This is a genomic window from Gilliamella sp. GillExp13 (genome assembly GCF_001690815.1).
Classification (GTDB): domain Bacteria; phylum Pseudomonadota; class Gammaproteobacteria; order Enterobacterales; family Orbaceae; genus Gilliamella; species Gilliamella bombi.
The window spans coordinates 1-113,195 of sequence record NZ_LZHJ01000028.1 but is presented as its reverse complement, the minus strand read 5'-3'; the positions used below and the strand labels follow the sequence as shown (position 1 = coordinate 113,195).

The following is a 113,195-nucleotide window of genomic DNA, read 5'->3' as shown; positions in this document are numbered from 1 at the left end:
ACATTAGTTGAACGCAAAACAGGGCTAGTATTAATTGGGCGCCTCAATCAACGTACCGCCTCCGAAACGAGAGATATGATAATAAAATTGCTAACGCCGTTTAAAAAAATGGTTAAAAGCATCACCATTTGATAATGGAACCGAATTTAATTATCATCATGCTATTGAGCATTATTTAAATACCACGTGTACTTTGCGGAGCCTTATAAAAGCTGGCAAAGAGGCACAAATGAAAACACCAATGGCTTAATACGTCAGTTTATACCTAAGTCAGCGGCCATTTCATTAGTTGACGACAAACAGATAAAGAAAATACAATATCTATTGAACACACGCCCAAGAAAACGGCATAAGTTTAAAAGCCCTGCCGATTTTTATTCTAAGGAGCTAAGAAGAATTGCTCTTCATGGTGTAATCTAGGAACTTAATACTAAACAAGATACCCAAACTCTTACTTTTCATGAAAGCTTAAGTGTGATTTTAACGGGAGATTATAATGAACCCGTTTTTCAAATGTGTTTAAAAATTTATAAAGATGAAATGTATCTTGGTTATTATCACTATTTAACAACATTAGACCTTACCTTTGTTGATGAATTCTTTGTTATCAAATAACCAATAAAAGCACGTTGTTTTGCATTCTATAGATGATCAACTACCGCTCTTTTTTTAGTGTATATTAAATACAGGTATTATCGATTTTTACAATTCCTCATGCTCCGTATAATCTTCTAACACCGCATCAGTCATACGGTCTAAATGTTTGACTTTACTCAGCGCTTTTAAATTGCGGTAGGGAATATAGCTGCAACGCTCCGATAATGGTCCACTTTCTAGTAACGAAAATACTGGGCGGCGGATTTCTTGAAACACCTTTTCCTGCCGGCTATCTGGTGCAACAATATGTAGTTTAATATTCATATTGGGTTGCAAGGCAAGTAAATCCGCCATGCGTAAAATACCAGAGTAAACCGAAGTGGTATGTTCGACTTCAAACGCGCGTGTGATAGCGCGCCCTTTTAACCAAATCACATCAATTTGTTCAATGGTGCTTAAGGTGGTTTCGTCATAATTAAGTGGTAATTTTTCTAATAATGCTTCGGTGCCTTTTTTCCACTCTTTTAATACCCGGCTGCGATCCGCTTTCGGTAGCCAAATCTTCATCCCCATACAGGCACCAATTTGGGCAAGTAACGCCTGCATTTTGATCGATTCGCGTACTTCTGGGGTTGTTTGGTTTGGGGCTTCATCATCGACCAGTTCATTATCACTCGGGACCGAAACCTCAATCACTTTATCGATTCGATTGACAGTATGGGTTTTTAATTTCTTTTGATCTTGCTCATTAAGGGGATAATCAGCGGCGATGTCATGTTGCTGTAATAGGCAGCGCATTAATAATTTGCCATCTTTTTCGTTGATTTTATTTAAACTATTACGCAGCAATCCGGTCCAACCTTTACTGTTTTTCTCAATGTTTTGGGTAAAAGAAAGATGTTGCCAAATTTGGTCAGTATACATAGGGATAGCTTGGGGGAATGGTAACCACACTTTAACCCGAACATGAAAACGTATAATAAACGGATCATCCGATGCTAAAAAAAGGGGCGTGCTATCTTCATAAGGACCATCAACCACTTCAAGCAGCCCGCACCAGCGAGATAGTCGGGTGAGATAACAAATAAAAATATCCCCAGCTTTTACTTTTTCTGCCAATAATTTTTGTCGAACCCGATAACCAGATACTGTTTTATCTGAATTCATAAAAGCTTGATACGTTTCGGGTGAAAAGATGTTGGTATAGTAAGCCATAAATAATTATCCGTTTTTAATTAACCTTACTTTAAAGGTTTGGATCTATTTAAAAGTAATCAGTTAAATTGCTGTTTAATCTCGGTCATCCAACGTGGAAGTTCGTCATGTAAGGCTAAATTTAGCATAAATAAGTTATCAATATCTTTATTCGCTTTGCTTAAGTCAATTGTTTGAATAATTTCAGCAAAATAAGGCACAATGTCCGATTTTGATAGTTCAAACTCAGTTATTGCTTGTAATAATAGCTTGCTATCAATACCCCATTCGTTGGCAAATTCGTTTGCAGCATGTTTGATTTTATCGTTTTTCCAATTGGTAAATGCTTGATCAAAATGGACTTGGCTAGATAGGCGACCGGTTAATAATTCGGTATCGACAAATTCCTTTAATATTTTTGCTTGCTGATCTTCGCCCATTTGGCTTAATTCTTGAATTTGTTCGTAGATAATGCGCCTAGTTTCGTCGTTAATGGTTTGTACACCATCAACATGCGACACTTTAGATCCAATTAAGCTAAGGATATGCGCAGCATCAATCACCTGTGTGCCTGCTAATTTGGTTTTACCAATTAAAGTGGGCACAATGGTTGGCGTTTTAGTGGTAGTTTCTTTAGCGGTTAAGTTTTTAAATGCGCCAACATATTGCAACCAACGGTGCTCGGTCATACCAAAAGTGGCATTATCCCATTGATATTCATAATATTGTTGGACAATATTAAGCTGATCAGCCGCTATTTTAAATGCTTTGCTAAATTCAGTTAGTTTTTTATCATCATGTTGAATTAATTGCCATTGGGTTGGATCGGCTAAGGTTAAAACTAATTGCTCCAAATCGTTAGCTAAAATTCGCACAGCAGTGGCATAGGTTTCAACAATCGCTTTGCTACTACCACCACCACTACCATATAGCTCAAGGGCTTGGTTAACCATTTGTTCGGTCAGGCGTGGGGTTTGGAAATTTACAATTGTGCCAAACTCTTTGCTAGAACCAAACACGCGATTGGTGCGTGAATAAGCCTGAATTAAATTTTGTAGCTTTAAGGTGCGGTCAACATAAAGAGTATTGAGTCGTTTAGAATCATAGCCTGTTAATAGCTGATCAGCAACAATCACTAAATCGATATTCTTACTATTACGACCACTACCGCCACGGGTAGCACGCTCGACCACATCCTCAAAATAGGCTTGTTCACCATGTTTTTTATCACCTGCGATAAACTTAATGCCAGTAAATTCAGCGTAATCATTAAACATGGTGTTGATAATTTCGGGATCGACATTATCCGGATCATTTTCGTTACCAAAGCTAAAGGTCATGGCAATATTGATTTTTTGCTGTTGGATTGAAAGTTGTTTTTTAAATTCCTGATAATAGGCAATCACCCGTTCCTTATAAGCGACGGTTAAAATAGCATTAAATTGTTGCTGTTGCGATTGCGCTTGCCAGTTGCTTAAAATCTCTGTAACCACTTGTGGTATATGAGTTTGATCATGATAAACTAATAGCGATTTATCAATGGCTTGCTTTTCAACTTCGCTTTCGCTCCAGCTATGTACTAATCGGGCGATTTCGCGATCGGATTGTTCTGGTTTTTCGATTTTTATACGCTCAATAAGCTTATCGCGTAAATCGTCATAACTGCTAAATTCACCCGTATTGATGTAATCGACATGAAATCCAAGCACGTTACCATCAGCAATGGCTTCATCAATGGTATATTGATGTAATTTAGGACCAAATAGCTTTTCGGTAGTGTTAATCACTTCGCTGTTTTCGTTTATTTTGCCTTTAATTTTGTTTTCGTCAAAAAGCGGCGTACCTGTAAATCCAAAAAATAGCCCATTTATTCTAAAATGGCTTTTTATTTCGCCCATCATATTTTTCATAGTGGAACGGTGCGCTTCGTCAACAATAAAGACGATTTTTTTATCGGCTAAGTGACTATCCTTGCCTTCCTCTAAGGCTTTAACCAAATTATGCAGTTTAAAGATAGTGGTTACCACAATACCATTGTGTGGCGAGCTAAGGTGTTTTCTAAGCTGCGCGGTGCTGTGCGTATCATCAACGGTGACTGGTTCAAAAGCAGCATAAGCTTTAAAGTTATCACTGGTACGGCTATCAAGTTCACGCCGATCGACCAAAAAGACCACTTTATCAAAACCTGCACGGGTCGATAAAAATAGAGCTGTTTTAAAGCTGGTAATGGTTTTACCGGAACCTGTAGTATGCCAAACAAATCCGCCATGTGGTTTTTTGTCAGGATTATCCCAACCAAATGCCGCCCCTTCAACCGCTTGCAAAGCAAAGACCTGATAAGGGCGCATTAGCATATGTCGGCGGTTTTCTTCTTCTTTGGCTTCATCAATGACTAGGTAGTCGCCCACCATTTGATGCGCCATTGGGATCATTAAAAATTGTTCTATTACTTGCTGCCAATGATTGATCGGTTGATTTGATTTATTCGCCCAATGAAACACAAAGCTAGGATTAAAGTCATTAATTGTTTTGGGCGTGGCAAAGTAACGGGTTTCGATTTCGCTACTTATTACCATCATTTGCGAAAAAGCCATAAAATTGTTGCTATATTCGCCATCTCGATAATAACGCTTAAACTGTTCGAATGCCTCGTCAAGGTTTTTATCGGTACGTTTTTGTTCGATATTAATTAACGGTAAACCATTAATTAACAGCACCAAATCAAAACGGTTACCGTTAGGTGTTTGCACTTCGCGGGCAATGCGATAACAGGAATCACCGCCACGCACCTCGGGTTTTTTAAAGATAGTTAAGGTGATTTGTTTACGGGTGATAAGCGGGTTATCATCGCGATAGATGCCATCGATTTTGCCTTTTGACTCTTCCATGGCGAGCAGTTTTGCCGCTTGGTAGCTGTTTTGTAGTTGGTTAACTTTTGCCATTACTTGGCTAAATTCGTTATCGGTTAACTCAACGCCCTCAAGCTGATCAGCATTAAGCCGATTAAGTTCACTCCGCCAGTGGGTGACTAAATCATTAACCGTTACTTTACGTCGATTACCATCTAAAAAGTCAGGTGCCCGCCATTTATATATTTCTAATTCTTTAACAAAGTTTTCTTGAAAGGTTTTTTCTGCGGCATCTTTTACAACCTGACTCATTCCTTAACTCCTTTTTATACAAACATTTCGTTTAAATAAGCTTGTTTGATGTTTTTTAATTTATCTAGTTTTTTTTGTTCTAGGGCGATTTTGTTATCGAGTAATTTAAAGAAATTACCGATTTGTTGTTGTTCTACTTCACAAGTAACAGAAACCTCAAACTTCGAAAATTTTGAAATCCAATGCCTTTCATGATTTTGAGGTACATACATAATATTTCTCAATACGTAATAAACAAAGACAGAATTATAATTCTGATTTTTTAGCGTTAAAATTTTTATTGCTGAACTCTTAACTTTAAAGGGGAAGTCAACATAGTGTGACAAAGTAGTAAAATCATCAAATATGAAGACAGGGTTATTAATATTTGCTTTATAAATATTGTTTTCTTCATTCGTATAACCCAATATAAAACTTTTCCCTGCTGTTAAAACAGGGATTTTATAAGCGTCATTATAGTCAACATTATTTACAATATACTTAGTTGGTTGTTCATATTTTAATAACTGAACCAGTTCCTTATTATTCCAGTCTTCTTTAAACCCACTAAACCGTAACTTAGGTTGTAATTTTCCCCTACTTGGAAACATTTCCGTCAGATAGGCAGATTTTAGGGTTTTGGCTTTTTCTAATTTTTTTTGTTGAGTATTAATAAGGTTATCAAGTTTCTTAAAGAATTCACCTATTTGGGTTTGTTCAGTTATTGAGCTAGGTAAATTAATTTTTAATGTACTTAATGATTTTTGACTAACTCCTTTTGCTGTGCCACCACTTGTCATCATCAATAATGAATTATATATGCTAGGTGATTTTAACAATATAGCTAAAAAATCATCAGTAATTTCTGATTTGTTAACTTCAAAAGCAATTGTGCGTTGGCTTAGAATATATCCATTATCGTCGGGGATTTGTGCTACATTTCCCATTGGAGCTTCTGTAGTAAATATAACCTGCCCTTTTCTTAATTCATTTCCCCCCATCCATTTTAGATACAAATTATTATCCCCATAATGTGCATCTGCACTAAAATCAATATAACCATTTTTAACATTTAAGGCAGAAAGCGCCAAAAAGCCGCATTCACTCCAATCCATGCCTAATTTTTTAGGAGTCCTACCTCTAAAGTCGATAATATGAATGATAACTTGTAAGAAATATGATTGTTTCCAAATTTGAGCCCCCTCAAACCCCTTAAACCGTCGCCTAGGAACTAATTTTTTACTTGCACTCATTGCGTTACCACCAGATCTTGCATCATCGCTTGTAACTCGGCTTCGAGTTGCTCGATCTCTTTATCAATCGAAGTTAAGGTATCTTGATAACGTTCGTTTAACATTTGTAGGGTTTTTAATTCGGCTTTAATCGGTTTTTCGATTAATTCGCTCAGTAACGCAATGGTATTGCCAAACCATTTTTTGTACATTAGCCTGTCAATTTCTTGATCCGTTAAGTTTAAAATCCGTTCTTGTACCGCTTCTTTTAATGCCAACTCGTCCGCTTTAATCTGTTTACTTAATGTCGATTTTTGGCTGATTAATTTATCGACTTTTTTAAGTATTACATAGGCTTCAGTATCTTTTGGTGTATCTTTTAACTCTTGTTTGAGTTTTTTATTATCAAATGAGTCTAATGGTTCGTCATCATCGTTCTTTTTCAACGATTCATACAGCGCATCGTACTCCGGGCTGTCTTCCACTTTGGCCGCTTCGACCAGATCCGCAAGTTCGCTTTCTAGCGTTTGGATTTGCTGTTTATTGTTGTCGATATTGGTTAGCTCATCGGCATATAATTCACTGGCAATTAATTCGCTTGGAATCAGACTGCTGATAAAGCCGTCTTGCTCAGACCGTTTTTTAGCACCGCTACCTTTGTTGACCATATTGGGCACTCGGTTACGTGCTGCGGTATAAAAATTAGTTTTAGGCGCTGAAATAATTTCAATATCATGCAGTAATGCATTTTGCCAAATTTCGGCAATAATCTGATAGCCGTCATAGATATCAATGTGATTAAAGCTAGTTAGCAGGCTTTTTATGTCGTTTAACATGGCTTCCATTAGTGGGTGAATTTGCTCTGCATCATTAACTGCAATGATTTGTGACCAATAGCTGTCAATATAAGCTTGCGTTTGCTGCGCTAATTGCGCCGATTGCTGTCGTATCCGTTCATCATTTAAGATTTTAGTGCTTAATTCGCTAATCTCTTCTTTTAAGGTGAAATAGTGCGGACGCACAGGCACTAATGCCGACTGCAATAAGTCGGGCGTGGTGGCACGGATAACAGCAAGTTGCTCAATATTGTGCTGTGGTATGCCACCTAATAAATGACCTTCGACGTCGTGAGCAATATCATCATCAATGGCATCAATATAACGGGGGATATTGAGGTTGTATTCATTGGCGATAATCTCTTGACGAGTGGCTAAATGGCTATAGCCAGTTTGCTCTTGACGTAATACATAAGTATCAACAATTTTGGCGATGTCTTTTTCTTGCAAGACATTTTGCTTACCGACTTTTATAAAGGTATTTGATGCATCAATGATTAATACCGGATCAGTCAGTTGACGATTCTTTTTTAACACTAAAACCACAACGGGGATGCCAGTGTTGGTAAAAAGATTACTTGGCAAGCCAATTACAGTGTCAATATAGTTTTTTTCTAATAATCGTTTGCGGATTTCGCCTTCAGCCACGCCACGGAATAAGATCCCATGTGGCAGTACGATCGTCATAGTGCCACTTTGCCCTAAATGGAATAGTCCATGTAATAAAAAGGCAAAGTCACCTTTTGAATCGGGCGGTAATACGCCAGCTATTTCAAAACGGGGATCGCTGACTTTTAATCCTGCGCGATTCCAGTTTTTGACTGAATAAGGCGGATTCATTACCACCGCATCAAATTGGACGCCCTCACAAGGGCGCTCAGGATCTTCTGGCCAATCATGGGCTAAAGTATCGCCATTTCTAATAGTCATTTTATTGGGTTTGACTTCATGCAGTAATAAATTCATCCGCACCAAATTATAAGTAGCGGTATTTTTTTCTTGACCGTAATAGGTTAAGCTTTGTTGCGCTTGTTTCGTTAAATGTTTTTTAACAGTTAGTAACAATGAGCCTGACCCCACCGTTGGATCATAAATTGACCGAATATTTGGCGTTTTGGCGGCAATTTGTGCCATTACTTCACTCACTTGACGTGGTGTATAGAATTCTCCCGCTTTTTTACCCGCTTCCATGGCAAATTGCCCAATCAGGTATTCATAAGCATCGCCTAATACATCGCCTTTTTGTAAAGCGACCATATCAAGATCGGCAAATAATAAGATTAAGGCTTTAATATTTTTACTGCGCTCATGTAAATTACTACCAAGTGCAGTATCGGTTAAATCTAAGGTTGAATTAGAAAACAGATTCTTAAAGTCATCGGCATCTTTGCTATTGGCAATTGAACGTTCAAAGTGATTTAAGCTGTCGATCACTTTTTGCACTTCAAAATTACCTTTATTTATATCTTCAATCCAAGTTTGATAAAGGTGTTCGGGTAAAACATAATAACCTAGTGTATTTTGCAGCATGCTTTCTAATTGAGGACCACGTTCAGCCATGCTTTTATGATAATTAGCGATAAGCTCGGACTGCGTGATCTCATCTCTGGTTATCATCATTTTAAATGATGATAATGTTTTATCGCTTAAAAATTTATAAAACATTAAACCTAACATATAGTCTTTATAACGACTGGCATCCATCGAACCACGCAGTTCATTGGCACCATCCCATAAGCGACTTTTAATCTCTTCAGATGTAATCACAACGTTCAACCTCATTAACTCATTTACTTTGGCATGAAAGTATCATCGGTTTATTTTTGATTTATCCCATAGCCAACACAATTGCGTCGTATTTTAGCGGTAATTAGTTTCAAATCCTAGCTAAATAAGTAAAAACCCATACCATATAGAAATCACTCAAGTTTTTTACAATAATTTGGAAACGATTGTAATGAATATAAAATATAACGCCTTTTCATAAAGAAAAAATGACTATCACTGATTGGGTTAAACGTTTTATAGAGTGATAAGAAATTAGAATTGAGATATAGAATTGGAATGGCAACTCATTTTCAAACTTATTCAAGAATAAACACATAAAAATTATAGAAGCATTGATTTATTTAATTTGTATAGATAAAATCATATTCCTAATATATCAAAAATAAATAATAACTTACAATGAAAAAATTAACTTTATTGAGCTACTGTCTTTTCTTGCTACTACCACTAAAAACGCAAGCTGTCGTTGTAAATGATGTTACAGGTATGACACCTGTACAAGCATCTGCGGTTATGCAACCAGAATCGACTCAACAAGTCTCAGAATTAGTTAAAAATACCTCTGGTCCAATTAGTATAGCTGGTGGCAAATACAGCATGGGTGGACAAACAGCAATAAGCAATGGAATTCAAATAGATACACAAAAACTCAACCATGTAATTGATTTCAACCCTGAGAAGAAACTTTTAACCATTGAAACAGGCGCAACTTGGCGTCAAGTACAGGAATTGATTGATCCCTACAATTTATCAGTAAAAATTATGCAAAGCTATGCCAATTTTAGTATTGGTGGTTCGCTTAGTGTAAATGTGCATGGGCGTTATATCGGAGAAGGCCCTATGATTTTATCTGTTGAGAAGTTCAAAATTGTCCTAGCTGATGGCGCTATTGTCGAAGCCAGTCCAAAAGAAAATCAAGATATATTTTATGGTGCTATCGGCGGTTATGGTGGATTAGGCGTAATTACAGAAGTCACTTTGCAACTTGTTGATAATGTTAAAGTAAAACGCATTAGCGATGTTATGCCAATTACCAAGTATTACCCATATTTTATGCAACAGATTCGTTCTGACAAAAGTGCCATATTCCACAATTCGGTAATTTACCCACCAGATTTTGAAAAAGTTCGTGCTGTCACTTTTAAAGAAACACAAGAACCATTGACTATTTTGGACAGATTACGCCCAACCGACCAATATTCGTTTGAACAGGAACAAAAAATAAAAATTGTTGCCTCATCAAATTTAGGCAAGCATTTACGTAAATTGTATGATGATATAGATTATACAAAACAACCAGTAATGTGGCGTAATTATGAAGCCAGTTATGATGTGTCGAATTTACAGCCAATTAAAAGCAAAAATAAAAGTTTTGCTCTACAGGAGTATTTTATCCCTGTAGAGCGGTTTGAGGATTTTTACCCTGAATTAATTGCTATCCTAAAAAAACATCAGGCCAATGTGATTAATATTTCGATTCGTCATGCAAATCCTGATAGCGGTTCATTACTAGCATGGGCTAAAACCGAAGTGTTTGCTTTTGTTATTTATTATCAACAAGATACTGATGAACAAAGCAAAAAGAAAGTAGGAATCTGGACACGAGAATTAATCGATGCAGTATTAGCAAAGGGTGGAAGTTATTATTTACCGTATCAATTACATGCAACTCGTAAACAATTTCAGCGCGCATACCCACAAGCAGATCGCTTTTTTAAACTTAAAGCACTATTAGACCCAGAAAATAAATTTAATAACATGCTATTAGATCGATACCAACCTAAAATAATTCAGTAAACAAAATAAGGCATAATTATCTTGGTTATTATTACTATTGAACAATATTGGACGTACTTTTTTGATACTTTTTATACTCAAACACTATGTTACCTGAAACTTTTTAACAAGAATGTACGCTTATTTGTAGAATGAATTAAGTTAATTTGTCTTCTAATCAATATAAAGGAGGCTTTAAGCCTCCTTAATTCAAAACAAAAATCTTATATTATTGGTTTTCTGATTTTGCCTTCCAACGTTTAAGTAAAAGTGCATTGGTTACAACGCTAACACTACTTAACGCCATAGCGGCACCAGCTATCATTGGATTTAAAAATCCCAATGCCGCTAGCGGAATACCAATTAAATTATAGAAAAATGCCCAAAATAAATTTTGTTTAATTTTATTATAGGTTCGGCGCGAAATATCGATCGCATCAGCAATCAAAAACAGATTACCACGCATTAGAGTAATACTTGCTGCATGCATAGCCACATCGGTGCCTGTGCCCATAGCAATACCAATATCGGCAGCCGCCAAGGCTGGAGCATCATTAATACCATCTCCTACCATTGCCACCGTCTTATTACCAGTTATATCTTCACTTTTTTGTAGTTGATAAATATAGTTTGCTTTATCTTGCGGTAATACTTCAGCAATAACCTTATCGAAGCTTAACTGCTGCCCTACATAATTAGCTGCTTTCTGGTTATCACCAGTTAACATAACGGTTTTTACATTTAACTGATGTAATGCTTGAATAGCTTTTTCGGCTTCCCCCTTTATTACATCGGCAAAACCCAAGAGTGCTAATATCACCACATTACCTTCTGATTGCTGTTTCGCTAAAAATGAAATGGTATAACCTTTACTCGATAACTGATTAATTTTATCGTCCATACCAACAAAATAGGCATTTAATGATTTCATCCAACGCAAACTACCTAAATAATATTCGGTATTATCAACGGTTGCCATCACTCCTAAACCAGCTACCGAAGTAATATTTTGAGCATAATGATACTCTTTAGTTTTACTTAAAATAGCTTTAGCAAGTGGATGCTCACTACCTGCTTGTAATGATGCGGCGAGCGATAAAATTTGATCGGGCGTCTCGCTACCCATAATATCCATTTCAACTAATTCTGGTTTACCTATGGTTAATGTACCTGTTTTATCAAATGCAACCATATTAATATTATGCAGTGTTTCTAACACCTCGGCGTCTTTAATTAAAATGCCATGACGAGCAGCCACTCCTGTACCAACCATAATTGCTGTTGGTGTTGCCAAGCCTAATGCACAAGGGCAAGCAATCACTAACACAGCCACCGCATGGAGTAATGCTTGTTGCCAATCATGCGATATCATCCCCCAAGCCAATAACGTAACAAGTGCAATCAATAAAATCACAGGCACAAAAATAGCACTGATGCGATCAACAACTCGTTGAATTGGTGCTTTTTTAGCCTGAGCAGATTCAACCATTTCAATGATTTTAGATAAAGTAGAATCCGCTTGAATCGCTGTAGTTTTAACGATAAGTAACCCTTCGCCATTAATTGTACCGCCAGTAACAACATCATTAACGGCTTTATTTACAGGAAAACTCTCACCTGTTAGCATTGATTCATCACTACTAGATGCACCTTCAATCACAATGCCATCAACTGGAATGCGCTCCCCTGGCTTAATAATAACAATATCATCCACTTTAACTTGGTTAATGGGTAAACTGATTTCTTGATTATCACGCCTTACTAAAACAACATCAGGGCGTAACGCAGACAGAGCCTCAATTGCTTGTGTGGTTTGATGTTTAGCTCTTGATTCTAACCACTTACCAAGCAAAATTAAGGTAATAATAATAACTGATGATTCAAAATAAAGGTGCTCATCATTGCCCATGATAAGCTGATAAACTGATAACCCATATGCCGCACTAGTACCAATGGCCACTAATAAATCCATATTACCCGACAACGCTTTAGCCGCATTAAAACCGCTTCGATAAAATTTAGCACCAAGTCCAAATTGCACAATAGATGCAATAACCAGTTGTAACCAAGCTGGCATCATCAAATGAAACCCAAAAGGTTCTAATAACATAGGTAACACAAAAGGAATGGCTAAAATAACAGAAATCACAATCGGCCAAATAGGTGCTTGTTTTTTAACTTTCTTTGTACCTGATTGTTGATCTGAAATTTTAATAGCACGATAGCCCGCTTTATCAACCGCAGACATTAATGCTTCAAGTTTAACATGAGTATCTGCATTAATAGTTGCTTTCTCAGTAGCCAGATTAACACTGACATCAGTCACACCATCAACTTTTTTAATTGCTTTTTCTACACGACTAACACAAGAGGCACAACTCATTCCTTCAATATTAAGATGATATTGTATTGTCTTCATAAAATGCAGCCTTAATTTTTATACGATTATTGATTAGTATATACTCAAAATTGATAACAATGCAGAAAAATACTAGACAGATCGCAAGAATTTAACTTGCGATCAAAATAAGAGGAAATAAAAAAGATAACGTTAGTTACGTAATTTTTCGGGCCACTCGTTTTGAGTAGAAACTAATAAATCCTTAACAATTCTAGGATTACCCGCAACAACATTGCCCGAAACCATATAATTATTGCCACCTGCAAAATCGGTAATAACGCCACCAGCTTCACGCAAAATCAACTCACCGCCAGCAATATCCCATGGTTTTAAGCCAATTTCAAAAAAGCCATCTAAACGACCTGCAGCAACATAGGCAAGATCTAAAGCGGCAGAACCAGTGCGACGAAAATCGCCACATCTAACAAATAATTTTTGTAATACGCCAAAATAACTATCGCTATATTGTTTAGCTTTAAACGGAAAAGCCATTGCTAGCACGCTACCGTCTAAATCTTTCGCATTACTCACTCGAATACGATAACCATTAAGTTGGGCGCCTTTACCACGAGCAGCCGTAAACAGCTCATTACTCATTGGATTATAAACAACAGCAATTTCGGTTTTACCTTTAACCCGAGCTGCGATAGACACTGCAAAATGAGGGATATTTTTAATAAAATTGGTCGTACCATCAATTGGGTCAATTATCCACTGAGTATCGGCATCATTACCTTTAGCTAAGCCGCTTTCTTCGGCAATGATAGTATGGTCAGGATAAGCTTTTTTGATTGTTTCAATAATCAAAGCTTCAGCCGCACGATCGGCATTAGTGGCAAAATCATTAACGCCTTTGGTTTCGATTTCGATTGAACTAGGGTTTTCATAAGCCTTGATGGCTACATTACCTGCTTTACGAGCAGCACGAATAGCAATATTCAGCATCGGATGCATAAATTTATTCCAATTGATGATGTTAAAGAACGAATTATATTAGTATGCCATTTGTCATACTAAAAACTGCTATATAGTATAAAGGTTTTGTGGCTTTATTGCCAGTGTGTTAGGGGTGTTTTTTGGTAAAAAAACAGTTAAAAAAACTTTAATAAAATCATAACCTTTTCTGACAGATTTTTAGTGAAAAATAAGGCCTTTTTATTTTGGTGAATAAAATAGATTGGTGCGGTGGTTTCAGCGGCGGCGGCGGGGGTTGCGCTATTGTGGCTTTGCCACAATAGCGCAACCCTAAGGAAAACGCCCCAACTTACGCGGGGGCTTTATTCTTTGTTATATTATCCTCTCAAGCACCGTAACCCCCTTCCGCGCCCTAAGGATTAAGAACTAAACGCTAAAAGCTAAGGTGCGGTGCAAAGGCCATAGCGGGAGTTGCTGAAACTGGTGCTGTAGACGTAGCCGACGTCCGAGAAGACATAGAACTGGTCGCTACCTGTTGCGTCGCTCGTCCAGCAGCCGCCGTCGACGAAGCCCACATCAGTGTAGTAGGGCAGGTAGCCCCACTCCGTGAAAAAGCCAGCGCCTATGTGACGCTTGTAATGAGCACCTGATGAACTAGGTGTTGCACCTAAATTATTATAGTTTGAATTGGTTAAATCTCTTACCCGTGGCATTCGATAACCCAAACTATTACACCATGCTAAATGCTCACTATAAATTTTCCGTTGACTACCCCGATTGACTAACCACTGTCTCAACACAAATCCATATTTTACTACCTCACCGCCATATATATCTCTACCCACTAACTCAAACTTCTGCGGTAACCATGGCTTAGCTATTCGGCTAGGATTAGGATTGTACCATTGATTACTTGCATCTGGACCGGTTAGCTTAACACGAGCTACAACTTGTCCCTTATCCTCATCAGGAAGCCACTTATCATTAGCTACAACATTTGTCACTGTCGCAGTGATTCCCTCATGCGTGACTGGTTCCCATGTCAATTCTTCTATATCTCCAGTTATGAGTAAATCAAAATATAAATTATGCGCACCCGTGGTCGGGAAATTTAGGTTGTATGATTCAGGATTGGTTGATTGAACTAAGAAGCCTTTACTAGGATTCCATATGTCAACTGGGCCTGCATATTTGCCGTTACCAAAATATACAGCCGGCCTTACATAATTGATAACTGGCGACGGTTGTAGCATTATTGCATCACTACGATTATCCGCTCGATACTTTTTGTCATTCGCCTGTACATTATTCCATGGCAATGACAATAACAGTGCTGATACTAGCAGAGCTGTTTTAGGTGATTTGAGCGATAATTTCGATAATTCGTTGAGAAATAATTTGGAAGATATAAACAAGTTTCGTGTAAAAACTCGTCGAATAAGATTATTTGATAAACTTAAGACATAGGTTTGCCAGTGCTTGTGCCTTGTGCCTTGTGCCTAAAATGATAATGCATTATGGTTCACCTGTCAAGTAATTATTTGTTTTATTTATATTTTTATAATTATTTGCTTATTTAATAAGCTTGTTTCCCTATAGCGTTGAAAGTATAACCATTAAAAAAATGGTTGGCTAGCTTTTTGTTAATTTATTGTAAATAATTGTTCGTGGTGAGGTAAAATAAGATTAGTTGGTCGGTTTTGACTGGTGAAATAAGCGCCTTTTGAAGGTATAAAATCGTTCAGGTAGAGTACTGATTTTATTTGATTTTTTATTAAAGAAGGATTTTTAGGAGATTCTGAAAAAAATCCCCCTAAATCGAGCTTGGTCACTGTCGATATTTTATTTCACCAAAAATATAAAATAACGAGTCTACTACTTAAAATGACATATTTGCTTATTAATATTAAAACTTAATCATTAACCTTTACAAAAACATAATTAATACTTTCTATATTTTTGTATATCACTATTTTAGATCCTAACAATAGCGAATAGACAACATCCATGACTTAATAGCATTTTTTTGCTATAGTAAACACCATTTTATTTAATCTATAAGAGTTATAAGCTATGGAATCTATACCTAATTGCCCTGTTTGCCAATCTGAACACACTTATCATGATGGCAGCTTTTGTGTTTGCCCTGAATGCGCCCACGAATGGGATCCAAACGAAGCTGTGTCTTCTGATGTTGGATTACAGGTAAAAGATAGCAATGGTAATTTACTTGCTGATGGCGACGATATTATTTTGATTAAGGATCTAAAATTGAAAGGATCTTCAACAGTGCTGAAAAAAGGTGCTAAAGCCAAAGGCATTCGTTTAGTCGAAGGTGATCACGAAATCGATTGTAAAATTGACGGTATGAAAATAATGCTTAAAGCCTGTTTTGTAAAAAAAGCTTAGTTAATTATTTTATTAATGCTGATTTTATCAGCATTAATCTGTTTAGTTTTAATTAATATAATCTATCATACAATAAAAATGCTTAGTTAGATCATTATTTTTATTTAAGCATTCATTATCTTTTTTATAGAAATCTATTTTAAATCAATATTATAGAATAGTAACCTCACTCAATATCTACAAAAAGCAAGTCAAGTTGAATAGGTAAATTAAATACGACTGTGTGATCAATTTATATCATTGAGTTAAATACCATAAGATACTAGAAATTCGCTCAAACATTTGTTCAAAAATAAATTCAGTAAATGCGGGTAGTGTTGTAATTAAATAAGTTAGCATGATTAACCCTAAGAATAGGGTCGCTGGATAACCAACCACAAATATAGATAGCTGTGGCGTCATTCTGTTAAGTAGTCCTAATGATATGTTGATGATTAATAGCAATGTCATTAAAGGAAGTGCTAACATGATTGCGTTGATAAATAATAGTTTGCTGACTTCAATTAATGCTAAGTATCCATTCGCTTGTAATGGCATTACTGCAATCGGAATAATATCAAAACTATTTGATATGCCGTATAACAACCATAAATGGCCATCAAGACTGAGAAATATTAATAAAGCAATGATGTTAATTAAGCGCGATAATACTGATGTTGATGGACCGCCAATAGGGTCAAAAAAGGTCGCCATTCCTAGCCCCATTTGCATCCCAATTAATTCTCCTGAAAATCGCACTGTCATAAATGCCAACTGCATGGTAAAACCAATAAGTATTCCAATCATTATTTGTTGTGCAATAATCCATATTCCTATAAATGAGTATATTTTTATATTGTCATCAATATGTGGATGTGGCAGTACAATCGTAGTGAGTAGCGCTAGGCCAATTTTAACTCGATTAGGCGTTTCCTTTTCGCCAAAAATGGGCGCTACCATGATCAACGCTAAGATACGAACAAAAGGGAAAAAATAGTCCCTAATCCAAGAAAAGAAATCGATATTAAATAAATTGTTGATATCAAATTCCATTACATTTAACGGGTTAAGTTAGGAATATCTGTAATAACGGTTTGGATATAGTCGATCATGGTTGATAGCATTGATGGACCCAATATTATTAAAACCACAATGACCACTATGATCTTGGGAATAAATGATAATGTCATTTCGTTAATTTGCGTCGCAGCTTGTAATAAGCTAATGATTAACCCTGTTACTAATGCGGCTAATAATAACGGTCCAGCTAATGATGCCGCAACTTTTATCGCTTGTATGGCTAACGTGCTGATATATTCAGATGACATAGTGCGACTCAACTAAAAAAGCTTTGTGCTAATGATCCAAGTAATAAATGCCAACCATCAGCCAAGACAAATAACATTAATTTGAATGGTAATGATACTGTCGCTGGTGGCACCATCATCATTCCTAATGCCATAAGCGTGCTTGCTACCACTAGATCAATTACTAAGAATGGAATAAAAATTGTAAAACCAATTTGAAACGCTGTTTTTAATTCACTCACCACAAAAGCAGGAACTAATACTTTTAGGGGAACGTCTTCACGTGTTTGAATGTCGTTTTGATGAGACATGTTAACAAATAACGCTAGGTCATTTTCTCGCGTGTGGGTAAGCATAAATTCTTGTAATGGTTTAGTTGCTTTTGTTAATCCTTCTTGCATGGTGATTTGATTTTGTGAATATGGCACATACGCTTCTTGATAAATTTTATCAATGACTGGCGACATAATAAAAAATGTCATAAAAAGCGAAATTCCCAAAATAACTTGATTCGGCGGTGCTGATTGCGTACCTAGGGCATTACGTAACAGACCTAACACAATGATAATTCTTGTAAAACTGGTCATCAATAATAATATTGCTGGTATAAAAGTGAGCAATGTTAAAAAGACTAATGTTTCAACTGGTAACGACCAATTTTGCCCACCTGTTAGGGACTGATTTATGTTAGTTAAAGCTGAAGTTTCAGCATGGCTAGATAAGCTAAATAGCAATAAACTTAGCAAAATAGTTAAATTTAATCGCACTTGTTGTTACTCCTTTTTCACTTTTAAAGCGGATTGTAATATCTGTTGAAATGAGTTAATTTTCGTAAGATTTTTATCTGCTCCATTTTGCGAAAGTAACACTTTGGTTCTTTCTTCATTGATGGTATGTAACAATGTCATTTGTTGAGGAGTAACACCTACCACTAATAATTGGTTATCAACGTGAATAACCATAATACGTTCTTTAGGATTAATGTTATATGTGGCTTTGACGGCAATCCATTGTTCGGTCGTTTTTTTCCAACCCATTCGTTTTGCGAGCCATCCTAGCAATAAAATAAAACCGATGATCACAATAAGCGTTAATCCCATTGACGATCCAATTTCGGTATAAATATTTAAATCAGAAGACGATGGCGATAAGGTATTAGTATTGGTTGCACCAACCGTAGGTTGAATCAAATTAGGTTGCTTTATTGTCATTAACGGCTTAATCTTCTTACACGCTCTGATGGAGTAATAATATCGGTGATACGTACACCATAGTTATCGCCAACTACCACAATTTCGCCTTGAGCTATTAAATAACCGTTAATTAATATATCTAATGGTTCTCCTGCAAGCCCATCCAATGCAATTACCGAACCTTGGGTTAGATTTAATAGATCTTTAATAGCTATTTTTGTTCGACCAAGTTCAACGCTTAAATAAACAGGTATATCTAATATAAGATTAATATCTTGCTTTTTATCTTCTGTTTGTTGCGGAGATAATGTTTCAAAAATAGCCTCTTTAGTGATAAGTTCATCATTCATTACTTTTTCTTCTTGGTCTTCGTCGTTATTTGGTATAATGTCAGTCATTGAACACTCCCTCATTCAGTTGTTCTATCACAGGATTAATGACCTGTTCTACTTGAATTGCATACTGTTTATTTACTTTACCGTAATGGCCTTTTAATACTGGTACACCGCCAACTGTTACATCTATATTTGTTGGTTTTTCAATTGTTAAAATATCATCAACTTTTAACGCCAACAGTTTTTCAACAGTTGTATGAATATGGGTAAAATTGGCAACTAATTCGACAGATGATTGTTTAATTCCAGTGGTTAATGAACTCATCCAGATATTATCATCTTGATAAGTCTGTTCTTCGATAGGCGGCTTTATTAGCAACTCTTTGATTGGTTCAACCATAGAATAAGGGATACAAATGCAAAATGTTGCTTTGCTATGACCCACTTCGACTTTGAAGTTTGTTGTTAGCACGACATCATCAGGTGAACTGGTAATGTTGGTAAATTTGCTTTGCATTTCAGAGCGAATATATTCGGTTTCAATTGGGTATACATCAGCCCATGCATTTTGATAAATAACTAATGCTAATTCTAATACTCGTTTTATGATTTGCTGTTCGGTGTGGGTAAATTCTCGTCCTTGTGTTTTTATTTTAGTTGTATGCCCGTCTCCTCCAAATAATGAATCAACGATAATAAAGACTAATTCAGGTGAAAATGAAAATAAGCTTGAACCTCTTAATGGGTTAAGATGAACTAAATTTAAATGGTTTTCCAATGAAATATCAGAAAATTCCTCAAATGTTTGTGGTTCAATAGGCGATGCAACTACATCAGCATTGCGACGCAATCTATTAAATAGCCCAATTCTAAACTGACGAGCAAAACGTTCATTAATGATTTCTAATGCGGTTAATCGTTCAGGAATAAAGCGATGTTTTACCGATAAATCATAAGGTTTAACATTAACCTTTTTACCAGAAGGTAACGAAAAAGAAGAAGCATCAATACTGCTATCGTCAACATCGTTAACAAAACTATCAGATAGTTGTACAGCATCACTATTTTCATTTAAATCCGTTATGGGCTCTATCTTATTGGGCATAGCAATCACCGTATAATAAAATCAGTAAATAGAACTTCATCAACTTTTACCCAATGTTTTGCATCATATTGTCTTGATAAGGTATTTTTTATCTGTTCTTGTAAATCAACTTTTCCCGATTCTTGCTTTAGTTTGTTGACATACTGTTTTGAAGTTAAAAGTAGCACGTCACTTCTTACTTCTGGTAAATAATCTAATAACACCGTTCTTTGATCTTCATCAGCGATACGCAAAACTATTCCAATATAAATGATTTTATTAATTTCAATATTATCTTCTGAGACAGGTAATGAAATAGTAAACGGTTTTAATGTTAAAAATACCGGTGACGTAACTTCGGGGTCTTCTTGTGCTTTAGTTGTACTTTGTGAGTGATTTTGAAACCACAAATAGGCCGCAACACTTATCGCTAACAACGTAATAAGAATAAGGATCAGATTTAAAACACTTACTTTTTTTTTCGTGGTAGGCATATTTATTCTTGTCTCTATAAATTTAAAAAGATTTATAACCCATTAATTAGGTATAGTTACAAGAATAATAAATCATATTTTTTAAATTGATTTGAAGAATAGGCAACAAAACATTACCTATTTAAACGTTTCAATTGATTTAAAATATAAAATTGCTCAAAAAATAATAATCTTATTAGTTAAGCAAATATACTAAGTCTAGATTTAATTGATCGACTTTCAACTAGAGATTGCTCAATACTATCGTCTATTACATCAAGTGATACGACTTTCTGGGTTTGATTGCTTTTTGTTTGTTGCGGTGTATCAGATTGTTTTGAATCATTCATCATTGAAAAATCACCGATATTTGTTTGCTCTAGTGTAATACCTTGATCTTCTAATGATGTTCTTAAAAAAGGTAAAGCCGATTCTAACATACCTTTAACAGCACTATGTGCAGCCATCATATGAAGATTCATTTTATCATCATTCATTGCAAGCTTAATGTACATTGAGCCTAACTCTTGTGGATGTAATTTTATTTCGGCAGTTTGAATACCTTGACGATTAAGCATAATAATTTGTTCAGTTAATGAAGTTTGCCACTGCATAATATTTTGTGTAGGTAAATTTATTGTCGCTGATCTTACGCTAATACTAGTTTGTGATAATAGCTGGTTTTGTCCATTGGTATTGGCTAACAAAAATGGCTCTTGATTAGTAGCCATTTGTCCTTCATCATCGTAATTATTTATTAATTGGACTTGATTTATCACTACTTTCTGCATAAATTCACTAGCTTTATGCGATTCATTTTTTGAGTTAGCAAAATTATTAATATTATCTTTAATATTTGTCGTTCCTTTATCCACAGGTTTAGTTTTTATTTCTGTTTGTGATGTTACTTTATTAATTAAATCTTCACTGTCATAAATAGAAGTAAGTAAATGCGTTGCTTGCTCATCGATTACCACTTCTGATGATGATCCATCGAATAAATTAACATTTAATGTTTCAGTATTTTGATCTATTTTTATATCACTATCTTGTGCTATTGGTGTTTGTATATTAAAGGGATAAATTTCCGTAATTAATATTTCAACATTATGATCATTATCTTCTTGCGCATCATCGATACCTTTTAATTTGGCATTAACTGTTTTTTTATTATGTTCGGTTTGATTTTCACTTTGTTGTAATAATTGTTGAAAGCAATCATTACCATTATTCGTTAAATTGGTTTCAACAAGATCTGATTGATGAGAAACAGTAGGGTTCAATCCATTGATAAGATTAACATTCATTTAATACTCTCCTTGCTAATTGTAACTGCGCAAATTCATCTGTCAGTTTTTGCTGTAACCGATTTTGTCGTTGCAAATATTGGTTATACTGCTTATTTAATAGTGTGGTATATGTGTTTAAGCTTTTTTGTGATTGATTAAGCTGATTTGTAATTTGCTTTTGTTTAATATCTAACGATAACAATAGTTTTTTTTGTTGCTCAATACCTTGTTCAATTGAAGCAATAAACGATTTAAAATTGTTTAACTCGCTACCTTTAATACCTTCAAATAAGGCATTATTTAATTTTTGTTGATATTCAACATAATAATTATTTAAAACATTTAGCTGTGATTGTGCATTTTGATGATTTTCATTTGCTTTTTTTAGTTTTATCAAGTTATCGTCTACCGACTTTTGCGCCAATTTTTTTAATGTTGAAAATGCAAGTTGCGAAGGATTTTTATTCATTATGATATTTCCCTAACGAGCTAATTGTGGCTCAACAATGGCCGCTAATTGTTGATAAGCGTCTTGATAACAGCAATGTTCATTAATACCTTGTTGTAAAAATTTTTGCATAGCAGGATATAGCGTTATTGCTCTGTCTAATAATGGATCTGTGCCAGATACATAAGCACCAACATTAATCAAATCACGGTTTCGTTGAAAACTTGAAAATAATTGTTTAAATAATCTAGATTTTTTTTCATCTTCAGGAGCAGTAAGATCTGTCATTACGCGACTGATTGAAGCCTCAATATCAATAGCTGGATAATGTCCTGATTCAGCAAGAGATCGAGATAAAACAATGTGTCCATCTAAAATTGCTCGAGCCGAATCTGCAATCGGATCTTGTTGATCATCACCTTCGGTTAATACCGTATAAAATGCAGTAATTGAGCCTTTCCCTTCTTCATCATTGCCAGCTCTTTCAACTAATGCGGGTAACTTTGCAAAGACTGATGGAGGATAACCTTTAGTTGCTGGGGGTTCACCAATTGCTAAAGCAATTTCTCGTTGTGCCATAGCATAACGAGTTAAAGAGTCCATAATCAATAAAACGTTAAAGCCTTTATCACGAAAGTTTTCAGCAATTTTTGTTGCATATGCCGCTCCTTGTAAGCGTAATAATGGCGAAACATCCGCTGGTGCTGCTATAACAACCGCTCGAGCCAATCCTTCTTCGCCTAAAATATTTTCGATAAAGTCTTTAACTTCTCGACCTCGTTCACCAATCAAACCGACAACAATAATATCCGCTTGCGTATAACGAGCCATCATGCCTAGTAAGACACTTTTACCAACCCCTGATCCAGCAAATAAGCCCATTCGTTGCCCTTTGCCAACGGTTAGCAAGGCATTTATAGCTCTGACACCAACATCAAGAACCTGATGAACAGGAGTCCGTTGTAGTGGATTAAGGGATTTATTGGCTAATCCAGCATACTCAATATGCTCAGGTAATGGTTTGTCATCTAAGGGGTTTCCCATAGCATCAACCACTCGACCTAATAATCCCATTCCCATAGGTAATACTTTATGGTTAAAATGTGTTAGATCATATTGCTTAGTATAGACTCGAGCCCCTAATAAAATACCGTCAGTTGATTCAAATGGCATTAAATAAAGTGTTTTATCACTAAATCCAACTACCTCACACTCAACAGGCTCAATTCGACCGTCGGTTTGTCGTTCAACCAAGCAGTTAGACCCCAAAGGTAACTTTAGTCCAATAGCTTCTAGCACAAGTCCCGATGCTTTAATCAATCTTCCATATTGGCGGATTAGTGATAGTGATTCAAGTTGTTGTGTAGCTTGGTCAATTTTATTTAGCCATTGTGCAGAATATCTCACGTTAATGATTGTCCTCTTTTAAGCTATCAGACATTATTTGCCAGTGTTGATCGATATTTGCATCAATTTCATTAGTTTCGGTAAATATCTTGCATCCACCCTGTTCTACGTTAGAATCGGCAATAAGTTGCCAATGATGTTGACTGATTTCATCATTCAGCATGGGTTCTAACCACAGTAAATCAGCTGGATTAAGATGCAATGCAATAGGTTCAGACAAGACTGAACACTGTTCAACTAATGTTTTTATGGTATATATAAGCTGTTTTTGCTTAGCTTTTGGTATCGTGCCTACTGTTTTTTGCGCAGCAATCAATGCTAAATCAAGCAGTTTAGGAACAATTAATTCATCGATCTCGTTAATCGAATTTTGAAAATTAGCTATTAAATTAGCTATAGCTTGAACGGCATTTAATTTTTCTTCATTAAGTTGTTGTTCAATGAACTGGCGCCCTTCTTGCTCGCCAATTTGATATCCTTCATCATAACCAGTTTGCTTACCTGCATTGAAACCTTCTTGTTGACCTAAATTAAAACCGTCCTGATAAGCCTGTTTTTTTACCTCTTCTTTTAATTGCTCTAACTGTTGTGCCTGATTTAACTCTGGTTCAATTACAACATTATCTATCTCGGTAGCAGTTAGTTCTGTTTCAGGATCATCAGTTCCAACGTTTATAGCAACTTCATTTTTACTTAATTTCGGTAATTCGGGTAAAGAGAAATCTTGAAAACTTAATGGTTCCCAATTTAATCTATCTGGCCGATTACACATATTCATCATCACCGCTACTTAGGATCACTTCACCACTTTCTGCTAATCGACGAGCAATAGCCAGTATTTTTTTCTGTTCAGTTTCAACTTGAGATAAACGTACAGGAGGTCTATTTTCTAAATCTTCACGTAAGATAGATGCCGCTCGCTGTGACATGTTACTCAATAGTTTTTCTCGTAATTCAACCGATGCACCTTTCAATGCAATTATTAATATTTCATTATCGACTTCTTTAAGTAAGCGTTGAATACTTCTATCATCCACTTCAACAAGATTTTCAAATAAGAACATTTCATCAATAATTTTTTGGGTTAACTCGCCATCATAATCACGCAATGCATTAATAACTTGCTCTTCTTGCTGCGTTTTCATTAAGTTAATAATTTCTGCCGCAGTACGTATACCACCAAGATTATTAAGTTTGATATTTTGACCATGTAGTAAAGTCGATAATGAAGTTGAGAGTAATTGAAGTGCAGAAGGCTCTACTCCTCCAAAAGTTGCAATACGTAACATGACATCGTTTCGTAATTCATCATCAAATAGATTTAGAATTTCTGCCGCTAAATCACGATTTAGATGAACTAAAATAGTTGCAATAATTTGTGGATGTTCTTTTTTGACCAAATCAACTGCTCTTGTAGCATCGACATAGTTAAGCATTTCAAGACCATCGGTTGCTTCTTCTTTTCCTGTATCTAATAATTCATCCAGTAAACGTTCGGCTTTTTCACTACCAAGAGATCGACCCAATATTGTACGTAAGTAACCATCTGGATCGGTATTTAAAACAGCGCATTCTTCAAGAGCAACTTGGCACTCGTTAAGTATACCTTTCAACTGTTCTTGAGAAAATTGAGGTAATGACATCATCGCACTACTAATTTGTTGCACTTCTTTATGGTTAAGATGTTGCATAACTTGTGCCGCTAACCCTTCACCTAACACCATTAAAATCACAGCTACTTTTTGAGATTCACTTAATATCATTGCTCAGTGTCCTCCTTATTTATCCAATTACGAATAATTAGTGCCATTACACGCGGTTCTTTTTCAACAATTTTCCGTATATGCTGTTGTTGTTGCGTATTATCTTCAAATATTTTTTGCTGTTGTTTACTGTGAGCTTTATAATCTAATGTATCGTCTACGGTAGATTGAGAAACTAATGATTCTCCATTATCAATAAGGAATTTACGTTGTAATTTTATCCATACCGAACGTAAAACCTTACGCCACGCAAACCATAAAATAATAATATAAATTAGATATTTAATTACTGTTTTAGCAGAATCATAAAATTCAGAAGTTTTCCAAAATGCCATATTATCGTTGTCATCAAGTGTTTGATCGGTAAATTTCAAATTTGCAACAGTCAAGCTATCACCACGTAAATCAGAAAAACCCATTGCCTGACGGGCTAATGCTTCAATATTTTTCAGTTCATCACTATCTAGCTTTACCCATTGCTCAGTTATGGAAGATGACTTGTTTTTGTCATTGTCATTATCACTGTCAACATCCTCAGATTTAACATTATCTGGCTCGGTTGTAACAAATTTATAATTCACCAAAACAGCAACCGATAAACGTTTAATACGACCTTCAGGTATTTGACTGTGTATAACCTTTCTATTTACTTCAAAATTAACGGTATTATTTGATTGCAAGCTGTAATTTCCTTGCTTATCGTGTTTTTCAGTCGATTCTTGTTCATCGATTGGCGCGCTAGATGCAGGTACAGGTTGATTAGACAAAGCTCCTGGCACACCACCTACACCATAGCCTTTAGCTGATTGACGATTTTCTACTTGTTGCTTACTGCGAATAGTTTGATTAGCAATATCACTATTAGGATCATAAGTTTCTGATGTTGATTCTTGTCGACTGAAATCAATATCAGCATTCACTTGTACCTTGACATTATTTTTACCCAAAATTGGCGTGATAATTTTTTCTACTCGTTCACGAATATTATTTTCAATTCGCTCACCAAATTCGAGTTGAGCAACATTTGTGTTTCTATCACGATAACCTTCACCAGTTAACAGGTGACCATGCTGATCGATAATGGTCACTTTATCTGCTTGTAATTCTGGCACACTACTGGAAATTAAATGGATAATGGCATCGATTTGACCTTGTGATAACGATCGCCCAGGAAATAACGTTAACGCCACCGATGCAGAAGGAGATTTCCTTTCCCTGACAAATAAAGAAGGTTTAGGCATCGCTAAATGCACTCTAGCATCATCAATACTACTGATGATGGATATTGTTCGGGATAATTCGCCTTCTAAAGCTCGTTGATAATTTATTTGTTCATTGAATTGGCTCATACCAAAACTTTCTTTGTCGAGCAATTCAAAACCTACCGCCCCACCTTTTGGTAAACCCTGCTGAGCAATACGTAATCGGGTATCGTAGACTTTATCTTGTGGAATTAAGATTGTGGAACCAGAAGACGAAAATTGATAAGGAATATTCATCTTATCAAGTTGGCTAATAATTTCACCACCATCTTTATCATTTAAATTACTGAATAAAACTGCATAAGACTCATCTTTAGCCCATAAATAAATAAAACTAATAATGGCTATTATAATTACAGCTGCAATTAACAATGCCATTTTGGTGTTTTGTTTTAGTTGATTTATAAAAGGCAACTTATTTAATATTGATTCACCTTTATTATTGACTGTTTGACTAGCCATTGGCACCCTGACTCTAAACTATTTAGATTAACTCTGTTCGTTATTATCCATGTATTTAAAAAATTCAATGGCAAGAAAAGCGTGCACTTTTTCCCTTACTTAGACCCTTTGTTTTTTAGTTTTTATGATAAATTTAGCGACACATTAACAAAAAACAGAAAAATAAACACAATAAATGAATACAATCAACATATTAGATTCATTTAAACTTGATGATTTAAATGAATCAACGTCAATTTCCTCAAAAACGAATTTTGCAGATAAAAACTTTGTTTCAGAATTAAAAACCGCTTTAGATAACATCAGTCAACTACAAATACAAACAAATAATGAAGCTAAAGCTTTTGAAATGGGAGATGCAAATATTTCATTGAATGAGGTCATGGTTAATATGCAAAAATCATCGGTTTCATTGCAGTTTGGTATTCAAGTACGCAATAAACTGGTTGCTGCTTATCAAGAAATTATGAATATGAATGTTTAATTCATAGCCTCTATTAGATAATAAATAAAAAGAGATATTTTTTGTGCGGTTGTTTTATGTATGATTATTTATTCTGGCATAAAATAATATATTTAATCAACACAGTAATAGATTTTCATGGCCTTATTATGAAAAATAAGGCCCGAACCAAACGCTTCTAAAATTTATACTAAACTCGCAATTTTTTGGTAGTTTCCTACTTTGTTATGATAATCAACATGTTTACCTATTAAACCTCTAAGCTGAGAATGACGAGTAATCATTAATTGGGTTAACTGCTGTTGATAGCTAAGTATATTTTTGATATACATTAGAATCATGTCTTGATGTTGCAATGGCATGTTTTCAATTTTCGAAAAATCATCAACCAACATAATACCTTTCGATAATTGAAGGTATTTCGCCTGCCAACTCAACAATAAATCCCAGTTTTCATTCTGTGCATTAATTAACATTTGTTCAACAACATAGTTGAATTGTTCGTATTGTTCTAATAAATTATTTCCTTGCATAATCATCCTTTTTTACTTAGCAATCTCACGCCACGACTCAGCAATATTGTTAAGTAAATCGAAACAAGTCTGTAATTTTTCTTGATCATTATGCAAATTAGCCAATAACAATTGTTGGCTAATATAGTGATATAAACGATCTAAATTTTCAGCAATTTCACCGCCTTTTTCTAAATCTAGACAGCTTTTAAGACCATTATCAACAATATTAATCGCTTTAGAAATTGCGTTACCTTTACCAACAATATTACCTTTTTGAATATATAAGCTAGCCAATTTAATTGCATTAAGTGCTCCATCAAATAATAAAACAATCAATTGATGGGGGGATGCTTGGCTAATACGCGTTTCTAAATTCACTTGCTCGTAAGCATGAGAGCCCATTTTATACATTACTATTCTCTATTTTTTTAAATTTGCCATCATATCAAATTGAGTTGTTAAATAATTACTCATGCTATCTAACTCGTTAATTAAAATATCTAATTTGGTAAATTGCACCCGATAACGCTCAATAGTTTGTTCAATAGAATTGCTCACTTGTTCATGGCGTTTATCTAATGACTTTAATGTTGCATTCAAACCATTAGTTGCTGAATCAATCATACCATCACTATCAATAAACCCACTGACTTTAGCAAAAACTTCATTTGCAATTCCTGTGTTTTTACCGTCACCAGTAAACAGTGTTGCGACTGCATCACTGTTTTCACTTAATGCTTTTTTTAAAGCATTTTCATTAATAGTTAACGTACCATTCTTGTCCATATTAATACCTATTTGGGCTAATACCGAAAACTCGCCGGATTGTCCTTTAGAAAATATCGAACGAATGCTTTGATCTATATTACGCAATGTTGCATCCCCAACAAGCGGACCATTACTGCTATTTAATTCCTTGGAATTTTTTTCTTCAGTGGTGAACTGGGTTAATGTTGATATTGTGGATTGTAACTGATTAAATGCCTCTACCCATTCTTTAATTGCTTCTTCGGCTTTTTCATCATCTGCGGTTATTACCAAATTTTGACTTGTTGTTGTAGTTGCTTTTAATGTAATATCAACACCGGCAACGACCTCTTTGACAGTATTAGAACTACTTGTTATGGCAATACCATTAAACGAAAATTTAGCATCTTGCGCTTTTGAAACTTCAGTCATATGGCTATTGTTTGGTTGATTAATATCAAACCCAATAATATCGTTTAACTTCTCATCATCAGATGAGATAGAAGTAATGCTTTGTTGCTCACCTGTTTCTTTCGATGTGATAACTAATTGATAACCATCTGATCCAGAACGAATAATGGCAGCATTTATTGTTGAAGAGCTGGTTGTTCCATCTTCATTAGTAACTTTGGCATTATTAATGGCATTTGCTATTGATTCTAAAGATACCTCATCCTGAGATAAGGTTATATCAAGTTTTTGACCATTCGTTTGTTCAATAATAATAGTTCGCGTTTGGTTATCATTACCTAACTTAGCATTTTTATCATTGATCGTCGATGTAGCAATACCATGAGATGTCGCTAATTGATCAACTGTAACTGTATAATTACCTAATGCTGCTTTACTATTTGCTTTTACCGAAAAATAATTGTCATTTCCTGTTGCTATTCGGCTTTGAAAAAGCTCTTTTTTTTGAAGTTTTTCCGTTGCAGTATTAAATGTTGTTAATGCACTTTTTAATTTACCAAAACCACTAATTTTCGCATTAATTGCTTTTTGTTGAGTTGTAATTGGGGTTAAACGTGTTTTTTCGGCCACTTCTAGTTGATCTAAAATACCATTAAGATCGATTCCAGAACCAATACCTAGTGCGCTCATTGCCATGATTTAATCTACCTATAACAATTATTCAATATTGTTTATATCGGCTGACAATCAAAAAAATTTAGTCTTCCTTTAAATATTTATCTAATAAATTGATGGCAATCTATTTTTTGAATAAAAAATCATCGGGAAATTATTTCCAAATAAATAATGCTATGATTTATTTAATAATATCAGTTTTAATTTGCAACCAAACTGCTACCATAAAAAAATAATCATCAAAAATATTAAAGTTCCCTATTTTGTTACCGATAAGTTATTTGTCAACAAGAATATTGAATTAAATTTAAACATCTTGTTGATTTTAATATTTATATTATTGGAGATAAAAATGGCACAAGTAATTAATACAAATACAATGTCTTTAATGGCAAAAAATAACCTTAACAATTCTCAAAGCGTTCTTAGTACTTCTATTGAGCGCCTTTCATCAGGTATGCGTATTAATAGCGCAAAAGATGATGCAGCAGGTCAAGCAATTGCTAACCGTTTTTCATCAAACATCAAAGGATTAACACAAGCTGCTCGTAATGCAAATGATGGTATTTCACTTGCACAAACTACTGAAGGTGCATTAAACGAAATCAACAACAACGTACAACGTATTCGTGAATTAACTGTTCAAGCAGCAAATGGTACCAACTCTGAAAGTGATTTAGTATCAATTCAAAATGAAATTGATCAACGTCTAGATGAGATTGATCGTGTTTCTAACCAAACTGATTTCAATGGTTCTAAAGTATTATCTGAAGATAAAACACTTAAAATTCAGGTTGGTGCAAATGATGGCGAAACTATTGAAATCAATTTGAAAAAAATTGATAGCACTGAACTTGGTTTAAATGGATTTAACGTATCTGATTCACCAACAGAAGATCCATTAAAAACAATTGATTCTGCATTATCAAAAATTGATGCATTAAGAGGGCAACTAGGTGCGGTACAAAACCGTTTCGAATCAACTGTAACTAATATCAATAATACTGTCAATAATTTAAGTTCTGCACGTAGCCGTATTGAAGATGCTGATTATGCAACAGAAGTATCAAACATGACTCGAGGTCAAATTTTACAACAAGCAGGTACTTCAGTATTAGCACAAGCTAACCAAGTACCTCAATCTGTACTTTCTTTATTGCAATAATTCTGTTTCTCATTTTAGTTATTATAACCCTGTCATATAACCATAACGGCATTTTATAATGCTGTTATGGCTAATAATGATAATTAGCTATTTTTTAGCCCTTTATTCAACCCATTAAATTTGCTAACCATCGTCATAATAATGTTAGACATTTTTTTTAACATTGGTTCAAAAATGGATGATAGCTTATATAACTCACGCGGTGTAATACACCAAATCGATTGGCAGCAATATATTCATTTAGTGCGTAATGAAGCTTTAAAATTAGCAGTTCGTTTACCTGCAACAGTCGAGCTTGATGATTTATTACAAGTTGGCTATATCGGTTTATTAGATACTATAAAACGTTATGACTCATCTCAAGGTAATACTTTTGCTACATTTGCCATACCAAGAATTAAAGGAGCAATGCTTGATGAACTACGTAGTCGTGATTGGTTGCCAAGACAAACCCGTAAGAAAATTAGAGATGTTACAACAGCAATTAATGAATTAGAACAGAAGTTAGGTACACCTCCTAGTGATTATCAGATTGCTAAATACTTAGAACTACCTATAAGCGAATACCGAAAAATTTTATTAGATTCAAATAATAGCCAAATATGTTCGTATGATGAAATTCATAAAAAATTGGGTGATAACATTGATAGCATTATTAAATGTGATGAAGATAATAATCCTTTTTCAGCACTAATAGATGAGGAAATTCGTAATACAATTATTCAACAAATTGAAAAACTACCAGAAAAAGAAAAACTTGTTTTATCACTTTATTACCAAGAGGATCTCAATTTAAAAGAGATTGGTAAAGTAATGGATATTAGTGAGTCAAGAGTGAGCCAATTACATAGCCAAGCTATCAAAAGAATACAAAGTAAAATTAATTTTTAGAAAAAATAAAAAAACAATCAAAATAAAGTGTAATTAAAATAAAAAATAATTGAAATTATTTTTTTATTGACCTTTTGCGTTTAAAAATGTAATTTTAAGCATAAAAAAACGAAATTAGTTTAATTTCACTAATTTTTCGTTTTTTTATGCGAAAAATTACAAATATAGATTGGTGACTAAATTGGGAAATTTATTAGATGACGATATTCTAAAATGTATACATCATTTGAATCTATCAACACTACTATTAAGCCAGAAAATGATTGAGAAAGACAAAGTCATGGCAATGTATCGATTAGGTATTGATGAAGAAACGGCAGATATACTTAGCCGTTTAAACACCTCTCAAATGTTGATTCTATCAGAAACAAATCAATTAACTTTTCAGTTACGATTTGAAAATGCTGAAATGATGAAAAAACTTACTGAAGAATCTCGCATTGGTGATATTAAACAGATGCATACAGGAATTCTTTTATCAAGTTTGCTATTAGATTCAATCAATAAGTAGCTAAGGAACTAAGATGACAAGTACAAGTATTATCCAAAAATATGAGGAAACTCAACTCGCTATCAAATTGATTTCCCTAGGTGGAAGAATCCAAATGCTGGAAAGTGAAACCAACTTAAGTCGAAATAAACTTATAAAGCTTTATAAAGAGATTCAAGGATGTCCTCCACCTAAAGGTTTATTACCGTTTTCAACCTCGTGGTTTATGACATGGGAACCTAATATCCATGCGAGTATTTTTTATAACGCATACTCTTATTTAGTTAAAAATGGTCTAAAATCAGGCATTCAAACTATCTTAAAAGCCTATCAACTTTATTTAGAGCAATGCCAATTTTTATCACATAAGGATAAACCTGTTTTAGGATTAACCAGAGCGTGGATATTAGTCAAATTTGTCGAAAGGAAAATAATGCAACAATCATGTTGTAACGCATGTCGTGGACGTTTTATTACACACGCTTATCATCCACAAAATACTTTTACTTGCAGTTTATGTCAGCCTCCGTCAAGGGCGGATAAAAATAATAAGACACAAAAAGAAAATGACGAAAAATGCATGAAAGTGTTATCGAAACCAAGTTATTTAAATTCATCAGTTGCCAAACAGATCACTGCTTAAATAAATATTAAAGCAATTCAGCCGTTCGTTATTTTATGGAGAAAGAAGAAAGTCAATGCTAATAATTATAGGATATATTGTAGTGATCGCTTCGGCGCTACTTGGTTATGTACTCAGTGGTGGTTATTTAGCTGTACTATTTCAGCCACTCGAATTACTGATTATTGGTGGTGCTGCAATAGGCGCTTTTATTGTTAGTAATGAACAAAAAACAATAAAAGCCACACTTAAGTCTTTAGGTCAATTGTTTAAAACATCCAAATATAATAAGAATCTATATTTAACACTCATTAATTTTATGTATACCATTTTGACGAAGATTCGCCAAAGTGGAGGGCTATCCATTGAATCAGATATTGATAATCCGCATGAAAGTGAATTATTTAAACAATATCCACTTATTTTAGCTAATCCAAGAATTTGTGATTTTATCACTGATTACTTACGTCTTATGATTAGTGGCAATATGGATGTATTTGAAATAGAAACACTGATGAGTGAAGAAATTGAAACATTTGTCCACGAACTTGAAAAACCTGTAGATGCCATTTCAGGGATTGGTGATGGTCTACCAGCATTTGGGATCGTCGCTGCTGTAATGGGCGTAATTAATACACTTGCTCAAGCTGATAGACCAGCAAGTGAACTCGGTGAGCTTATCGCTCATGCTATGGTAGGAACTTTTTTAGGAATTTTGCTTGCTTATGGTTTTGTTTCGCCATTAGCTGCTTTATTAAAACAAAGAAACGCCGATACAGTGAAAGTTCTAGAATGTACTAAAGTAATACTTATTGCCAGCATGCATGATTATGCGCCACAAATTTGTATTGAATTTGGGCGAAAAACATTATTTTCTCATGAAAGGCCATCATTCTTTGAATTAGAAAAATACATACAAGAAGTTAAAGACAAAAAATCTAATCCAAATGAAAATAAAGAATAATGAAAGATAAATCTGTAAGAATAATTATAAAGAAAAAATCAGGGCATGGTGGTGGACATCATGGCGGTTCGTGGAAAATCGCCTATGCCGACTTTATGACCGCAATGATGGCACTATTTTTAGTCATGTGGTTAATTTCTACATCTACCCCTCAAGAACTGAAAGGTATTGCTGAATACTTTAGAACCCCTTTAATTCTTGGCTACAATGGCGGTAAAAATATTAGCGATAGTGAAAGTCCGATTCCTGGTGGCGGTGATGATGTTAGTAAACAACTTGGTGAAGAAAAAAGCTATCATTTTACCCAATCACAGAATGAAGTTGAGAAACAGCAACTTGAAAAAATACAGATGATTGAAGCGGCACGTAAAATTTATGATATTTTTGAAATTGATGAACGCCTAAAGAAATTAGCACCTAATCTTATTATTGAATTAACTGAAATGGGGTTACGGATTCAAATTTTAGCTTCAGATGATAAACCCATGTTTGATATTGGTAGTACAACCATTGATCCTAATATGCAAGAAATTCTGCATGCATTAGCGCCGATTATCAATTCCTTACCAAATAAAATCACCTTGTCAGGCCATACTGATGAACGCCAATATACAACAGGTGATAGAGGATATAGCAATTGGGAACTATCTGCAGATAGAGCTAATTCATCAAGAAGAGAGCTTATAGCTGGTGGATTAGACTCAAATAAAATTATTCGAATTATTGCACTTGCCGATACAGTGAATTTAAACAATCCTAATTACAGTAAAGATGCTAATCGCCGTATCAGTATCTTAATTTTGAATAAAATAGCACAACAGTATATTGAAGAAGAAAATAACATGACCGGAACCGATTTTTTAAGACAATCACAACAGACCAAATCAGAATAAATTCATTTTTGAAAAAATGAATTTATTTGAAAACTTTTTTAAAACACGCACAACAATTATTAAAGTTTTGTGAATTTAACCCGATATAAAAAAGACTTATTTTAATTGATATTATGAACTCAAACTATATTGAGAGGATTTTATGGCGAATTCATTAATGAATACTGGTATTAGTGGGTTAAATGCAGCACAAAATATGCTGAATGTAATAAGCAATAATATTAGTAATGCTCATACAACTGGTTACAATCGTCAACAACAAATTTTACGCCAAGCAAATGGAACTCAGCATAGTTTTGGGTTTGTCGGTAACGGTGTTTGTGTATCATCTGTTAATCGCGCTTTTAATAATTTTGTTGTAGGACAACTACGGCAATCACAATCACAAAATGGTTCTATCAAAGCTTATTATAATGAATTATCTAAAGTAGATAATCTGTTAGCAGAGAATGACAATAGTATTTCATCTCAAATTAATAATCTTTTTGCCAGTTTAAATAAACTTGCATCCAATGCTAGTGATGCATCGACAAAACAAACTGTTATTAGTGATCTGACATCTTTAACTAGCCAATTTAATAAAACAGAAACAAATTTAAAGAACCAAATTGCCAACGTTAATACTGAATTAAATAGTAATGTTGATAAAGTTAATACCTATACTCAACAAATTGCCGAACTTAATCAAAAAATATCACAACTACAGTCGGTAGGCGGTGGAAACGAACCTAATGCATTACTTGACCAACGCGATCAGTTAGTCAATGAATTAAGCGAAATCATTGGCATTACCGTTACTGAACAAAATGGACAATATAATCTTTCGCTTGCTAATGGTTTAAATTTAGTTCAAGGCTCTTCTATTAACTTATTATCGGTACAACCTTCAACAGATGATCCTTCGTTAAATACTATTATTTATACTCATCCTTCAGGTGCAACACAAGAATTGACAAGCCAAAACATTACATCAGGTACGTTACACGGCTTATTAACCTTTCGTGATGGACCATTAACCGAAGCCCGCAATCAACTAGGCTTAATTGCATTAAATTTAGCAGAACGTTTTAATGAAGTGCATATGTCGGGTATTGATATTAATGGTAATCAAGGTGAAAAGTTGTTTGATTACAATCATCCTAGTTGTGTCACAAATACTAAAAACCAAGGTAATGCTTCAGCCAAAATTGAGTTTAATGCTTTGAGTGAAGTAAAAGCTTCTGATTATAAAATAGAATTTGATGGTAATAATTGGATTGTCACAAGATTATCTGATCATCAGCTAATTACTCCTGAAATCAAAGATGGTAAATTGTTTTTTGATGGACTGACCATTGAGATAAGTGGTAATGCGGTTATTGGAGATTCGTTTATCATAAAACCAGTTGCCGATATTGCTTCGTCATTACAACTGCTAGTGAAAGATGTAAATAAACTAGCAACAGGTATTAACGATGAAGAAAATGGCGCTGGTGATAATCGTAATGTAACCAAATTATTAGAAATCCAACATGAAAAACTTGTTAATGGTACAACAACATTAAAAAGTGCTTATACCCGCTTAACTAACTACATTGGTAGTGAAACTCAAACAGCAAAAATTTCTGCTCAATCAAGCAAAAATATAACTCAACAAATTTATGAGCAAAATCAATCGATTTCAGGGGTTAATATTGAAGAAGAGTATATCTCTATGCAGGTTTATATGCAGTATTACCAAGCAAATGCCAAAGTGATTGATGCGGCCACAACACTATTTGATACCATTTTAGGTTTAACTAAATGATTAAAGGATAAAAAATGCGCCTTAGCACAAACTCAATTTATCAAAAAAACTTAAACAGTATTTTAAACACCAACAGCAAATGGCAAAAATCGGGGTTGCATTTGGCAACAGGTAAAAAGATTTTAACTCCTTCTGATGATCCAATGGGAGCATCACAATCATTAATAATAAAGCAAGCGCAAGCACAAAATGAACAGTTCCAAGCAACACGCGAAAATGCCGATAAATCACTTAGTCGCCAAGATACGATCTTATCGGAAGCCAATACTGTTATCCAAGCAATTCAGGAAACATTGGTCTATGCATCAAATGAAACCTTAAATGAAGAAAATAGACTCGATCTTGCTAATAAATTACAAAGTTTAAAAGATCAACTTTTATCATTAGCTAATGCAAAAGACACTAATGGTAACTACCTTTTTGCTGGTAAGAAAAACGATACACCTCCTTTTGTAATGAATGAATCAGGTGAAGTGAGTTACGTAGGCGGTACAACTTCTATCAATGTATTAATCGATGACTCGCGAGAAGTATCGCTAAGTTTTACAGGTATTCAAGTATTTATGACTGGCTCAAATGTTAAAGAATCTGATGGTTCACCAGCAGAAAGTAACATATTTGCAAGTATTGATTATGCAATTGAGGCATTAAAAATAGATCTAGATTATGATAATGATGATACCGTTGAACAATTTAGATCTGGGTTATCAAAAGCACGTCATGGAGTAGACAATTCTTTTAATAATATTTCGACACTTAGAGCAGAAGGTGGCTCGGTATTATCCGAAATTGACAGATTAACCACATTGGGGAAAACATTAGATATTGAATTTCAAACTCAAATCAGCCAACTTGAAGACGTCGATTGGTACGAAGCCATTTCAGAATATGTAATGCTACAAGCTAATTTACAAGCTGCACAATATACCTTTATGACTATGCAAAGTATGTCACTGTTTCAAATGAAATAAAGTTTTGTAACCTAATTTTATTTAAGCAATGTTTTTTACCCTAAGTTGTGAATCGACTCAAACTATTCATCCCACTCAAAGGAGGTTTACCACCTCCTTTTTTATTTTAACTAAAAAGTTTCAAAAACAATGTCATTATGTAATATAAACCATCAGTTTAAGCGAGTGACGCTTAATTATAAAAAATTAATAAAATCAATACTCTACCTGAACGTTTTTTTTATTGATTGATTTCTTATTTAATTCATAATTATTTGTTTTTAAAATTAGTTTTATAATATTTTTACTAGCAAAGTATTGAGCATTGTATTCAAACCGAGTAATTCTATTATTAATTAAATGCAATTTTCCTAAATCCTGATACAGTTGTTAACTGATTATTTTTTGCAATTTTTTCAATACGACCAATGATTTGAATAAGCTTATCACTATAATTTGGATCAGTTGCGTAATGTGCAGCTTGTAATTCTTTAGCAGCTGTTCTGGCATCAGGAGCTTTAATAACTGCATGATAACGGGGACTTTTAGTTAGTAAATTGAGGTAGTCGGTTAATGCATGATGTTTACTATTATAGACTCTAAAATTATCTTCAATTTTCATCATTTTATTATTAACAAATTCATGTGTGGTTAAACGAGTTGAATTGCCATTCCATGACGATGTTGCTTTGACACCAAAGTAATTGTGGCTTGATTGATTATTAGCGGTTTTAATTTGCTTTTGCCCCCACCCAGTCTCTAGTGCTGCTTGCGCAATAATAACCTCATACGGAATACCAGATTTTTTAGCAGCTTGCCTAGCTGGCTCTAGCCATTCCATAACAAATTTTGTGACATAATCTTCGTTTACATTATCTAGTTGTGTTTTTAATATTGCTTCGTTATGTTTAATTTCAGCTGCTTTGTTAGCATTATGGTTACGATATAGTATTTGCCCTAGTGCTTCAGGCGATAAATTAGGCGATGCATTACTAAATAAGGATTGAGCTAATTGGAGATTTTGCTGAGTATTATTGTTTGTATTAGATTGTAGGTTAACATTAATTGATGGTGAAACTTTATTAGTTAACTGTTTAATAAGCATATCTGCTAATCCAAACCCTTTACCCGCTGCTTGCTGTGTAATTTGTTGGTCAAACATTGAAGTAAATAGTTGTGTAGCAGACTGACTAAATAAACCACTTTCAGGTACAGCCTTTCGCATACTTTGCATCATCATATTAATAAATAATGACTCAAACTGCTGAGCAACTTGCTTAATACCTTCAGCAGAGCCATTAACTACATTTCGCTTTAATTGATTAATATCCGAAAAATCATAAGCGAAGCGATTCAAAGATTGTCCAATTTTATTATTCATAAAGTCTTTTTTTAGATAGTTTCTAAGGAAGCATGTAAACAACCAGCTGTTTTTAGCGCTTCAAGTATTGACATTAATTCTGTAGGATTAGCACCTAATACATTTAGCGAATTAATAACATGATTTAAATCAGCACTAGAGGATATATTGTGTAAAGCCCCTCCTTCTTGCGCAACGCTAACTTGATTATCTGGTGTAACGGTTGTTGTGCCGCCTGCTAATGGGGTATTTGGTTGACTTACCTTTAATTTGTTATTTACCACAACAGATAAATTACCATGTGCAACCGCACAATTATCTAATTTAACCTTTTGATTCATAACTACAACACCGGTTCTAGTATTTATAACAACTTTTGCTGAAACTGGCGTAGCGCTAATTTCAAGATTTTGTATTCGTGAAAGTAGTTGTACTCGTGCACTACTTTCTTTTGGCATATGTAATGCAATCGTTGTACCATCTAACGCTACTGCAGTATTTTTTTGTAACCTATTAATTGCATCAGATATTTTTAAGGCTCGAGTAAAATCAAATTGATTAAGATGTAAATGGATAACATTTTGTTCATCTAAACGGGTTGCAAGCTCTCGTTCTATGGTTGCACCATTAGGTATAGTTGCCCCTGCAGTTTGGTTCACACTTACACTGCTACCTTTACTACTTGCACCCATTCCACCTACAAAAAGGTTACCTTGCGCAATAGCATATACTTGATTATCGACACCTTTTAGTGGTGTCATAATCAAGGTACCTCCACGCAAGCTTTTTGCATTACCGAGCGAGGATACCACCACATCAATTTGTTGTCCTACTCGAGAATAAGAAGGTAATTTAGCCGTAACCATAACAGCTGCAACATTTTTTAATTGCATATTGCTCCCAGACGGTACGGTAATACCTAATTGAGATAACATATTAGTAATACTTTGAATGGTAAAAGGTGTTTGTGATGTTTGATCGCCTGTACCATCAAGACCGACAACAATACCATATCCAACCAAGGCATTTTCTCTTACACCTTGAATGGTGACTAAATCGCGGATACGTTCAGCATGGCCCGCTGGTATCACTAATACCATCATAACGACAAAATAAACAAAAATACGCAATTTTTTTAACATAATGATACTCGTTAAAAAGGGGAAAGATTTAAAAATAGGCGCTGTAACCAACCCATCGTTTGGGCTTCATCAATGTATCCATTACCAACATACTCAATTCGAGCGTCAGCAACTTGCGTTGAGATAACAGTGTTATTTCCACTAATTGTTCTTGGATTAACTACCCCAAAAAAACGGATAAACTCGGTACCTTGATTAATCGCAATCTGTTTTTCACCAATCACTTTTAGATTACCATTGATCATGACATCTTGAACCGTGACGGTGATTGTGCCACTAAAGGTATTTTTAGCGTTAGCCCCGCCTGATCCCTTAAAATCATTATTTCCAGACATTTCAGTATTAGCTTTACCTCGACCGACTAACCCATCAAGAAATTTAGGTATTGTTTTTACCCCTAGATCCACCGAACCATTTCGTCCTGCATTAATCGATGAACTTTTACTAGCACTCACATTTTCTTGTAAAACAATGGTTAATACATCGCCAACATTACGTGGGCGACGATCTTCAAACATTGGTTGGTAACCATAGCTACTAGGCTGAGCAGCTTGATAAATTGAACCTGTCGTATTTACATTGTCTGGCAATTTGGGGACAACACTTGTTTCACCTTCAACTAAAGGCTTTTTAGGCAATTGTGCACAGCCACTGATAAAAAATGCTATTAAAATATAAAAATATCTCATTACCTTTAGCATATTGTTAACTTTACAGTTGATTTAAACGTTGTAGCATTTGATCAGAGGTTGATATCGCTTTGCTATTAATTTCGTAAGCACGTTGAACTTGAATCATATTCACTAGTTCTTCAGCAACATTAACATTAGACGTTTCGGTATAGCCTTGATATAAAAGCCCTGCGCCGTTTAATCCTGGCGTATTTTCCGTTGGCGCACCTGAACTTTCGGTTTCTAAGTAAAGATTTTCCCCCATACTTTCAAGTCCAGCATCATTAATAAAAGTATGTAAAGTTAGTTGCCCAACTTGGACCTGTGTTGATTGATTAGCTAATGTCACATTTACTACACCATCGCGCGCTACCGTCATTTTGATTGCATTGGATGGAATACTAATTGTTGGTTGAATTTCGTATCCTGCTGCAGTCACCAATTGACCATTTTGATTGACTTGAAAAGCACCGCTACGAGTATAAGCTTGTGTACCATCGGGTAATAAAACTTGGAAAAAACCTTGCCCATTAATAGCAATATCACTGCTGTTATCGGTTGCCTCTAAATTACCTTGGCTATGAATTCGTTCTGTCGCAACAGGACGAACTCCTGTGCCAATCTGTAGCCCAGAAGGTAATGTTGTTTGCTCAGATGATTGTGCTCCTGGTTGGCGAACAGTTTGGTATAATAAGTCTTCAAACACCGCTCTTTGTCTTTTAAAACCATTGGTACTAACATTGGCTAAATTATTGGAAATAATATCCATATTCATTTGTTGTGCCGTTAAGCCTGTTTTGGCAATCCATAATGATTTAATCATTGTTATTCCTATCTAATTGTATTGATAAATTTAAGTTAGAGATAAAATTTGGTTTGCTTTTTGTGTATTTTCATCAGCAGTAATAATTTCTTTCATCTGCATTTCAAACTGGCGTGCATGACTAATTAAATCAACCATAGCCGTAACAGGGTTCACATTACTTCCTTCTAATACACCTGACATAAGCTTAGCTTTTGGATTGTCTGGCATATTCTCACCACGTTCATTACGTGTTTCTTCCGCTAGTCGAAAAAAGCCATCATCACCACGTATAATTTCATTATGCTCAAGATGGACTTTCTTTATTTTACCTACTTGAGCAATGGTCGTGGGTTTATCACCTGCACCCAATGCGGAAAGTGTTCCATCACTACTAATACTGATTTGAGATCGTTGAGGCACAGTCAAAACACCGTTATCACCAATTAATGGATTACCTTGTATGTTAAGCGTACCATTTTCGTCAATTTGAATTGCACCATTTCGCGTATAAGCTTCGCTACCATCGACTAATTGTACTGCTAACCAGTGATCCTCAGTTAAAGCAACATCCAAGTTTCGACCTGTGTAATTAAATGCCCCCATCGTTGAATCAAAAGTGGGAGTTGTTGCTGTTACCATGGTTCGTGTAGGTGTATCATTCCCCACAACAGGAACTGCTTTCATCGTCGTTAACTGTGCACGAAACCCCACTGTGGATACATTAGCTAAGTTATTAGTAGTAATTGATTGCCGATTTAATGTCTGGCTAGCTGCTGACATTGCTGTATAAATAACACGATCCATAAATAACCTTTAAATTAACGCAAATTGACTAATGTATTTAGAATTTGATCCTGCGTTTTAATTGTTTGTGAATTAGACTGGTAATTGCGCTGAGCAACAATCATATTCACTAACTCCTGACTCATATCAACATTTGACGACTCTAATGCACCGCTGGCTAACGAACCAAATGTACCAGAATTTGCTCTGCCCAATACCTCGCCTCCAGAATTAATGGTTGATCGCCAATTATTGTTTCCAGCAGGCTCTAGCCCATTAACATTGGCAAAATCAGCCATTGCTATCTGACCTAATAACATTGTTTGTTGGTTAGAATAGACACCATAAATAGAACCATCATCATTAATGCTATACCCGACCAAATCTCCTGGAGCATATCCATTTACAACAGGGTTTTTAATACTACCCAATTCTTTACCCATATTTTGTTGAGAACTTTTGGCTAATGATAAAGTAAAGCTATTATCAGCAGCTCCATTTATCCCATTAATATCGATGGTCATTTCGGGATCACTAATCAATTTACCAGACGAATCAAATTCCATTTCTCCCGCTTTTTGCAAACTTCCATTAGGATCACTGCTATCAAGATAATGAACATCCCATTGGTTATCAGCGGTTTTAACATAAAAGAGCTGAATATTGCGTTGATTACCAAGCGAGTCATAAGTAGTAATGGTTGTAGAATAATTAAATGTATCAGCATCAAGCGCATTGACTGGTTGTTTTGCAGGAACTTTACTATTAGAATTTAAGTTTGTTTGCAAAGAAGCCTTGGTTGTCGCTGATGCATTTAGCATTTCTTGCGAAATTTTTAACGTACCCGGAGCTGCACCTTGCTGCACTTGAGGTGGTGTTCCAGTTGCAAGATAGCCAGTCAAATAAAGACCATCAGCAGAAATAATATTTCGTTCGGCATCTAATTGAAACTGCCCATTGCGGGTGTAATAGGCTTGCCCATTACTATCCACTAAACGAAAAAATCCATTGCCAGAAATAGCCACATCTAAACTATTGTTGGTTGTTGTAGCTATTCCATCATTAAAGTTTTGCATAATCGCAGCCACTTTAACCCCCATACCAACTTTTGAGCCAGCATAGATATCAGCAAATGAAATACTAGCACTCTTAAATCCTACTGTTGCTGAATTAGCAATATTATTCCCAATAACATCTAATTGCTTTGATGCAGCATTCATACCACTCACTGCTTGAGAAAATCCCATCTGAACTTTATCTCCTTTAAAGAATTTGACGTACTTCGTCAATACTGATTGAACCAAGTATTCCTAAATCAAGTAATACTTTATTATTAACTTTACTATTGATAACACCATATACTACTGAATAAGATAATGATGTTGATGATACTTTTTTTCCGTCATAACTTGCGTTAACTGAAAAAGTATAACTACCATCTAGTGCAGTCGTCCCATCATTTAGCACACCATCCCAAGTGAAAGAACTAACGCCTGCTGGAATTGCGCCTAAATCAACTTCACGAACTACATTGCCATTTTCATCTTGAATAGTAATAATTACTGAGTCAGCTTCATGTACCAGCTCAAAACCAAATGGCGTGGTAACGGTTTCTTCTTTTGGCTCTGAACTTTCAGATTCTGAGGTCGCAACTAAAATTTTATTGCCAGGAACCATCACTCCCTTGCCAATCATATTACTGGCATTGACTGATAAACTATCATCAATCTGACCAGAAACCATTCCTAACGTTGTATTAAGACGTTCTATACCTGCTAAAGTATTGATTTGAGCCAGCTGTGATGTTAGCTGGCTATTATCCATTGGGTTAGTTGGATCTTGGTTCTTCATTTGTGCAATTAATAACGTTAAGAAATTATCTTGTAATTCTTTACTTGAGTTACCATCAGATGCAGTTTTTTGTGTCGTTTGAGGTTTTGTTATCCCCGATGATTCTGAAACAAGAACATTAGCTATACCCATCAACCACTCCTTTTTATTGCCCTAATGCCAGTGTTTTTAACATTAAATTTTTGGCGGTATTAATTACTTCTATATTTGCTTGATAACTTCGTGATGCTGAAATGGTATTAACCATTTCGGCAACTACATCAACATTAGGTTTTTGAATATATCCTTTAGCATCGGCCAATGGATGATTAGGTTCATAAACCAAATTCATCGGTGAAGGATCTTCAATAACTTGCGACACTTTAACCCCAGCAATTGGGTTAAGTTCACCATTATCATCCACTTGAAAAATAACCTGCTTAGCTCGATAAGCTTTGCCTGAAGTACTGGTAATACTGTCTGCGTTAGCTAAATTACTAGCACTTACATTCATTCGTTGTGTTTGTGCCAATAATGCCGAGCCTGAAATTGCAAAAATAGAAAAACTCATCATAATTATCCTTGCTGTAATACCGCCATAATATTTTTAAATTTTTCACCTAAAAACGTTAAATTACTTTGGTAGTGAATACTATTATCAATAAAAGCTGTACGTTCTTGATCCATCTCGACCGTATTACCATCTGCCGCAGCCTGATAAGGTATACGATAAAGTACATCATGATTTGTCATGATTGGTGCTTTTATCTGAATATGATGATTTGAAGTGATATTAAGTCCAACGTTATTAATCTTATTCTGATTGTTAAGTGCTTTGCTTAGCTCAGCATTAAAATCAATATCTCGAGCCTGATAGTTAGGCGTATCGCTATTTGCAATATTTGCAGCTAATATATTTTGTCGTATTTCACGTATATTTAATGCTTGCTGATGAAAATTAACCCATGTATCTAATTTATCAAACATAAAATCATCTCATTTTTTTTGATAATTAGAATTTTAAGCGAATAAAAAAAAAGTTATTGCGCAAATAACGATAAAAATTGCCCTTATTTCAAGATTCATTTCTTGCAATCATAAAGTAAAATCAGCTTATGAATAATTTAGAATAAATAAGCATGATTAAAATCGCAAAATTGATACTCACTATTTTTATACTATTTAGTTGGAATAATGTTTTAGCAAATTCGCTTGATAAACAGATTAACAATTTAATATCACAGCAATTTGGTCATAAAGCGGACGACATTTTAATTACTTATCTTACTGCTAAACCGCAATTAAATTGTAAGACTCCAACACTCTCTTTATTAAATAAAAAAAAACAGTGGGGCAACATGACTATCAGTGCCCAATGCAATAATAAAAAAAAATTTATCCAGATTAATGTTGCTGTCAAAGGGAACTATATTGTAGCTAAACAAGCAATAAGTGCAGGGACGCTAATCAACGAAGATTATATACAGATACAATCAGGTTGGTTGGATAAACTACCTTCGACTGTTATTTTGGATGGAGTTGACGCAATTAATCATATAGCTTTACGAAATATTAATTTGGGTGAACCAATAAAAACAACAATGCTTCAAAAAAATTGGCAGGTGAAAGCAGGACAAATAATTAAAGTAATAATAAATGGAGAAGGTTATGAAATAACAACTAATGGTAAAACACTTAACAATGCTATATTAAACGATAAAATAAAAGTTAAACTAAATTCTGATAAAATTGTTGAAGGCACGTTAACTCACCAAGGTGTAATAATTTCCAATAAATAATATTAATGATTTTTTTATTATTGCCGATAATAGAATTATACAAATCACTTAAATCTTAAATTTGATTAAAGGTATTTTATGACTATAGATGCGACTAAATCCGTTACAGCCATAACAGGGCTAGTAAGCCGCGATGTAATTAACGAACAACAAAATACTCACAATGCATCTGTACAAACTAAAAACAGTACTAATGTAAGTACTAACGTGAGTATAAATCAAAATTCAATACACCTTTTACATTCAACCAACAAAGATATCGACGTAGAAAAAATTGAAAAAATAAAACAGTCCATATCCAACGGAACATTGGTTATTGATACACATAAAATTGCAGATAAATTAATTAAACAATTACTAGAAGATTTTTAAAAATAAGACAGAATTATAAGGATAAAAAATGTTAGCACTTAATGACATCCTAAATAAAATAGCAGAGATGTTACAAACAATTTCAGAAATTCTACAATCAGAGCAAAAAATATTAATTGAAAATAGTTCAACAAACCAGTTAAGTGAAACTATTAACAAAAAAAGCCAATTACTAATTCAACTAAAGCTACTGGATGAAGAACGCATAAAACTAAGTGAACAATTTAATATTCAACCGCCCTATAAAGAAAATCCTACAATCGAAGCTCTTTGGCTATCAATTACTGATACAACAAAATTATTAGCAGATATAAATCGTGATAATGGGCTAATCATTCAAAACCGCATGAATCTAACCCAGCAATCAATCAACTATCTTAAAAGTATTAAAAGTCCTGCTGTTTATACTAATAGTGGCTATCAACAAACTGAAATTATTTCGTCAAAGCGAGCCAAAGTTTAAAAAATTAATATTTATTGACGGTAAACGCCATAAATACCCCCTAAAATACCCTCTTATTAAGCCAACAACCCAGTAGCAATTAGTTCATACTGTTAGTATTGTAAATCTTTATTAAACTATAGCGTTTTATTTAACTTCATCATGGCTGACGATAGTGATCTAGATAAAAGCGAACACCCCACCGATAGCAAAATAAAAAAAGCTAGAGAAAAAGGGCAGATCCCTCGTTCTCGTGAATTAACTTCGTTATTAATTTTGTTAATAGGTATTATTTTATTTGGATTAATGGGATCACACTTAGTTAACCAGTTAACTACGATCATTAAAACAGCAATGAAGTTTTCGTATAAAATAGAGGATGATAAGTTAATCGTCTTCAATTTAGTTAACTTATTAACCGATGGTTTTTGGGCAATTGTACCCATTTTTTTTGGTCTAGTTATCGTTGCTATATTTGCACCACTTTGTGTCGGCGGTTTACTATTTAGCCTGCAATCAATTAAGCCTAATTTTCAAAAACTAAATCCGATATCTGGATTTGGTAGAATATTTAGTATTAGAGTTTTTTCTGAATTACTAAAAAGCATACTTAAAGTTATTTTTATTTCTATAGCTTCAACATTGTTTGTAATGCACCATTTCCCTTACATGCTTTCGTTACCCAATATGCATTTAAATAGCGCATTAACTAAAGCAATACAGCTAGTGATTCTTTGTGGAATTTTTAGTGTTATATCTTTAATACCCATGGTTGGTTTTGATATTTTCTATCAAATATGGAGTAATTTAAAGAAACTGAAAATGTCAAAACAAGAAATTAAAGATGAATTTAAAGAACAAGAGGGAAACCCACAAATCAAAGGGCGTATTCGTCAAATGCAACAGACTATTGCTAGACGCCGTATGATGAAAGATGTACCTAAAGCCAATGTGATTATTACTAACCCAACGCATTATGCCGTCGCTCTGCAATATGATGAAAAAACAATGATTGCTCCAAAATTATTAGCGAAAGGAACAAATAAAATTGCGTTACGCATCAAAGAAATTGCTAATGAACATAATATCCCCCAGTTAGAAGCTCCACCGCTTGCCCGTGCTTTATACCGTCATGGTGAAATAGGCGAAACAATACCAACCGAATTATATACCGCGGTTGCCCAAATTCTAGCGTGGGTTTATCAATTGAAACATTGGTATAAATATGGTGGCGATAAACCAATAGCGCCAAATAATTTACCCATACCTGAGTCATTATCCATAAATAAATAAAGGTAATAACTAGTCTTATGATTAAATCTAAACTACTTAATTTATTATCAACCAATACATTAAAAAATGGGCATTATCAAGTCTTAGCTGGACCATTGCTAATTTTATTGATTCTTTCGATGATGGTATTACCACTACCTGCATTTATTTTGGATCTGTTTTTTACTTTTAATATTACATTATCAATTATCATCTTGATAGTAGCATTGTTTACTAAAAGAGTGCTTGATTTTGCAGCATTCCCGACCGTTTTATTATTTGCAACTTTATTAAGATTATCGTTAAACGTTGCTTCTACGCGGGTCGTTTTATTAAAAGGTCACACCGGTAGTGCTGCTGCTGGGCGGGTTATTGAGGCTTTTGGACACTTTTTGGTTGGTGGTAATTTTGCTATTGGTATTGTGGTATTTATTATTTTAGTCATTATCAACTTTATGGTCATCACCAAAGGAGCAGGTAGAATAGCTGAAGTGGGTGCACGCTTTGCGTTAGATGGTATGCCTGGAAAACAAATGGCTATTGATGCCGATCTGAATGCGGGTTTAATTGGTGAAGATGAAGCTAAAGCCCGTCGAGCCGAAGTTTCTCAAGAAGCCGATTTTTATGGGTCAATGGATGGTGCCAGTAAATTTGTACGCGGTGATGCGATTGCGGGATTATTAATAATGGGCATAACCATTATTGGGGGGTTATTAGTTGGAGTTGTTCAACACGGTATGGCTTTTTCTGATGCTAGCGAAACCTATGTTTTACTAACTATTGGCGATGGTTTGGTAGCACAAATACCATCACTTATTATTTCAACCGCAGCAGGCGTTATTGTTACTCGAGTCACATCACAAGATAACATCAGTGATCAAATGATTACACAGCTTTTTAATAATCCACAAGTATTGATTTTAACAGCTGTCGTCATTGGTTTACTTGGACTAATTCCGGGTATGCCAAATTTAGTTTTTCTACTCTTTACTGTTATTTTATTAATCATATCTTGGTGGCTAACTAAACAGAAAAAGACTGAACAAAAAGTAGCACCCAAACAAGCTAATGTACAAGCAACCACGCCAGCTAATATAGAAGCAACATGGTCAGATGTTAATATTGAAGATATATTGGCAATGGAAGTTGGTTATGGATTAATTCCCATGGTAGATCAAACTCAAAATGGTGAGTTGTTAGGGCGAATTCGTAGTTTACGCAAAAAATTGGCTCAAACACTGGGTTTTTTACCACCTCAAGTTCATATAAGAGACAATCTTTCATTAGCACCTTATCAATATAAGATATTTATAAAAGGTGGTGAAATTGGCAAAGGTGAAATTGTTAATAATAAATGGTTAGCGATCAATCCTGGTAATGTAACTGAAACCATTGAAGGCATTCCAACAACCGAACCTGCCTTTGGATTACCAGCGATATGGATAGATGAAAGTAATAAAGAAAATGCACAAATATTGGGGTATACCGTTGTTGATACAAGCACCATGATTGCTACTCATTTTAATCATTTATTACAGCAATTTGCTAGCGACTTATTAGGACGTTTAGAAACTCAAGAACTACTCGACAGAATAAAACAAGATATGCCGAAATTAGTGGAGGACTTTATTCCTGGTGTTGTTACACTAACCACATTTCATAAAATATTGCAAAACTTGATCGCTGAAAAAGTGTCAATCCGTGATATGCGTACCATTATTGAAACCATCTGTGAGTACGCACCAACCCAAAATGATGCTTATCAGCTACTAAGTATGGTAAGAATTGCTTTAGGAAGAGTCATCACACAACAATGGTTTCCTGGATCTGAGCCAATCAATGTAATAGGATTAAATATCAATTTAGAACGTTTGTTATTACAAGCACTCCAAAATACCAGCAATGTTGAACCAGGGCTAGCCGAACACATTGTCGAGCAAATTAAACAAGCCATTCATCAACAAGAAGCTATCGGTGCACCACCAGTGTTATTAGTGAACCATGCATTAAGACCTATGCTTTCACAATTTCTAAGGCCTAACTTTCCTCAATTAGTGGTATTGTCAAATTTAGAAATCACCGATAATCGAGAGATAAAAATGAGCACGCAAATTGGCGCAGAATAGTTACTTTATAATACTAATAATGAAGTGTTTCAGTTAATAAAAACTAGAAACACTCTTTTCTAAACTGCCTATACGGCATTGAAGCATAGGAAGCTGTTGCGCCACCTGACATACGATTTCTAAACTGCCTATACGGCATTGAAGAAGAGCTGGGGCTTTCGTTTGCTGATGCTAACTTTCTAAACTGCCTATACGGCATTGAAGATACAAACATTTACACAAAACTAAGCACAGATTTTCTAAACTGCCTATACGGCATTGAAGCAACACCGCCGCAAGGGTGGCTAAAATGCAACTTTCTAAACTGCCTATACGGCATTGAAGGAATTCCGTCGGTGCGTATCAAACCGGGATCTTTTCTAAACTGCCTATACGGCATTGAAGGGTATTTATCGCACGGCAAAACGTTAGAAGACTTTCTAAACTGCCTATACGGCATTGAAGTAGTAAATCAGATATTGCAGCAGAACTTGGTTTTTCTAAACTGCCTATACGGCATTGAAGTTTAAATGTAACATTTGAATTGTCAGGCAATATTTCTAAACTGCCTATACGGCATTGAAGATAATAGGCTCATCTCTTCAGGGAAGTGGATTTTTCTAAACTGCCTATACGGCATTGAAGTATTGAAACTGCTTTTAATTTGCCGCGCGGTTTTTCTAAACTGCCTATACGGCATTGAAGGTGAGCTTAATGAAAAATTTGCAGATGCGGTTTTTCTAAACTGCCTATACGGCATTGAAGTGTTACTTAAAGTAAAGATAGGACTATCAACCTTTCTAAACTGCCTATACGGCATTGAAGGTAAGCACTTAATGAAAGGCTCGAGCAAAAAATTTCTAAACTGCCTATACGGCATTGAAGGTTTTGTCATTCTTGAGCATTTGATAATATGATTTCTAAACTGCCTATACGGCATTGAAGCTGCTCTCGCATATTTACGCTCTTTCTTAACTTTTCTAAACTGCCTATACGGCATTGAAGTAGAATTTTATCTCAATAGTGCCTTATTGTAAAAGAGCATACTGCACTTTTCCCAATTTTTACCCTTTTTTTGAGTCTATTTTAATATCAATAATAATCAATATGTTAAAATTATCCCCAAAAAAAGGGTTAATGATTTAAAAATCAGGAACAGTGGCTGTTTGGCTTAATCCATAGCTATTAAATGTGCCTTGCACTGGCTCTGGGCATTTTTCTTGTTTTAACCACAAAATAAATCTTTGTCCTGTACTTTTACTATTCAAATGAAGATGTGGGTATTGCAAATGAACGCTTCCCCATTTTTCAACCATTTTATTTTTCACTTCAGGTGTCCATTTACCTTGTGCTGTTAATCTTTTTTCGGCACGTCTTAACGCACTCTGACCTTTAGGATTAACACGACTCAAATGCAAATAGCCTTTTATCGTTGCCGGTACTGTTGTGATAGGCATCAATAAAGCATAATCACTTATCGATGATTTTTGCTGTATATCTGCTTTAAGTTTTTGCAATTCCTGCTCGGTACCAAATAGGCGAATCACTCCGCCTAATGTTCGGTGCACATTGTAACAAGGAAAACTAATTGCGATATTTCCTTGTTGATTAACCAAGATTTGGTGCAGTGACTGCATGATTTGATTAATCACGTCCACCTCGGTTATCTCAATTTGCGAAATAGCTCGCAGCTCTAAATAGTGTGAGTGCATATAATTTACTCCTTGCCACTAGCACCAAAGACACCACCACGAATTAATACCGCAATAACATAATGTTGTTGCTCAAGCAATGGTTTTTCACCTTTTAATACCCAATTATCAAATAAGGTATAAAAGTCTAATTTCTGTTTTGGTTGTCGGAAAGCATGCCCCATTGATGTCACCGAGCCATACGGTTCTATTGCTATTGGGAATTGAGCATTATCGTCATACCAAGTATCGATAGTTCGAATTGCATTGCTGATTTTTTGTGAATGCATGGCAGCTTGGTCATTTTTTTTATATAAAATTTTACTTTTATTCTCATTTTTAGCTTTATCTTCATCCATAATGAGCTCTTGTGAAGGATACACCTCTTGCCCTAAGCCCATTTTCAGTTTGGCTTCAACGTTAAAAATCACAAACTCTTTACCAGATAATCCTGTTTCAATCAGTGTAGCAAGATCATTCACCGATTTATCATCATAATCAAATGAATTAAGCTGGTATTTCTTAACATCACTGACTTCGACCATTGGTTTTTCATCATTTTTACGAATAATTGAAATACTAATTTTTTCTGCTGCCATACGGTTACGCCATAACCAACGACCATTTAATATATTAATAGCATAGCGTTTAGCCAGCTCTTGCATTCCTTCATTTTGAATATAGCCTTGAGTCACTTTTGTAATTTCTTTTTGATATTCTATATCATTGCAGACAGAACAATTACCCGAAAAAGGCAACACTTTACAGCTCCACTTAACTAATAGCGTATCTTTATCACAATCCAGCGCTGCTATATCTACTTTTTGTAGGTTGGGTTTTTGAATTGCTGAATCTAACTTTGCTGGATCTGGCGAAAGTGGGTTTTTTAGACGATTCGAAATAGTACATCGTATTGATTTTTCGGTTAACTTAACGGGGGATATATTAATATCATCACTATTTTGCTGTGCAAAAATCGCATCTGAAATATCAAAGCTACGTTCAAAAGCAAGTACGCTGGCGGTGGTGATTTTATCTTTACTCATAATGTATTCCTTAGTCTATAATTATCTAAATTTACTTAATTAGTTTCTTGATTGATAATATAAATTTCTGCATCATTAGATTGCAATTCACTGCATTTATAACGCCAAAAAGCCTGTGATAAACTCTCTTTCAAACGTAAAGGAAAGACCCATTTACCAAGCCCATAAATACACTCCACAAATTGTGTGGCATGCTCATTACTGCGTGCATGTTCAACCTTACCCGCTGAAAATAACGGTGAAATAGCTTGATATCCAAGAGGAATAGGTACAAGCCAGCCTCGCCCTTGTTTTACTGAAGTTGAATACCAGTGATTCTTTCCTTCAGGATGATGGTGTAACTTTGATGTTTCAATTAATGCGTCAAGAGCAGTGGCATTAGGATCTTGCTGCTGTAATTCATCTGTGATATCAAGGAGATCCTTTGGCGATTCAACTAATACATAACCTGGTAATAATGCATAAATTAAATTATCTTTAGGATCTGAAGCAGAATATAGTTCTACCGACTCAATATCAACAACATGCCCTCCAGCTATACGTTGCTGGAAAAGCTTTTGCTTCATTTGATTGATGAATGCTTGCTTTTCATCATCATCATTCAATGTTTCGCGATCTTCAACTTTTACTTCAACCAATAACGAAACATCAAGATGAACACGTCCTTCTTCAATAATTGGACGAACATCACCATTTTTTGCCAACGGATTACGTTTCAGGCAAAATTTATAATCAGAAAACACTTTTTGACGATAAACTTGTAGATCATAGTCATGACATGTAATTAAAACTCCATCTAAATAAATAGGATCAACGGACTCAATTTTTCGACTTAAAGCATGAATTGCTCCTAAAAATCCCGAAATAGAAGGAAAACCGTATGTTAATGGGCTAGATATTGCATTAGCATCATGAATTTGAACATGATCAAATAATAAATAATAACGTAATGAGGCCATTAAAATACTCCTTGCTTTTTACGCTGACTTATTTTTACAGCTTTTTTAAATTCACGAAGCCATTCCCTATATTCAGGATCAGAAAATTGTTCTTTAATATTGCCGAATTTATTTTTTAAAATCGTTTGAATCCAAAAAGCAAATTGATCTTCTAAATCAAACAACCAATTACTCTGTTCATATTCCTGTTTAAATTTATCTTCATCTTCTAATTGGGCCCGCTGTGGATCAAGCCAAAGTTTTTGTGCCATCTTGAGTGAAAATTCACGGCTCCAACCGGCTGGCATCGTCATCTGAATATGTCTAGCAAATTGAAACAGTCCTTTTAAAATCAAATCAAACGCATCTTTACGATTATCTCGCTCCTCTACAACATTTTTGGGAGCTTTAACCATGTCAAACAATAATTTAAAACCAAATCGGCAAAAGTATTGTAGAGAATGATTAAAAATCGTTTTTTGTTGTTTTCTTATTGATGGGAATTGGGATTTTTCAAATTTAGGTGGCATTGAAGGTAAAAGAAAATTTCTTCCATTTTGAAGTTGATTAAGTTGTCCTACATTTAGAGGCTTAGTTCCTCCTAATTTTAGTACAGCTAACTCATTAAAAGAAAAATACGATTTATGTTCTGTATCTTTATTTGATCTTTGTATACGAGACCTTTTATTTTCTTCCGAATTTCTTGTTTGAATCTTTTGAAAAACAGCATAACAAAGGGAATTAGGATACAATGGCATTAATAAACGATAATTATTTTCTTGTTGTGACAAATAACTGTCCTCGCTATTAGGCCAAAAAACTTGCTTATTCAAATCAGAAGATTTAAGGTTTTCAAAATCATTTGAGAGCGCCTTTTTTAAAGAATCCAAATATTGGGTGGCTTTTTGATTATCATCAGATAACGCATTTAATATTTCAGGATGACCATCTACAATTAGCTGAAATAAAGTCACATTATCTTTGACTGTTTGATTAAGGAAATTAAAAACACTGGTTATTCTAGCCGCATTATTTGTACAATCAAAAGATAAATTTCGTTGTGTTGCCGATGATATGTAATGTTGAAATTTAGGTTTAGTTTGCAAAATATAGTTAATATTACAATGTTTAATTGCTGTATGAGCACCTTTTCCTGAATGCGTAACAACTGATGTGCCTTTTACCTTTTCATTAATAAAGTTCTCCATCCAAACATCAAATTCAAAATTTTTACTTAGCTCTTTTATTTGCAATTCGTATTCAACTATTAAATTAATATCTTCTGATAATTTTGCTTTTTCTAATTTTGATAATAACTCCCCATATTCCTTGCTATTAAATTTTGCAAGTATATGTTCTATAGATTTTCTAATATCTTTTCGAGAAATATTATCCATTTACCCTCCTCATGTTTTTATATATGAAATTAATGGTCTCAAATATAACAATATAAGCCTTTAGATAAGTTTTATGATGCATTGAATCTTAAATATATATTTACATAAAAACATTGTCAATAAATAATCAGAATATGGATTTATTTTCATTAAAATAAAAAAACCACTTATACAGCGGTAAAATTAATAAACAATCATAATATTTTCTAAACTGCTTACACAGCAGTGTCATCAAGTATAAAAGAATTAAATCTTTTTTACTAGCAACCATTATTCACCTGACGATATTTTGTCAAAAAGTTTCAGGTAACTATGTGTTTCAGTATAAAAACAATATTCTTTTATCCTTTCTTTTCATAAAATCCTAAATAAGGATGAAAATACCAACTGCTATTACGATATAAGCTTACGCTACAAAATTTATTCGCTAATCGATATGGCGTTTTATTTGGGAAATATTCGGTTATTTTTGCTATGGCTTGCTCGACACTATTAACCAACCAAGGTTGAATGTTAGGATTAGCAAATGACCATTTTTTATATTCAATTATACTATTTTGTGTATCTTCGCAGCGCTCATCTGGTGTTTGCCATGCGATATCTGCATAGCAGAATTGATAATCGCCATCGTCGTCGAGTTGGCAAATATATTCATCTTGTGTCTTATCATTTCCTCTAAATGGCGAAATCGCCTGTAAATGCACACAATGGTGATGAGCTAAGCCTTGTTGCCAATAGCTGGTCACATAATTACTTTTACGGGCATTAATTGCAAAAAGATCTGCCATGACCTTATGTTCTAATTCAGCTAGCGTTAGCCCATCTTCAGGGCAGGACTTAATACGTGGAACCGCATCAATATTTACTAACTGATGAGCTGGAATTAGTTCATTGGTTTTATGGGTTTTCAGCAAAAATAATGGTTTTTCTTCAAACCCCGGTTTAGTAAAACAGGCTTTATCCGTACAATACTTAGATTCAATTGCTTTTAAATTCGAGCCTAATATGGCCACATTGGCCTTTTGTGCCATTTTTTGTGGTCGATGTCGCCAGACTCGCCCCACCAACTGGATAATTGACCGCATGGATGATGGTTCGACAACCGCCCAATCATAATCGTGATCACGCCCGACTTCGGTGACTGGTGTGCCAATCACAATAAAGATATGATTTTCTTTCTTGCTACCTTTTATAGATTGGAGAATTTCGGGTTGGCTAAATAGAGCCTGTTCATCACTGCGATTTAAAATTCTATCAAGTTTTTCTTCTAACTGGCTACGCAATAATAGCAGTTGTCGAGCATGATAAACCACGATATGAAAAGCAGTATCACTAGGTAACTTCTTTTGTTCGTAAATTTGTTCGGTAAGTGAAATAACATCTTCTGTATGGGCAAAACGCATTAAACCGATACTTACCTTTTTTTGTGATGTTTTATCAATTTGATGATGATCTTGGTGAAATTGATAAGCTTGATCTAATAATTGTTTAGCTAGCACACCATAATTAATTTTTTGGTTTTCTGTTTTATTTTCTTGGTAATTTAGTAGATCTAAAATATGCCCTTTACGGCGGATTGCGCTTTGTGCTAATTGATGAATGCGCATTGCTACAAATTGTTGATGGTGATCTCGAAACGTTTTAGTATCAGCAATTTGTGATATCGACTGTTCATATTCATCAAACCAACCACATACAATGGTATTATCGGCATATTGGTTATTTTGATTCCAAATTTTTCGTCCTGCTTGGTAAGCATCAAATAATCCGGCAATTAAATCTGGCGTTAAGGTCGCCGATGACAGCAGTACTTTGCTCCCAAACAATCCAGCTAAATGCACTAAACGCGCTAGCGCTGGCAAGTCGTGTTGATCAAAATCATCCGGCTCATCTAAAATCAGATCTGAGGTTAACAATCTTAACGTGGGTGCAATATATTTACCGCCTCGGGTACATTCGCTAGCTTGAATAATATGGTCAATAGTGCATGTCACAATGGGCGCATAAAGTAATTGCCGTGCTTTACTGTCTTCGATAATTGTCCCTAATTCACAATCCGCAATACCACTTTCTGCTACATCAAGATATTCATCAAGTAACGATTCGATAGATTCACTACCTTGGTTTTCTGAATCGTTTTGTTCAATGTTTTCATTACTCAGTTCAAACAAGGTTTTTGTGGCTCGCCCACCCACTAAAATCGCCAGATGTTCATCACTTAAGTGTAATCTTTCTCTTAATGCTTTACCTGTTTGCAACGTTAAAACACGTAATCCCAATGCAATGGTAAAACGCACGCCCCGTTTTGGATTTGAAAGCGCATACATAATCCGCCCATTGGCTAAGGTTTTACCACAGCCAGTCGATGCCATATTAACACCAAAAAAGCCACATTCATCGGAGAAATTTTGATAACTTTTTGCTAAATCAAAAGCATGATTTTGCCATTGAAATCGTTTTATAGTTGTTCGTTTGGTAAAAGGTTTATGTTGATTGATTGCAGGTAATTCCGTGGTTATTTTAGGTAATAAACGAGCAAAACGGGCTGAAAAATTAGCAACACCGACCAAATGATCATCCAAACACTGTTTGGCTTCTTTTTGGTAATTTGTGTTGGCAATCAGTATTGCCCTATTTTTTTTTGCCTCGTCATTTGATAAAGATAAACTTGAGTAGTTATGATCAGCCACCATTAAGCTTAAACGTGAAATATGCAATAAAAACGCGTCAATATTAGACAATTGCATTAAGGGAACATGATTTAGGGCTTTGGTTGCATAACGGCTTAGTTTTTTCAGCCAAAGCTGGCTTAAGGTAATATCGCTCTTAAGCTGCCAAAAATCATCGGGTGAAGTATGTTGACTATGACTATTTTTAACCCATTTATCAATTGCCTTAAATGTTTTATAAAAACTTCGGATAGTTAAACCAGATATATCAAAATCTATTTTCTGTAAATTTTTAATATCACCCGTTAATGAATCCGGTAAAAACGGCATTCGATGATGCGACACAATGAGCCACGCAATCCATTGTGCCAATAAAGGTAGTTGAGTAAGATCATTTTTTTCGACTTGGGTGAGCTGTTTGTACCAATTAGGATTCTGTTGTCGATATTCAGTAAAATTCGCTAATCGATCAAATAAGGCTTCGTTCGTGGTGCAGTCTTGAATCATTAATAAAAATAATTGTAACGAAATCCATTCATGTCGGTAAGGATCAGCCGCCACAGCCGTTTCTGCTCGTAATTTAGATTGAAAACCAATCGTTGCTTTACCTAAATCATGAAGTAGTGCCGCTATGGTTGTAATTAATTGAATGGTGGTTGCATATTGCCAACAATTTTCGCTGTCACTGCGTAAAATATTACGTTTAGTACGATTAGTTGGGACTCGTCCCTCTTGATTAAACTGACTGCGATCGCCCACAATCCACAAAAGATTAGTTAAATTTTTACCATGTGTCCAATAACATGCAACAGCAGTATTTTTTCGTGCAGTTTTGCGTAATAATTTATAGAGCGTTTGTAACCCTGCTTCGGTCATTGGACTTTGCCATGTTCGTTCACCGCAGCGCTCAGCGAACTGATCGATAATCCGCCTTGTTTCGGTTAAGGCATTTTTTTTGCATTGACTAACAAGTAAAATATTCATATTTGATCTGCTATCTGTTTTAAAGTATCAATAATCCTATCAAGTGCACCTGATTGAGCAAATTGCGCAATACATGCCATACGAAATTCTTTTTCACTATCGCCTTGTTTGGCTGATAAAAAGGCCTGAGGTAATACAATGCCATCTTTAATAATATCTGCCGCATCAAAAACTAATCCACCCCGGCGAGTTTTTCCGTGTAAAATAGCAAGTCCATGAGGGAGACCTAACACCCAACAAGCCGTTGCGCCAAGTCCATAGGCTAAATAGTTACCATGATCTAAAAATTGATTAGCGGGATCATGACTCTTGCCTCGTGTGCCTTGTTCCCGTTTAAATTTGTCATCTTGTAAGGTTAATTGATTTGCCATGCTATAAAGACGTTTGCTAATTCGCCCTTCTGCGGCTAAAAGTGCTTGGCTATTATCAACATCGGTAAATTGTTCTGTTGCATCAGTAAGAATATGCGCCAACTGCGTTTTATCAATATCCCAATCAAATTGCGGCCAACACTCACTAATAATATTAAGCCGTGTTTGTTGCAATAATTTAGCTGCTTGTAATCGACGTTCATCATCAAACCAAAATTGACACCAGCTTTGTAGATATTCTGTCGGGCGATATTCACTTTGTGGCGAAAAAAATTGACAAGCGAATTCAGATTCGGTTGATGAAAATAGAGGCGTTCCGCCTCCACCACAAAAGCCAATCATGACACCTGCCCGTGAAAGCTCTCGCACTGCCGCTTGCGTTAATGATGTTCCCGTGCCTAATAAAATACAGGTAGTATTAGCTATTGGGATATTCCAATATAACGATTGTTGACCTTGCTCAGTGACATATTCGACTCGCCCGCCATTAACCAAAACACGGCAATGCTCTAAATAATAAATATTGGCACGCTTGGAATGCATGATCGTTTTTAGATCAGAAGAATGAATCATATCCATGGTAATAACTAATTAAATTGATTGAAATATAGCAAATAAATTAACATTATTCTGTATCAAAAACGAGCATTTTATTGTTTATTAAGAACAATTACATGATTTCTAAGTTATTATATTGTGGATGGAATTTTTAAAGACGAGTGATACTCGTCTTTATCTTTGTGATTAGCAATAAAGTTGCTGTAATGGCGTTACAGTTTGTGCCGGATCGTAATCTAGCGCTGCAGTTGTAGCATAAGCAGCATTCATCGTGGTATCGTAATGTACCTTATATTGAATGGCACTTCGACGTAATACTTTTGAGGCTTCAATAGCTGCTCGTCCAGAAGTGGTATTAAGAATATAGCTATATTCGCCATTTTTTATATGGTCATGGATATTTGGTCGTCCTTCGTTTTCTTTTTTTACGACTTGGCATGGTATATTTGCTTGTTGTAATACCTTTGCCGTGCCAATAGTTGCATCAATACTAAACCCATGAGTAATTAACCGTTTAGCTACCTCTAACAGCCTTGTTTTATCCTGATCGCGAACCGATAATAATGCTTTCCCTGATTTTTTCATATTAGATAAACTGCCTAGCTGGGCTTTAGCAAAGGCTTCAGCAAAGGTTTTACCAATTCCCATTACTTCACCAGTTGAGCGCATTTCAGGACCTAATATTGGGTCGACACCACTGAATTTATTAAACGGTAATACCACTTCTTTTACCGAATAATAAGGAGGAATCACCTCTTTAGTCACATTTTGCTTGGCAAGTGATTGCCCCGTCATCACGCGAGCCGCTATTTTCGCCAGTGGTAAACCCGTTGCTTTTGAGACAAAAGGTACTGTACGAGCTGCACGAGGATTGATTTCGATCAAATAAATTTGATTATCTTTCACCGCAAATTGCCCATTCATTAAACCTTTTACATTGAGTTCAAGTGCTAATTGTTTGGCTTGTTGTCGTAGTTTGTCTAAAATATCTGCAGTTAATGTGTGTGTTGGTAGTGAGCAAGCGGAATCACCAGAGTGAATGCCTGCTTGTTCAATATGTTCCATAATGCCACCAATCAGGATTTGCTCACCATCAGCAATTACATCAATATCAACTTCAATTGCATCATCTAAAAAGTGATCAAGTAAGACTGGTGCATTATTTGATTCGCTTACCGCTGTTTTAAAATAACGCCTTAAATCTTGTTCATTATAGACAATTTCCATTGCTCGACCTCCTAATACATAAGAAGGTCTAACCACTAATGGATAACCTATTTTTTCTGCTTCAATGACAGCCTCGTTAATATCGGTCACTGTGGCGTTGACAGGTTGTTTTAATTTCAGTTTATCGACGACTTCTTGAAAGCGTTTACGATCTTCGGCTTTATCTATAGCATCAGGTGAGGTACCAATAATTGGTAGCCCTGCTGCTTCAAGCGCACGAGCAAGTTTTAACGGTGTTTGCCCACCGTATTGCACAATAACACCATCTGGTTTTTCAACATGTGCAATTTCAAGCACATCTTCAAGCGTAACTGGCTCAAAATAGAGGCGGTCAGAAGTATCGTAATCGGTTGAAACCGTTTCGGGATTACAGTTAACCATAATGGTCTCATAACCATCCTCATGCAGTGCCAATGCCGCATGTACACAGCAATAATCAAACTCAATACCTTGTCCAATCCGATTAGGACCACCACCAAGGATCATAATTTTTTTACGGCTAAATTGAGGATTAGCTTCACACTCTTGCTCATAGGTTGAATAAAGATAAGCGGTATCTGTTGCAAATTCAGCCGCACAGGTATCAACACGTTTATAAACAGGGTGAATTTGATATTGATGGCGTAAATCGCGAACAGCTTGTTCTGTGGTATTAAGCAGTTTGGCGATGCGTAAATCTGAAAAACCTTTACGTTTTAATTGCCATAATGTTTCTTGATCAAGTTGCGCAAGTAATTGTTCCTTTAGCTTGTTTTCAAGGTTAACCAACTCTTCAATTTGTACTAAAAACCAACGATCAATATTGGTAAGTAAAAAGATATCTTCTAAGCTCAATCCTGCCCTAAAAGCATCAGCAATATACCAAATCCGATCAGCGCCCGCTTCTTGGAGCTCATAACGAATTTTGGTGATATTTTTTTCATCAGTATAATTATCAATTTTAGGATCAAATCCTGAAGCGCCAACTTCAAGCCCTCGCAACGCTTTTTGTATTGATTCTTGGAAGGTACGCCCAATGGCCATCACTTCACCAACTGATTTCATTTGTGTGGTTAATCGATCGTTACAACCAGCAAATTTTTCAAAATTAAAGCGTGGAATTTTGGTAACAACATAATCAATTGACGGTTCAAATGAAGCGGGGGTTTTTCCGCCTGTTATATCATTAGATAATTCATCAAGCGTATAACCGACAGCCAGTTTGGCGGCGATTTTCGCGATAGGAAAGCCCGTTGCTTTCGAAGCTAAGGCAGATGATCGTGACACCCGTGGATTCATCTCAATAACAATTAATCGCCCTGTCTTTGGATCAACCGAAAATTGTACATTGGAGCCACCAGTTTCAACACCAATTTCACGCAGTACCGCGATCGAAGCGTTACGCATGATTTGGTATTCTTTATCCGTCAAAGTTTGTGCCGGAGCCACCGTAATTGAATCACCTGTATGAATACCCATTGGGTCGAAGTTTTCAATTGAACAAACAATAATGCAGTTATCATTTTTGTCTCGAACTACTTCCATTTCATATTCTTTCCAACCTATTAATGATTCATCAATAAGTAGTTCATTGGTTGGCGAAAGATCAAGTCCTTGAGTACAAATTTCGTCAAACTCTTCGGTATTATAAGCAATGCCGCCACCGGTGCCCCCCATGGTAAATGATGGACGAATAATGCAAGGAAAACCAACTTGATCAAGAACGACGTAAGCTTCTTTAAGTGAATGAGCAATTCCTGAGCGAGCGGTATCAAGACCAATTTTTTTCATCGCCTCATCAAAGCGTTTCCGATCTTCGGCTTTATCGATAGCATCTGCTGTTGCACCTATCATTTCAACATTAAATTCTTTCAATACACCTTGTTTTTCAAGCTCTAATGCACAGTTTAACGCTGTTTGACCGCCCATGGTTGGTAAAATGGCGTCTGGCCTTTCTTGTTCAATAATCTTACGAACGCTTGTCCAATGAATGGGTTCAATATAAGTGGCATCGGCCATTTCAGGATCTGTCATGATAGTGGCTGGATTAGAGTTAACTAAAATAACACGATAACCTTCTTCACGCAGCGCTTTACAGGCTTGAGCACCAGAATAATCAAATTCACATGCTTGACCAATAACAATTGGGCCAGCACCAATAATTAGTATACTTTTTATATCTGTTCGCTTAGCCATGATTATTGCTCCTGCTTATAAATTTTAATTAACTCAATAAAGTGGTCAAAAAGCGATGCTGCATCATGAGGCCCAGGACTGGCTTCGGGATGACCTTGAAAACTAAAAGCCGGTTTTTGATTGTGATGAATGCCTTGTAATGAACCATCGAACAGTGATTTATGCGTCGCTCGTAAATGAGCTGGTAAGCTTGCTTCATCTACAGCGAAGCCGTGATTTTGTGCAGTGATCATTACCTTATTATTTTCTAGATCTTTAACAGGATGATTACCACCATGATGACCAAACTTCATTTTGATAGTTCTAGCACCACAAGCAAGCGCAAGAAGTTGATGGCCTAAACAAATGCCAAAAATAGGAATATCTGTGTTTAAAAACTGCTTAATGGCATCAATCGCATAACTGCAAGGTGCAGGATCTCCTGGGCCATTAGATAAAAAGATCCCATCGGGCTTTAAAGCAAGGACTTGTTTTGCTGTCGTTTTTGCTGGTACAACGGTTAATTTACAACCACGCTCAACTAACATTCGCAAAATATTACGTTTTACACCAAAGTCGTAAGCAACAACATGATATGGTAATTGGCTTTCTGGTTTTGGAGCAGGCTGTTGCTGTTGCCTTGTCCACATGCCCTGTGACCAAATATAACTTGTCAAACAAGTCACTTCTTTAGCTAAATCAAGCCCACTTAATCCTTTAAAATCGATTGCCTGCTGTTTAGCTATTTCGGCTTTTTCAAGTAAGGTCGTTTTGTCCGTTGCTGTTATGATGACGCCATGCTGTGCACCTTTTTCACGCAAAATACGGGTTAAGCGCCGCGTATCAATATCCGAAATGGCAATAACATTATGTTTTTTTAAATAGCTAGAAAGACAGAGTTCACTTCGATAGTTGCTAGCTAATAATGGCAAATCACGAATAATCAAACCTTTTGCATAAACTTGGTTCGATTCGGCATCGGTATCATTCGTTCCTACATTACCAATGTGCGGGTAGGTTAATGTAACCAATTGCTCACAGTAAGACGGATCGGTAAGAATTTCTTGGTAACCTGTCATTGAGGTGTTAAATACCACTTCCCCAACTGTTTGACCATCAGCACCAATTGATTTCCCAATAAATTGCGAACCATCTTGTAACATAAGGAGGGCATAAGTTTGCATGACTAAAAGATCCTTTGAATGAATTATCATGAATTTTGAATAAAAATTCAATTTTACCTAGCTACAAAGATACAATATTTGGTCATTTTATTACACTTTTTTGTACAAAAAAAGCAATATCATAAAAATTATTTTAATAATTAAGTCTAATTTTTGAGACTTATCTCAACATAAAGGTAAAATGTTAGGGTTATTATGATGTTTAACTTGAATTTGCATAATTATTCAAATAGAATCATTTACATCATTACGGTTATTAGGAGCTATATCATGCACGGTTTTTATCAGCGTCATTTTTTACGATTACTTGATTTTACCCCTACCGAAATCAATCAATTAATTAATCTTGCTATCGAATTAAAACAAGCCAAACAACAAGGGCAAGAACAACAACATTTGATTGGTAAAAATATTGCATTAATTTTTGAGAAAGACTCCACCCGTACACGTTGTGCTTTTGAGGTTGGTGCATTTGATCAAGGTGCAAATGTCACTTATTTAGGACCAAGTGGTAGTCAAATCGGTCATAAAGAATCAATTGCGGATACCGCACGCGTGCTGGGTCGAATGTATGACGGTATTGAGTATCGTGGTTATGGCCAAGAGATCGTTGAAACATTAGCCCAATATACTGGTGTACCAGTATGGAATGGCCTAACGACCGAAGCACATCCAACCCAAATTTTAGCCGATTTTATGACAATGAAAGAGCATATAGGCAATCGCCCATTAAGTAGCATTAAATTTGCCTATTTAGGCGATGCCCGTAATAACATGGGAAATTCGTTAATGGAAGGTGCGGCTTTAATGGGAATGGAAATTCGTTTAGTTGCACCAAAGGCCTGTCATCCCGAAGCCGAACTCGTACAAAAGTGCCAAGATATAGCAAAAAATACGGGGGCAAAAATTATCTTAACCGAAGATGTTGCCAAAGGAGTTAAAGACGTCGACTTTTTATATACTGATGTATGGGTATCAATGGGTGAGCCTAAGGAAGTTTGGGATGAGCGTGTTAAATTATTAACACCTTATCAAGTGAATGAAAATGTTATTAAACTTACCAATAATCCAAATGTCAAATTCATGCACTGTTTACCCGCTTTTCATGATATGAACACTACCGTCGGTAAACAGATGGCAGCTCAATATGGTTTAACCAATGGACTTGAAGTGACTAATGATGTGTTTGAATCTGAACATAGTATTGTTTTTGATGAAGCCGAAAACAGGCTACATACCATTAAAGCGGTAATGGTTGCAACATTAGCCAAAGATGAATAATATTGCCATAATCGATACTTAAATGCTTAGCTAAAAAATTAGGCACTTTCTTTTTGCCGGCTTAATGTCGGCAAATTTTATTTAAAAGAATATTAGATTATGACAAAACAAGAACGAAATAAAGATTTTAAAAAATTCATCAAGTTAACCAATCCCATTCATTTTTTAGCTGTAGGACTAGGTAGTGGTTTATCTCCAATTATGCCCGGAACAATGGGATCGTTAATGGCGATTCCACTTTGGCTATTATTTTATGGTTTACAACCAGCTTTATACTGGGTATTTATTTTAGTGACTTTTATTTTTGGTTGTTTTATTTGTCAAAAAACATCGGATGATACCCATACGCACGATTCAGGGCATATAGTATGGGATGAATTTGTTGGCATGTGGATCACCCTATTTTTTATTCCACAACTTTCTGTTATGTGGATTGCGATAGCCTTTGTAGCATTTAGGATTTTTGACATGGCAAAACCGTGGCCAATTCGTTGGTTTGATAAACGTATACCTAGCGGTTTTGGTATTATGGTGGATGATGTGATTGCAGCTATCTTTTCATCATTCACCGTTTATATCATGACATTGGTTATTTAAGATGTAATCTTATACTAAAATACATACTTTCCTGAAAGTTTTTTACAAAAATAGATTAAAACATCTTTTGCGACCATCCTAACTTAGTCGAAAGATTATTAAAATAATCATAATCTTTGGTATGAATTAAATTAAATTCATATAAAGATCGGCGAATAATCACATCTTGCGTTGGTTTGACTGGTAAAATAATTTGGCTATCACAGGCAATATTTAAATCAAGCGCAGTAGTTGGAAATTTAAGATGAATTGGATTATTGCCTTTGATAACCAAAGGTCTAACTGCTAACGAATGCGGAAACATTGGCGTAATAATTAATGCATCTAAATGAGGCGCTAAAATAGGGCCTCCAGCCGATAACGAGTAAGCGGTAGAGCCTGTTGGCGTTGCAATAATTAACCCATCAGCTCGCTGTGAAAACGCATTACGTTCATTAATGTAAACATCATAGTCAATCATATGCGCTACAGTGTTAGGAGTGACGACAATTTCGTTTACGGCGAAACTCGAATTAATCAAATTACCATTATCATAAATGGAAACTTCTAATAAAAAACGAGGATCATCCTCATATTCACCGGCAATAACAGGACTTAATTGTTCAATTACTTGTTCATGCGAGATATCCGTTAAGAAACCGAGATTACCTCGATTAACACCAATCACTTTGATTTTATAGTGTGACAAGTACCTAGCCGAACGTAGCATATTTCCATCACCCCCCACAACAATGGCTAGGTCAGCTTGTTCACCAATTGCTTCTAACGAAGCGTAATGGCTAACTGGAAATTGAATATGATCCGCTAAGCGATCTTCAACTAGCACATGAATACCAAGACTAACAAGCCAATCATAAAGCACTTGATGAGTTTCGATTGCCTCTAATTTACGAGGAAGCCCAATGAGACCAATGCATTTAAAAGGTGTATTCATAAAATATCCTTGTTATTCTTTTATATAAACAATATGTATTTTTTCGTCACAGGTCAAAAAATTACATATCAATTTACTGATAAGCTTGTAATCATAAAAATTGTCCCCATAATAACCGTAATTCACTAAGTTTTCGACTACATTATTTGGAGTACCTTATGACAGAGCAAGATAAAAATATGTCAGAAAATGAAACTAACATTGACACACCAGCTGAAGAAACAACAGAGCAAGAAGCTCCAGCGCAACCAAGTCTAGAAGAGCAATTAAACGCAAAAGATGCACGTATTGCAGAGCTAGAACAAGCATTACAGTTGGCTAAAAAAAATGAAAGCGAAGCCATGATTCGTGCGCGAGCTGAAATTGATAATGTTCGTAAACGTGTTGAACAAGATGTTGATAAAGCTCGTAAATTTGCACTAGAAAAATTCTCTAATGAATTATTACCCGTTATTGATAATTTAGAACGAGCTTTAGAATCTACAGATAAAACCAACCCTGAGCATAAAGCTACTGTTGAAGGGTTAGAGCTGACATTAAAATCATTCCTAGATACTGTCAAAAAATTTGGTATTGAAGTGATTAATACTGAAGATTCACAACTAAATCCTGATGTGCACCAAGCAATTAGTATGGTTGAATCACCAGAACATCAATCAGGTCAAATAGTAAATACCATCCAAAAAGGCTATACCTTAAATGGCCGGTTAATTCGTCCTGCGATGGTAATTGTTGCTAAATAGTTATCTTTAGATAGGTTAACCGCCAATCACTGTGGCGGTTAATTTTATTGATTCCGTTGCTCCTCACGAGCAAGTTTCTTCATTTTTTGTTCAATTCGTTGACGTTTTAATGGTGAAAGGTAATCAACAAAGAGTTTACCTTTTAAATGATCCATTTCGTGTTGGATACAAATAGCAAGTAACTCATCGGCATCAATTTCGTAAGGATTGCCATGGCGATCTAGTGCTTTAATTTTGATTTTTTCTGCTCTTGGCACAAATCCACGACAATCAGGAACCGATAAGCACCCTTCCTCAATACCCGTTTCACCTTCTTGGCTTATCACTTCAGGATTGATGATCACATAAACTTGGCTTTTATCTTCTGATACATCAATAACAATAATTTGTTTATGTACATCAACTTGGGTTGCTGCAAGCCCAATACCGTTTTCGTCGTACATGGTTTCGATCATGTTATCAATGATCGTTTGTAGCTCAGGGGTGAACTTGGTAACAGGCTTAGCAACTTTGCGAAGTCGCTCATCAGGAAAACGTAATACCGGTAAAATAGCCATAAATTCTTCGATCTACTCCTCAAATTTCGGGTTTATTCAAACTATTGCTCATTGTAAACATTTATCATACTGATGAATAGCCCTTGTTGGCTATTGGTAGTATTTATCTTATCAATTCAAGATATCTAAATCATTTAAAACGAGTGCGGAAAGATTATGATGAGTAAATATGAATTCTTATTAAGAATTTCAATGGTTGGATATGGAAAACAAAATATTTTTGAAAAAATTGGACAGTTTTTTGCTAACGGTTTACCAAGTAGCATACAAAATGTGCCTTGTTTGTTAAATAAACTAGGATTGTCGGATGTTCAAATAGTGCGTTTTTATGAAACATCATATCTTCATTTAGAGCCAATACTTCAATGGTTAGAATCACCCCACCCACAAAAACACCTTATTGCTTATTGTGATAACGATTATCCTTTATTACTTAAACAAATTTGTTCTCCGCCTTTATTGTTGTTTGTTTTAGGTAATCGACAGTTATTACATTCACCTCAATTAGCTATGGTTGGAAGTCGTGAATTTAGTGAATATGGAGCACAGTGGGGACGATATTTTGCTAGTGAATTAGCTATTAATGGTTTAACAATTACCAGCGGTTTAGCGCTTGGATTAGATGCTATTTGCCATCGTGGCGCACTTGAAGTATCGGGTCATACCATCGCAGTGTTAGGTAGCGGTTTAGCAAAAATTGCACCAAGATCAAATTTAAACTTAGCCAATGATATTTTGGAGCAAGGTGGGACTATTGTGTCCGAATTTTTTCCATTTGAAAAAGCCAGATCCGTCTATTTTCCTCGTCGGAACCGAATTATTAGCGGGTTAAGTTTAGGAACTTTCGTGGTTGAAGCTTCAGAAAAAAGCGGCTCGTTAATTACTGCGCGCTATGCACTTGAACAAAATCGAGATGTATTTGCCTTACCAGGTGATATTAACAATGAAAACTGTAGTGGAACTCACTATTTAATTAAACAAGGCGCTTATTTAGTTTCTAAACCAGTTGATATTTTAGAGCATTATTATAGTTATTTATCAGCAGTAAATAGCTCGTGTAATCAGTTTAAAGAAGAACAAAATAATTCTATTTTGTATCCTGAAATTTTTGCTGTGATTCATCATCAACCTATCCCTGTTGATATTATTGCTCAACAAGTAAATATGTCGATTTCAGAAGTGAGCGTCAAATTATTAGATATGGAACTAGAAGGTTTAATAAAGACGGTAACAGGCGGTTATATTCGTAATCGAGTGATTTAAAATTCAAGATTTTTTTGTTAAAAAGTTTCAGGTAAGTATACGTTTAAGTATAAAAACCACCGATAGGTACCGGTGGTTCACACTATTTTTTATTTATCTTCAATTTCAAGAGCAATTTCAGATAGGATGATACCTGTGTTATCAGCATAGACAAAATCACCTGAGAAGAAAGTCACTCCACCAAAATTAACACGAATATCAATTTCACCAATGCCTTGATCTTCAGCACCAACAGGAATAGCTGCTAGAGCTTGAATGCCAATATCGGCTTCAGCTAGATAATCAACTTGGCGAACAGCACCATAAACAATTATTCCTTCCCATTGATTTTGAACAGCAATATCTACTAGCTCTGCATCAATTAGCGCTCGACGAACAGAACCACCCCCATCAATAACAAGGATTTTTCCTGAGCCGTCTGATTGCAAAATTTCGTATAGTAAGCCGTTATCTTCAAAACATTTAACTGTTACAGCTTGACCTGAAAACGATGCTACACCACCAAAATTACTAAATATTGGTTCAACTACGTTAACATCTTCTGGGTAATAATCGCAAAGAATTGAAGTATCAAACTCCATTATCAAGTCTCCTTTTGCTGTGATATATAAGTTTATTTAGTATAACGCTAATACCAAGTAAAATGATATTAAAATTAAATAAACGTGAACTAACTCAAAATAATCCCCAAACAATAAAGTAAATTAGTCAATAAAGCAAGTTTGACCATCTGTAATAATAAAGGTACCCCTTCTTTGTGCGTATTAAATTGAAAAACCATATAAATATGTTTAATAAATAACGGTAATGTTAATATAAACAAACCGCTCCAGATTGTTTGTAATTTATTGTATGCAAATAAACTTAGCGAACAAAATGCTATGAGTAATAGTAATAAATGATAATATCGCCCCATACATTTACCAATCATTACCACTAAAGTACGCTTATTACTTTTTCGATCTAGTTCTATATCACGAAGGTTATTGATATTAAGCACAGCAACGGATAACAAACCACAGCCTAAAGAAGGTAAAATAATGGATAAAGAGAATACCTTAGTTTGCAAGTAGAAACTACCCATGACGCCAATCAAACCAAAAAAAGTAAGTACTGATAGATCGCCAAATCCAATATAGCCGTAAGGTTTTTTACCCATGGTATAAGTTATTGCGGCAACAATAGATAATAATCCTAATAATATAAAAATAAATAATTCATAAATATTATTACAAGCAAATATAAGCAAAATCAGCCCAAATAAAATACATAAAAAAATATTAATCCATAGCGCTATTTTTAGCTGCTTAAGTGTAATTAAGCCTAATTGTATACCTCGATTATGGGCAGTAAGATTGTTTTGATCGCTACCTTTAATTTCATCTCCGTAATCATTGGCTAGATTAGAAAGAATTTGTAACAATGATGCTGTAATTAATGAAAACAGTAGTATCCAAAAACTAAATTGATGTTGCCAATAAGCTAGTGCATTACCTACTAATATCGCAGAAAGAGAAAGAGGTATGGTTTTTAACCGTAAACTAATAATCCATGGGTAAAATTTATTGTACATTCAATAACGGTATTATTTTTAGTGAAAACTATAAATCATAATAACAGGAATACTGAATCAATTCACTGTGTTAGTAATAAAAAGCTCCTTCAGTAAAACTCAGATTATTTTCCGTATATGCACTTTACCCATATTTATCATTTAGCTACGCATTTTTAAATATCGAAACGTTTTCATTTTTCTAAATATACTTCTAACTTTTCCTTCTCGTAAGGCTGATATAAAAATACCTAACGAGCTATATATTACTCCTAGTAAAAGTATCATAAATATATTTAGCCAGTTATCTGATAAGCTTAACCCCATTTGATTCACTCCTGCAATCATATTGGTTGCCCAAGTTGAAGGTAGAGAATAAGAAACACATTGTACCCATAATGGCATTGCATCAATAGGCCAAATGGTTCCTGAAAGATAGAAAACAGGAGTGGTTAAAAATGCTAATGTAAGATATATCATCTCAGTACGGCGTAAACATTCTGTTAGTAATTTGCTCAAACCTAGCGCCCCAAGTAATAGTGGAAATGTCATGATTAATATTTCGGGAATGCTAGCCAATTGCCGATAACCAAGTATCCAAGGCCATAAACCAAATAATACAATAGATAAAAATAACCAGATAGGTAATAACCCACATAAACTGCCAAAGACAACAATTTTAGGCGGTTTGCCTTGGGGTAGCGAATTTAGGGTGATATTAGTACGAGTTGAAGCAATTAAAAAAGAGTGTTGTAACAACATGACTAACAAACCTGGAAAGGTAATGGCGGCAAAACTGATGCCTGCATTATAAAGTGGTTCAGTTTGGCCTTTTATAGGTGATAAAATAATATTGATCTGTTTATCTGAAAATCCGTTATTACGCATTATTTTAGTATTATATTCAGTCAATATCTGCTGATATATCCCTTTTATATCAACTTGAATTAAACCATTAGCTAAACGACTTGAAGCATCACCATATGCAGGTATTGTAACTTCTTCACCATTTATTAGGCGCTTTTCAAAATCTCTTGGAATTGTGATCACAGCAAAAAGTTTACGATTATTAATATCATCATAAGCCTGAAGAGAGCTTTCATAAATAATTGTATCAATTTTAGAACTTGTTTCTAATGAGCGAATTAAACCACGGCTTGTTGGAGTATGATCTTGATCAACAATTGCTATCGGTAAATTAGTGATAGTTCCATTAATATAAACAAGGCTCATTAATGATACTGACAATAGTAGCAATAACCACATTGGTCGTCCTAACAGATAAAAGAATATTCTTATAAATGAATACCAAAATATTTTAATCATCTAAATTTATCCTCTTACTGTGAATGTAAACGCCTTACTAGACGCTTTCTAACTAACACGGTAATAATAATTGGATAGATCATTAAAATTCCGCATGTTTTTAACACCGACAAATAACTAGAATGACGCAAAAACAGATCGAACAGTTTATTTAGTGCATAAGTTAATGGTTCAAGCGAAGAGATAAATCTAGCAATCCATGGCATGGATAGTTCAGGTACAACAACACCAGAATAAGTTAATGCAAGTCCAACTAAAATACCTATATAAGTATAGGCATCAATAGGAGTTTTAGTAAAAGTGTATAGCAAAATACCAATGCTTTGTGCAGCAATAACATAGAAAAATACCACTATCATCATGGCAAAAGGAGAACCTGATACACGCGCATTAGAAAACAAAACGAGCATAGCAATTTCAAAAATAAGCAGCATAGTAAACCAAATTGTATAAGGTGCTAATTTTCCTAAAACAAAAGGGTAGCTAGGACGAGTTCGCTTTGGCAACTGTGCTAAAATGTGAATTGTTGTGGTTACAACAAATAGCTGCAATAAATGCACTACTGCGGAAAATTGTTGGAAGTACATTGAGTTACCACTAGCATTAAATAAACCATCATAATTAAAGTTAACTTTTGCCAATGAGGGAACTGGCATGCCAATGCTAGTAGCCATGGTGGTTCGATATTGGGTATTGATTGTTGCTATCAACCCAGAATAATCCATGATCGAATATAATCCAGCACTATAATATAACGCATTATAGTAAAGCATTGGTGTAGGTTGGCGACCTGATAATACATCCGCTTCAAAATTAGGTGGAATATAAAGTAGCGCATAAATTTTTGCTTTTTGCAGATCACGCTCAGCATCAAAAAGTTGGCTATCATAATTGATAAGATCTGCATGTGCAGCAGCATTAAGATTACGCACAAGTTCGCGTGATAAGATACTCTTATCTTGATCAATATATCCTACTGGTAAATCATATAATACACCTCGATAAAAAATACTACTAATTAACACAAAAATAATTAGTGGCATAATCCACATTAACCAGTGAAAGGTAAACCGCCTAAAAATTTGTGGTATTTCGGCGTTAAACGCCTCTTTAAAACGATGCCAGAAATCTAACATTATTTGTCTAGCTTCCATAATGTGCTCATACCTGCACGTAAACCTTCAACTGGTACAATAGGATAGAGTCTGACTTCAAAGGTTTTCAAATCAAAATCTCCTGTTGCTCTTGTTGCTCGCTTAGTTGCATAATCGCCCATTGGTGCTATATAACGAATTTCAGCTTCAATCTCTTTGTGATTGAGTGCAGGTACTTCAAGTATAATATGATCGCCTTTGCGAATATTAGACATGATATCTTCACGCAAGTTAAATACAAAATAAGCTTGAGGTAGTTGAATCACTGTTAACAATGGGCTGTTAGCATTAAACAATTCGCCGACTTCAGCAGGAATAGAACCTATTTCGCCCGTTACTTGCGCTTTAACTTGTAAATCATCATATTGTATTTGTAACTGTTTAAGTTGCTCTTCGGCTTCTTCCAATTTAGCTACATAAATTTCACGTTGTTCAATGCGATCTCCATTTTTAGCCTGATCTAAATTAGCTTGTGCTGATTGAACTTGTTGAAAAGCTGAGTCACGTGTTTTTAAAGCATTATCTAAGATAGATTGAGAAACATAGCCTTTAGCCGAAATCGCTTTGTTACGCTCATATTCTTTGGAAGCATTATCATATGCTACTTTTGCTTGCTTAAGAATTGCTTCATAATAACGAATGCTTTCTTCACGAGTTCCATGCTCCGAAAGTGCTAATTGAGCTTTTGCTTGGTCTCGTGCAGCTTCAGCAGCTTTAACTTGAGCTAAAAGTTCAGGGCTATCGAGAGTAATAAGAATATCATTAGGTTTAACATCATCACCTCGATGAAAATGAATAAATTTCACTCTACCTTTGGCTTTAGACGAAACGTTAACATTCGGTGCATCAACTTCACCTTGTAGGATAAACTGACTATTGTGTGAGCGAATTAAAATCGTCATTGATATTAAAATAACGATTAACGCAATAATAGTAAAAACTTTTTTGTTCATAAAATTCTGTATAGAGTGGTATTAAAAAGAGATAAGAAATAGAGAATTAAAATTATTATATGCTTTGTAAAATAAAACATATGTAAAATTTACTCTCGCCCATTATACGAAAATTGCTTTATTTACACAAAATTTATAAATTTAATTTAAAAATGAATTAATATCAATACTAAGTTAGTATAGTGGTAACTGATTTTTTATATCTACTTAAAATAAATTTTATTAATTATAAAATAATACGTTAATAGGTTTTATTTATAAGTGATATTAGTCAAATAAAATAGATAAAAACCTACTTATTTAGTAAACTTTAAAAAAATAAAAATTTAAGGTATTTAATATGGTTAAAATAATTATTATTGGTGGCGGCGCAGGAGGATTAGAATTAGCAACTGATCTCGGCGATAAATTAGGGAAAAGTGATCAAGCCGAGGTTACACTAATAGATAAGAATACTTATCATATTTGGAAACCTTTACTACATGAAGTTGCTACTGGTATTCTAAATGAGCAAGCTGATAAAATTGATTATGCTGAACAAGGACAACAACACCATTTTAAATTCATTCAAGGCACATTTACTAATCTTAATCGTGAAGAAAAGCATGTTATTATTGAGAATTCAAATAGCGAATCCATTTCTGTGCCATACGATACATTAGTTGTGGCAATAGGAAGTACTTCAAACGATTTTGGAACACCTGGAGTTAAAGAGCATTGTATCTTTTTAGATGACCAAAACGCAGCAATTCATCTACGTGAAACACTAATTACAAAATTTGCTAGTTTTTGTTCAATTATTGATGAACATGAAACGACAACTGAAAATAAAATTCGTATTGCTATTGTTGGTGGTGGCGCAACAGGTGTTGAATTAGCTTCTGAGTTACCTCATATGGTTGAAACATTTGGTAACTGTGGGCGTAATAAAATGTGCTCTGATTTGCTTGATGTATCTATTATTGAAGCAACTGACCGTATTTTACCTGCTTTACCTGAAAAAACGGCATTAAATATTACTAATACCCTTCAAAAACGTGGTATTCATGTATTAACAAAAACCATGATAACTAAAGCAGAAAGTGACGGCTTTTATCCAAAGGAAGGCGATATTATTAACGCAGATATTATGATTTGGACTGCAGGCGTAAAAGCGCCAGACTATTTAAAAGATATTGCTGGTTTAGAATCAAGCCGTTCAAATCAGCTGGTGGTTAAACCAACATTACAAACAACACGAGACGATAATATTTTTGTTATTGGTGATTGTGCTTATGCTATGCAAGACAGCGGTAGAGCCTCACCTGCTACAGCACAAGCCGCACATCAAATGGCGAAAATATGTTATGAAAATATTATTAACATGTTAAATAATAAACCAATGAAATTATTTAATTATGTTGATAATGGAACAATTATTTCTCTGCATGATACAGCACTCGGTGTAGTTAAAATTGCAGGTAAACGCGAAATGAATGTTAAAGGATTTTTTGCTTTAACTATTCATCGCCTGTTATACCGTGTGCATCAAGCAAGCTTATTAGGTATTTTCAAAACAATTCGATTTGTCAAAGTTAGTAAAGAGATGTATAAAAATAAATTTTCTTCTATTTTTACTCATCAAGACTAACTCCCCATTTAGATAGCTACCTACAAATACTATTTTATAAGTAGCTATTTTATAATTTATAGGTAAGAGAAATTTAATAAGTTTTATTTGCAGGAAAACGCCGAATTGTTTACACCTCATAGCTAAAATAATTTTCTAAAAACTTATAAGCGTTTTCCCTGAAATCGCTTTATGCGGTTTAACCGTATTATAAAAATTAATAAAGCGTTTAAGTTTTTGTTTTCTCTCTTTTGAATCGCTAAATCTTTGCCGATTATGTCACATCGCAATTCAAAGTTCGTATCACTCTTTTGGTTTTTCTATTCGTTTGTGGGCAGACAGGTTTGGTGAATTTTTGATTAATATGATGGTTATTACACGTTTTAACAAATAAGTGTTCAGTTGTGTCTTGATATTCACATCCATTATCGGAATAAATACAGGTGGTGATATAAGGACGGACATTGTGCTAATACATTATTTTGTAAAAACTGTGCTGAGCTAAATTGGGATTTATCGGGGTAAATTCCCGCATAAAACTCACGTGAAAAATCATCAATACCAACAAATAAATATTCTCTAGTTTGCTGTTTCGTTTCACTTTTAAGTAAAAGCAAACGTTTGGTATCAACGTGTAGCATTTCACCTGGATAGATTTTGTTATAGCGTTTAGCTTGCCGTCTTAATTTATTCTCAATCAATTTTTTGACTTTAACCAAACATTTAATACCATAACAAATGGTTTTATAACGTTCATTCTTACTAGTTAATGGAACAAAATGCTTCAAACGAGCTTTCTTTATTTAGTACGTTATAAATGGTTGGACGACTAACCATAAAACGTTTGACCAAATCAGTAATCGTTATTTTCTCTTTATGATATAAACGCCATATCTCTTGTCTGTGATAAGACGTTAGTTTTGTTTTCTTATGTATATTTATTACAGTAGTTTTTCAAATTACTGTAAACAATGCTAGCAAATCCTATAAAAACTATTAGATCGATTGCGTTGTTACATCTATTAACTAAACAAACTTCGAATAAATATTGCCATTATCTTATTTGGATATACATAATGCATAGAACTGTTGGTCATTATTAGGGGGTAAATGTAAGGCCGCATCATTCATATTTACATAAAGAAAAACACTCGTATTAGTATTGGAAACGGTTTCAGTGTTCGTCCAGCCATAAGTTATATGATCAAAATGAGAACCTTCAAAATATCTTACCGCCCCCCATTCTGTGATTAATCCCTCATGTACAGCTCTTTTATAGTAATTGTCATTATGCTTGTTATCTGAAGCACCAGTTATTACTGCATTAGACAGCTCTCTAGCGGTTGCTTGTCGATAACTGCCTAATTCTTCGCACCAAGCTTGTTGTTCAGCATGTCCCGCAGTAAAAGAACCTCTATTAATAAACCATTTAGTTATTCTAAAGCTGTAGCTAAGTGTCACACCTTGTTTAGTTTCACCAATTAATTCAATATCAACAGGTAATTTGGCAGTTGGTGCGGTAGCCTGACTTGCGTCTTTAGTTGATGAGTCAGGACCTTTTAAAGTGACAAGAACCATATTTTTTGCATTATAAGCTTTAAACCCTACCGTGCCAGGTGCAATCGATTTTTTTATAGTGGCGGTAATAGCATTGGGTGACTCATCATCAGCATTTGATGTTTTTACTGTCCATTTTGTTGTGCTCAATGAGTTATCAATACCATCTGTCACTAAGTAAAAATAGAGATTATTAGCACCAACTGAAGGAAAATTATTTAAATAATTTTCTTGTGGTAAAAAACCATTATAAAGTGTTGGATCAATAATTTTTGTATCACCATAGGTATAAATCCCACCAGAATAAGCCATATGTGGACTGGCATATTTAATTGCTTCGCCACCTATCATTACATTAAAATTTCGATAAGGTATTTTTGTTATTGCAATGTTATTATCTGGATAAGATTGAAGATTAGGAACACCATATTTTGTGTTTAGCGAAATTGCTCCGTTTACTTTTATATATGGGTAAATACCACTTATTACTAATTCTCTAAACTTAAGGTTTTTTTGAGCTTGAGTTAATTTAATTTCATTATTTTTAGTATCTTCGTAATACCAATCTAATGAAAGCGAGTTGCTTGTATGTCCTGTTAGGGTAAAATCACCATCACCATCAACATCTATCACATCGGTGTTACTTGGCTGTTTAATAGCAACAGTTAGTTTCAAACTTGAGGGTGTTTGAGACGCCACATCCACACCTAACGCAGCATTCAAATCAGTAGTATTAAAATAATCTATTCCTTTATAATTAACACCAAAATATTCAAATTCCTTATCATTTTCAATTTTATCTTCTATTAAAGGAATAAAACGTGGAGCATTTCCATGAATGACATTAGTCGTGGTAGCTGATAAACAAAAAGATTTAGTAGAGCAAATCCCTGCAAAACAAACCAAACCCCAAATAAGTTTTTTCCATTTAACCATACTACCTCCAATATCCCTATCTATAATTATTCAAAAAATAGAGTTTTTATAAATAACATTTTCGATATGTTCTAATTTAGATCTATTTTAATAATAGATAAAACTTATGTTATTACATCTAAAGAGAAAAACACGAAATCAACACAAAAATCAAATAATAACACTAATTTTAGTGTTTTTTAAAGTATTATTTTAATAAAATTAGAATAATAAAAATAGATTTAAATTAAAAAACAGTTTTCTGTTTTTTTTAAACACTGAAAAAAATGAGTATTAAAATAATATGCAAAAAGCTAATTACATAACAAGTGACAAAAAAACGATGCAACTGTATTGAAGGATTAAATTGTTAAGTTTTGTAAAGATGATCGCTAGATTGATCGTAAATTTGATTTTTAAATAGTGATTTTAGATGAGTTTAAGATCTTCCTCCTTATCTCAATTTATATTTGGAAAGGGATTATTAACAACTCACCTGTCATCAGACAGGTATTCATTGATTATGTGCTAGTATACAACCAAACCACTTTAGTTCGTTCACTTCATTAGTTAGGTTTGGTTGTCCTTGCAAAGCAACTATTCTTATCAATTGCTTATATTCATTTTTTTATCTCAACTACACAGTGCTTAATAAATAAAACTAGGATGTTGTACAAACTGAATAAGCCATGCTATCTAGAGAACGATCACGGACATAACCAGTGGCAGAAGCCACAAGAAATTGAGTAATCCCTGTTGTGTCAGTAGTCCAGTAGTGGTCATAGAGAAAGTTAGCATGAGTATAGTCGTTCATATTTCCCCACTCTGTAAAAAAACCTGCACCAATTCGACGCTGATAATGATTAACAGATGACGAAGGTGTAGCGCCGACTGCACCTTGACACCAAGAACCACTACCAAGACCTGCACAAACAGCATTGGTTAAATCCCTAACTTTAGGAAGGCGATAACCTATATGACTACACCAAGACAATGAATTAGAATAATTATCGGCAACCGTACCACGGTGCACAAACCACTGCTTTAACTCAAATCCATACTTGACCTTGATACCTTTATTATCTATATCTGTACCAACCAATTCAAATCGCGTTGGCAGAGATGGCTGAGCTGCAGGACCTGGAGTACTTGAATTCAATCCGTGATTCAGGGATATAAGGACCTGATAAGATGACACGAACGTTTTTGGCTGCATAATCTGCTGGTCGCACTGAAATCCCAATACTACCCACTCTGCTTGGGACTGTCATCCATGATAAATGACCAACACTACCACCAACTTCTAAATCAAAGTATAAATTATTAGCCCCTGTAGTAGGAAAATTTAAATTATAAGATGATGGGACAATAGATTGAGGAATAAACCCCTTATCAGGATTCCATATTGAAATTGGACCATCATAACTTCCTACACTATATGTTAAATTTGGCCTAACAAAACAAACCTTCGGAGGAAGCTTAGGATTAATGTAATAATCCACACTACTCGCACTAAAATTACTATTTTGTGGAATACCATATTCCGTTTTTAATTCACCATCCGTAGCACTTAATGTCACTTTATATGGTGCTTTACAAATATCAAGTGATTCATTACGCGCTACTGTTTTGTTATATTTGTCTGTAATCGTTAAATTTAAATTACCTGTCGCAGTAATTCCTCCACTCCCCTGACCATCTCCATCATCATCACCCCAATAATTCGGAAACAAATTCACTATCGAATTTAATGGAATTGAACTACTATCAGTTGCTACCAACATTTCAACATTGGTAAATTTATCATTAGGATTAAGTAATACAATTGGATTTGATTCACTTGAAGGATTTGTGCTAGGCGTGAATGTTTGTTTATTACCTGCTGCATCCGATATCGTTATCCAAAGAAAACCATTCGTATCCGCCACGCGATTACCATCAAAAACAAAATACGGCGCATTACCATGAATCATTCCCGATGTTGTTGCACTTAATGCTTGGCTACTAAAAGAAAATGGTAGCAACAAGATAAGCAATAGCCCTAAAAAGATCGCTGAAATAATTTCGGGAAAAATCGTAAAATTTCGCGGAAAAATAAGTTATTGTGAAACGCTGAACGTCAATTGCTAAAATCAGGCGAATTCAGATCAGAGGTTTGCCTGTTGAAAATTATAATACATACTTACAACTTCGTCAACTAAATTTTTGTTTTATTTGGTTTTTATCCTTGTTTGTTTAAACTTTGATCGCTCATGCTTTAAACAATTTCTTAATTATAATGACTAAAAAAAACGATGCAACTGCATTGAGGGATTTAATTGAGGAGTTTGTAAAAAGCCAACACTTCAACTCAACAACTGAGTTATAATGCGCTTTTTCGGCTTATTTCTATTGGTATAATCATAAACGATTACATTCTTCGTTAAGCTATTTTCCTCCCATTGAATTTAAAAAACACTTACTCTTTAATTTTTTATTTGAAAATATGTTGCCATTCCAAATGGCCTAGTAAAATACTACATCTTATATTTCGTCTTAACAAAACTTTACAAAAAATAAATATAATTAGATTATAAAAAATGCTAAAATACCAAAATAGTATAAATATTCAGCTATTATTGATAATAACTAATTTAAAAATAAATACAACAATATCTTGAAATATTAAATAGAGGAATTATAATGACAGCAGACAGCAGACAGCAGACAGCAGACAGCAGACAGCAGACAGCAGACAGCAGACAGCAGGTTATAAATCAACCAAGTTTATAACTAATTCAAAATTGTCGTTTTTTCTTTTTTTCTTTCCTCTTACAGCTAACGCCATATCAGTAGCAACGGCAAAAACAATAAAAGGAAATGCCCCTGTTTTTATAGCGAACTCTATTGAAAATAATTTTGGCTTTACCGTCAGAGGTACTTTTTACAGCAAACAATTAAACAATATTCCTATATCATTTGACAAAAACCTAACACTTAATGATTTTATTATTCAACCTTTGACCGTCGCTAATCTTAACTTATCATCTAGCAATAATTATTATGATGAAGATGGAGACAATGGTAGAGTTTCTGATAACGGAACTTTTACTATCGGTACAGTTAACTTTAAATGGTTTGATAATGCAGGGCAAGAAATAGCAAAATCTCAATACGGAAAGCCTATTGGCTGTGGTAGTGGTTTCCCAATGCCACTTAAGTTAGCAATTACCCTTTCAGATATACAAGTCCATTCTGAATATGGCGATCCTAAAGATAGTGAACTATATAATTTGACTAAAATTTATCAAATTAATACAGATTCAGAAATTTGTTTTGCTAAACCTAACCAAATGATAGTCGACAATAAGAAAACTTGGGGAAGCCCCTATCATTTTACCAAAAATGGCAAAACAGATTGTTCGCTTGTAGGTTATAATGATCTTGACAGCTCAATTATTGATAACAACCGAGGAGATAAAGGGTGGAATAAACCAGGGACCGAATATAGAGATTCTCTTTGTGGTGGAGGATATGATCATAACGTTTTTGATCCAATCAATGGGTTCTATGCCTCTGCCAATCCAAAATTTCCAACAACAGGATTTGCAGGTGCTAAATTTCAATTAATTATGACGGGCGCTCAAACTGATTGGAATTATTCGGTTAATGCAACACCTCAAAACAGTGTAACGGTAGATCAAAATGGCATGGTTGTACTTAACAATAAACCTAATGGTACGGTAACTATCTCTGCAACGTTTAAACCTGATCCTACTATAGTACATACTTACTCATTTAACCCTACAAAAACCTGGGTTTTTCCACAACCAGGACATGCTGTCAGTTATGAACAAGCTGTACGAATATGTCACGGGGAAAGCAATCTACCAACTAGAGCTGAAATGACAAATTCACCTAATGCTTCTCCTTCATGGAGGATATGGCCACTAACTTGGGATTTATTTACACGAGCGATCAATCAAGGGCTATTGAGCGAATGGGGTTCAACTCATAGTGGAACTTATCCTAATTCTAATTGGCGGTTTGATGACCATCTGTGGTTTTATTCTTCTGACGAATTCCCTTTAACAAATCAATATCCCGGTCATTCTAATCGATACGCTATTGATGCTTGGATAGGACAAATTGCTGTATTTGGAGCACAACAACCGATACAAGTAGTATGTAAGGGTTAATAGAGTAGTTTTGATATACAAAAAACATTAAGTTGATAAATAATAATTATGCTTATTTGTAGGATTTCACTAAGTTGCTTTCACTTTTTGATTAAATAAGCAATTTGGTGAAGTTCTACGACTTAGTTAATCTAGATACAGTAAAATCAAGTGCTGCACAAATAATAAAATAAACAACTATAACAAATAGAAATATTTCAGTTGGATAAACTATACTTCGATTATTAATTTGGGTCGCAACAAAGGTAAACTCTGCAACACCAACAATATAGGCTAAAGAGGTATCTTTAATTAATAATATCCATTGATTAACAAATAAAGGTAACATCATTTTTAACGCTTGTAGCAGATAATAAAAATAATGATCCTCGCCAAAATACTAGACAGAACTCACCGCTATAAATTATTATCTAAGTAATACTGCTTTTCATATTGTTCAGGCAATACCCAACCATGAGTTGAATGTCGATGAACTTGATTATAATAGATTTCAATATATTCAAATAGTACTTTTATTTTGTATCGAAAAATAATTTAAGTGTAGATAGTAAATAATTCGATTGATTAACTAATCTTTTTTAGCTTTAATTTGGATATAGAATGGGTACAACTCACAGGTTAAATGTTGGAAAGCCCTTTAGCAATCAACTTATCGGAAAGTTAAAAAAGGCTACTTGTAATACCAAATAGCCTTTTGTGTATGATAAAACATCAAAAAGCAAACTATTGACCCATGCGGCGAGTCAATTCGATAACGCGAATTTTTGCCAAAGCTTTTGATAATTCAGCAGATGCTTGTGCAAATGACATATCATCACTTGGGTGATTGATATGTTCTTGTGCTTGTCTTACTGCTTCTTGTGCTCTTGCTTCATCTAAATCTTCACCACGAATTGCAGTATCTGCCAAGATAGTTACGATGTTAGGTTGTACTTCTAAGATGCCACCAGATAGATAAATAAACTCTTCTTCACCATCCGCTTTCACAATGCCGACCATGCCTGGTTTTATGGTTGTGAGTAAAGGGGTATGGCCAGGATAAATCCCAAGTTCACCTTCCTTACCTGTGACTCTGATTCGCTGAACATCACCCGAAAACAGGTGAGATTCAGCACTAACAACTTCTAATTGATAGGAAGTTAGTGCCATAATACGATCTCCATTAATACGATCTTCGTTCAATGAATCTCTTAGAGAGATTTTGCCTTCTCAATCGCTTCATCAATTGAACCAACCATATAGAATGCTTGTTCAGGGATATGGTCATAATCACCATTCATGATTCCTTTAAATGCACTGATCGTATCTTTTAAAGGTACATATTTTCCTGGTGAACCAGTAAATACTTCTGCAACAAAGAATGGTTGAGATAAGAAGCGCTGAATTTTACGTGCACGAGCAACGATCAATTTATCATCTTCAGATAACTCATCCATACCAAGAATAGCAATAATATCTTTTAATTCTTGATAACGTTGTAGAATTGACTGAACACCACGGGCACAATCATAGTGCTCTTGACCAACAACTAAAGGATCTAATTGACGACTAGTTGAATCTAATGGATCCACTGCCGGATAGATACCTAAAGAAGCAATTTGTCGACTTAATACGATTGTCGCATCTAAGTGAGCAAAGGTTGTTGCTGGTGATGGGTCAGTCAAGTCATCTGCTGGCACATACACCGCTTGGATTGAAGTAATCGAACCGGTCTTAGTTGAAGTAATACGTTCTTGTAGTAACCCCATTTCTTCAGCTAATGTTGGTTGATAACCTACTGCCGATGGCATACGACCTAATAACGCAGATACTTCAGTACCAGCTAATGTATAGCGATAAATATTATCGATGAATAATAAAACATCTTTACCTTCGTCACGGAATTTTTCAGCCATAGTTAAACCAGTTAACGCAACACGTAAACGGTTTCCTGGTGGTTCATTCATTTGGCCGTAAACTAATGATACTTTATCAAGTACGTTTGATTCTTTCATTTCGTGGTAAAAGTCATTACCTTCACGAGTACGTTCTCCCACACCAGTAAACACTGAGTAACCTGAGTGTTCAATAGCGATATTACGGATCAACTCCATCATATTAACGGTTTTACCTACACCAGCACCACCAAACAGACCAACTTTACCACCTTTAGCAAATGGACAAATTAGGTCGATAACTTTAATACCTGTTTCAAGTAATTCAGTTGAGTTTGCAAGCTCTTCATAGGTTGGGGCAGCACGGTGAATCGCCCAACGTTCTTCTTCACCAATAGGACCTGCTTTATCAACAGGATCACCAAGTACGTTCATAATACGACCTAGTGTTTTTGTACCAACAGGTACTTCAATGCCGTGACCTGTGTTTACTACGTCAAGTCCACGTCTTAAACCATCAGATGAACCCATTGCGATACAACATACAACGCCACCACCTAATTGTTGCTGAACTTCCAGAACTAATTTTTCAGTGCCTGTTTCCACTTCTAATGCATCATATACCTTTGGTACTGCATCTTCTGGGAATTCGACATCAACCACCGCACCGATGATCTGGACAATCTTTCCAGTAGCCATTTTTAATCCTCTACGTCTTTTTCTTAACTATAAGCCAATATTTAGCACTAACCTGAAACAGCGGCTGCACCGGATACAATATCAATTAATTCATTAGTGATAGCACCTTGGCGTGCCTTGTTATACACAATTTGTAACTCATTAATTAGGTTTGCTCCGTTATCCGTTGCCGCTTTCATGGCCACCATTCTTGCTGCTTGTTCACTCGCTAAATTATCAACCACTGCTTGATAAACTTGTGATTCAATATAGCGACGTAAAATCACGTCTAATAGTGATTTAGCATCAGGCTCATAAATATAATCCCATGATGAAGCTTTGAGTTTTTTATCTTCTGATGGTGGTAAAGGTAATAATTGCTGAATTGTCGGCTTTTGTGACATCGTATTAATAAATTTGTTTGTGACAATATATAATCTATCAATTTTACCGTTGTCATATGCCTCAAGCATTGTTTTTACCGGCCCAATTAAATCGGATAAATTTGGTTCATCGCCCAAATTAGTAGCTTGAGTTAAGATGTTCGCTTTCACTGATGAGAAAAACGAAACACCACGCGAACCAATTAAAGCGACATCAGCTTCAACTCCCTTTTCCTGCCATGCTGACATATCAGCAATGACAGTTTTGAAAAGATTGATATTTAAACCACCACATAAACCACGATCGGTTGAAATGATAAGATAGCCAACTCGCTTTACATCTCTTTCTTCTAAATAAGGATGTTTGGCGCCTATCTGAGCTAACGCTAAATGTCCAATTACTTCACGAATCATTTCAGCATATGGTCGACTAGCCACCATTCTATCTTGCGTCTTACGCATTTTAGAATTGGCAACCATTTCCATCGCTTTAGTGATTTTTTGCGTACTTTGGATACTGGCAATTTTTGTTCTAATCTCTTTTGCATTAGCCATTTTTTACCTCACCCTTACCATGTTTGAGTTGATTTAAAGCTTTCAAGTAATTCTTTTAGCTTAGTTTCAATCTCATCATTGTAATTACCTGTTTCATCAATTGATTTAACAAAATCGGCATATTGACTATGGGCATAAGCAAGTAGTGCTGTTTCAAATGGTAATACTTTAGCTAATTCTACATCTTCAAGATAACCACGTTCAGCGGCGTAAAGTACTATTGATTGTTCAGCAACAGTCATTGGCGAGTATTGCTTTTGTTTTAACAATTCTGTTACTTTTTCACCGTGACTTAATTGGTTTCTTGTTGCTTCATCTAAGTCTGATGCAAATTGAGAGAACGCAGCTAATTCACGATACTGTGCAAGCGCAGTACGAATACCACCTGATAATTTTTTCATTATCTTAGTTTGTGCAGCACCACCCACACGTGAAACCGAAATACCAGGGTTAACCGCAGGGCGGATACCTGAGTTAAATAGGCTAGTTTCAAGAAAAATCTGACCATCAGTAATCGAAATTACGTTAGTTGGTACGAATGCTGAAACGTCACCAGCCTGAGTTTCAATAATTGGTAATGCTGTTAATGAACCTGTTTTTCCTTTAACTTCGCCTTTAGTGTACTCTTCAACATAGGCTTCGTTGACTCGCGCTGCGCGTTCAAGTAAGCGAGAATGAAGATAAAATACATCACCAGGATAAGCTTCACGTCCAGGCGGACGACGAAGTAATAACGAAATTTGACGATAAGCAACAGCTTGTTTAGATAAATCATCATAAACAATTAATGCATCTTGACCACGATCGCGGAAGTATTCTCCCATTGCACAACCAGCATATGGCGCTAAGTATTGTAACGCAGCTGATTCAGACGCTGATGCCACAACCACAATTGTGTTTTTAAGTGCACCATGCTCTTCAAGTTTACGTACAACATTGGCAATAGTTGATTGTTTTTGACCAATGGCAACATAAATACATTTTACACCTGAGTCGCGTTGGTTGATGATTGCATCGACAGCAAGTGCTGTTTTACCTGTTTGACGGTCACCGATGATAAGTTCACGTTGACCACGTCCAATTGGAATCATTGAGTCAACGGCTTTATAACCAGTTTGTAATGCTTGGTCAACGGATTTACGATCGATAACACCAGGTGCAACTACTTCTACTGGTGAAAAACCGTCATGTTGAAGTGAGCCTTTACCATCAATTGGTTCACCTAGTGTGTTAATAACGCGACCTAATAAACCTTCACCAACTGGTACTTGTAAAATACGTCCAGTACATTGTACTTTCATACCTTCAGACAAGTCTTCGTATGGTCCCATGACTACCGCACCAACGGAGTCTCTTTCAAGGTTTAATGCCATTGCATATCGACCACCTGGTAATGCAATCATTTCGCCTTGCATTACATCAGTTAATCCGTGGATTCGAAGGATACCATCACTTACAGATATGATAGTTCCTTCATTGTGAGCATCACTCACAATATTGAACTGAGCTATCCGCTCTTTAATTAGTTCACTTATTTCAGTTGAATTTAGCTGCATTATCAGTCCCCTTAAGACTGTAGAGCGTTATTTAAACGATTTAAACGCCCTCTGATACTACTATCAATAACCATATCGCCCGTACGAATAATAAAACCAGAAATGAGCGATTTATCTATATGACATTTTAGTTTTACTTTTCGTGATAAACGTTTTTCGACAGCGACAGAAATTTTATTAAGTTGCTCATTAGTTAGTTCACTAGCAGAAATTACATCAACATCTGCTTGCGATTCTCTATCTAAACAATATTGTTCAAACAAGGTTAACACTTCAGGAAGAAGTGATAATCGTTTGTTTTCAGCCATAATCTTAATAAAATTAGTACCAAACTCATCTAACACATCTTTACAAATGTTGATGAGTAAATTAGCCACCGAATCAGTTTTCATATCAGATGTTAATACACTTCTTATTTGAGTATCTTTACTCACTTCAGATGTTAGCACTAACATTTTATGCCATGATTCGATGCTGTTATTTTCTATCGCAAATTCGAAAGCGGCTTTAGCATAAGGGCGAGCAATCGTAATTAAGTCAGCCATTGCTCTATTCTCCTTATAGTTCAGCTACGAGTTTATCAATGATGTCGCTATTTGCGGCTTCATTAACAGAACGTTCAATAATTTTTTCTGCACCAGCAATAGCGAGTGTAGCGACTTGTTGTTTAAGCTCTTCTCTTGCTCGTTTGCGTTCAGCTTCTACTTCGGCAAGTCCTTGAGCAACAATTCGTTCTTTTTCGCGAGAAGCTTCTTGCTTTGCTTCTTCAAGAATGATTGCTTTGCGTTTATTCGCTTGCTCAATAATTGCATTAGCCTCAACCTTAGCCTGTTGCATTATGTCAGATGTATTTGTTTTGGCTAATTCCAAATCTTTTTTTGCTGTTTCTGCTGAAGCAAGTCCTTCGGCTATCTCTTTTTGGCGTTTTTCAATCGCGCCAATAACAGGAGGCCAAACAAACTTCATACAGAACCAAACAAACAATACAAATGTAATTGCTTGGCCGAGGAGAGTTGCGTTCATATTCATGACACGATTCCTCTTAAATTTTTATTAACCTGCAACAGCAAAAATAACGTAAAGCGCAATACCTACACAGATCATTGGAATTGCATCAACTAGACCCATAACGATAAAGAATTGAGTACGTAACATAGGCATTAATTCTGGTTGACGAGCAGCACCTTCTAAAAATTTACCACCTAATAAACCAATACCAACTGCACCACCAATTGCTGCTAATCCCATCATAATGCCTGCGGCTACAAATAACATTTCCATTATATACTCCAGTTTATTAACAAAAAAATATTAAAATTAATGATCTTCCGTTGCCGACGCCATAGCTAAATAGACGATCGTCAACACCATAAAAATAAAAGCTTGTAACGTAATTATTAAAATATGGAAAATGGCCCATGGTAACGATAATACCCACTGTGACCACCAAGGTAATAATGCAGCTATTAAGATGAAGATAAGTTCACCTGCATACATATTTCCGAAAAGTCGAAGCCCTAAAGAAACAGGTTTCGCTAATAGGCTAACTAATTCAAGTACTAAATTGATAGGTGCAAATGCCCAGTGATTAAATGGATGCAAGGTATATTCTTTAACAAATCCTGAAATTCCTTTGTACTTGATTGAGTAAATGATGATAAGTGCAAACACACCTAAGGACATTGACATAGTAATGCTTACATCTGCTGTTGGTACAACTCGCAAGTGTGACAGACCTAAATACTGACCAGCATAAGGTAGAAAATCAACAGGGATAAGATCCATTAAATTCATCAAGAAAACCCAAATAAACACTGTTAATGCTAACGGCGCAATGAGTTTATTTTGACCAGTAAACATATCCTTAACAGTATTATTGACAAATTCGAAAATCATTTCTACTGCACATTGCAGTTTACTTGGGACGCCACTAGTGGCTTTTCTTGCTACACGATGGAATATCCATAAAAAGATAACACCAAGTAAGATCGAAAAGAACAATGAGTCAAGATTTAAGGTCCAAAAACCAGAACCTACTTGCAAGTTCTCAAGATGATGCTTGATATAAGCTTGTGGTGAAGCTGGAGAGGAAACTGACATATAACCCTCTTAACCTATTTTTAAAAATAAAAAATATTGCTCATGTTTTCACTTGAAAGATATAAGCAATTGCTGTAATAATCTGAAGTTACTATTTTAAACCTAATTGCCTATAACAAGTCAACCTTTGATTAACAAAATTAAAATTTTAGACACTTTTTACTAATTTTACGTAAATGCACGCAACTTCTCTTACTATTCTAACCTCAATACAGCTCAATTAATGGCTTAATTAATGGGCATGATTGGGGGTATTTTTAAGCTTTAACTGCTGTAGCGATAGTTTCTGCTAGTTTTTGCACTTCAATTTCATTGCATCCTTCTACCATAACACGAATTAGCGGTTCGGTTCCTGATTTACGGATCAAAACTCGACCATTATGACCAAGCTGTTTTTCTGCTTGTTTAATTGCCGCTTTCACTTCATCACTATTTAGGGGGGCATTTTCACCTGAAAATCGAACATTAATTAATACTTGTGGTAACATTGTCATACCACTGCACAAGTCAGCTAATGACATATCATTACGAATCATTGCTGCTAATACTTGTAAGCCAGCAATAATACCATCACCAGTGGTGGTTTTATCTAATAATAAAACATGTCCCGAATTTTCGGCACCTAAGCGCCAATTTTTTTCGATTAGTTTTTCAAGTACATAACGATCACCAACTTTAGCACGAGCAAATGGGATACCGAGATTTTTAAGGGCAATTTCAAGCCCCATATTGCTCATTAATGTACCAACAACGCCACCTTTTAGTTGACCTTGTCTTAATGCTTCACGGGCAATGATATAGATAATTAAATCGCCGTCAATTTTTCGACCTTCGTGATCAACCATGATAATGCGGTCACCATCGCCATCTAAGGCAAAACCTAAATTGGCTTTTTCATCAATAACTCGTTTAGCAAGCGCTTTTATGTCAGTTGCGCCACAGTTTTCATTGATGTTAACACCATCTGGCTCACAACCAATTTTTATTACTTGTGCTCCTAGTTCTCGTAATACTTTTGGTGCTATGTGATAGGTGGCACCATTAGCGCAATCGACAACAATTTTTAATCCAGCCAAACTTAAATCATGGTCAAATGTGCTTTTACAAAATTCAATATAACGCCCTGCAGCATCGGTAATACGACTAGCTCGCCCAAGTTGTTTGGATTCAACACAATCGATCTCTTTTTCAAGTTCGGCTTCAATTTCTAATTCGATTGTATCATCAAGCTTTTTCCCTTCGGTTGAAAAGAATTTAATACCATTGTCATAAAAAGGATTGTGCGAGGCAGAAATGACAACGCCAGCATCAGCACGAAAAGTGCGGGTTAAATAGGCAATGGCTGGGGTTGGCATTGGTCCTGTAAACGCAGCGGCAACACCAGCAGAAGCAAATCCCGCTTCTAGTGCTGATTCAAGCATATAGCCTGAAATGCGGGTATCTTTACCGATTAATACTTTTTTAACACCATCTTTGGCTAGCACACGCCCAGCAGCCCAGCCTAATTTAAGCGCAAAATCTGGTGTAATAGGATACTGACCAACTTTACCGCGAATCCCATCTGTACCAAAATATTTTCGATTAGACATTATATTCCCTCACACTAACATTTATTATTTCTAACAACTATCTTTTAATAAAAAGTATATTTTAATTTGTGAAAAACTTTCAAGAAAGTATACCTTTTAATATAAAACTACTCTCGATTATCATTGGCAAATTTTAATAATCCTTGGCTCTCTTTAATAAAACGTTCGGCATAACTATCAAACCATTGCGTAACTTCGTTAAAACTTTTAATAAAGTTAGTTTTGTCACGTTGTTCAATAAGTTCGACCATTTGACCAAAGCGTTCATAGTAGCGTTTTATTAATTCAATATTATCATCTGACGCCATGATGATATCGGCATAAAGCTCGGGATCTTGAGCAAATAAGCGTCCAACCATCATCAATTCAAGGCGATAAATTGGTGAAGAAAGTGCGATCAATTGCTCTAAATCGGCCTGTTCTCGTTGCAAATTGACACCATATGAGAACGAAGTGAAATGGCGTAATGCTTGGATGAATGACATGCATTTGTCATGCTCCTTGGCATTAATCGCACATAAATTTGCACCCCAAATACGCATTTGTTCTATTAGCCATTGGCATTTATCTGGATATCGCCCTTCACAATAAACAATAATTTGTTTAGCTAAATTTGGTACATCTGGACCAAACATTGGGTGTAAACCGACTACAGGTCCTTGATGTTTATCAAGCATTGCTTGGAGAGGCTTGGCTTTTATGGATGTAAAATCCGTTAAAATACAATCTTTGGGTAATGGTGGTAGTTGTTTAATGACTTCACAGGTTTTGTTAATAGGTACTGTCACGATAATGGCCGCTGCATCAGCAACCACTTCGGCGGCTTGATGCATAGTTTTGGAGCCTAATGTTTTAACCTGATAGCCAGATAAGGTAAATAAACGAGCAAACAATCGCCCCATTTGCCCATTACCACCAACAATCACTATTGATCCTTGACCACTATAAACTTTTTTAAAACCTTTATCATTTTCGCTAATATAAGACTCACGCATTAAACGACGTAAAATATCTTCTATTAAATTGGGGGATATACCTACTTTTTCAGCTTCATGTCGCCTTTTAGCTAACATATCCGCTTCACGATTGGGGTCATAAATCGGAATGCCATGTTTGCTTTTTACTTCGCCAACTTCGGCAACTAATGCTAATCGCTTTGTAATTAAAGATAAAATGGATTTATCGACTTCATCGATTTTATCGCGCAAGGCAAGTAATTCCGTAGACATATTTAGTGATTCCCTTTATCACAAATGGTGGTTTTTATTGTAATAGCTTAACAGTATAACGTATTTTTGTTACGATGCGTATTTAGTTTATAACATGGAATTAAATATAATAAATTTATTATGAAAGTTATCTCGTTTAATATTAATAGCCTTCGCGCTCGAATTCATCAATTATCAGCAATTATTGAGACACACCAACCAGATATTATTGGTTTACAAGAAACTAAAGTTCATAACGATCAGTTTCCCATTGATGAATTAGCACAGTTTGGTTATCACTTACATTATCACGGACAAAAAGGGCATTATGGAGTAGCGTTGTTAACCAAGCAACAACCTTTGTCTGTGCAATGTGGCTTTCCAAACGATAGTGATGATGCTCAATGTCGTTTGATCATAATAGAGTTACCTACTAGTCAAGGTAATTTAACAATAATTAATGGTTATTTTCCTCAAGGTGAAAGTTTACATGATGAAATTAAATACCCTGCTAAACGTAAATTTTATAATGATTTAATACAGTATTTACAAGATCGTCAATTAAATAATCAACTAACTTTAGTCATGGGCGATATGAATATTTGCCCAACCGATTTAGATATAGGCATTTCCGAAGATAGCCGTAAACGATGGCTTCGTACAGGAAAATGTTCATTTTTACCGGAAGAACGAAAATGGATAAACAACTTAATGTCGCTCGGTTTTATTGATACTTACCGCAATGCTCACCCAACTGAACTTGAGTATTCTTGGTTTGATTATCGTACTAAAGGTTTTGAAACCCATAATGGGTTAAGAATTGATTTAATATTAGCTAGTCAAAAAATGATGACTTATTGTAAACAAACGGGTATTGATTATGATATTCGTGCAATGATAAAACCATCTGATCATGCACCAATTTGGGCTCAATTTGATTTAGTATAAACCTTTATAGTTATAATATAGTTGTAATAAGGACAATAGCATGCAAAGCAATTCGATTTTATCAGTGAAAGATCTTAATCAAATGGTTAAAGAGTTGCTTTGTGATGCTATTGGTCAGATCTGGTTAATAGGTGAAATATCAAACTTTTCACGTCCATCATCAGGTCATTGGTATTTTTCGTTAAAAGACGATAGTGCACAAGTACGCTGTGCTATGTTTCGCAACAGCAATTTTCGTGCAGGTTTTATCCCACAAAATGGGCAACAAGTTTTAGTTAGGGCCACAGTAACACTATATGAGGCACGTGGCGAATACCAACTGGTTATTGATAAAATCCAAGCAGCAGGTACGGGATTATTACAGCAAAAGTTTGAGCAACTAAAACAAAAGCTGTCTGAGGAAGGTTTATTTGATTCTACCAATAAACAATTATTACCAGAAAACATTCGTACAGTTGGAATTATCACCTCATCAACAGGTGCGGCATTGCATGATATTTGTCAGATATTAAAACGCCGAGATCCAAGTTTGCATTTAATTATTTACCCAACGCAAGTTCAGGGCAATGAAGCGGCAGGGCAAATCGCTAACATGATTCACATTGCCAACATTCGTCAAGAATGTGATGTATTAATTGTTGGACGAGGTGGTGGCTCGCTTGAAGACTTATGGTCATTTAATGAAGAAGTGGTAGCCAGAGCTATTTTTGCTAGTCAAATACCGATTGTGAGTGCGGTTGGGCATGAGATTGATTTTACGATTGCCGATTTTGTGGCTGATGTTAGAGCGGCAACCCCATCTGCGGCAGCCGAGCTTGTTAGTCGAGACAGTTTACAACAAGTAAAGCGTTTACAAGTTCAACAGCAGCATTTAACCATGGCAATGGATTATTATTTAATGCAATGCCGAGAAAAACTCAATAAATGGCGACATCAATTACAGACTCAACATCCGCAAACAAAGCTAGAAAAACAATTAAATCAACTTTTAGCTTATCGCCATTCATTATCTGAAAATATTCAGCAATATTTGCTCAGACTATCAAATCGCCATAATTCACTCGATAAAAGACTATTACGAGTATCTCCACAAAATAATATTACCTATTTAGGGCAACTTACTTGGCAAAAACAACAGCAATTAATTAATTTAATTAAACAAAAGTTAATAAAATCACAACATCAATTTGTTTTACAAACTTCTCAACTTAACAACGTTAGTCCGCTAGCTACTCTCGAACGAGGTTATTCAGTTACCACCGTCCAAGACAACACAGTAGTTCGTCGCTCTGAACAAGTCACGGTGGGTGACATTATCGTAACAAGGCTGAAAAAAGGTAAACTTGTTAGTCAAATTATAAAAATTAACGAATAAAATAATTATATTTAAAGATTATAGATAAATCTATTTTACTAATCTTTAGTATCATTTTTGCAATTCTGGTGATCGCTAGTATATAATCTAAACAATAGGGAATTATTATATTATTTAGAGAGTTTATGCATTATCCAATCGGTATTGATTTAGGCACTACAAACAGTTTAATTTGTGTTTGGCAAGATGGTAAACCAGTCCTCATTCCTAATTCAATTGGTGAAGTTATTACACCATCTGCAGTTAGTGTTGATGAAGACGATTCTATTTTAGTCGGTCATGCGGCATTGTCTCGTTTAACCACTCATCCAAATCGCAGTGCAGCAGCATTTAAACGCTTTTTAGGTTCAAATAAAGTTTTCGAATTAGGTGACAAAAAATTTACGCCAACTGAGCTTTCAGCCATAATTTTAAAATCATTGAAAGCAGATGCAGAGGCTTTTTTAAACCAAGAAGTTCGTGATGTTGTCATTTCTGTTCCTGCTTATTTTAATGATGAACAACGTAAGCAAACTCGCTTTGCTGCCGAGTTAGCTGGATTAAATGCTGTACGCTTAATCAATGAACCAACAGCAGCCGCTATGGCATACGGATTACATGAAGATCAATCGGGTAATACTTTAGTATTTGATTTAGGTGGTGGTACGTTTGATGTAACAGTGCTTGAATATTCAATGCCCATTATTGAAGTACATGCTTCTGCAGGTGATAACTATTTAGGTGGTGAAGATTTTACCCAAGAGCTTGTTAAAGTTTGCTTAAGTAAATGGAACCTTAAAAAGCAAGATATTCCGACCGATGATTATGCTCGCCTGTTAGATTTAGCCGAACAACTAAAATGCAAATTAAATGGTGAAGAATCACATACTTTAACTTGGTTTTGGCAAGATAAGAAGTGGCAATTTTCCTTAAACGAAAGCCGAGCTAAAACACTATGGTTACCACTACTTAATCGACTAAGAGCACCAATTGAACAAGCATTAAGTGATGCCCGATTAAAACCTAATCAACTTGAACATATCGTATTAGTCGGCGGTTCATCGCAATTAGGTGTGGTACGAGAACTGGTTACTAAATTATTTGGTAAATTACCCTATCGCCACATAAACCCGACAACGATCGTGGCACAAGGTGCTGCAGTTCAAGCGGCTTGTCGATTGCGAAATGCTGATGTTGAAGAAGTTATTCTTACTGATGTGTGTCCTTATACGCTAGGGATTGAAAGTTGTTCAAATAATGTCAGTGGGCTATTTTCACCCATTATTGAACGTAATACCATTGTGCCAACATCAAAAGTAAAAACATTTTACACAACACACCCTCAACAAAAAGTGATATGTATTTCGGTTTATCAAGGTGAAAATCCACGCGTTGAAAATAATGTTTTAATTGATGAGTTTGAAGTGCCTCTAACGCCAATGGAAAGAACACAAGGAATTGATGTCCGCTTTAGTTATGATCTAAATGGCTTATTAGAAGTTGATGTGGTTTTGCTTGAAACAGGTAAGCAACATGGAAAAGTAATTGATCATAGTCCAATTGGATTAACAGACAAACAAAAACAAGACAGTCATGATCGCTTGAAAGCACTTAAAATTCACCCTCGTGACGAAATGCCGAATCGTACCTTATTGGCAAGGCTAGAACGTGCATGGGCACAATCATTGGGTGATGAGAGGCTATTGATTGGATCATATATCGAAGCTTTTATGGAAGTATTAAATAGACAAAACCCTGAAGAAATTAACGAAATTCGTTGTGAAATTGAATCTAATCTACAAGATCTAAATCGATAACCAATAAAATTTTAAAAAATATAAAAAGTCCTCTTTTTTATCTCTAAAAAAGAGGACTTTATTTTGTTTACTTTTCCTTTTCTTTGGTTGTTTCTTCTACCGGTGGTCCAAAACGGTTAGTGTGTTTGATGCCAGAACCCCAAAATGGCATAAAAAATAAGAAAGAAGCCAACATTTGGGTCACAAAACCGATGAGCGGTTCTCCTTTATCAATATCATTAAAACGTCGTTTTAAAGCAAAAACCATATTGGTTACAGCAATAGAATAACAAATCATAGAAAAAGTAGGACTATTCAATTCAAAATTGTTGTTAAATACGGTCATCAATCCTAACACAATGAAGCTACAACATAATTGTATAATAAAACCTTTTATATTAGTTCGCCCTTTCCAACGCCAAAACTGCCACCATTTATTTTTAGGTAATGGCTGTGATTCCAGTTTTTGTTGATTTTCATGATTTTTTGCTATAAGTAATGACGCACAAAGCCGTAAGACTAAATCATTGTCACTGTTGTTTTTAAACTTGTATAACCTTTCAAGTTCACTTTCATCGCATATACCGTAAGAGTTAGATAAACGTTTAGCAATGGTTACTATTTCATCAACCAGTTCGGTATAATTGTATTTTATTTTATCATCAGATGATAGTGACTCCCAATTTTTTGGTAGAGCTATTGATATTTTTATTAACTCTTTATTATCGCCAGTAATATCTTGTAACATTGTATTTAATTTTGTTTTTTGATTGGGCTTATTAAATACTATGGTGTATAAAATCATCAAGTAGAGAGGGTTTTGTTTCGCTAATTTAGGATGCCATACTTGTTCAAATTTTTGCTCAATTTCGTTAAAATCAATGCTATCAGGTGTATCATCAATATACGATTCAATTGAATTTGGATAATTTATTAAAATGCAATCAATTAACTTACTGTCATTGTTAATCAGATTATATAACTCTGTTTCATTTTGCCAGTTTCCTTGTTTAAAAATATTAATAAGAGGGGATAGTAAATTGTCATCCGGTAGTTGGAATGTATTATTTTCAGTTTGAAGATATTTGGCCGTTGCAAAGGGTTGATTGGCAATTGATATAACTAATAAACAATTACGATACCATTGCCAATAGGCATTTTTATTACTTGAACAGATAGAAGCATCTGGGGGAGCTGGTAGTTTGTAAGGTATTCGTATTGTAAGAAAAGCTACCCAATCATACATTTCCATATATGAATACTCTAAATTATTATAAAGATGAAATATGGCAACATAAGGCAAATAATCAAGCCTATCTAGCCATAAACGACAATAAAAACAATGATTATCTTCAGAGTTAGGATCAAATTTAGCTGGGATAGGCGCATTTTCATCACTATCATATAGCCAAGCTTTAAACTCTTGTACGGGTGGTAGTTCTGATAACCATGTTAGGTTTTGTCGTGCTTGCCGTTGTAAATTTTGCAAAATAAATTGTTCAAATGGATCATCGCTGCGTTCATCAAGAATTTCTTGCAATAACCTTTCATTACCGTGGCGAAGCATGATGGCATGGCGATATAAGCGATACAATCGATTGGTACCGTCATCAAGTAACAGCATGGATAAAACTTGTCTATAATTCCAATTTACATTTAACGCCCAATCAATAAAATTGGCTATTTCAGGGGAATAATCGCTAGCCTCTAGTCCTGCTAATCGTGAAACAGTTGTTGCTGTTAGCTGAGGTATTGCATTTAAATAATTTTCAGTATTATTTATAACAATACAGTAAGAATTATTAAGAGCCATAACTAATAATGGTAAGTAATTTTTTTCAAAATAAAAACACCACCCCACTATCCAACCTTCTGCTTTTTGTTGATAATGACCTGAATAGTACAACTCTAACCAAGCTTGTAAGGCATTTTGTTTATCTTCGAGCAAACTATATTGGATAGCGGCAATATATTTCCACTCGATAATAATATTTTCATCTTTATCGCCTTCGGCAATGCATTTTAAAGCATAATCTAAAATAGATTGATTTTTTAGGCTCGCAGTACTATGCCAATGAGCAAATTCGAGCATAAATTTCTTATCATCAGGAAGATAAATAATGGTATCTTGAGCTAAAAATGCATAAACATCTTCTGATCTACGTTCCCAAAATAACCATTTGGCATTATATATATAATCGATAGTTGCATTTTGTAGTGTTTTATTGGTTGTTGGCAAACATGTGTAATCAAATAAATCACCGCGATCAATATGATTTAAATAACTATCATACTTTTCAAAATCATCGGTAAATTGGATCATTAGCTGTTGTCGCCAACGTAAACTATCAGCTAATAGTTTGACACATGACTCTGATATATTTTTTGATTCATAACTTATTTCTAGCAATCGCCATTTTACAGAATCAATAACTGCCATTGAGTAGTCATAAAATGAACCAATAAATTTTTGCCACTCGTTAACATTAAAACAGCGTCGAGGATCATCTAACAATGTTTGATAAGCCTCACAAATTTCATTGGCTTTAAGCTGTTCTTCTGTTAAGGATACTGATACTTCTTGTTGTTCTGATTCAGACTTAGGTTCATCGGCCATTGTTTCGGGCGATTGTGCATATTTTATTGCTGACTCATAGGCTTCGCGTAATGCTTTAAAACCATCGGGATCAGTTTCAGGATGATATGAAGGTAATTGTGCTCGATATGCTTGACGAATAGCCACTTGAACGGTTGTTTTTTCAATGCCTAACAGTTGCCAAATATTTTCATTCATGACCAATCATACTCCATTAGTGACTCAGGTTTTTCTAGTTCTTCAATATCTATATACCAAGATAAACGATTATGTGGGGCATCTTTATCTTCATGTAAATTTGCCATGGTATGAGCGCGTGATGCTCGAGTCAATTCACAGCGTAATGTTTCTAAGTCTTCTTTGCTATTGAGTGATATCCAATATTGATAACCAACAAACCAGCCTGTAAAGTAATGGTGCCAGTTTCTATAATAATATTGACAACGGAGTCCTATTCGAGAAAGGATCCATAAGGCCTCTTGTTCGGTGATATATTTATTAGTAATACCATTTCGTAAGATATATCCCATTCGAGCATAATCCCAACTACGGATACCTGCAGTACCACACACAGAAAAGCTTTGTTTGACAAAATCAAGCAAAACTTTTTGATAGTCATCTTGTTCTTGATAATGGTCATACCAATCAAATTCGGAAAGTCGAGAATACATCAAATAATATTTAGACAATGCTGAAGCGTGCCCATCATCAACCATGCCGAACACACAGTTAAGTAAAGTTTCACGGGAATCAATAGCCCAACTCTCTTTCATATCAACAAAATCTCGATCTGGATAAAAAAATGGCGAAGTATAACTAGCTCCATTTTCTATGTTTATTACAACCATTGGTGCAGATAAACCATATAGCCAATCAACACAATCTTGATTCATATTTGTATTCCAATCATCTAATTTATTTTATTTATTACCAAAAGATAGCAGGTTTTACACTAAAATAACAATTGAAATTCAAACAGAAATTTATGGTGTGGTTAAGTTTAATAAAATATAAATACTGCTATAAGCTAGCATAAATCATAAAATTATTTGCAAATCAATATCTACAAGGCATAATACAAACAATTTATTGGAATTTGATTATTACAGAGTAATAAATCATAAGGAGTTATAATGAAAAAAGTTAGCTTAATAGTAATGTTAATTTCTTGCGCATTAACATTACAAGGCTGCGTTGCTGCCGTTATAGGAATTGGTGCAGGGGCTACGGCAAAAGTTGCAACCGATCCTCGTACTGCGGGTACTCAAGTTGATGATACAACACTTAGTTCACGCATGAGCATGAAAATAAAAAATAATGGACCATTTTTTATTGGCTCTCGTATCGTTACGAGTGCTTATGGCAGTAATATTCTGTTAACTGGACAAGCAAATAATGAACAAGTTGAAAAAGCTGAAAGTCTTGCTTATCAAGTTGAAGGAGTAAAAAAAGTCTATAACCAAATTCGTATTGGAGAGCCTGTTGGTGCAGGGACTATTACCAATGATACATGGATAACGACTCAAGTTAAATCTCAGTTAGTTTTAGATGCCAAAACAAAAGCTCGCAAAATTAAAGTAGTAACTGAAAACGGCGAAGTTTTCTTAATTGGTATTGTTACGTCAGAAGAAGGTAAAGTAGCAGCCGAAATTGCAAGTAAAGTCCGTGGTGTAAAAAAAGTGATCACACTATATACGTATACTGAAGATTAAATAGTGACTATACAAAAGACAGGGGGGGCGATTAGCCCCCTTTTTTATACAACTGATTTAATGCGCTCAATTAATTTAGTAAGCCCTTGCAAACGAGATTGGCTTAACTCATCAGAAATTTTCAGTTGGCTTAATAAGGTTCGAAAATTGAGCATAGCAATTTCTTGCGCTGTTTTATTATTAGCGACAATAATTAAGATTGCCAATAATCCTTTCACTATTCGACCTTCACTATCACCACTAAAAACATAGGTATCATCTGTCTGTTTTTGATAAGTCAACCAAACTCGGTTTTCGCAGCCATTGACTTGATTTTGCGCTGTCTTTTGCTCTTCAGGAAAATCAGGCAATTGCTTTGCTAACATCACTAACTGTCGATAACGATCTTGCCAATTATGTTGCTTTGTGAATAATTCGGCTAAGCTTTGCTGTGATAGCATAATATTGACCTATTTACGGTTAAATGTTTGTAAAAAAGTTTCAGGAAACTATACGTTTCAGTATAAAATCACACTAATATTTCAATTACATTTTGCAATACTGAAATAAATTTATCCACATCTTGCTGATTATTATATGGCATCAATGAAACACGAACCGCTCCGTGGCATCCTAATTTATTCATCAAAGGCTGGGCACAAAGCTCACCAGTACGGATGGCAATATTTTGTTCACTTAACAAAATAGCAATATCATTATGATGAATATTATTGATATTAAAAGTGATTATCGGGCTATCATCCACACTATAAAATTGAATATCGGCAAATTGGTTTAGTTGTGATTTTGCATAATAAGCTAGCTGTTTTGTGTAGTTTTCAGCTTGCTCATTATCCCAACTTTTTAACCACTCAAGTACGGAATTAAAACCAACAATACCTGCAATATTAGGCGTACCAGCTTCAAATTTATAAGGAAGATCTTCTTGAATAAAATCATCAAACGAAGCACTTTTTAGCATTTTACCGCCACCATGCCAAACCGACATTAGCTCAAGTAATGCCTTTTTACCATATAAAACGCCAAGCCCCGTTGGACCATACAATTTATGGGTAGAAAAGGCATAAAAATCGATATCTAATTGGTTAACATTAATTGCATGATGAACAACACCTTGCGCACCATCCACCATTAAAACCGCATCATATTGATGAACAATGTTGCTTATTGTAGCTAAATCAGGACAAAATCCAGTTACGTTTGACATTTGAGTCACTGCAACAATCTTGGTCTTAGCTGACATTAGCGACGATAACTCATTAACATCCAACGACCACTTAACGACTTTAGCCCCCGTTTGCTTAGCCACAATCAACCAAGGTAACAAATTACTATGATGCTCTAATTCACTCACAATAATTTCATCATCAGGTTGTAACAGCGATCGAGCATAGCTTTGCGCAATTAAGTTAATTGACTCAGTTGCACCCCGTGTCCAGATAATGTCAGCACTACTATTAGCGTGAACCAAATCGGCAACATTTTGTCTTGCCTTATCAATTGTTGCAGTTACTTGCAAAGCATCTTGGTGTAAACTACGTTTTGCAGTAGCAGTATTCTGGGCATAATACACAAGTGTCGCATCAATCATTGATAGCGGTTTAAGTGCTGTTGCTGCCGAATCAAGATATACGCTTTCACTATTAAGTGCAGGAAAATTTGCCCGAAACTGTTCAGGCAGAAAATGCTTATTGGGTAAGTTCAAGTCCGGCAATCCCATTCCAGTAACCATTACAATCTCGGTTATGTTCAATTTGTAGTGGATTTAATCCATCCTCGTTAGCTTTAAACTGCTTAATAATATCAAGTGTTTCAATACCAAGTGGTGAAATCCTAACGATATCAACCAACCCTTTCATCTCTTTTAGATTATTTCCCAAATTGTAACAATAACCGCTTTGAGTCTGAATGCCGTTTAACACAAATACTTTCTGTTGTTCTTGTGAAAACACCTCACGTCCAACAGGATAGTTAATACAACAAGTTTCGCATTTATCTTTAGGCTTATCTTCCGATCTTGCGGTAAAACAGCGAGCTGAATAAGCTAAAGGTAAATAACCATAACTAAACACTTCAACTTCAAAATTTCGTGCGATATTTAAACTCTCAAACTGTTTAAGCACATTACTCAACCAATCACGAGAAAGCTCAACCGGCATACACCAGCGAACCATACCTTGTTTTTGTAATAATTTTAAAGTTAAAGCGTTATAACAGTTAATAGCCGGACCTGCAACAAAGGGTAATTTATGCTCATGCGCAACATTAATGGCAGCTAAATCGTTTGCTTCGACTAAAAACTCCCCATTATTAACCAATTGGCGTAAGTCATTTAATTCTGATGGTGCTTCAAGTAAAGCTAATGTAGAAAGCACTACCTGTTTACCGGATTTAGCAATCTCTTTTGCTAATTCAATCCAGTTTGGTACTTTCATTTCACGGCGCTTGGTACAAACCGTTTCGCCCATATAAATAATATCCGCTTGACTCTCTTTGGCGGCATAATAAAAAGCTTCTGTTTCAGTTTTAGGCCAATAATAAAGTACTGGTCCTAATGCGTATTTCATGGTTTTGCTCACTATATTTATGTTAGATCTTTCTCAATGATTTACGTTGATGCTGTTAGCACATTACCTATTGCTAACTCACACCTTATTGCCATTTACGGTGATAAGCGCCTAATGTTGTTTGTGTTCCTTCTGACACCGAACCAAGCGTATCGATCCAGCGTTGTTCGGCTTGGAAAGATTGCGGATTAGCCTTATAGCGATCGATAGCCTGTCTCCATACTTTTGTCACTTGCTCGACATAAGCTGGGCTACGCTGACGACCTTCTATTTTGACCGATGCGATATTAGCAGCAAACAGTTCAGGCAATAGCTCAATGGTATTTAAACTTGTTGGCTCCTCGATAGGATGATAAAGCTCCTGACCAACAAAATAACGACCTTTACATAGCGTTGGATAACCTGCGTTCTCGCCTTTCTTGTGGCAATCAATTAACACATTATTCAGTCTTGATTCCAGTCCTTTCTCAGTTTCTTCCCAACGAACAAATTTGGCAGGCGAACAAGCGCCAACGGTATTAGGGGATTCGCCAGTTAAGTAAGATGACAAATAACATCGACCTTCCGCCATAATACACAAACTACCAAAAGCAAACACTTCAAGCGGAACTGGCGAAACTTGTGATAACTGTTTAACTTGATGCATCGAAAGTACGCGTGGCAAAACAATGCGATGTACCTGAAAATTATTATAGTAAAACTTAATCGACTCCTCATTGGTCGACGACGCTTGTACAGAAACATGACGCTCAAGATTAGGGTGTTTTTCAGCCGCATAATCAAGCATAGCAAGATCGGCAATAATTAAAGCATCAGCACCAATATTAGCCGCAGTATCAACCGCATATTGCCAACGCTGAAAATTTTCTGGATGGGCAAAAGTATTAATAGCAATATGCAATTTTTTGCCGTGTTTGTGTACATAATCAGAAGCTTCAATCAATCGCTTTTCATTAAAATTTAAACCAGCAAAATGACGGGCATTGGTATCGTCTTTCAAACCAATATAAACAGCATCAGCGCCATTATCAATGGCCACTTTTAATGATGGTAAAGATCCCGCTGGACAAAGAAGTTCCATAATTATTCCTAACTCAATTTTTATAGTTTATACGCTCTGTATTATGCAATAATTCCGAGTGTAATGCGAATAGAAAGCGGTGGTTATGCTTAAAAAATGGATAGTATACTATAACCATTGCCGAAAATATGATATGGGTAATTTAACTTTTATAAATAGCGGAAAAAATACGGTGGAGTAGAAAGTTCAGATATCAAACGCTTAAAAGAACTTGAGACCGAAAATCACAAAATTAAACAGATGTTTGCCGAATTAAATTTAAAATCACAGCTTCAGGAAGAAATCATAAAAGAATGTATGCCCATCAAGGAACAAAAACATGGGCAAAAGAGCTACAAGCCACTAAATCAATCCAATTGTCATGAGCTCTTACTATTATCAACCTAAGTTATTGGATGATTACTTTGGTATTAAACGATATAGCTGAAAAAAATTTACGCTGTGGTTTCCTAATGAAAGTAAGTTTTTCCCGACCGATCGGTTAGTTTGTTATTTGTTTAACTAATTGGAGTACTGACTGTTTATTTCCTACATACCATAGCATATTTCTTACACCTTCACTAAAACTGTTTTGGCAATGAATTCCTTGCTCATCAGCACGTAAAGCAAAATTAATAGCATCTTCTAATTCATAAACAAGTGAAAGTGTCTCTTTACTATCAACATCAACTATAACATTAAGTGCATAACAATAATTTTCATGTCCTAACAAAGAATTAGCCGCTTCATTACGATGCACTAACATTTTAAGATCTGTTAATTCAAATACAATCCATTGATCTTCTTGAATATTAAATATACCGGTATGTTTTAAATCTTCTTTCCATGACCGTTCAAAAATAGTTACAAATTGGTTAGCAGGAATTGTGGTAGCACTCTGATCTATCTTTAAAAAATCAACAGCTTCTACTCTAACAGCAAAATCATATTCACCTAATAGATGATCGAGATAGACTAATGCCATCGTTTCTGCCTGTTTTATCATATTTTCAGGGACTGTCTTAGCAAACATAATACCGATAGATATTTTACGACAACTTTCTTTGTATTGAATTAATAAATCAGTTGCACCTAATGAAAAAGAACTCTCTTTAGATTTTATAACAAATGTATCTACATTATTAATGCGCTGACGAAATGCTTCTACTTCGAAAAACTGAAGATCAGGTGCTTGTCGGGAAATTTCTATTACATATTCGAAGCGTTCAATTTTTCCATCCGCAGTAAAAAGAATTTTATGTTTCTTAGTATCCCCTACAGTAATTTCAGCAATGACATCTAACTGATTTTCATATAATAGATTATTAATGTTTTTCATTATATCTAAAATATCAAGTTCATTAAGAGATTGTTCAGAATTTTTTACCTGTTGCCAAAAATCTCGAATCATCGCACTTAAATGATCTTGTGAGCTTTGTTGCTCTTTTGGTGTGTTTTTAATATCAGGCGGTGATTTTTCCAAAACTTTTTGAAAAACATATACTTTACCCTATCAACTCAATAAGAATCATACAAAACTAGTATTAATAATACACTATATTCATTTAAATTTTATAACTATTAATCATCTAATAAGATAATTAATTAAAATATTAACGATATAATATTCAGCAATATGATTATCAATATCAGACTAAAGTGTTAAATCAATAGCATTATCTTGTTGTAATTTAGTGCTAACTTCAAATTATTTTGAAAATGTTCTAAAAAGATTCAAGACATAGATTTGCCAGTATCTAGAATTATAGTGCATAACATCATATCTACTACTTATTCAAGTATTTTATTTAGTTTCTTATTTTTAGTTACTTAATAAGCTGATTTTTTAAATCAGTGAGAGCATAGCTGCTTGTTAAAGCTCTAGCTATTTTTTCGAATAAACTTCTTGCAAAAGATTTAAAGGTTATAGCAAATTAACCTTCTGAAAAATATTTTAACATATTGAAAAACTTTTATATTTATCAGCTTAGCCTTGCTTTGTTATTTTGCATCCCAACCTGTTAGACTGATGGTTTAACAAAAGAGCAGGCGGAAAACCTTGAACTTGCAGGGGTTAAGTTTGGAATAACCGAACCGGAACTGGTTGAATTACTCAAAAACAAATATCACCTTTCTGAAAATGACATAAAAATTAGTGAAATGAAAATGCGATTACCGCCATCAAAAATAGGCAAAAAATCAATAATTGAAGGCACAATCAAAAGCTATGAAATAACTTTAAATGCCAACAATCAAGACGAAAAATTAACAATTAGACTTGAAGATGACTTAGAGCGTAACCCTACCCAATTGGTTGTGTTCAATGTTTATAAAAAAATGGCATACGCAGCAGAAATAGAGCAGAAAGTTTATAAAGAATTAACCCAAAAATATGGTAAAGAAGAATATAAAAACATAGTAGGGGATAAAATATGGAGCTATAAACCATACGCTTTACATCTATCCCGAGAAACTGACGGTAAGTTTTATGTCGCAATTTTGACCGAAAAATATCGCAAGCAAAAAACAGGATCGTTGTAAAAACGAAATAATTGCATAAACGGTTAATTTGGCTAAAAAACACCAAAAACTTTAATAAAGTTAATACCTGCATTAACTAATTTTTGCCTAAAAGTTTTTTGTTTTTGTGAATAAATAGGGATGGGTGTAGAGGTGTTAATGTTGGCTAACACACGATTGAACAAGTGATTTTACTGTTCAATCGTGCTTTTACTATATCCAATTAACCAAAAAACTTTTTCACTTTGTCAAAGAAGCTTTTTTCTTTGGGACTGTGTTTAGAGTTTTTATCAGCTTTAAAGCTTTCACCTAACTCCTTTAGTAACTCTTTTTGTTTACTGGTTAAATTAACTGGTGTTTCAACTACAACATGGCAGTAAAGATCACCGACAGCATTACCACGCAATGATTTTATGCCTTTGCCTCGTAGTCGGAACATTTTTCCTGTTTGAGTTTCAGCAGGAATTGTTAAGCTGACCTTGCCATTAAGTGTTGGCACTTCAACTTCGCCACCAAGTGATGCTAATACAATATTGATTGGAATTTCGCAATGTAAGTTTGTACCATCTCGCTCAAAAATAGCATGTGGTTTGACTTGTACTTGTACATATAAATCACCAGATGGCGCACCATTTAATCCAGCTTCACCTTCACCAGAAAGTCGGATACGATTTCCTGTATCAACACCAGCAGGAATAGTAACAGATAATGTTTTTGTTTTTTGTACTCGGCCTTCACCGTGACATTTTTTACATGGATTTTTAACTACTTTACCACGACCATGACAAGTTGGGCACTCTTGCTGCACAGCAAAAAAGCCTTGGCGCATTTGTACAACACCAGCACCATGACATGTGTTACACGTTACCACATCAGAAGGCTTTTCGGTTCCTTGTCCATGGCAAGTATCACAGCTTACCCATGTTGGGACTTTAATTTCTTTACTAACACCTGCAGCAGCTTCTTCTAATGTTAGTGTGATATTGTATTGTAAGTCATTGCCGCGAGATGCAGTTTGTCCACGACCTCGACCACCACCAAAGAAATCACTGAATATATCGTCAAAAGCTCCGCCGCCAAATCCACCAAAGCCTCCTGCACCGCCTTGACCTTGTTCAAAAGCAGCATGGCCATATTGATCATAAGCCGCCTTTTTTTGCGGATCGGTTAGGACTTCGTAAGCTTCTTTAACTTCTTTGAATTTTTCTTCAGCTTCAGCTTTGTTATCCTGATTTTTATCAGGATGATATTTCATGGCTAGGCGTTTATAGGCTTTTTTTATCTCACTTTCACTGGCACTTTTACTAACGCCCAATGTTTCATAATAATCTTTCTTCGCCATAATTAACCTTTATTTTTATCTGTTTTCATAAACAACTAAACGGGCTTGAGTTACCTCTCGCCCGTTTAATGTATTACATGTTTAAAACTTGTTGGAATAACTCATTAAAAAACATAGTAACTAATGATTATTTTTTATTATCATCAACTTCTTTGAAGTCTGCATCAACAACATCATCTTGCGCAGTAGGGCTTCCGCTATTTGATTCCGCACCTTGAGCTGCTTGAGCTTGTTGTTGTGCTAATTCAAGCAATTTTTTAGAAGCTTCCATTAATGTAGTAATTTTCGCTTCAATTTCTGCTTTATCTTCGCCACGAGTGGCAACTTCTAAAGCACTTACAGCATCTTCAATTGCTTTTTTATCATCAGCTGATAACTGCTCACCTGCTTCAGTCACTTGTTTACGTGTTGAATGAACTAGATGATCTGCTTGATTACGAGTTTGAGCTAGTTCTTCAAATTTACGGTCTGCATCAGCATTTGCTTCTGCGTCGTTTACCATTTTTTGAATCTCTTCTTCACTTAATCCTGAAGAGGCTTTAATCGTAATTTTTTGTTCACGCCCAGTGTTTTTGTCTTTAGCTGATACATGTAAAATACCGTCAGCATCAATATCAAAAGTAACCTCAATTTGTGGCATACCGCGAGGTGCAGGTTGAATACCGTCTAGGTTGAATTGACCTAATGATTTATTATCACCCGCACGTTTACGTTCGCCTTGTAATACATGAATGGTTACTGCTGATTGATTATCTTCAGCTGTTGAGAACACTTGACTATGTTTTGTTGGAATAGTTGTGTTCTTTTCAATTAAAGTTGTCATTACACCACCCATAGTCTCAATACCTAAAGACAATGGAGTTACATCAAGTAATAAAACATCTTTAACATCACCACCAAGTACACCACCTTGAACAGCCGCACCAACAGCAACCGCTTCGTCAGGGTTTACATCTTTACGTGGCTCTTTACCAAAGAAGTCAGCAACCGCTTTTTGAACCATTGGCATACGAGTTTGCCCACCAACAAGAATAACGTCTTTAATGTCAGAAACAGAAAGACCTGCATCTTGTAATGCTGTTTTTACAGGATCCATTGAACGTTTAACTAAATCTTCTACTAATGATTCTAATTTAGCGCGAGTCACTTTAATATTTAAATGTTTTGGACCACTTGCATCAGCAGTGATATAAGGTAAATTAATATCAGTTTGTTGCGCTGATGATAATTCAATTTTCGCTTTTTCTGCCGCTTCTTTTAATCGTTGCATTGCTAGCGGATCATTTTTTAGATCGAAGTTTTGTTCACGTTTAAATTCGTCAACTAAATAATTGATTAAGCGTGAGTCAAAATCTTCACCACCTAAGTGAGTATCACCATTTGTTGCTAATACTTCAAAGGTTTTTTCGCCATCAACGTCGTCGATTTCGATAATAGAAATATCAAATGTACCACCACCAAGGTCATAAACCGCTATAGTTCGGTTACCTACATCTTTATCTAAACCATAAGCAAGCGCTGCAGCTGTTGGTTCGTTGATGATACGTTTTACATCAAGTCCTGCAATACGACCAGCATCTTTAGTTGCTTGACGTTGCGCATCGTTAAAATAAGCAGGTACAGTAATAACCGCTTCAGTCACCGCTTCACCAAGATAATCTTCTGCTGTTTTCTTCATTTTTTTCAATACTTCAGCAGAAATTTGTGGTGGTGCAATTTTTTGACCTTTAACATCAACCCATGCGTCGCCATTGTCAGCTTTTACGATCTTATATGGCATGATGCTAACGTCACGTTGTACTTCGGCATCTTCAAAACGACGACCAATTAAACGTTTAATTGCAAATAGTGTATTTTGTGGATTGGTTACTGCTTGACGTTTTGCTGGTTGACCAACTAAGATTTCTCCATCTTGTGTGTAAGCAATAATGGAGGGGGTTGTACGATCGCCTTCAGCGTTTTCTAATACTTTTGCTTGACCATTGTCCATTACAGCAACACATGAATTTGTTGTACCTAAATCAATACCAATAATTTTACCCATAATCTTTTCTCCTCAAAACCTGTATTTTATTTCTTGTATATAAGTCTTAAATTTTAATTTTCAATCCTTTACTTCACAAAGAAATGCTTTTTGTTTTCACATAAATGGGAACGTTATTATTAATATCAAGGGGCAAAAAAAAATAATTTTTCTAAAACCTTGATTATAGCGTTTTCTACACTTATTATTGCCGCTCTTTAATCATCTTACTTAATTTATAGGATCCTTATGGAACAAACAAAACTTGCAAATCCTGGCCCTCTTGGCTTAATGGGATTTGGTATGACAACAATTTTATTAAATATTCATAATGCTGGATTTTTTCCTGCTATGACAGTAATTGTCTCAATGGGTATTTTTTATGGAGGCCTTGCGCAAGTCATTGCTGGCATTTTAGAATTTCGAAAAGGTAATACGTTTGGTACAACGGCATTTACTTCTTATGGTTTCTTTTGGATTGCGTTAGTGGGTATTTGGTATTTACCAACTTCACCAGCAACAGTGCCATCAGATGCCACTTTTGTTGGTATTTTCCTTGCATTATGGGGAATTTTTACTGGCTTTATGTTTATTGGTACATTAAAAGGCAACCGCGCATTACAATTTGTTTTTGCTAGTTTAACCGTTTTATTTGCTTTATTAGCTATTGGTAATATTTCAGGTAACCATGGCATTATTCATATTGCAGGTTTTGAAGGCATTATTTGTGGAGCAAGTGCTGTTTATCTAGCAATGGCAGAAGTGATTAATGAGCAATTCGGTCGTACAGTTTTACCGATTGGTGCACCTAAAGGCGCTGCACATTAATTGATATATCACCCCTACCTAATTATTTTGGTTGGGGTGATTTCTTATCTTCACAATAACGTTACCTCTACTATTTATCATTATCGCTACTTATCAATGCTCGACTTATTTCAAGCAGCGATTTAGTATGTTTGTTTATCACTTTATCGGACAAGTAGTTATCTTTTGCGCTATGGGCATTTTTTATAACAATTTTACCATTTTCATCTATATCACCCGATGTGATCATGATGTAATTAGGTAGTTGTGTTTCCATTTTGCCACTGTAAAAAGTAATATTTTCTAGTTGTAGATTTGATTGTTGCGGTTTTAGAAATATCAACTCGTTACCATTGCCAATACTATCGATAAAAATAAATTTTTTGTTTTTCATTTGGTTAGAATAGCTTTCCAACATTTTTAAACCATATTGGTTACTATTGCCACCATCACATAAAACAAAAGCTATTTTTTTCTTCTCTTTTTTATTAAGTTTATTAATTAAATTTATGATGGTAATAATGCTTGATGAATTACAAACAAAGTTCTTTTTGTTAGGAATGCCACTTTTAAATTCCTAGATTACACCATGAAGTGCAATTCTTCTTAACTCCTTAGAATAAAAATCGGCAGGGCTTTTAAACTTATGCCGTTTTCTTGGGCGTGTGTTCAATAGATATTGTATTTTCTTTATCTGTTTGTCGTCAACTAATGAAATGGCCGCTGACTTAGGTATAAACTGACGTATTAAGCCATTGGTGTTTTCATTTGTGCCTCTTTGCCAGCTTTTATAAGGCTCCGCAAAGTACACGGTGGTGTTTAAATAATACTCAATAGCATGATGATAATTAAATTCGGTTCCATTATCAAATGGTGATGCTTTTAACCATTTTTTCAAACGGCGTTAGCAATTTTATTATCATATCTCTCGTTTCGGAGGCGGTACGTTGATTGAGGCGCCCAATTAATACTAGCCCTGTTTTGCGTTCAACTAATGTCACCAATGCTTGCTTGTCTTTACGGCTAATAATCGTATCTCCCTCCCAATGTCCTCGCGTTTTCCGGCTTTCTACATAACTTGGACGTTGTTTAATTGACCGTTTATAACGGCGGTCTCCTTCTTTAATACTCGGTGCCTTACAATGCCTATAGGCTTTGCCTTTTCGCCTTAGATAAGGTTTGAATTGTTCATAGCGCGCTTTATTTTGATAAAGATAGTTATAGATTGATTGGACGCTGACTTTCT

The 113,195-nt window shown here is 35.1% G+C and carries 102 protein-coding genes, 4 pseudogenes and 1 CRISPR repeat array; of the genes and pseudogenes, 30 read left to right on the top strand and 76 right to left on the bottom strand.

Going from position 1 to position 113,195, the window contains the following annotated elements:
• Nucleotides 1–186: 186 nt before the first annotated feature.
• On the top strand, nt 187–420 hold the full coding sequence (locus A9G37_RS12465) for an IS30 family transposase (protein WP_065574266.1): 234 nt from the start codon (nt 187–189) through the stop codon (nt 418–420).
• A 282-nt stretch (nt 421–702) separates the two neighbouring features.
• Here the strand turns inward: A9G37_RS12465 and A9G37_RS02710 are convergent, their stop codons facing one another.
• From A9G37_RS02710 to A9G37_RS02695, 4 genes are read right to left on the bottom strand one after another with little or no spacing between them, the layout of a single operon-like run.
• Entirely contained in the window at nt 703–1,812 is a 1,110-nt protein-coding gene (locus A9G37_RS02710) for a hypothetical protein (RefSeq protein ID WP_051634104.1), read from the bottom strand.
• A 59-nt stretch (nt 1,813–1,871) separates the two neighbouring features.
• Nucleotides 1,872–4,952 carry a type I restriction endonuclease subunit R, EcoR124 family gene (locus tag A9G37_RS02705; protein WP_065574540.1) on the bottom strand — a complete coding sequence of 1,027 codons (3,081 nt, stop codon included), beginning with the start codon at nt 4,950–4,952 and terminating at the stop codon, nt 1,872–1,874.
• Between the two features lie 14 nt (nt 4,953–4,966).
• Nucleotides 4,967–6,184: a restriction endonuclease subunit S gene (locus tag A9G37_RS12985; protein ID WP_065574539.1), complete on the bottom strand. Its 1,218-nt coding sequence runs from the start codon at nt 6,182–6,184 to the stop codon at nt 4,967–4,969.
• Nucleotides 6,181–8,766, bottom strand: a complete 2,586-nt coding sequence (locus A9G37_RS02695; protein WP_065574538.1) for a type I restriction-modification system subunit M — start codon at nt 8,764–8,766, stop codon at nt 6,181–6,183. The genes A9G37_RS12985 and A9G37_RS02695 overlap by 4 nt, the downstream gene beginning before the upstream one ends.
• Nucleotides 8,767–9,186: 420 nt before the next feature.
• Between A9G37_RS02695 and A9G37_RS02690 the strand changes: the two genes are divergently transcribed.
• Nucleotides 9,187–10,584, top strand: a complete 1,398-nt coding sequence (locus A9G37_RS02690; RefSeq protein ID WP_065574537.1) for an FAD-binding oxidoreductase — start codon at nt 9,187–9,189, stop codon at nt 10,582–10,584.
• A gap of 208 nt (nt 10,585–10,792) precedes the next feature.
• Here the strand turns inward: A9G37_RS02690 and A9G37_RS02685 are convergent, their stop codons facing one another.
• The 3 genes from A9G37_RS02685 to A9G37_RS02675 form a co-directional block, all read right to left on the bottom strand.
• Complete coding sequence (locus A9G37_RS02685) at nt 10,793–12,982, bottom strand: heavy metal translocating P-type ATPase (RefSeq protein ID WP_065574536.1); 2,190 nt, start codon at nt 12,980–12,982, stop codon at nt 10,793–10,795.
• A gap of 132 nt (nt 12,983–13,114) precedes the next feature.
• A complete protein-coding gene (gene suhB, locus A9G37_RS02680; RefSeq protein WP_065574535.1) occupies nt 13,115–13,918 on the bottom strand; it encodes an inositol-1-monophosphatase in 804 nt (267 codons plus the stop codon).
• 401 nt (nt 13,919–14,319) lie between these two features.
• Nucleotides 14,320–15,294, bottom strand: coding sequence for a hypothetical protein (locus A9G37_RS02675; RefSeq protein ID WP_065574534.1), 975 nt, complete (start codon nt 15,292–15,294; stop codon nt 14,320–14,322).
• Nucleotides 15,295–15,952: 658 nt separating this feature from the next.
• Here A9G37_RS02675 and A9G37_RS02670 point away from each other — a divergent pair.
• Nucleotides 15,953–16,288 (top strand): zinc ribbon domain-containing protein YjdM, encoded by a 336-nt coding sequence (locus tag A9G37_RS02670; protein ID WP_034909519.1) that lies wholly within the window; start codon nt 15,953–15,955, stop codon nt 16,286–16,288.
• 237 nt (nt 16,289–16,525) lie between these two features.
• On the opposite strand, the gene fliR is transcribed toward A9G37_RS02670, so the two are convergent.
• From fliR to fliF, 13 genes and pseudogenes are all read right to left on the bottom strand, one after another.
• A complete protein-coding gene (fliR, locus tag A9G37_RS02665) occupies nt 16,526–17,320 on the bottom strand; it encodes a flagellar biosynthetic protein FliR (protein WP_051634103.1) in 795 nt (264 codons plus the stop codon).
• A 5-nt stretch (nt 17,321–17,325) separates the two neighbouring features.
• Nucleotides 17,326–17,595: a flagellar biosynthesis protein FliQ gene (fliQ, locus tag A9G37_RS02660; protein ID WP_034909516.1), complete on the bottom strand. Its 270-nt coding sequence runs from the start codon at nt 17,593–17,595 to the stop codon at nt 17,326–17,328.
• 8 nt (nt 17,596–17,603) lie between these two features.
• Complete coding sequence (gene fliP, locus A9G37_RS02655) at nt 17,604–18,341, bottom strand: flagellar type III secretion system pore protein FliP (RefSeq protein ID WP_034909513.1); 738 nt, start codon at nt 18,339–18,341, stop codon at nt 17,604–17,606.
• A 6-nt stretch (nt 18,342–18,347) separates the two neighbouring features.
• Nucleotides 18,348–18,785, bottom strand: a complete 438-nt coding sequence (gene fliO, locus A9G37_RS02650) for a flagellar biosynthetic protein FliO (RefSeq protein WP_034909510.1) — start codon at nt 18,783–18,785, stop codon at nt 18,348–18,350.
• Nucleotides 18,785–19,087: pseudogene (gene fliN / locus A9G37_RS02645) on the bottom strand (flagellar motor switch protein FliN); the annotation flags it as partial. The pseudogene fliN and the gene fliO, both read right to left, overlap by 1 nt.
• Nucleotides 19,088–19,157: 70 nt before the next feature.
• Nucleotides 19,158–20,207, bottom strand: a complete 1,050-nt coding sequence (fliM, locus tag A9G37_RS02640; RefSeq protein WP_065561663.1) for a flagellar motor switch protein FliM — start codon at nt 20,205–20,207, stop codon at nt 19,158–19,160.
• A gap of 5 nt (nt 20,208–20,212) precedes the next feature.
• A complete protein-coding gene (locus tag A9G37_RS02635; protein ID WP_034909500.1) occupies nt 20,213–20,680 on the bottom strand; it encodes a flagellar basal body-associated FliL family protein in 468 nt (155 codons plus the stop codon).
• 179 nt (nt 20,681–20,859) lie between these two features.
• The gene (locus tag A9G37_RS02630; RefSeq protein ID WP_065574533.1) at nt 20,860–21,966 is read right to left on the bottom strand and encodes a flagellar hook-length control protein FliK; all 1,107 of its coding nucleotides are present in this window, start codon (nt 21,964–21,966) and stop codon (nt 20,860–20,862) included.
• Nucleotides 21,956–22,417 carry a flagellar export protein FliJ gene (gene fliJ / locus A9G37_RS02625; protein WP_051634102.1) on the bottom strand — a complete coding sequence of 154 codons (462 nt, stop codon included), beginning with the start codon at nt 22,415–22,417 and terminating at the stop codon, nt 21,956–21,958. The genes A9G37_RS02630 and fliJ overlap by 11 nt, the downstream gene beginning before the upstream one ends.
• Nucleotides 22,418–22,429: 12 nt before the next feature.
• Entirely contained in the window at nt 22,430–23,809 is a 1,380-nt protein-coding gene (fliI, locus tag A9G37_RS02620; protein WP_034909495.1) for a flagellar protein export ATPase FliI, read from the bottom strand.
• Nucleotides 23,805–24,575 (bottom strand): flagellar assembly protein FliH, encoded by a 771-nt coding sequence (locus tag A9G37_RS02615; RefSeq protein ID WP_162162636.1) that lies wholly within the window; start codon nt 24,573–24,575, stop codon nt 23,805–23,807. The genes fliI and A9G37_RS02615 overlap by 5 nt, the downstream gene beginning before the upstream one ends.
• The gene (gene fliG / locus A9G37_RS02610) at nt 24,568–25,566 is read right to left on the bottom strand and encodes a flagellar motor switch protein FliG (RefSeq protein ID WP_034909489.1); all 999 of its coding nucleotides are present in this window, start codon (nt 25,564–25,566) and stop codon (nt 24,568–24,570) included. Before fliG ends, A9G37_RS02615 begins: the two co-directional genes overlap by 8 nt.
• Complete coding sequence (gene fliF / locus A9G37_RS02605; RefSeq protein ID WP_051634101.1) at nt 25,563–27,290, bottom strand: flagellar basal-body MS-ring/collar protein FliF; 1,728 nt, start codon at nt 27,288–27,290, stop codon at nt 25,563–25,565. Before fliF ends, fliG begins: the two co-directional genes overlap by 4 nt.
• Nucleotides 27,291–27,465: 175 nt before the next feature.
• Here fliF and fliE point away from each other — a divergent pair, with 175 nt between their 5' ends.
• Nucleotides 27,466–27,774 carry a flagellar hook-basal body complex protein FliE gene (fliE, locus tag A9G37_RS02600; protein WP_034909488.1) on the top strand — a complete coding sequence of 103 codons (309 nt, stop codon included), beginning with the start codon at nt 27,466–27,468 and terminating at the stop codon, nt 27,772–27,774.
• 164 nt (nt 27,775–27,938) lie between these two features.
• Here the strand turns inward: fliE and A9G37_RS02595 are convergent, their stop codons facing one another.
• Genes A9G37_RS02595 through fliD form a run of 3 tightly spaced genes read right to left on the bottom strand, consistent with a single transcriptional unit; the run spans nt 27,939 to nt 30,122 of the window.
• Nucleotides 27,939–28,286 (bottom strand): hypothetical protein, encoded by a 348-nt coding sequence (locus A9G37_RS02595; protein ID WP_034909487.1) that lies wholly within the window; start codon nt 28,284–28,286, stop codon nt 27,939–27,941.
• Between the two features lie 12 nt (nt 28,287–28,298).
• On the bottom strand, nt 28,299–28,679 hold the full coding sequence (fliS, locus tag A9G37_RS02590; RefSeq protein ID WP_034909484.1) for a flagellar export chaperone FliS: 381 nt from the start codon (nt 28,677–28,679) through the stop codon (nt 28,299–28,301).
• Nucleotides 28,680–28,688: 9 nt separating this feature from the next.
• Complete coding sequence (gene fliD / locus A9G37_RS02585) at nt 28,689–30,122, bottom strand: flagellar filament capping protein FliD (protein WP_051634100.1); 1,434 nt, start codon at nt 30,120–30,122, stop codon at nt 28,689–28,691.
• Between the two features lie 331 nt (nt 30,123–30,453).
• Between fliD and A9G37_RS02580 the strand changes: the two genes are divergently transcribed.
• The 8 genes from A9G37_RS02580 to flgL all read left to right on the top strand — a co-directional run bounded on the left by A9G37_RS02580 (nt 30,454) and on the right by flgL (nt 37,883).
• Nucleotides 30,454–31,266, top strand: a complete 813-nt coding sequence (locus A9G37_RS02580; RefSeq protein WP_034909477.1) for a flagellin N-terminal helical domain-containing protein — start codon at nt 30,454–30,456, stop codon at nt 31,264–31,266.
• Between the two features lie 141 nt (nt 31,267–31,407).
• A complete protein-coding gene (locus A9G37_RS02575) occupies nt 31,408–32,157 on the top strand; it encodes an RNA polymerase sigma factor FliA (RefSeq protein WP_238552610.1) in 750 nt (249 codons plus the stop codon).
• Between the two features lie 181 nt (nt 32,158–32,338).
• Nucleotides 32,339–32,668 (top strand): flagellar transcriptional regulator FlhD, encoded by a 330-nt coding sequence (gene flhD / locus A9G37_RS02570; RefSeq protein ID WP_034909475.1) that lies wholly within the window; start codon nt 32,339–32,341, stop codon nt 32,666–32,668.
• Between the two features lie 13 nt (nt 32,669–32,681).
• Nucleotides 32,682–33,290 carry a flagellar transcriptional regulator FlhC gene (gene flhC, locus A9G37_RS02565; protein ID WP_051634099.1) on the top strand — a complete coding sequence of 203 codons (609 nt, stop codon included), beginning with the start codon at nt 32,682–32,684 and terminating at the stop codon, nt 33,288–33,290.
• 55 nt (nt 33,291–33,345) lie between these two features.
• On the top strand, nt 33,346–34,233 hold the full coding sequence (motA, locus tag A9G37_RS02560) for a flagellar motor stator protein MotA (RefSeq protein ID WP_034909474.1): 888 nt from the start codon (nt 33,346–33,348) through the stop codon (nt 34,231–34,233).
• Nucleotides 34,233–35,126 (top strand): flagellar motor protein MotB, encoded by an 894-nt coding sequence (gene motB, locus A9G37_RS02555; protein ID WP_051634098.1) that lies wholly within the window; start codon nt 34,233–34,235, stop codon nt 35,124–35,126. The genes motA and motB overlap by 1 nt, the downstream gene beginning before the upstream one ends.
• 142 nt (nt 35,127–35,268) lie before the next feature.
• Entirely contained in the window at nt 35,269–36,912 is a 1,644-nt protein-coding gene (gene flgK / locus A9G37_RS02550) for a flagellar hook-associated protein FlgK (RefSeq protein WP_034909473.1), read from the top strand.
• A 14-nt stretch (nt 36,913–36,926) separates the two neighbouring features.
• Nucleotides 36,927–37,883, top strand: a complete 957-nt coding sequence (flgL, locus tag A9G37_RS02545; RefSeq protein WP_034909471.1) for a flagellar hook-associated protein FlgL — start codon at nt 36,927–36,929, stop codon at nt 37,881–37,883.
• Nucleotides 37,884–38,214: 331 nt separating this feature from the next.
• Here flgL and flgJ read toward each other — a convergent pair whose 3' ends face one another.
• The 9 genes from flgJ to flgB are packed head-to-tail and all read right to left on the bottom strand — an operon-like array spanning nt 38,215 to nt 45,440.
• On the bottom strand, nt 38,215–39,243 hold the full coding sequence (flgJ, locus tag A9G37_RS02540) for a flagellar assembly peptidoglycan hydrolase FlgJ (protein WP_051634096.1): 1,029 nt from the start codon (nt 39,241–39,243) through the stop codon (nt 38,215–38,217).
• A gap of 11 nt (nt 39,244–39,254) precedes the next feature.
• A complete protein-coding gene (locus A9G37_RS02535) occupies nt 39,255–40,364 on the bottom strand; it encodes a flagellar basal body P-ring protein FlgI (RefSeq protein WP_034909468.1) in 1,110 nt (369 codons plus the stop codon).
• Between the two features lie 11 nt (nt 40,365–40,375).
• The gene (locus A9G37_RS02530; RefSeq protein ID WP_065561654.1) at nt 40,376–41,065 is read right to left on the bottom strand and encodes a flagellar basal body L-ring protein FlgH; all 690 of its coding nucleotides are present in this window, start codon (nt 41,063–41,065) and stop codon (nt 40,376–40,378) included.
• A gap of 10 nt (nt 41,066–41,075) precedes the next feature.
• Nucleotides 41,076–41,858, bottom strand: coding sequence for a flagellar basal-body rod protein FlgG (flgG, locus tag A9G37_RS02525; RefSeq protein WP_034909461.1), 783 nt, complete (start codon nt 41,856–41,858; stop codon nt 41,076–41,078).
• A gap of 30 nt (nt 41,859–41,888) precedes the next feature.
• Nucleotides 41,889–42,644 (bottom strand): flagellar basal body rod protein FlgF, encoded by a 756-nt coding sequence (locus A9G37_RS02520; protein ID WP_065574532.1) that lies wholly within the window; start codon nt 42,642–42,644, stop codon nt 41,889–41,891.
• A gap of 14 nt (nt 42,645–42,658) precedes the next feature.
• The gene (flgE, locus tag A9G37_RS02515; protein ID WP_065574531.1) at nt 42,659–43,870 is read right to left on the bottom strand and encodes a flagellar hook protein FlgE; all 1,212 of its coding nucleotides are present in this window, start codon (nt 43,868–43,870) and stop codon (nt 42,659–42,661) included.
• A 16-nt stretch (nt 43,871–43,886) separates the two neighbouring features.
• Nucleotides 43,887–44,606 carry a flagellar hook assembly protein FlgD gene (locus A9G37_RS02510; protein WP_065574530.1) on the bottom strand — a complete coding sequence of 240 codons (720 nt, stop codon included), beginning with the start codon at nt 44,604–44,606 and terminating at the stop codon, nt 43,887–43,889.
• 13 nt (nt 44,607–44,619) lie between these two features.
• A complete protein-coding gene (gene flgC / locus A9G37_RS02505; protein ID WP_034909448.1) occupies nt 44,620–45,027 on the bottom strand; it encodes a flagellar basal body rod protein FlgC in 408 nt (135 codons plus the stop codon).
• Nucleotides 45,028–45,029: 2 nt separating this feature from the next.
• On the bottom strand, nt 45,030–45,440 hold the full coding sequence (gene flgB, locus A9G37_RS02500; RefSeq protein ID WP_034909444.1) for a flagellar basal body rod protein FlgB: 411 nt from the start codon (nt 45,438–45,440) through the stop codon (nt 45,030–45,032).
• Nucleotides 45,441–45,592: 152 nt separating this feature from the next.
• Between flgB and flgA the strand changes: the two genes are divergently transcribed.
• The 5 genes from flgA to flhA all read left to right on the top strand — a co-directional run bounded on the left by flgA (nt 45,593) and on the right by flhA (nt 50,464).
• Nucleotides 45,593–46,252, top strand: a complete 660-nt coding sequence (gene flgA, locus A9G37_RS02495) for a flagellar basal body P-ring formation chaperone FlgA (protein ID WP_065574529.1) — start codon at nt 45,593–45,595, stop codon at nt 46,250–46,252.
• Between the two features lie 78 nt (nt 46,253–46,330).
• Entirely contained in the window at nt 46,331–46,624 is a 294-nt protein-coding gene (flgM, locus tag A9G37_RS02490) for a flagellar biosynthesis anti-sigma factor FlgM (protein WP_034909437.1), read from the top strand.
• A gap of 28 nt (nt 46,625–46,652) precedes the next feature.
• Entirely contained in the window at nt 46,653–47,087 is a 435-nt protein-coding gene (locus tag A9G37_RS02485) for a flagella synthesis protein FlgN (RefSeq protein WP_034909433.1), read from the top strand.
• A 141-nt stretch (nt 47,088–47,228) separates the two neighbouring features.
• Nucleotides 47,229–48,359, top strand: a complete 1,131-nt coding sequence (flhB, locus tag A9G37_RS02480) for a flagellar biosynthesis protein FlhB (protein WP_034909430.1) — start codon at nt 47,229–47,231, stop codon at nt 48,357–48,359.
• 17 nt (nt 48,360–48,376) lie between these two features.
• Nucleotides 48,377–50,464 carry a flagellar biosynthesis protein FlhA gene (gene flhA / locus A9G37_RS02475; RefSeq protein ID WP_065574528.1) on the top strand — a complete coding sequence of 696 codons (2,088 nt, stop codon included), beginning with the start codon at nt 48,377–48,379 and terminating at the stop codon, nt 50,462–50,464.
• Nucleotides 50,465–50,520: 56 nt separating this feature from the next.
• Nucleotides 50,521–51,448: a CRISPR direct-repeat array (repeat unit 28 nt; unit sequence TTTCTAAACTGCCTATACGGCATTGAAG).
• Nucleotides 51,449–51,585: 137 nt separating this feature from the next.
• On the opposite strand, the gene cas6f is transcribed toward flhA, so the two are convergent.
• The 8 genes from cas6f to carA form a co-directional block, all read right to left on the bottom strand.
• Nucleotides 51,586–52,155, bottom strand: coding sequence for a type I-F CRISPR-associated endoribonuclease Cas6/Csy4 (gene cas6f, locus A9G37_RS02470; protein ID WP_065574527.1), 570 nt, complete (start codon nt 52,153–52,155; stop codon nt 51,586–51,588).
• Between the two features lie 5 nt (nt 52,156–52,160).
• A complete protein-coding gene (gene csy3 / locus A9G37_RS02465) occupies nt 52,161–53,180 on the bottom strand; it encodes a type I-F CRISPR-associated protein Csy3 (RefSeq protein ID WP_065561649.1) in 1,020 nt (339 codons plus the stop codon).
• 35 nt (nt 53,181–53,215) lie between these two features.
• Nucleotides 53,216–54,139, bottom strand: coding sequence for a type I-F CRISPR-associated protein Csy2 (gene csy2 / locus A9G37_RS02460; RefSeq protein WP_065561648.1), 924 nt, complete (start codon nt 54,137–54,139; stop codon nt 53,216–53,218).
• Complete coding sequence (gene csy1 / locus A9G37_RS02455; protein WP_065574526.1) at nt 54,139–55,515, bottom strand: type I-F CRISPR-associated protein Csy1; 1,377 nt, start codon at nt 55,513–55,515, stop codon at nt 54,139–54,141. The genes csy2 and csy1 overlap by 1 nt, the downstream gene beginning before the upstream one ends.
• Nucleotides 55,516–55,856: 341 nt before the next feature.
• Nucleotides 55,857–59,168: a type I-F CRISPR-associated helicase Cas3f gene (gene cas3f, locus A9G37_RS02450; protein ID WP_065574525.1), complete on the bottom strand. Its 3,312-nt coding sequence runs from the start codon at nt 59,166–59,168 to the stop codon at nt 55,857–55,859.
• Nucleotides 59,165–60,118, bottom strand: coding sequence for a type I-F CRISPR-associated endonuclease Cas1f (gene cas1f / locus A9G37_RS02445; protein WP_065574524.1), 954 nt, complete (start codon nt 60,116–60,118; stop codon nt 59,165–59,167). The genes cas3f and cas1f overlap by 4 nt, the downstream gene beginning before the upstream one ends.
• Before the next feature lie 165 nt (nt 60,119–60,283).
• The gene (gene carB, locus A9G37_RS02440; protein ID WP_065574523.1) at nt 60,284–63,499 is read right to left on the bottom strand and encodes a carbamoyl-phosphate synthase large subunit; all 3,216 of its coding nucleotides are present in this window, start codon (nt 63,497–63,499) and stop codon (nt 60,284–60,286) included.
• A gap of 2 nt (nt 63,500–63,501) precedes the next feature.
• Complete coding sequence (carA, locus tag A9G37_RS02435; RefSeq protein WP_034909414.1) at nt 63,502–64,662, bottom strand: glutamine-hydrolyzing carbamoyl-phosphate synthase small subunit; 1,161 nt, start codon at nt 64,660–64,662, stop codon at nt 63,502–63,504.
• A 270-nt stretch (nt 64,663–64,932) separates the two neighbouring features.
• Here carA and argF point away from each other — a divergent pair, with 270 nt between their 5' ends.
• Both argF and A9G37_RS02425 read left to right on the top strand, forming a co-directional pair.
• Entirely contained in the window at nt 64,933–65,943 is a 1,011-nt protein-coding gene (gene argF, locus A9G37_RS02430) for an ornithine carbamoyltransferase (RefSeq protein WP_065574522.1), read from the top strand.
• 99 nt (nt 65,944–66,042) lie between these two features.
• Nucleotides 66,043–66,540 (top strand): phosphatidylglycerophosphatase A family protein, encoded by a 498-nt coding sequence (locus A9G37_RS02425; protein ID WP_065574521.1) that lies wholly within the window; start codon nt 66,043–66,045, stop codon nt 66,538–66,540.
• Between the two features lie 55 nt (nt 66,541–66,595).
• Here A9G37_RS02425 and nadK read toward each other — a convergent pair whose 3' ends face one another.
• The gene (gene nadK / locus A9G37_RS02420) at nt 66,596–67,474 is read right to left on the bottom strand and encodes an NAD(+) kinase (RefSeq protein WP_065574520.1); all 879 of its coding nucleotides are present in this window, start codon (nt 67,472–67,474) and stop codon (nt 66,596–66,598) included.
• 158 nt (nt 67,475–67,632) lie between these two features.
• Here nadK and grpE point away from each other — a divergent pair, with 158 nt between their 5' ends.
• The gene (gene grpE, locus A9G37_RS02415; RefSeq protein WP_034909401.1) at nt 67,633–68,217 is read left to right on the top strand and encodes a nucleotide exchange factor GrpE; all 585 of its coding nucleotides are present in this window, start codon (nt 67,633–67,635) and stop codon (nt 68,215–68,217) included.
• A gap of 44 nt (nt 68,218–68,261) precedes the next feature.
• Here the strand turns inward: grpE and def are convergent, their stop codons facing one another.
• Complete coding sequence (gene def / locus A9G37_RS02410; protein WP_034909396.1) at nt 68,262–68,774, bottom strand: peptide deformylase; 513 nt, start codon at nt 68,772–68,774, stop codon at nt 68,262–68,264.
• 156 nt (nt 68,775–68,930) lie between these two features.
• Here def and dprA point away from each other — a divergent pair, with 156 nt between their 5' ends.
• Nucleotides 68,931–70,037 carry a DNA-processing protein DprA gene (gene dprA, locus A9G37_RS02405; RefSeq protein ID WP_141671017.1) on the top strand — a complete coding sequence of 369 codons (1,107 nt, stop codon included), beginning with the start codon at nt 68,931–68,933 and terminating at the stop codon, nt 70,035–70,037.
• 89 nt (nt 70,038–70,126) lie between these two features.
• Here the strand turns inward: dprA and rraA are convergent, their stop codons facing one another.
• The 5 genes from rraA to A9G37_RS02380 all read right to left on the bottom strand — a co-directional run bounded on the left by rraA (nt 70,127) and on the right by A9G37_RS02380 (nt 75,022).
• On the bottom strand, nt 70,127–70,618 hold the full coding sequence (gene rraA / locus A9G37_RS02400) for a ribonuclease E activity regulator RraA (protein ID WP_034909391.1): 492 nt from the start codon (nt 70,616–70,618) through the stop codon (nt 70,127–70,129).
• 89 nt (nt 70,619–70,707) lie between these two features.
• Nucleotides 70,708–71,610 (bottom strand): 1,4-dihydroxy-2-naphthoate polyprenyltransferase, encoded by a 903-nt coding sequence (locus tag A9G37_RS02395; RefSeq protein WP_034909388.1) that lies wholly within the window; start codon nt 71,608–71,610, stop codon nt 70,708–70,710.
• Nucleotides 71,611–71,751: 141 nt separating this feature from the next.
• Nucleotides 71,752–72,912 (bottom strand): ABC transporter permease, encoded by a 1,161-nt coding sequence (locus tag A9G37_RS02390; protein WP_034909608.1) that lies wholly within the window; start codon nt 72,910–72,912, stop codon nt 71,752–71,754.
• Nucleotides 72,913–72,929: 17 nt separating this feature from the next.
• Nucleotides 72,930–74,069, bottom strand: a complete 1,140-nt coding sequence (locus A9G37_RS02385) for an ABC transporter permease (RefSeq protein WP_034909384.1) — start codon at nt 74,067–74,069, stop codon at nt 72,930–72,932.
• A complete protein-coding gene (locus A9G37_RS02380) occupies nt 74,051–75,022 on the bottom strand; it encodes an HlyD family secretion protein (protein WP_034909382.1) in 972 nt (323 codons plus the stop codon). Before A9G37_RS02380 ends, A9G37_RS02385 begins: the two co-directional genes overlap by 19 nt.
• Before the next feature lie 340 nt (nt 75,023–75,362).
• On the opposite strand from A9G37_RS02380, the gene A9G37_RS02375 reads away from it, so the two are divergent.
• Nucleotides 75,363–76,652 carry an NAD(P)/FAD-dependent oxidoreductase gene (locus A9G37_RS02375; RefSeq protein WP_051634092.1) on the top strand — a complete coding sequence of 430 codons (1,290 nt, stop codon included), beginning with the start codon at nt 75,363–75,365 and terminating at the stop codon, nt 76,650–76,652.
• Nucleotides 76,653–76,787: 135 nt separating this feature from the next.
• Here the strand turns inward: A9G37_RS02375 and A9G37_RS13435 are convergent.
• From A9G37_RS13435 to A9G37_RS02355, 6 genes and pseudogenes are all read right to left on the bottom strand, one after another.
• A pseudogene (locus A9G37_RS13435) lies at nt 76,788–76,859 on the bottom strand (hypothetical protein); the annotation flags it as partial.
• A gap of 197 nt (nt 76,860–77,056) precedes the next feature.
• Nucleotides 77,057–77,419: a hypothetical protein gene (locus A9G37_RS12975; RefSeq protein WP_202961504.1), complete on the bottom strand. Its 363-nt coding sequence runs from the start codon at nt 77,417–77,419 to the stop codon at nt 77,057–77,059.
• Nucleotides 77,394–77,492: a hypothetical protein gene (locus tag A9G37_RS13430; RefSeq protein ID WP_411578656.1), complete on the bottom strand. Its 99-nt coding sequence runs from the start codon at nt 77,490–77,492 to the stop codon at nt 77,394–77,396. The genes A9G37_RS12975 and A9G37_RS13430 overlap by 26 nt, the downstream gene beginning before the upstream one ends.
• Nucleotides 77,493–77,690: 198 nt before the next feature.
• Nucleotides 77,691–79,124: a hypothetical protein gene (locus A9G37_RS02365; protein ID WP_034909379.1), complete on the bottom strand. Its 1,434-nt coding sequence runs from the start codon at nt 79,122–79,124 to the stop codon at nt 77,691–77,693.
• A gap of 640 nt (nt 79,125–79,764) precedes the next feature.
• Entirely contained in the window at nt 79,765–80,262 is a 498-nt protein-coding gene (locus A9G37_RS02360) for a hypothetical protein (protein ID WP_141671016.1), read from the bottom strand.
• Entirely contained in the window at nt 80,207–81,130 is a 924-nt protein-coding gene (locus A9G37_RS02355) for a hypothetical protein (protein ID WP_034909371.1), read from the bottom strand. Before A9G37_RS02355 ends, A9G37_RS02360 begins: the two co-directional genes overlap by 56 nt.
• Nucleotides 81,131–81,495: 365 nt before the next feature.
• Between A9G37_RS02355 and A9G37_RS13425 the strand changes: the two are divergent.
• Nucleotides 81,496–81,612: pseudogene (locus A9G37_RS13425) on the top strand (hypothetical protein); the annotation flags it as partial.
• Nucleotides 81,613–81,886: 274 nt separating this feature from the next.
• Nucleotides 81,887–83,281 carry a hypothetical protein gene (locus A9G37_RS02350; RefSeq protein ID WP_065574519.1) on the top strand — a complete coding sequence of 465 codons (1,395 nt, stop codon included), beginning with the start codon at nt 81,887–81,889 and terminating at the stop codon, nt 83,279–83,281.
• 115 nt (nt 83,282–83,396) lie between these two features.
• Here the strand turns inward: A9G37_RS02350 and A9G37_RS02345 are convergent.
• The 11 genes and pseudogenes from A9G37_RS02345 to tyrA all read right to left on the bottom strand — a co-directional run.
• A pseudogene (locus tag A9G37_RS02345) lies at nt 83,397–83,642 on the bottom strand (amino acid ABC transporter permease); the annotation flags it as partial.
• A 362-nt stretch (nt 83,643–84,004) separates the two neighbouring features.
• Nucleotides 84,005–84,430 carry a F0F1 ATP synthase subunit epsilon gene (locus A9G37_RS02340; protein WP_034911289.1) on the bottom strand — a complete coding sequence of 142 codons (426 nt, stop codon included), beginning with the start codon at nt 84,428–84,430 and terminating at the stop codon, nt 84,005–84,007.
• 41 nt (nt 84,431–84,471) lie between these two features.
• Nucleotides 84,472–85,854, bottom strand: a complete 1,383-nt coding sequence (gene atpD / locus A9G37_RS02335; RefSeq protein WP_034911215.1) for a F0F1 ATP synthase subunit beta — start codon at nt 85,852–85,854, stop codon at nt 84,472–84,474.
• A 47-nt stretch (nt 85,855–85,901) separates the two neighbouring features.
• A complete protein-coding gene (gene atpG, locus A9G37_RS02330) occupies nt 85,902–86,771 on the bottom strand; it encodes a F0F1 ATP synthase subunit gamma (RefSeq protein WP_034911217.1) in 870 nt (289 codons plus the stop codon).
• Nucleotides 86,772–86,785: 14 nt separating this feature from the next.
• A complete protein-coding gene (atpA, locus tag A9G37_RS02325) occupies nt 86,786–88,327 on the bottom strand; it encodes a F0F1 ATP synthase subunit alpha (protein WP_034911218.1) in 1,542 nt (513 codons plus the stop codon).
• An 11-nt stretch (nt 88,328–88,338) separates the two neighbouring features.
• Entirely contained in the window at nt 88,339–88,872 is a 534-nt protein-coding gene (gene atpH / locus A9G37_RS02320) for a F0F1 ATP synthase subunit delta (RefSeq protein ID WP_065574518.1), read from the bottom strand.
• A gap of 13 nt (nt 88,873–88,885) precedes the next feature.
• The gene (atpF, locus tag A9G37_RS02315; RefSeq protein ID WP_065574517.1) at nt 88,886–89,356 is read right to left on the bottom strand and encodes a F0F1 ATP synthase subunit B; all 471 of its coding nucleotides are present in this window, start codon (nt 89,354–89,356) and stop codon (nt 88,886–88,888) included.
• A 24-nt stretch (nt 89,357–89,380) separates the two neighbouring features.
• The gene (gene atpE, locus A9G37_RS02310) at nt 89,381–89,608 is read right to left on the bottom strand and encodes a F0F1 ATP synthase subunit C (RefSeq protein WP_411588181.1); all 228 of its coding nucleotides are present in this window, start codon (nt 89,606–89,608) and stop codon (nt 89,381–89,383) included.
• Nucleotides 89,609–89,644: 36 nt separating this feature from the next.
• Nucleotides 89,645–90,427 carry a F0F1 ATP synthase subunit A gene (gene atpB / locus A9G37_RS02305; protein WP_034911226.1) on the bottom strand — a complete coding sequence of 261 codons (783 nt, stop codon included), beginning with the start codon at nt 90,425–90,427 and terminating at the stop codon, nt 89,645–89,647.
• A 257-nt stretch (nt 90,428–90,684) separates the two neighbouring features.
• Nucleotides 90,685–92,016: a phosphoglucosamine mutase gene (glmM, locus tag A9G37_RS02300; protein WP_065574516.1), complete on the bottom strand. Its 1,332-nt coding sequence runs from the start codon at nt 92,014–92,016 to the stop codon at nt 90,685–90,687.
• A 107-nt stretch (nt 92,017–92,123) separates the two neighbouring features.
• Nucleotides 92,124–93,245 carry a bifunctional chorismate mutase/prephenate dehydrogenase gene (gene tyrA / locus A9G37_RS02295; protein ID WP_065574515.1) on the bottom strand — a complete coding sequence of 374 codons (1,122 nt, stop codon included), beginning with the start codon at nt 93,243–93,245 and terminating at the stop codon, nt 92,124–92,126.
• Nucleotides 93,246–93,365: 120 nt separating this feature from the next.
• Between tyrA and xthA the strand changes: the two genes are divergently transcribed.
• The 3 genes from xthA to A9G37_RS02280 all read left to right on the top strand — a co-directional run bounded on the left by xthA (nt 93,366) and on the right by A9G37_RS02280 (nt 97,343).
• A complete protein-coding gene (gene xthA, locus A9G37_RS02290; RefSeq protein WP_065574514.1) occupies nt 93,366–94,172 on the top strand; it encodes an exodeoxyribonuclease III in 807 nt (268 codons plus the stop codon).
• A 40-nt stretch (nt 94,173–94,212) separates the two neighbouring features.
• Nucleotides 94,213–95,547 carry an exodeoxyribonuclease VII large subunit gene (gene xseA, locus A9G37_RS02285; protein ID WP_065574513.1) on the top strand — a complete coding sequence of 445 codons (1,335 nt, stop codon included), beginning with the start codon at nt 94,213–94,215 and terminating at the stop codon, nt 95,545–95,547.
• 125 nt (nt 95,548–95,672) lie between these two features.
• Complete coding sequence (locus A9G37_RS02280) at nt 95,673–97,343, top strand: Hsp70 family protein (RefSeq protein WP_065574512.1); 1,671 nt, start codon at nt 95,673–95,675, stop codon at nt 97,341–97,343.
• A gap of 67 nt (nt 97,344–97,410) precedes the next feature.
• Here the strand turns inward: A9G37_RS02280 and A9G37_RS02275 are convergent, their stop codons facing one another.
• A complete protein-coding gene (locus A9G37_RS02275) occupies nt 97,411–100,116 on the bottom strand; it encodes a J domain-containing protein (protein WP_065574511.1) in 2,706 nt (901 codons plus the stop codon).
• The gene (locus A9G37_RS02270) at nt 100,113–100,811 is read right to left on the bottom strand and encodes a DUF1266 domain-containing protein (RefSeq protein WP_065574510.1); all 699 of its coding nucleotides are present in this window, start codon (nt 100,809–100,811) and stop codon (nt 100,113–100,115) included. The genes A9G37_RS02275 and A9G37_RS02270 overlap by 4 nt, the downstream gene beginning before the upstream one ends.
• Nucleotides 100,812–101,051: 240 nt before the next feature.
• Between A9G37_RS02270 and dolP the strand changes: the two genes are divergently transcribed.
• On the top strand, nt 101,052–101,630 hold the full coding sequence (gene dolP, locus A9G37_RS02265) for a division/outer membrane stress-associated lipid-binding lipoprotein (RefSeq protein ID WP_065574509.1): 579 nt from the start codon (nt 101,052–101,054) through the stop codon (nt 101,628–101,630).
• A 44-nt stretch (nt 101,631–101,674) separates the two neighbouring features.
• On the opposite strand, the gene csdE is transcribed toward dolP, so the two are convergent.
• The 5 genes from csdE to A9G37_RS02240 form a co-directional block, all read right to left on the bottom strand.
• Nucleotides 101,675–102,070 carry a cysteine desulfurase sulfur acceptor subunit CsdE gene (gene csdE, locus A9G37_RS02260; RefSeq protein WP_065574508.1) on the bottom strand — a complete coding sequence of 132 codons (396 nt, stop codon included), beginning with the start codon at nt 102,068–102,070 and terminating at the stop codon, nt 101,675–101,677.
• A gap of 68 nt (nt 102,071–102,138) precedes the next feature.
• Complete coding sequence (gene csdA, locus A9G37_RS02255) at nt 102,139–103,350, bottom strand: cysteine desulfurase CsdA (RefSeq protein WP_065574507.1); 1,212 nt, start codon at nt 103,348–103,350, stop codon at nt 102,139–102,141.
• Entirely contained in the window at nt 103,319–104,197 is an 879-nt protein-coding gene (locus tag A9G37_RS02250; RefSeq protein WP_065574506.1) for a U32 family peptidase, read from the bottom strand. The genes csdA and A9G37_RS02250 overlap by 32 nt, the downstream gene beginning before the upstream one ends.
• Nucleotides 104,198–104,282: 85 nt before the next feature.
• Nucleotides 104,283–105,278, bottom strand: a complete 996-nt coding sequence (ubiU, locus tag A9G37_RS02245) for a ubiquinone anaerobic biosynthesis protein UbiU (protein WP_065561694.1) — start codon at nt 105,276–105,278, stop codon at nt 104,283–104,285.
• 481 nt (nt 105,279–105,759) lie between these two features.
• Nucleotides 105,760–106,740: a hypothetical protein gene (locus A9G37_RS02240; protein ID WP_065574505.1), complete on the bottom strand. Its 981-nt coding sequence runs from the start codon at nt 106,738–106,740 to the stop codon at nt 105,760–105,762.
• Between the two features lie 683 nt (nt 106,741–107,423).
• On the opposite strand from A9G37_RS02240, the gene A9G37_RS02235 reads away from it, so the two are divergent.
• Nucleotides 107,424–107,798, top strand: coding sequence for a hypothetical protein (locus tag A9G37_RS02235; RefSeq protein WP_065574504.1), 375 nt, complete (start codon nt 107,424–107,426; stop codon nt 107,796–107,798).
• A 202-nt stretch (nt 107,799–108,000) separates the two neighbouring features.
• Here A9G37_RS02235 and dnaJ read toward each other — a convergent pair whose 3' ends face one another.
• The gene (gene dnaJ / locus A9G37_RS02230; protein ID WP_065574503.1) at nt 108,001–109,119 is read right to left on the bottom strand and encodes a molecular chaperone DnaJ; all 1,119 of its coding nucleotides are present in this window, start codon (nt 109,117–109,119) and stop codon (nt 108,001–108,003) included.
• Nucleotides 109,120–109,246: 127 nt separating this feature from the next.
• The gene (gene dnaK, locus A9G37_RS02225; RefSeq protein ID WP_065574502.1) at nt 109,247–111,163 is read right to left on the bottom strand and encodes a molecular chaperone DnaK; all 1,917 of its coding nucleotides are present in this window, start codon (nt 111,161–111,163) and stop codon (nt 109,247–109,249) included.
• 228 nt (nt 111,164–111,391) lie between these two features.
• Here dnaK and satP point away from each other — a divergent pair, with 228 nt between their 5' ends.
• Complete coding sequence (gene satP / locus A9G37_RS02220; protein WP_065574501.1) at nt 111,392–111,970, top strand: acetate uptake transporter; 579 nt, start codon at nt 111,392–111,394, stop codon at nt 111,968–111,970.
• Nucleotides 111,971–112,040: 70 nt separating this feature from the next.
• Here the strand turns inward: satP and A9G37_RS02215 are convergent, their stop codons facing one another.
• The 3 genes from A9G37_RS02215 to A9G37_RS02205 all read right to left on the bottom strand — a co-directional run.
• Nucleotides 112,041–112,367, bottom strand: coding sequence for a hypothetical protein (locus A9G37_RS02215; protein ID WP_065574500.1), 327 nt, complete (start codon nt 112,365–112,367; stop codon nt 112,041–112,043).
• Nucleotides 112,368–112,526: 159 nt separating this feature from the next.
• Nucleotides 112,527–112,847, bottom strand: coding sequence for an IS30 family transposase (locus tag A9G37_RS02210; RefSeq protein ID WP_065574499.1), 321 nt, complete (start codon nt 112,845–112,847; stop codon nt 112,527–112,529).
• A partial coding sequence (locus A9G37_RS02205) for an IS30 family transposase (protein WP_141671014.1) occupies nt 112,816–113,195 on the bottom strand: 380 nt, incomplete at its 5' end. The genes A9G37_RS02205 and A9G37_RS02210, both read right to left, overlap by 32 nt.

Excerpts from the sequence above, each read along its gene's own strand:
- A9G37_RS02380 (WP_034909382.1), bottom strand. The coding sequence starts at position 75,022 with ATGAACAAAAAAGTTTTTACTATTATTGCGTTAATCGTTATTTTAATA.
- A9G37_RS02375 (WP_051634092.1), top strand. The coding sequence starts at position 75,363 with ATGGTTAAAATAATTATTATTGGTGGCGGCGCAGGAGGATTAGAATTA.
- ubiU (WP_065561694.1), bottom strand. The coding sequence starts at position 105,278 with ATGGAACTTCTTTGTCCAGCGGGATCTTTACCATCATTAAAAGTGGCC.
- A9G37_RS02250 (WP_065574506.1), bottom strand. The coding sequence starts at position 104,197 with ATGAAATACGCATTAGGACCAGTACTTTATTATTGGCCTAAAACTGAA.
- A9G37_RS02630 (WP_065574533.1), bottom strand. The coding sequence starts at position 21,966 with ATGAATGTTAATCTTATCAATGGATTGAACCCTACTGTTTCTCATCAA.
- flgK (WP_034909473.1), top strand. The coding sequence starts at position 35,269 with ATGGCGAATTCATTAATGAATACTGGTATTAGTGGGTTAAATGCAGCA.
- flgJ (WP_051634096.1), bottom strand. The coding sequence starts at position 39,243 with ATGAATAATAAAATTGGACAATCTTTGAATCGCTTCGCTTATGATTTT.
- A9G37_RS02530 (WP_065561654.1), bottom strand. The coding sequence starts at position 41,065 with ATGCTAAAGGTAATGAGATATTTTTATATTTTAATAGCATTTTTTATC.
- fliO (WP_034909510.1), bottom strand. The coding sequence starts at position 18,785 with ATGACAATAAAGCAACCTAATTTGATTCAACCTACGGTTGGTGCAACC.
- atpF (WP_065574517.1), bottom strand. The coding sequence starts at position 89,356 with ATGAATATGAACGCAACTCTCCTCGGCCAAGCAATTACATTTGTATTG.
- cas3f (WP_065574525.1), bottom strand. The coding sequence starts at position 59,168 with ATGAATATTTTACTTGTTAGTCAATGCAAAAAAAATGCCTTAACCGAA.
- flhC (WP_051634099.1), top strand. The coding sequence starts at position 32,682 with ATGACAAGTACAAGTATTATCCAAAAATATGAGGAAACTCAACTCGCT.
- carA (WP_034909414.1), bottom strand. The coding sequence starts at position 64,662 with ATGCAAACTTATGCCCTCCTTATGTTACAAGATGGTTCGCAATTTATT.
- flhA (WP_065574528.1), top strand. The coding sequence starts at position 48,377 with ATGATTAAATCTAAACTACTTAATTTATTATCAACCAATACATTAAAA.
- rraA (WP_034909391.1), bottom strand. The coding sequence starts at position 70,618 with ATGGAGTTTGATACTTCAATTCTTTGCGATTATTACCCAGAAGATGTT.
- carB (WP_065574523.1), bottom strand. The coding sequence starts at position 63,499 with ATGGCTAAGCGAACAGATATAAAAAGTATACTAATTATTGGTGCTGGC.
- fliR (WP_051634103.1), bottom strand. The coding sequence starts at position 17,320 with ATGGAATTTGATATCAACAATTTATTTAATATCGATTTCTTTTCTTGG.
- csy2 (WP_065561648.1), bottom strand. The coding sequence starts at position 54,139 with ATGGCCTCATTACGTTATTATTTATTATTTGATCATGTTCAAATTCAT.
- atpE (WP_411588181.1), bottom strand. The coding sequence starts at position 89,608 with ATGGAAATGTTATTTGTAGCCGCAGGCATTATGATGGGATTAGCAGCA.
- A9G37_RS02270 (WP_065574510.1), bottom strand. The coding sequence starts at position 100,811 with ATGAATCAAGATTGTGTTGATTGGCTATATGGTTTATCTGCACCAATG.
- A9G37_RS02395 (WP_034909388.1), bottom strand. The coding sequence starts at position 71,610 with ATGTACAATAAATTTTACCCATGGATTATTAGTTTACGGTTAAAAACC.
- dprA (WP_141671017.1), top strand. The coding sequence starts at position 68,931 with ATGATGAGTAAATATGAATTCTTATTAAGAATTTCAATGGTTGGATAT.
- flgL (WP_034909471.1), top strand. The coding sequence starts at position 36,927 with ATGCGCCTTAGCACAAACTCAATTTATCAAAAAAACTTAAACAGTATT.
- A9G37_RS02710 (WP_051634104.1), bottom strand. The coding sequence starts at position 1,812 with ATGGCTTACTATACCAACATCTTTTCACCCGAAACGTATCAAGCTTTT.
- flgA (WP_065574529.1), top strand. The coding sequence starts at position 45,593 with ATGATTAAAATCGCAAAATTGATACTCACTATTTTTATACTATTTAGT.
- atpA (WP_034911218.1), bottom strand. The coding sequence starts at position 88,327 with ATGCAGCTAAATTCAACTGAAATAAGTGAACTAATTAAAGAGCGGATA.
- atpB (WP_034911226.1), bottom strand. The coding sequence starts at position 90,427 with ATGTCAGTTTCCTCTCCAGCTTCACCACAAGCTTATATCAAGCATCAT.
- tyrA (WP_065574515.1), bottom strand. The coding sequence starts at position 93,245 with ATGTCTACGGAATTACTTGCCTTGCGCGATAAAATCGATGAAGTCGAT.
- fliQ (WP_034909516.1), bottom strand. The coding sequence starts at position 17,595 with ATGTCATCTGAATATATCAGCACGTTAGCCATACAAGCGATAAAAGTT.
- dnaK (WP_065574502.1), bottom strand. The coding sequence starts at position 111,163 with ATGGGTAAAATTATTGGTATTGATTTAGGTACAACAAATTCATGTGTT.
- fliJ (WP_051634102.1), bottom strand. The coding sequence starts at position 22,417 with ATGAATAAAAATCCTTCGCAACTTGCATTTTCAACATTAAAAAAATTG.
- A9G37_RS02705 (WP_065574540.1), bottom strand. The coding sequence starts at position 4,952 with ATGAGTCAGGTTGTAAAAGATGCCGCAGAAAAAACCTTTCAAGAAAAC.
- A9G37_RS02385 (WP_034909384.1), bottom strand. The coding sequence starts at position 74,069 with ATGGAAGCTAGACAAATAATGTTAGATTTCTGGCATCGTTTTAAAGAG.
- motA (WP_034909474.1), top strand. The coding sequence starts at position 33,346 with ATGCTAATAATTATAGGATATATTGTAGTGATCGCTTCGGCGCTACTT.
- atpD (WP_034911215.1), bottom strand. The coding sequence starts at position 85,854 with ATGGCTACTGGAAAGATTGTCCAGATCATCGGTGCGGTGGTTGATGTC.
- atpH (WP_065574518.1), bottom strand. The coding sequence starts at position 88,872 with ATGGCTGACTTAATTACGATTGCTCGCCCTTATGCTAAAGCCGCTTTC.
- def (WP_034909396.1), bottom strand. The coding sequence starts at position 68,774 with ATGGCTATTTTACCGGTATTACGTTTTCCTGATGAGCGACTTCGCAAA.
- A9G37_RS02520 (WP_065574532.1), bottom strand. The coding sequence starts at position 42,644 with ATGGATCGTGTTATTTATACAGCAATGTCAGCAGCTAGCCAGACATTA.
- grpE (WP_034909401.1), top strand. The coding sequence starts at position 67,633 with ATGACAGAGCAAGATAAAAATATGTCAGAAAATGAAACTAACATTGAC.
- csy1 (WP_065574526.1), bottom strand. The coding sequence starts at position 55,515 with ATGGATAATATTTCTCGAAAAGATATTAGAAAATCTATAGAACATATA.
- dnaJ (WP_065574503.1), bottom strand. The coding sequence starts at position 109,119 with ATGGCGAAGAAAGATTATTATGAAACATTGGGCGTTAGTAAAAGTGCC.
- A9G37_RS02365 (WP_034909379.1), bottom strand. The coding sequence starts at position 79,124 with ATGGTTAAATGGAAAAAACTTATTTGGGGTTTGGTTTGTTTTGCAGGG.
- fliD (WP_051634100.1), bottom strand. The coding sequence starts at position 30,122 with ATGGCAATGAGCGCACTAGGTATTGGTTCTGGAATCGATCTTAATGGT.
- cas6f (WP_065574527.1), bottom strand. The coding sequence starts at position 52,155 with ATGCACTCACACTATTTAGAGCTGCGAGCTATTTCGCAAATTGAGATA.
- A9G37_RS02575 (WP_238552610.1), top strand. The coding sequence starts at position 31,408 with ATGTTAGACATTTTTTTTAACATTGGTTCAAAAATGGATGATAGCTTA.
- A9G37_RS02280 (WP_065574512.1), top strand. The coding sequence starts at position 95,673 with ATGCATTATCCAATCGGTATTGATTTAGGCACTACAAACAGTTTAATT.
- argF (WP_065574522.1), top strand. The coding sequence starts at position 64,933 with ATGCACGGTTTTTATCAGCGTCATTTTTTACGATTACTTGATTTTACC.
- glmM (WP_065574516.1), bottom strand. The coding sequence starts at position 92,016 with ATGTCTAATCGAAAATATTTTGGTACAGATGGGATTCGCGGTAAAGTT.
- A9G37_RS12985 (WP_065574539.1), bottom strand. The coding sequence starts at position 6,184 with ATGAGTGCAAGTAAAAAATTAGTTCCTAGGCGACGGTTTAAGGGGTTT.
- xseA (WP_065574513.1), top strand. The coding sequence starts at position 94,213 with ATGCAAAGCAATTCGATTTTATCAGTGAAAGATCTTAATCAAATGGTT.
- xthA (WP_065574514.1), top strand. The coding sequence starts at position 93,366 with ATGAAAGTTATCTCGTTTAATATTAATAGCCTTCGCGCTCGAATTCAT.
- cas1f (WP_065574524.1), bottom strand. The coding sequence starts at position 60,118 with ATGGATATGATTCATTCTTCTGATCTAAAAACGATCATGCATTCCAAG.
- fliG (WP_034909489.1), bottom strand. The coding sequence starts at position 25,566 with ATGATATTAAGTGAATCTCAAAAAGTAGCTGTGATTTTAATGGTGTTA.
- dolP (WP_065574509.1), top strand. The coding sequence starts at position 101,052 with ATGAAAAAAGTTAGCTTAATAGTAATGTTAATTTCTTGCGCATTAACA.
- flgC (WP_034909448.1), bottom strand. The coding sequence starts at position 45,027 with ATGATGAGTTTTTCTATTTTTGCAATTTCAGGCTCGGCATTATTGGCA.
- A9G37_RS02485 (WP_034909433.1), top strand. The coding sequence starts at position 46,653 with ATGTTAGCACTTAATGACATCCTAAATAAAATAGCAGAGATGTTACAA.
- A9G37_RS02595 (WP_034909487.1), bottom strand. The coding sequence starts at position 28,286 with ATGCAAGGAAATAATTTATTAGAACAATACGAACAATTCAACTATGTT.
- A9G37_RS02690 (WP_065574537.1), top strand. The coding sequence starts at position 9,187 with ATGAAAAAATTAACTTTATTGAGCTACTGTCTTTTCTTGCTACTACCA.
- fliF (WP_051634101.1), bottom strand. The coding sequence starts at position 27,290 with ATGGCTAGTCAAACAGTCAATAATAAAGGTGAATCAATATTAAATAAG.
- fliM (WP_065561663.1), bottom strand. The coding sequence starts at position 20,207 with ATGCCCAATAAGATAGAGCCCATAACGGATTTAAATGAAAATAGTGAT.
- satP (WP_065574501.1), top strand. The coding sequence starts at position 111,392 with ATGGAACAAACAAAACTTGCAAATCCTGGCCCTCTTGGCTTAATGGGA.
- A9G37_RS02635 (WP_034909500.1), bottom strand. The coding sequence starts at position 20,680 with ATGCCTACCACGAAAAAAAAAGTAAGTGTTTTAAATCTGATCCTTATT.
- motB (WP_051634098.1), top strand. The coding sequence starts at position 34,233 with ATGAAAGATAAATCTGTAAGAATAATTATAAAGAAAAAATCAGGGCAT.
- flgM (WP_034909437.1), top strand. The coding sequence starts at position 46,331 with ATGACTATAGATGCGACTAAATCCGTTACAGCCATAACAGGGCTAGTA.
- atpG (WP_034911217.1), bottom strand. The coding sequence starts at position 86,771 with ATGGCTAATGCAAAAGAGATTAGAACAAAAATTGCCAGTATCCAAAGT.
- fliS (WP_034909484.1), bottom strand. The coding sequence starts at position 28,679 with ATGTATAAAATGGGCTCTCATGCTTACGAGCAAGTGAATTTAGAAACG.
- flgG (WP_034909461.1), bottom strand. The coding sequence starts at position 41,858 with ATGATTAAATCATTATGGATTGCCAAAACAGGCTTAACGGCACAACAA.
- A9G37_RS02340 (WP_034911289.1), bottom strand. The coding sequence starts at position 84,430 with ATGGCACTAACTTCCTATCAATTAGAAGTTGTTAGTGCTGAATCTCAC.
- A9G37_RS02510 (WP_065574530.1), bottom strand. The coding sequence starts at position 44,606 with ATGGGTATAGCTAATGTTCTTGTTTCAGAATCATCGGGGATAACAAAA.
- A9G37_RS02275 (WP_065574511.1), bottom strand. The coding sequence starts at position 100,116 with ATGAATGAAAATATTTGGCAACTGTTAGGCATTGAAAAAACAACCGTT.
- fliE (WP_034909488.1), top strand. The coding sequence starts at position 27,466 with ATGAATACAATCAACATATTAGATTCATTTAAACTTGATGATTTAAAT.
- flgE (WP_065574531.1), bottom strand. The coding sequence starts at position 43,870 with ATGGGATTTTCTCAAGCAGTGAGTGGTATGAATGCTGCATCAAAGCAA.
- flhB (WP_034909430.1), top strand. The coding sequence starts at position 47,229 with ATGGCTGACGATAGTGATCTAGATAAAAGCGAACACCCCACCGATAGC.
- A9G37_RS02685 (WP_065574536.1), bottom strand. The coding sequence starts at position 12,982 with ATGAAGACAATACAATATCATCTTAATATTGAAGGAATGAGTTGTGCC.
- csdE (WP_065574508.1), bottom strand. The coding sequence starts at position 102,070 with ATGCTATCACAGCAAAGCTTAGCCGAATTATTCACAAAGCAACATAAT.
- A9G37_RS02535 (WP_034909468.1), bottom strand. The coding sequence starts at position 40,364 with ATGTTAAAAAAATTGCGTATTTTTGTTTATTTTGTCGTTATGATGGTA.
- suhB (WP_065574535.1), bottom strand. The coding sequence starts at position 13,918 with ATGCATCCGATGCTGAATATTGCTATTCGTGCTGCTCGTAAAGCAGGT.
- csdA (WP_065574507.1), bottom strand. The coding sequence starts at position 103,350 with ATGGGATTGCCGGACTTGAACTTACCCAATAAGCATTTTCTGCCTGAA.
- csy3 (WP_065561649.1), bottom strand. The coding sequence starts at position 53,180 with ATGAGTAAAGATAAAATCACCACCGCCAGCGTACTTGCTTTTGAACGT.
- A9G37_RS02615 (WP_162162636.1), bottom strand. The coding sequence starts at position 24,575 with ATGTGTAATCGGCCAGATAGATTAAATTGGGAACCATTAAGTTTTCAA.
- A9G37_RS02425 (WP_065574521.1), top strand. The coding sequence starts at position 66,043 with ATGACAAAACAAGAACGAAATAAAGATTTTAAAAAATTCATCAAGTTA.
- A9G37_RS02580 (WP_034909477.1), top strand. The coding sequence starts at position 30,454 with ATGGCACAAGTAATTAATACAAATACAATGTCTTTAATGGCAAAAAAT.
- nadK (WP_065574520.1), bottom strand. The coding sequence starts at position 67,474 with ATGAATACACCTTTTAAATGCATTGGTCTCATTGGGCTTCCTCGTAAA.
- flgB (WP_034909444.1), bottom strand. The coding sequence starts at position 45,440 with ATGTTTGATAAATTAGATACATGGGTTAATTTTCATCAGCAAGCATTA.
- A9G37_RS02215 (WP_065574500.1), bottom strand. The coding sequence starts at position 112,367 with ATGTTGGAAAGCTATTCTAACCAAATGAAAAACAAAAAATTTATTTTT.
- A9G37_RS02670 (WP_034909519.1), top strand. The coding sequence starts at position 15,953 with ATGGAATCTATACCTAATTGCCCTGTTTGCCAATCTGAACACACTTAT.
- A9G37_RS02235 (WP_065574504.1), top strand. The coding sequence starts at position 107,424 with ATGCGATTACCGCCATCAAAAATAGGCAAAAAATCAATAATTGAAGGC.